This window comes from Herbaspirillum sp. LeCh32-8, from assembly GCF_017814915.1.
GTDB lineage: Bacteria > Pseudomonadota > Gammaproteobacteria > Burkholderiales > Burkholderiaceae_D > Herbaspirillum.
Map to the genome: position 1 here is coordinate 1 of NZ_JAGIPZ010000007.1, position 115,343 is coordinate 115,343.

General features: G+C 64.1%; 95 protein-coding genes and 1 pseudogene (1 of these 96 running past the window's edge). 53 read left to right on the forward strand and 43 right to left on the reverse strand.

Features of this window, described 5'->3' with window-relative positions; genetic code table 11:
• Positions 1 to 54: 54 nt before the first annotated feature.
• From J8I26_RS13650 to J8I26_RS13690, 9 genes and pseudogenes are all read right to left on the reverse strand, one after another.
• Positions 55 to 594 carry a Crp/Fnr family transcriptional regulator gene (locus tag J8I26_RS13650; protein ID WP_209607654.1) on the reverse strand — a complete coding sequence of 180 codons (540 nt, stop codon included), beginning with the start codon at positions 592 to 594 and terminating at the stop codon, positions 55 to 57.
• Between the two features lie 391 nt (positions 595 to 985).
• A complete protein-coding gene (locus J8I26_RS13655) occupies positions 986 to 1,450 on the reverse strand; it encodes a hypothetical protein (protein WP_209607655.1) in 465 nt (154 codons plus the stop codon).
• 33 nt (positions 1,451 to 1,483) lie between these two features.
• Complete coding sequence (locus J8I26_RS13660; protein ID WP_209607656.1) at positions 1,484 to 2,947, reverse strand: HipA domain-containing protein; 1,464 nt, start codon at positions 2,945 to 2,947, stop codon at positions 1,484 to 1,486.
• A gap of 308 nt (positions 2,948 to 3,255) precedes the next feature.
• A pseudogene (locus J8I26_RS13665) lies at positions 3,256 to 3,504 on the reverse strand (dUTP diphosphatase); the annotation flags it as partial.
• A 54-nt stretch (positions 3,505 to 3,558) separates the two neighbouring features.
• Positions 3,559 to 4,755: a bifunctional phosphopantothenoylcysteine decarboxylase/phosphopantothenate--cysteine ligase CoaBC gene (gene coaBC / locus J8I26_RS13670; protein WP_209607658.1), complete on the reverse strand. Its 1,197-nt coding sequence runs from the start codon at positions 4,753 to 4,755 to the stop codon at positions 3,559 to 3,561.
• Positions 4,756 to 4,821: 66 nt separating this feature from the next.
• Positions 4,822 to 5,349 carry a signal peptidase II gene (lspA, locus tag J8I26_RS13675; protein ID WP_209607659.1) on the reverse strand — a complete coding sequence of 176 codons (528 nt, stop codon included), beginning with the start codon at positions 5,347 to 5,349 and terminating at the stop codon, positions 4,822 to 4,824.
• 72 nt (positions 5,350 to 5,421) lie between these two features.
• On the reverse strand, positions 5,422 to 8,316 hold the full coding sequence (ileS, locus tag J8I26_RS13680) for an isoleucine--tRNA ligase (protein WP_209607660.1): 2,895 nt from the start codon (positions 8,314 to 8,316) through the stop codon (positions 5,422 to 5,424).
• Positions 8,317 to 8,445: 129 nt separating this feature from the next.
• Positions 8,446 to 9,423: a bifunctional riboflavin kinase/FAD synthetase gene (locus tag J8I26_RS13685; RefSeq protein ID WP_209607661.1), complete on the reverse strand. Its 978-nt coding sequence runs from the start codon at positions 9,421 to 9,423 to the stop codon at positions 8,446 to 8,448.
• 198 nt (positions 9,424 to 9,621) lie between these two features.
• Positions 9,622 to 10,347, reverse strand: a complete 726-nt coding sequence (locus J8I26_RS13690) for a 16S rRNA (uracil(1498)-N(3))-methyltransferase (RefSeq protein WP_209607662.1) — start codon at positions 10,345 to 10,347, stop codon at positions 9,622 to 9,624.
• Between the two features lie 227 nt (positions 10,348 to 10,574).
• On the opposite strand from J8I26_RS13690, the gene tkt reads away from it, so the two are divergent.
• From tkt to J8I26_RS13715, 5 genes are all read left to right on the forward strand, one after another.
• The gene (tkt, locus tag J8I26_RS13695; RefSeq protein WP_348635323.1) at positions 10,575 to 12,584 is read left to right on the forward strand and encodes a transketolase; all 2,010 of its coding nucleotides are present in this window, start codon (positions 10,575 to 10,577) and stop codon (positions 12,582 to 12,584) included.
• A 13-nt stretch (positions 12,585 to 12,597) separates the two neighbouring features.
• Complete coding sequence (locus tag J8I26_RS13700) at positions 12,598 to 13,158, forward strand: GNAT family N-acetyltransferase (protein ID WP_209607664.1); 561 nt, start codon at positions 12,598 to 12,600, stop codon at positions 13,156 to 13,158.
• Positions 13,159 to 13,334: 176 nt separating this feature from the next.
• Positions 13,335 to 14,348, forward strand: a complete 1,014-nt coding sequence (gene gap / locus J8I26_RS13705) for a type I glyceraldehyde-3-phosphate dehydrogenase (protein WP_209607665.1) — start codon at positions 13,335 to 13,337, stop codon at positions 14,346 to 14,348.
• Between the two features lie 241 nt (positions 14,349 to 14,589).
• Entirely contained in the window at positions 14,590 to 15,105 is a 516-nt protein-coding gene (locus J8I26_RS13710; protein ID WP_209607666.1) for a hypothetical protein, read from the forward strand.
• A gap of 186 nt (positions 15,106 to 15,291) precedes the next feature.
• Positions 15,292 to 16,020 (forward strand): class I SAM-dependent methyltransferase, encoded by a 729-nt coding sequence (locus J8I26_RS13715; protein WP_209607667.1) that lies wholly within the window; start codon positions 15,292 to 15,294, stop codon positions 16,018 to 16,020.
• A 92-nt stretch (positions 16,021 to 16,112) separates the two neighbouring features.
• Here the strand turns inward: J8I26_RS13715 and glnE are convergent, their stop codons facing one another.
• Positions 16,113 to 18,824 carry a bifunctional [glutamate--ammonia ligase]-adenylyl-L-tyrosine phosphorylase/[glutamate--ammonia-ligase] adenylyltransferase gene (glnE, locus tag J8I26_RS13720; protein ID WP_209607668.1) on the reverse strand — a complete coding sequence of 904 codons (2,712 nt, stop codon included), beginning with the start codon at positions 18,822 to 18,824 and terminating at the stop codon, positions 16,113 to 16,115.
• Positions 18,825 to 19,194: 370 nt separating this feature from the next.
• Between glnE and J8I26_RS13725 the strand changes: the two genes are divergently transcribed.
• From J8I26_RS13725 to J8I26_RS13745, 5 genes are all read left to right on the forward strand, one after another.
• Entirely contained in the window at positions 19,195 to 23,421 is a 4,227-nt protein-coding gene (locus J8I26_RS13725; RefSeq protein WP_348635321.1) for a YhdP family protein, read from the forward strand.
• 95 nt (positions 23,422 to 23,516) lie between these two features.
• Positions 23,517 to 24,323, forward strand: coding sequence for a carbon-nitrogen hydrolase family protein (locus J8I26_RS13730; protein WP_209607670.1), 807 nt, complete (start codon positions 23,517 to 23,519; stop codon positions 24,321 to 24,323).
• A gap of 23 nt (positions 24,324 to 24,346) precedes the next feature.
• On the forward strand, positions 24,347 to 25,807 hold the full coding sequence (gene tldD / locus J8I26_RS13735; protein WP_209607671.1) for a metalloprotease TldD: 1,461 nt from the start codon (positions 24,347 to 24,349) through the stop codon (positions 25,805 to 25,807).
• A 531-nt stretch (positions 25,808 to 26,338) separates the two neighbouring features.
• Positions 26,339 to 27,409 carry a 3-deoxy-7-phosphoheptulonate synthase AroG gene (aroG, locus tag J8I26_RS13740; RefSeq protein WP_209607672.1) on the forward strand — a complete coding sequence of 357 codons (1,071 nt, stop codon included), beginning with the start codon at positions 26,339 to 26,341 and terminating at the stop codon, positions 27,407 to 27,409.
• A gap of 346 nt (positions 27,410 to 27,755) precedes the next feature.
• Entirely contained in the window at positions 27,756 to 28,235 is a 480-nt protein-coding gene (locus tag J8I26_RS13745; RefSeq protein WP_209607673.1) for a VOC family protein, read from the forward strand.
• Positions 28,236 to 28,341: 106 nt separating this feature from the next.
• Here the strand turns inward: J8I26_RS13745 and J8I26_RS13750 are convergent, their stop codons facing one another.
• Positions 28,342 to 28,827, reverse strand: a complete 486-nt coding sequence (locus J8I26_RS13750; protein WP_088750302.1) for a YajQ family cyclic di-GMP-binding protein — start codon at positions 28,825 to 28,827, stop codon at positions 28,342 to 28,344.
• Between the two features lie 154 nt (positions 28,828 to 28,981).
• Here J8I26_RS13750 and murB point away from each other — a divergent pair, with 154 nt between their 5' ends.
• Positions 28,982 to 30,016, forward strand: a complete 1,035-nt coding sequence (gene murB / locus J8I26_RS13755; protein WP_209607674.1) for a UDP-N-acetylmuramate dehydrogenase — start codon at positions 28,982 to 28,984, stop codon at positions 30,014 to 30,016.
• Between the two features lie 303 nt (positions 30,017 to 30,319).
• Here the strand turns inward: murB and J8I26_RS13760 are convergent, their stop codons facing one another.
• From J8I26_RS13760 to argF, 3 genes are read right to left on the reverse strand one after another with little or no spacing between them, the layout of a single operon-like run.
• Positions 30,320 to 30,634 carry a pyrimidine/purine nucleoside phosphorylase gene (locus J8I26_RS13760; protein WP_209607675.1) on the reverse strand — a complete coding sequence of 105 codons (315 nt, stop codon included), beginning with the start codon at positions 30,632 to 30,634 and terminating at the stop codon, positions 30,320 to 30,322.
• A gap of 40 nt (positions 30,635 to 30,674) precedes the next feature.
• Entirely contained in the window at positions 30,675 to 32,009 is a 1,335-nt protein-coding gene (argG, locus tag J8I26_RS13765; protein ID WP_209607676.1) for an argininosuccinate synthase, read from the reverse strand.
• Positions 32,010 to 32,061: 52 nt separating this feature from the next.
• A complete protein-coding gene (gene argF, locus J8I26_RS13770; protein WP_209607677.1) occupies positions 32,062 to 32,976 on the reverse strand; it encodes an ornithine carbamoyltransferase in 915 nt (304 codons plus the stop codon).
• Between the two features lie 328 nt (positions 32,977 to 33,304).
• Here argF and J8I26_RS13775 point away from each other — a divergent pair, with 328 nt between their 5' ends.
• A complete protein-coding gene (locus tag J8I26_RS13775) occupies positions 33,305 to 35,497 on the forward strand; it encodes a TonB-dependent siderophore receptor (RefSeq protein ID WP_209607678.1) in 2,193 nt (730 codons plus the stop codon).
• A gap of 69 nt (positions 35,498 to 35,566) precedes the next feature.
• Here the strand turns inward: J8I26_RS13775 and rsgA are convergent, their stop codons facing one another.
• The 3 genes from rsgA to J8I26_RS13790 all read right to left on the reverse strand — a co-directional run bounded on the left by rsgA (position 35,567) and on the right by J8I26_RS13790 (position 38,221).
• Positions 35,567 to 36,499: a ribosome small subunit-dependent GTPase A gene (rsgA, locus tag J8I26_RS13780; protein WP_209607679.1), complete on the reverse strand. Its 933-nt coding sequence runs from the start codon at positions 36,497 to 36,499 to the stop codon at positions 35,567 to 35,569.
• On the reverse strand, positions 36,499 to 36,855 hold the full coding sequence (locus tag J8I26_RS13785; protein WP_209607680.1) for a 4a-hydroxytetrahydrobiopterin dehydratase: 357 nt from the start codon (positions 36,853 to 36,855) through the stop codon (positions 36,499 to 36,501). Before J8I26_RS13785 ends, rsgA begins: the two co-directional genes overlap by 1 nt.
• Before the next feature lie 88 nt (positions 36,856 to 36,943).
• Entirely contained in the window at positions 36,944 to 38,221 is a 1,278-nt protein-coding gene (locus J8I26_RS13790) for a M48 family metallopeptidase (protein ID WP_209607681.1), read from the reverse strand.
• A 204-nt stretch (positions 38,222 to 38,425) separates the two neighbouring features.
• Here J8I26_RS13790 and orn point away from each other — a divergent pair, with 204 nt between their 5' ends.
• On the forward strand, positions 38,426 to 39,019 hold the full coding sequence (gene orn, locus J8I26_RS13795) for an oligoribonuclease (protein ID WP_209607682.1): 594 nt from the start codon (positions 38,426 to 38,428) through the stop codon (positions 39,017 to 39,019).
• Between the two features lie 403 nt (positions 39,020 to 39,422).
• On the opposite strand, the gene J8I26_RS13800 is transcribed toward orn, so the two are convergent.
• The gene (locus J8I26_RS13800; protein ID WP_209607683.1) at positions 39,423 to 40,118 is read right to left on the reverse strand and encodes a UPF0149 family protein; all 696 of its coding nucleotides are present in this window, start codon (positions 40,116 to 40,118) and stop codon (positions 39,423 to 39,425) included.
• Between the two features lie 145 nt (positions 40,119 to 40,263).
• Here J8I26_RS13800 and J8I26_RS13805 point away from each other — a divergent pair, with 145 nt between their 5' ends.
• The 3 genes from J8I26_RS13805 to J8I26_RS13815 all read left to right on the forward strand — a co-directional run bounded on the left by J8I26_RS13805 (position 40,264) and on the right by J8I26_RS13815 (position 45,153).
• Entirely contained in the window at positions 40,264 to 41,271 is a 1,008-nt protein-coding gene (locus J8I26_RS13805) for a serine/threonine protein kinase (protein WP_209607684.1), read from the forward strand.
• 27 nt (positions 41,272 to 41,298) lie between these two features.
• Positions 41,299 to 41,877 carry a DNA-3-methyladenine glycosylase I gene (locus J8I26_RS13810; RefSeq protein WP_209607685.1) on the forward strand — a complete coding sequence of 193 codons (579 nt, stop codon included), beginning with the start codon at positions 41,299 to 41,301 and terminating at the stop codon, positions 41,875 to 41,877.
• Between the two features lie 120 nt (positions 41,878 to 41,997).
• Positions 41,998 to 45,153, forward strand: coding sequence for a DNA translocase FtsK (locus J8I26_RS13815; protein WP_209607686.1), 3,156 nt, complete (start codon positions 41,998 to 42,000; stop codon positions 45,151 to 45,153).
• Between the two features lie 473 nt (positions 45,154 to 45,626).
• Here the strand turns inward: J8I26_RS13815 and J8I26_RS13820 are convergent, their stop codons facing one another.
• Positions 45,627 to 47,060 carry an NAD-dependent succinate-semialdehyde dehydrogenase gene (locus J8I26_RS13820; RefSeq protein WP_209607687.1) on the reverse strand — a complete coding sequence of 478 codons (1,434 nt, stop codon included), beginning with the start codon at positions 47,058 to 47,060 and terminating at the stop codon, positions 45,627 to 45,629.
• Between the two features lie 301 nt (positions 47,061 to 47,361).
• On the opposite strand from J8I26_RS13820, the gene J8I26_RS13825 reads away from it, so the two are divergent.
• The 6 genes from J8I26_RS13825 (at position 47,362) to J8I26_RS13850 (ending at position 53,916) form a co-directional block, all read left to right on the forward strand.
• Positions 47,362 to 48,885, forward strand: a complete 1,524-nt coding sequence (locus J8I26_RS13825) for a YihY/virulence factor BrkB family protein (protein WP_245200326.1) — start codon at positions 47,362 to 47,364, stop codon at positions 48,883 to 48,885.
• 69 nt (positions 48,886 to 48,954) lie between these two features.
• On the forward strand, positions 48,955 to 49,185 hold the full coding sequence (locus tag J8I26_RS13830) for a hypothetical protein (protein ID WP_209607688.1): 231 nt from the start codon (positions 48,955 to 48,957) through the stop codon (positions 49,183 to 49,185).
• 132 nt (positions 49,186 to 49,317) lie between these two features.
• Complete coding sequence (locus J8I26_RS13835) at positions 49,318 to 49,818, forward strand: CinA family protein (protein WP_209607689.1); 501 nt, start codon at positions 49,318 to 49,320, stop codon at positions 49,816 to 49,818.
• Positions 49,819 to 49,915: 97 nt separating this feature from the next.
• Positions 49,916 to 51,028, forward strand: coding sequence for a catalase family protein (locus J8I26_RS13840; RefSeq protein WP_209607690.1), 1,113 nt, complete (start codon positions 49,916 to 49,918; stop codon positions 51,026 to 51,028).
• Between the two features lie 139 nt (positions 51,029 to 51,167).
• Positions 51,168 to 51,407 carry a hypothetical protein gene (locus tag J8I26_RS13845; protein ID WP_209607691.1) on the forward strand — a complete coding sequence of 80 codons (240 nt, stop codon included), beginning with the start codon at positions 51,168 to 51,170 and terminating at the stop codon, positions 51,405 to 51,407.
• 187 nt (positions 51,408 to 51,594) lie between these two features.
• Positions 51,595 to 53,916, forward strand: a complete 2,322-nt coding sequence (locus J8I26_RS13850; protein WP_209607692.1) for an FdhF/YdeP family oxidoreductase — start codon at positions 51,595 to 51,597, stop codon at positions 53,914 to 53,916.
• Positions 53,917 to 55,006: 1,090 nt separating this feature from the next.
• Here the strand turns inward: J8I26_RS13850 and J8I26_RS13855 are convergent.
• The 10 genes from J8I26_RS13855 to folD all read right to left on the reverse strand — a co-directional run bounded on the left by J8I26_RS13855 (position 55,007) and on the right by folD (position 68,129).
• Entirely contained in the window at positions 55,007 to 57,745 is a 2,739-nt protein-coding gene (locus J8I26_RS13855) for a PAS domain S-box protein (protein ID WP_209607693.1), read from the reverse strand.
• Positions 57,746 to 57,825: 80 nt separating this feature from the next.
• Complete coding sequence (locus tag J8I26_RS13860) at positions 57,826 to 58,065, reverse strand: hypothetical protein (RefSeq protein ID WP_209607694.1); 240 nt, start codon at positions 58,063 to 58,065, stop codon at positions 57,826 to 57,828.
• Positions 58,066 to 58,272: 207 nt separating this feature from the next.
• The gene (locus J8I26_RS13865; RefSeq protein ID WP_209607695.1) at positions 58,273 to 59,346 is read right to left on the reverse strand and encodes an asparaginase; all 1,074 of its coding nucleotides are present in this window, start codon (positions 59,344 to 59,346) and stop codon (positions 58,273 to 58,275) included.
• 375 nt (positions 59,347 to 59,721) lie between these two features.
• Entirely contained in the window at positions 59,722 to 60,789 is a 1,068-nt protein-coding gene (locus tag J8I26_RS13870; protein ID WP_209607696.1) for a GGDEF domain-containing protein, read from the reverse strand.
• 443 nt (positions 60,790 to 61,232) lie between these two features.
• Positions 61,233 to 62,132, reverse strand: a complete 900-nt coding sequence (gene lpxO, locus J8I26_RS13875; RefSeq protein WP_209607697.1) for a lipid A hydroxylase LpxO — start codon at positions 62,130 to 62,132, stop codon at positions 61,233 to 61,235.
• 335 nt (positions 62,133 to 62,467) lie between these two features.
• Positions 62,468 to 63,778: a D-amino acid dehydrogenase gene (locus J8I26_RS13880; protein WP_209607698.1), complete on the reverse strand. Its 1,311-nt coding sequence runs from the start codon at positions 63,776 to 63,778 to the stop codon at positions 62,468 to 62,470.
• Between the two features lie 190 nt (positions 63,779 to 63,968).
• Positions 63,969 to 64,460 (reverse strand): hypothetical protein, encoded by a 492-nt coding sequence (locus tag J8I26_RS13885; RefSeq protein WP_209607699.1) that lies wholly within the window; start codon positions 64,458 to 64,460, stop codon positions 63,969 to 63,971.
• Positions 64,461 to 64,480: 20 nt separating this feature from the next.
• On the reverse strand, positions 64,481 to 64,900 hold the full coding sequence (locus J8I26_RS13890; protein WP_209607700.1) for a DNA polymerase III subunit chi: 420 nt from the start codon (positions 64,898 to 64,900) through the stop codon (positions 64,481 to 64,483).
• A gap of 249 nt (positions 64,901 to 65,149) precedes the next feature.
• Positions 65,150 to 67,222 (reverse strand): M3 family metallopeptidase, encoded by a 2,073-nt coding sequence (locus J8I26_RS13895; RefSeq protein ID WP_209607701.1) that lies wholly within the window; start codon positions 67,220 to 67,222, stop codon positions 65,150 to 65,152.
• A 61-nt stretch (positions 67,223 to 67,283) separates the two neighbouring features.
• Positions 67,284 to 68,129 carry a bifunctional methylenetetrahydrofolate dehydrogenase/methenyltetrahydrofolate cyclohydrolase FolD gene (gene folD / locus J8I26_RS13900; RefSeq protein ID WP_209607702.1) on the reverse strand — a complete coding sequence of 282 codons (846 nt, stop codon included), beginning with the start codon at positions 68,127 to 68,129 and terminating at the stop codon, positions 67,284 to 67,286.
• A 45-nt stretch (positions 68,130 to 68,174) separates the two neighbouring features.
• Between folD and J8I26_RS13905 the strand changes: the two genes are divergently transcribed.
• The 7 genes from J8I26_RS13905 (at position 68,175) to lpdA (ending at position 78,608) form a co-directional block, all read left to right on the forward strand.
• A complete protein-coding gene (locus J8I26_RS13905) occupies positions 68,175 to 68,465 on the forward strand; it encodes a hypothetical protein (protein WP_209607703.1) in 291 nt (96 codons plus the stop codon).
• Positions 68,462 to 70,075 (forward strand): glutamate--cysteine ligase, encoded by a 1,614-nt coding sequence (gshA, locus tag J8I26_RS13910; protein ID WP_209607704.1) that lies wholly within the window; start codon positions 68,462 to 68,464, stop codon positions 70,073 to 70,075. Before J8I26_RS13905 ends, gshA begins: the two co-directional genes overlap by 4 nt.
• Positions 70,076 to 70,248: 173 nt before the next feature.
• Entirely contained in the window at positions 70,249 to 71,034 is a 786-nt protein-coding gene (locus J8I26_RS13915; protein WP_209607705.1) for a transporter substrate-binding domain-containing protein, read from the forward strand.
• A gap of 12 nt (positions 71,035 to 71,046) precedes the next feature.
• Positions 71,047 to 71,718 (forward strand): amino acid ABC transporter permease, encoded by a 672-nt coding sequence (locus J8I26_RS13920; RefSeq protein WP_209607706.1) that lies wholly within the window; start codon positions 71,047 to 71,049, stop codon positions 71,716 to 71,718.
• Between the two features lie 493 nt (positions 71,719 to 72,211).
• Complete coding sequence (gene aceE, locus J8I26_RS13925; RefSeq protein WP_209607707.1) at positions 72,212 to 74,908, forward strand: pyruvate dehydrogenase (acetyl-transferring), homodimeric type; 2,697 nt, start codon at positions 72,212 to 72,214, stop codon at positions 74,906 to 74,908.
• Positions 74,909 to 75,097: 189 nt separating this feature from the next.
• On the forward strand, positions 75,098 to 76,750 hold the full coding sequence (gene aceF / locus J8I26_RS13930; protein WP_209607708.1) for a dihydrolipoyllysine-residue acetyltransferase: 1,653 nt from the start codon (positions 75,098 to 75,100) through the stop codon (positions 76,748 to 76,750).
• Positions 76,751 to 76,829: 79 nt separating this feature from the next.
• Positions 76,830 to 78,608: a dihydrolipoyl dehydrogenase gene (gene lpdA / locus J8I26_RS13935; RefSeq protein WP_209607709.1), complete on the forward strand. Its 1,779-nt coding sequence runs from the start codon at positions 76,830 to 76,832 to the stop codon at positions 78,606 to 78,608.
• 119 nt (positions 78,609 to 78,727) lie between these two features.
• On the opposite strand, the gene J8I26_RS13940 is transcribed toward lpdA, so the two are convergent.
• The 6 genes from J8I26_RS13940 to J8I26_RS13965 form a co-directional block, all read right to left on the reverse strand.
• Positions 78,728 to 80,047: an MFS transporter gene (locus J8I26_RS13940; protein ID WP_245200327.1), complete on the reverse strand. Its 1,320-nt coding sequence runs from the start codon at positions 80,045 to 80,047 to the stop codon at positions 78,728 to 78,730.
• A gap of 153 nt (positions 80,048 to 80,200) precedes the next feature.
• On the reverse strand, positions 80,201 to 80,878 hold the full coding sequence (locus J8I26_RS13945) for a DUF4286 family protein (protein WP_209607710.1): 678 nt from the start codon (positions 80,876 to 80,878) through the stop codon (positions 80,201 to 80,203).
• A gap of 136 nt (positions 80,879 to 81,014) precedes the next feature.
• Positions 81,015 to 81,938 (reverse strand): LysR family transcriptional regulator, encoded by a 924-nt coding sequence (locus J8I26_RS13950; protein WP_209607711.1) that lies wholly within the window; start codon positions 81,936 to 81,938, stop codon positions 81,015 to 81,017.
• Between the two features lie 87 nt (positions 81,939 to 82,025).
• The gene (locus J8I26_RS13955; RefSeq protein WP_245200328.1) at positions 82,026 to 83,072 is read right to left on the reverse strand and encodes a hydroxyacid dehydrogenase; all 1,047 of its coding nucleotides are present in this window, start codon (positions 83,070 to 83,072) and stop codon (positions 82,026 to 82,028) included.
• 51 nt (positions 83,073 to 83,123) lie between these two features.
• Positions 83,124 to 84,539, reverse strand: coding sequence for an FAD-binding oxidoreductase (locus tag J8I26_RS13960; protein ID WP_209607712.1), 1,416 nt, complete (start codon positions 84,537 to 84,539; stop codon positions 83,124 to 83,126).
• 82 nt (positions 84,540 to 84,621) lie between these two features.
• Positions 84,622 to 85,314 (reverse strand): aspartate/glutamate racemase family protein, encoded by a 693-nt coding sequence (locus J8I26_RS13965; protein ID WP_209607713.1) that lies wholly within the window; start codon positions 85,312 to 85,314, stop codon positions 84,622 to 84,624.
• 111 nt (positions 85,315 to 85,425) lie between these two features.
• On the opposite strand from J8I26_RS13965, the gene J8I26_RS13970 reads away from it, so the two are divergent.
• The 9 genes from J8I26_RS13970 to J8I26_RS14010 all read left to right on the forward strand — a co-directional run bounded on the left by J8I26_RS13970 (position 85,426) and on the right by J8I26_RS14010 (position 93,949).
• Positions 85,426 to 86,370, forward strand: a complete 945-nt coding sequence (locus J8I26_RS13970) for a LysR substrate-binding domain-containing protein (RefSeq protein WP_209607714.1) — start codon at positions 85,426 to 85,428, stop codon at positions 86,368 to 86,370.
• Between the two features lie 169 nt (positions 86,371 to 86,539).
• Positions 86,540 to 87,481: a dihydrodipicolinate synthase family protein gene (locus tag J8I26_RS13975; RefSeq protein ID WP_209607850.1), complete on the forward strand. Its 942-nt coding sequence runs from the start codon at positions 86,540 to 86,542 to the stop codon at positions 87,479 to 87,481.
• 13 nt (positions 87,482 to 87,494) lie between these two features.
• Positions 87,495 to 88,274, forward strand: a complete 780-nt coding sequence (locus J8I26_RS13980) for an SDR family oxidoreductase (protein ID WP_209607715.1) — start codon at positions 87,495 to 87,497, stop codon at positions 88,272 to 88,274.
• 23 nt (positions 88,275 to 88,297) lie between these two features.
• A complete protein-coding gene (gene hydA, locus J8I26_RS13985; RefSeq protein WP_209607716.1) occupies positions 88,298 to 89,776 on the forward strand; it encodes a dihydropyrimidinase in 1,479 nt (492 codons plus the stop codon).
• A complete protein-coding gene (locus J8I26_RS13990) occupies positions 89,773 to 90,744 on the forward strand; it encodes an N-carbamoyl-D-amino-acid hydrolase (RefSeq protein ID WP_209607717.1) in 972 nt (323 codons plus the stop codon). Before hydA ends, J8I26_RS13990 begins: the two co-directional genes overlap by 4 nt.
• Positions 90,745 to 90,813: 69 nt before the next feature.
• Entirely contained in the window at positions 90,814 to 91,692 is an 879-nt protein-coding gene (locus tag J8I26_RS13995) for a transporter substrate-binding domain-containing protein (RefSeq protein WP_209607718.1), read from the forward strand.
• An 85-nt stretch (positions 91,693 to 91,777) separates the two neighbouring features.
• Positions 91,778 to 92,521: an amino acid ABC transporter ATP-binding protein gene (locus tag J8I26_RS14000; RefSeq protein WP_245200330.1), complete on the forward strand. Its 744-nt coding sequence runs from the start codon at positions 91,778 to 91,780 to the stop codon at positions 92,519 to 92,521.
• Positions 92,522 to 92,571: 50 nt separating this feature from the next.
• Positions 92,572 to 93,243: an ABC transporter permease subunit gene (locus J8I26_RS14005; protein ID WP_209607719.1), complete on the forward strand. Its 672-nt coding sequence runs from the start codon at positions 92,572 to 92,574 to the stop codon at positions 93,241 to 93,243.
• A gap of 31 nt (positions 93,244 to 93,274) precedes the next feature.
• On the forward strand, positions 93,275 to 93,949 hold the full coding sequence (locus J8I26_RS14010) for an amino acid ABC transporter permease (protein ID WP_209607720.1): 675 nt from the start codon (positions 93,275 to 93,277) through the stop codon (positions 93,947 to 93,949).
• 58 nt (positions 93,950 to 94,007) lie between these two features.
• Here J8I26_RS14010 and J8I26_RS14015 read toward each other — a convergent pair whose 3' ends face one another.
• Positions 94,008 to 95,039, reverse strand: a complete 1,032-nt coding sequence (locus tag J8I26_RS14015) for an aldo/keto reductase (RefSeq protein WP_209607721.1) — start codon at positions 95,037 to 95,039, stop codon at positions 94,008 to 94,010.
• Between the two features lie 12 nt (positions 95,040 to 95,051).
• Entirely contained in the window at positions 95,052 to 95,585 is a 534-nt protein-coding gene (locus tag J8I26_RS14020) for a MerR family transcriptional regulator (protein WP_209607722.1), read from the reverse strand.
• Between the two features lie 137 nt (positions 95,586 to 95,722).
• Here J8I26_RS14020 and J8I26_RS14025 point away from each other — a divergent pair, with 137 nt between their 5' ends.
• The 3 genes from J8I26_RS14025 (at position 95,723) to J8I26_RS14035 (ending at position 97,894) form a co-directional block, all read left to right on the forward strand.
• Positions 95,723 to 96,553 (forward strand): fumarylacetoacetate hydrolase family protein, encoded by an 831-nt coding sequence (locus J8I26_RS14025; protein WP_245200331.1) that lies wholly within the window; start codon positions 95,723 to 95,725, stop codon positions 96,551 to 96,553.
• 91 nt (positions 96,554 to 96,644) lie between these two features.
• Positions 96,645 to 97,514, forward strand: coding sequence for a LysR family transcriptional regulator (locus J8I26_RS14030; RefSeq protein WP_209607723.1), 870 nt, complete (start codon positions 96,645 to 96,647; stop codon positions 97,512 to 97,514).
• Between the two features lie 230 nt (positions 97,515 to 97,744).
• Positions 97,745 to 97,894 (forward strand): hypothetical protein, encoded by a 150-nt coding sequence (locus tag J8I26_RS14035; RefSeq protein WP_209607724.1) that lies wholly within the window; start codon positions 97,745 to 97,747, stop codon positions 97,892 to 97,894.
• 330 nt (positions 97,895 to 98,224) lie between these two features.
• Here J8I26_RS14035 and J8I26_RS14040 read toward each other — a convergent pair whose 3' ends face one another.
• Positions 98,225 to 99,130: a LysR family transcriptional regulator gene (locus J8I26_RS14040; RefSeq protein WP_209607725.1), complete on the reverse strand. Its 906-nt coding sequence runs from the start codon at positions 99,128 to 99,130 to the stop codon at positions 98,225 to 98,227.
• A gap of 170 nt (positions 99,131 to 99,300) precedes the next feature.
• On the opposite strand from J8I26_RS14040, the gene J8I26_RS14045 reads away from it, so the two are divergent.
• From J8I26_RS14045 to J8I26_RS14060, 4 genes are all read left to right on the forward strand, one after another.
• Entirely contained in the window at positions 99,301 to 100,272 is a 972-nt protein-coding gene (locus tag J8I26_RS14045) for an agmatinase (RefSeq protein WP_209607726.1), read from the forward strand.
• Between the two features lie 101 nt (positions 100,273 to 100,373).
• Complete coding sequence (locus tag J8I26_RS14050) at positions 100,374 to 100,787, forward strand: RidA family protein (protein ID WP_209607727.1); 414 nt, start codon at positions 100,374 to 100,376, stop codon at positions 100,785 to 100,787.
• Between the two features lie 48 nt (positions 100,788 to 100,835).
• On the forward strand, positions 100,836 to 101,627 hold the full coding sequence (locus tag J8I26_RS14055; protein ID WP_209607728.1) for a transporter substrate-binding domain-containing protein: 792 nt from the start codon (positions 100,836 to 100,838) through the stop codon (positions 101,625 to 101,627).
• Positions 101,628 to 101,728: 101 nt separating this feature from the next.
• On the forward strand, positions 101,729 to 103,099 hold the full coding sequence (locus tag J8I26_RS14060; RefSeq protein ID WP_245200332.1) for an MmgE/PrpD family protein: 1,371 nt from the start codon (positions 101,729 to 101,731) through the stop codon (positions 103,097 to 103,099).
• A 7-nt stretch (positions 103,100 to 103,106) separates the two neighbouring features.
• Here the strand turns inward: J8I26_RS14060 and J8I26_RS14065 are convergent, their stop codons facing one another.
• Positions 103,107 to 103,430: a hypothetical protein gene (locus tag J8I26_RS14065; RefSeq protein WP_209607730.1), complete on the reverse strand. Its 324-nt coding sequence runs from the start codon at positions 103,428 to 103,430 to the stop codon at positions 103,107 to 103,109.
• On the opposite strand from J8I26_RS14065, the gene J8I26_RS14070 reads away from it, so the two are divergent.
• On the forward strand, positions 103,429 to 103,584 hold the full coding sequence (locus J8I26_RS14070) for a hypothetical protein (RefSeq protein WP_209607731.1): 156 nt from the start codon (positions 103,429 to 103,431) through the stop codon (positions 103,582 to 103,584). The two genes, J8I26_RS14065 and J8I26_RS14070, sit on opposite strands and share 2 nt — an antisense overlap.
• Here J8I26_RS14070 and J8I26_RS14075 read toward each other — a convergent pair.
• Positions 103,571 to 104,572 carry a M48 family metallopeptidase gene (locus tag J8I26_RS14075; protein ID WP_209607732.1) on the reverse strand — a complete coding sequence of 334 codons (1,002 nt, stop codon included), beginning with the start codon at positions 104,570 to 104,572 and terminating at the stop codon, positions 103,571 to 103,573. The genes J8I26_RS14070 and J8I26_RS14075 overlap by 14 nt on opposite strands.
• 4 nt (positions 104,573 to 104,576) lie before the next feature.
• Entirely contained in the window at positions 104,577 to 105,710 is a 1,134-nt protein-coding gene (locus J8I26_RS14080; RefSeq protein WP_209607733.1) for a YjgN family protein, read from the reverse strand.
• Between the two features lie 295 nt (positions 105,711 to 106,005).
• Between J8I26_RS14080 and J8I26_RS14085 the strand changes: the two genes are divergently transcribed.
• The 7 genes from J8I26_RS14085 (at position 106,006) to J8I26_RS22685 (ending at position 113,587) form a co-directional block, all read left to right on the forward strand.
• Positions 106,006 to 106,773: a dienelactone hydrolase family protein gene (locus tag J8I26_RS14085; RefSeq protein WP_209607734.1), complete on the forward strand. Its 768-nt coding sequence runs from the start codon at positions 106,006 to 106,008 to the stop codon at positions 106,771 to 106,773.
• Between the two features lie 279 nt (positions 106,774 to 107,052).
• Positions 107,053 to 107,775 carry a gluconate 2-dehydrogenase subunit 3 family protein gene (locus J8I26_RS14090; RefSeq protein ID WP_209607735.1) on the forward strand — a complete coding sequence of 241 codons (723 nt, stop codon included), beginning with the start codon at positions 107,053 to 107,055 and terminating at the stop codon, positions 107,773 to 107,775.
• A 2-nt stretch (positions 107,776 to 107,777) separates the two neighbouring features.
• Positions 107,778 to 109,559 (forward strand): GMC family oxidoreductase, encoded by a 1,782-nt coding sequence (locus J8I26_RS14095; protein WP_209607736.1) that lies wholly within the window; start codon positions 107,778 to 107,780, stop codon positions 109,557 to 109,559.
• Positions 109,560 to 109,572: 13 nt separating this feature from the next.
• Positions 109,573 to 110,892: a cytochrome c gene (locus J8I26_RS14100; protein WP_209607737.1), complete on the forward strand. Its 1,320-nt coding sequence runs from the start codon at positions 109,573 to 109,575 to the stop codon at positions 110,890 to 110,892.
• A gap of 250 nt (positions 110,893 to 111,142) precedes the next feature.
• On the forward strand, positions 111,143 to 111,688 hold the full coding sequence (locus J8I26_RS14105; protein ID WP_209607738.1) for a glutathione peroxidase: 546 nt from the start codon (positions 111,143 to 111,145) through the stop codon (positions 111,686 to 111,688).
• 218 nt (positions 111,689 to 111,906) lie between these two features.
• The gene (locus J8I26_RS14110; RefSeq protein ID WP_245200333.1) at positions 111,907 to 113,475 is read left to right on the forward strand and encodes a phosphoethanolamine transferase; all 1,569 of its coding nucleotides are present in this window, start codon (positions 111,907 to 111,909) and stop codon (positions 113,473 to 113,475) included.
• Entirely contained in the window at positions 113,426 to 113,587 is a 162-nt protein-coding gene (locus tag J8I26_RS22685; RefSeq protein ID WP_245200334.1) for a hypothetical protein, read from the forward strand. The genes J8I26_RS14110 and J8I26_RS22685 overlap by 50 nt, the downstream gene beginning before the upstream one ends.
• Positions 113,588 to 113,673: 86 nt before the next feature.
• Here the strand turns inward: J8I26_RS22685 and J8I26_RS14115 are convergent, their stop codons facing one another.
• Both J8I26_RS14115 and J8I26_RS14120 read right to left on the reverse strand, forming a co-directional pair.
• The gene (locus J8I26_RS14115) at positions 113,674 to 114,555 is read right to left on the reverse strand and encodes a carbohydrate ABC transporter permease (RefSeq protein WP_209607739.1); all 882 of its coding nucleotides are present in this window, start codon (positions 114,553 to 114,555) and stop codon (positions 113,674 to 113,676) included.
• Positions 114,555 to 115,343, reverse strand: the 3' portion of a protein-coding gene (locus tag J8I26_RS14120) for a sugar ABC transporter permease (protein ID WP_209607740.1). Its footprint extends 111 nt past the window's final position; 789 of the gene's 900 nt are visible here — the last part of the coding sequence; its start codon lies off the right edge, out of view — the gene reads right to left on this strand; its stop codon occupies positions 114,555 to 114,557. The genes J8I26_RS14115 and J8I26_RS14120 overlap by 1 nt, the downstream gene beginning before the upstream one ends.

A 115,343-nucleotide genomic window follows, 5' to 3' on the forward strand; every position in this document is an offset into this window, starting at 1 on the left:
GATTGTGGTCTAAACATGGGTCAACTTAGGGTGCAAATTTCCTGGAAAAGTGGGTCAGTTTTCAGTGCAATTCAACACGCTGTGTATTAGCCTTGCAATAGGAAGTGACTCTGCGGAAGAAATGATGAAGATGCGTATCTTATGGTGAACTGGCTTGACCAAACTGTTTCTCTCTAAAAGACGTCGAGAGAGCTCTTGAGCAATGTTCTTATACAAAAAGGGGAATTGAGTGGCCAACTTGGCGAAGGCTTCCTCACTTAGCTTTGCTACGAGAGAGTCTTCTTTGGCTGTCACTGTTGCTGATCGCGGCTGTGTCGGCTCTATGGCGCCCATTTCTCCCACATGTTCACGCGGACCGCGAATGGCAATCTCTCGACCGTTCACAACGATAGCGAACGCTCCGACAAGTATGAAGTAGACATCGTTTGTGTACTCAGTCTGTACGATGAGCGATGTGCCAACTGGTACATGCACCAATTCAGCCTCGTCCGCCAAAATCTCAGCCAATTTGGCATCGCCGGCGACCAATTTTTGATTCTTAAAAGCATCAATTCGAAGGCGGCGACCACTGTCGCCTTGGAAGCGGTTCAACATAGCAAGCTCATCGTTAGATTTTTCATCGATTATACGGGCTCGGATGTTGTTCGTCGCCGGCGCCAGGTATCGACGACATCTTCAGTAGCTGCTAGTGATAGGGACGTACTCTCGGCGAGCCGTAGAACCATTCCAGCTTGCGCTTGGTGCTATAGCTCCTGAGAGTTGGCATCCGACATTGAGGCTGCGATGTACAGCTCGGGCTTTGACTGAGGCAATTCCGCTGTGCGCAGAATGAAAGAAGAAGCATCGGTCTGAGTGATGCTGATTCGAGTACCAGCCTTCCAGCCACGGGCACGCAGAATGTCCTTCGGGATGGAAACTTGCCCGTGCTTATTGATGATTGAGACATAGGTCATATAGCTCCTCCCACGCGTTCCAACAGGCTCGGCTAAGCCTGGTCCGGCTTCAGTTCGGCAACTCTGCCTTCGGCGATTGCACGACGGATGTCTTCTGCTGTGCGCGGGGGAGTAGAGGTCAAATCTGATGCAGAGACCAACTGCCTGGGTGCCTCAGAAATCTTGGAGCCGATATCCGCCCCTGCTGATGAACCAGCCGGCGCTTGGATACGCCCCACAGCGATCTGGACTTTGGTCATCACGGGCGACCCCGGGGCTTGGCCAGCGGACCCTCCTTTCATCTGCTCCAGCACTTCCTTGTCGAAAATGTCCAGCTCGAAGCCGAGCCGCGCCAAGAGAACCATGAGCTCCCTCACCGAGTAATCGCCGGCGCCGTCCAAGATACGCGCGACGGTGCCTTCGGTCAGTCCAAGCTCGGAATCCTGAGGGGAGTAGCTGAACCCATACTGGCTCAACTCATACCGCAGGAAGTTGGAGATGTCTTCGAGGGATTTCATTTGGTATTTGCTGGGTGATTTTGATGGGGCCAGTTATTTACAAATGAGCATGGTGCTTGCTGTACTACGCATCCAGTCGATCTGTGACCGCACAAATTCTGCGATTTTCTTGACGGTCTTCTTTTCCCCAGAGGTGTACGACTTATTACGCGTCAGGGCTTCGAAGTGCTTCTCAGCGTCGTGAGCAATATGCTGCATCTCGATTGCCAGCAATCGACTCGGGAAGCCCGCATCTGTGGCGAAGCGAACCATGTTCTCTGAGTTGATTTCTTCGAGTCGGAATGCGCCTCCATAACCTATAGCCATCTCCTGTAAGCCTGCTTCGCGGTAGACGCATGTCGAGGTCAAGTCATACAAAGGCGCCGGGATCAGCCCATCGGCCGTTTGGAAAAATGAGATGTTCTTAGCGTGAGCATCACCATTGCCGATCAAGAGGTTGAAGAGGGCCCACCGGATCATCAGTAGCTGTGCTTCTTTGGGATTGACGAAGAACGGCTCGAGTTTGAAAAGTCTCTTGAACCCAACGCCGAATTTCTGGCGGGCTTGTTGTTCTTCATTGGCCAAGCAGCGTTCATGTTTTTCCCAACTTGCTGCACCTACTGCCTGACATCCATCAATCGTGTGCAGGCGCTCGACCTTGCCTAGCTGTAGTACGTCTGATTTTGCATTCCATTTTCGGTCGAACCTTTCGATCACCAGAAGTGGTGCAGGAGTCCTCCGAATATGAACGGGAGCAGTTGGCAATTGCATTGCTGCAGCAAGGGACATGCAGTAATGTTCATTGGCCACCATGAACGGAGTCGTGAGGCCTAATGCTTCGGGCTTGATGATATGTGTCGAGCATAAACTGCCGTCTACCAAATAGAGTTCTTCGCCCTTAAGGACGACCTGCATTTTGTCGTGAACGCCTGCGAGACCTTGGTAGTAGCGACCATGCCAGAATGAAAATGGAATTTGACTCCTGCTAGCGATTCGCTCAGAAAGTACATCGTCCGAAAGCTGTTCGACGATTGGAGGCATTTCGATAGGAAGCTTTGCTTCATTTTCAAATTGTCGAATGCTGAAGGCGCCTGATGGTTCGGGGCCACATGCCTGGACGAAGGTCGCGATGTTTGGGGGCGACGACTTGTCTTGGGTTGCCTCTACCCATGGGAAAAGACCTTCAGGCAAGAGATTGGCAAGATGTCTAGCAATTTTCAGTGGTGATATGCGATCACTGAAAAGCGGTAAGTGCGGCGACAACGCAAATGATTCGGGGTGTTGATGCCAATACGATGAGTAAATGAGGTCGGGGTTGCCTTCACCTGAGTCAATGTGAATATGTCCAACGGTGCTATTGGACGTAGTGACCTGATACTGGCACTGTGACATTGAGGAACTTGGGTCTGTAAAACTGCTGGTTGAAAATTTGGCAGTAAGCCGCAGGCCGTTAACTTCTTCGAAGTAATGGGGAAAGAATTTGGTTGGCGAGTGCGCTCTGGATTCGTGCGCTAGCAATGAATTCTACGAATAACGTAGAAAATGGACAAGTCTATTTTCTCGATCTAATGATGCTGAACGAGTGCCCTCAGTATTAAAGTGGAGTCGATGGAACTTCACATGGACTGAAAGTCCTGGACTTACGGTATCACTCAGTATTTATCAAAAGTACGAAAGGGAATTACTGGGAAGAGTGTCGGAATGAGGTGGAATGAGACAGTTGAGACACTGTCGGATGGTGCGAAATTAAGAATTGAAAATCCTCAATTTTTGCCGTGAAAGGCTTAATTGAGACAATTGAGACGGTTGTTTTGATTGCGGATAACGACCAGATTGCCCAGCACGATGCCGTGCTTGTGGCCCATGCCGCTGCGCGGCAGGATGACCGCGGCGTAGTTGGGATCGGCCAGGTGGATCGCCAGGCCGGTAGGGATCAGGTGGGTCGCGCCCGGCGCGATGGTCAGCGGCGCATCGATGCAGGCGCGCAGGTCGAGACCGGCGCTGCCAGGTGTTGCGTAGGCGGGCAGCTGGTCTTTCATGCGCGGGTCGAGGATCTTGATGTCGATAGTCTTCATGGATGCGGAGTTGGATCAAAAGGCACGGCCCGCAGGAGGCGGGCCGTGTCGGGTTCAGGACGCCATGCGGCGCGCGATCTCGCGCACCAGCTGGCGTGCCAGGGTTTGCTTGTCCGCGCGCGGCAGGCTGGTGTGGCCTTGCTCGTCGAACAGCGTCAGGGAGTTGTCGTCGCGGCCGAAGGTCTGGTGGCCGATATTGCCGACCAGCAGCGGGATGTTCTTCTTGGCGCGCTTGCTGGCGCCGTATTGCTCAAGGTTTTCCGACTCGGCCGCGAAGCCCACGCAATAGGGGCGCGCGGGCAGGGCGGCGACCTCGGCCAGGATGTCGGGGTTCTGCGCAAACTCCAGGTGCAAGCTGTCGTCGTCGGCGCTCTTCTTCAGTTTTTGCGCGCTGGCATTGGCCACACGCCAGTCGGCCACGGCCGCCACCGCGACGAACAGATCCTGGCCGGCAACGTTGGCCATCACCGCATCATGCATCTGCTGCGCGGTCTGCACGTCGATGCGGCGTACGCCGTAGGGCGCGTCGAGCGCAGTCGGGCCGGACACCAGCGTGACCTCGGCGCCGGCTTCGCGCGCGGCGCGCGCCACCGCATAGCCCATCTTGCCCGAGGAGAGATTGGTGATGCCGCGCACCGGATCGATCGGCTCGAAGGTCGGGCCGGCGGTCAGCAGCACGCGGCGGCCGGCCAGCACCTTGGGCTGGAAGGTGGCAATGATTTCTTCCATCAGTTGCGCCGGCTCCAGCATGCGGCCCTCGCCCATTTCGCCGCAGGCCTGCGCGCCGGCGTCCGGGCCGAGCAGCAGGATGCCGTCGGCGCGCAACTGGCGCACATTGCGCTGGGTGGCCGGGTTCTGCCACATCTCTACATTCATGGCCGGCGCCACCATCAGCGGCACGTGGGCCGGGCGGGCGATGCACAGCGTGGAGAGCAGGTCGTCGCAGGCGCCGTGCGCCAGCTTGGAGATGAAGTCGGTGGAGCAGGGGACGATCACCACCGCGTCGGCGTCGCGGGTGAGGTTGATGTGCGGCATGTTGTTGTCCATGCGCGTATCCCACTGGTCGGTGTAGACGGTGTTGCCGGTCAGCGCCTGCATGGTCACCGCCGTGATGAACTGGGTGGCGGCGGTCGTCATCACCACCTGCACCGAGGCGCCCGCGCGGCCCAGCTCGCGCGCCAGCATCGCGGCCTTGTAGCAGGCCACGCCGCCGGTCAGGCCGAGTACGATTTTCTTGCCAGCGAGTTCCATGTTTGTCCTTGCTCCCGGAATGAAGCGAAGCGCGAGCTTCGCGCGAGCGGATTGGCGCGCCGGTCTTTACTTCTTGGAAACCCGGCGCAGTTCGTCCACGACGAACAATACCGCACCTACGCAAATCGCACTATCGGCCAGGTTGAAGGCCGGCCAGTGCCAGTTGCCGACGAACACGTCGAGGAAGTCGATCACATGGCCATAGGCGACGCGGTCGATCACGTTGCCGATGGCACCGCCCAGGATCAGGGCCAGCGCCCAGCAGAACATGCGCTGGCCGGGGTGCTTGCGCAGCAGGTGAATGATGAAGACCGCCGCGGCGATGCCGATGGCGGTGAACAGGTAGCGTTGCCATCCACCGCTGGCGGCCAGGAAGCTGAAGGCGGCGCCCTTGTTATAGACCAGCACCAGGTTGAAGAAACCGGTCACCGGCAAGGACTCGCCGTAGTGGAACAGTTTCAGGATGGTGATCTTGGTGAGCTGGTCGAGCAGCAGCACGATGGTGGCGATGCCCAGCCAGGGCAGCAGGCCCTGGGTCGTGGCGGTGGCGCCGGACGATCGGGGGGAAGATGGGGAGCGCTTTTTGGTTGCCATGGGTGTTGTTGTTTGAGTTGGCCGCCCTGCGCATTGGTGATGCGCAGGGCGGCTTGCCGGCGTTCCCGGGGATCAGGCGAAGCGGCGCTGTTCGCCCTGACCGAACAGGTTCGAATAGCAGCGACCGCACAGGCCCGGGTGCTCGGCATGAGACCCGACATCGGCGCGATAGTGCCAGCAGCGTTCGCATTTCTGGTGGGTCGACGGTGTGACCACCACGGTTTCTTCTTCCGCCGTGGCGACCTTGCTCACCTTGGCGTCGGACGTGATCAGCACGAACTTCAGGTCTTCGCCCAGACTTTCCAGCAGCTCGGCCTTGTCAGCGGAAACTTTCAGCTCGACTTCAGCCTGCAGCGACGAGCCGATGTTGCCGGCGATGCGCACTTCTTCCAGTTGCTTGGTCACCACCGCGCGTACCTCGTGCAGCACGGCGAACTTGGCCAGCAGCGCTTCGGCGTCGGCCACCTCGGGCAGCGCGTAGTAGGTCTGCGAGAAGATGGTTTGTTCGCTCTCGGCAAAGGCCTTTTCGCCGGCGAAGAAGCCCCATGCTTCTTCGGCGGTGAACGACAGGATCGGCGCCATCAGGCGCAGCAGCGACTGGGTGATGTACCACACCGCAGTCTGCGCCGAGCGGCGCGCCGAGGAGTCCACGCCGCTGGTGTACAGGCGATCCTTCAGGATGTCGAGGTAGAAGCCGCCCAGGTCTTCCGAGCAGTAGCCTTGCAGCTTGGCCACCACCGGGTGGAACTCGTAGGACTCGAAGTGCGCCAGCACCTCGGCCTGCAGGCGCGCCATGTTGGCGATCGCGTAGCGGTCGATTTCCAGCAGCTCGGCCACCGGCACGGCGTCCTTGGCGAAGTCGAAGTCCGAGGTGTTGGCCAGCAGGAAGCGCAGCGTGTTGCGGATGCGGCGATACGACTCCACCACGCGCTTGAGGATTTCATCGGAGATCGAGATCTCGCCCGAGTAGTCGCTGGAGGCGATCCACAGGCGCAGGATTTCCGCGCCCAGCGAGTCGGCCACCTTCTGCGGCTCGACGCCGTTCTTGAGCGACTTGGACATCTTGCGGCCTTCGCCATCGACCACGAAGCCGTGGGTCAGCAGCGCCTTGTAGGGCGCGCGGCCGTTCAGCATCGACGAGGTCAGCAGCGACGAGTGGAACCAGCCGCGGTGCTGGTCCGAACCTTCCAGATAGAGGTCGGCCGGGAACTGCGACTGCTGCTTGTGCGAGCCGCGCAGTACAGTCTGGTGGGTGGTGCCGGAGTCGAACCATACGTCCAGCGTGTCTTTGTTCTTCAGGTACAGCTCGGCCTCGTCGCCCAGCAGCTCCTTGGGATCGAGCGCCTGCCATGCTTCGATGCCGCCCTTTTCGATGCGTTGCGCGATCTGCTCGATCAGCTCGGGCGTGCGCGGATGCAGCTCACCGGTTTCCTTGTGCACGAAGAAGGCCATCGGCACGCCCCACTGGCGCTGGCGCGACAGCGTCCAGTCCGGACGGTTGGCGATCATGCCGTGCAGGCGCGCCTTGCCCCACGAGGGGAAGAAGGCGGTGTCTTCGATGCCTTGCAGCGCGGTCTGGCGCAGGCTGGCGCCGCCATCCTTGGGGATGTTGTCCATGCTGGCAAACCATTGCGACGTGGCGCGATAGATGATCGGCGTCTTGTGGCGCCAGCAGTGCATGTAGCTGTGGTCGAACATGACCAGCTTGAACAGCGAACCGGTTTGCTCCAGCGCCGAGCAGATCGGCTTGGAGGCTTCCCAGATGGTCATGCCGGCGAACAGCGGCAGCGTCGACGCATAGCGGCCATCGCCCATCACCGGGTTGATGAAGTCGTCATCCTTCATGCCGTGCGCCTTGCACGACTGGAAGTCTTCGATACCGTAAGCGGGCGCCGAGTGCACGATGCCGGTGCCGCTGTCGGCGGTCACGTAGTCGCCGAGATAGATCGGCGACAGGCGGTCGTAGCCGGCGTCGGCCTTGGCCAGCGGATGGTGGAAGCGGATCAGCGACAGCTTCTCGCCGACGGTGGTGGCGATGATCTTGCCTTCCAGGCCGAAGCGCTGCAGGCAGGCCTCGACCAGGTCCTTGGCCAGGATCAGCAGCAGCGGTTCGCCGTTGCGCACGGTCTCCACCAGCGCGTATTCAAATTCCGGATGCACGTTCAGCGCCTGGTTGGACGGGATGGTCCAGGGCGTGGTGGTCCAGATCACGATGTAGCCGTTGCGGGTCGGCAGATCGGTCAGGCCGAAGGCGGTGGCCAGCTTGTCGTGTTCGGCAAAGGGGAAGCCGACGTCGATGGCCGGGTCGCGCTTGTCCTGGTATTCCACTTCTGCTTCGGCCAGTGCCGAGCCGCAGTCGAAGCACCAGTTCACCGGCTTGAGGCCACGGTAGACGTAGCCCTTCTCCAGGATGGTGCCGAGCGCGCGCAGCTCATCGGCCTCGTTGGAGAAGTTCATGGTCTTGTACGGATTGTCCCACTCGCCCAGTACGCCCAGGCGGATGAAGTCCTTCTTTTGCAGCGCGATCTGCTCTTCGGCGTAAGCCCGCGCCTTGGCCTGCACTTCGGCCACCGGCAGGTTCTTGCCGTACTTCTTTTCGATCTGGATCTCGATGGGCATGCCGTGGCAATCCCAGCCCGGCACGTATTGCGCGTCGAAGCCGGCCATGTTGCGGGCCTTGACGATCATGTCCTTCAGGATCTTGTTGACGGCGTGGCCCAGGTGGATCTCGCCGTTGGCGTACGGCGGGCCGTCATGCAGGATGAACTTGGGACGTCCGGCGGAGGCCTTGCGGATGCGCTCGTAGACTTTGCTCTCTTGCCACTGCTTGACCCACTGCGGCTCGCGCTTGGCCAGGTCGCCGCGCATCGGGAACGCGGTCTCGGTCATGTTGACCGGATACTTGGACGGCGCCTTGCCTGCTTTTTCCTGCTTGCCCGGCTTGGCGGACGATTCGTTGTTCGACATGAAGATCTCTTTGGATTCGGGTTGATTCTGAATTCTGGATGCGCCGTCCTGTGCAGCATGCGTAGGGCGGGGCGCGCAAGGCGTCAGGCTGGACGACGACGGGTGCCGGCACCGGTCGTCGTCCAGCCTTCAAATTCGGTCGGTCGCCGAGACGGCGAAGCCGGCGCTTTCGCGGAAGAAGGCGCGGGCCTGCCCGGCGTCGCGCGCAATGGCGGCGGTCAGCGTGGGCAGGTCGATGTACTTTTCTTCGTCGCGCAGCTTCTTCAGGAATTCCACGCGCAGGAGTTTGCCGTAACAGTCGCCCTGGAAGTCCAGCAGGTGGGTCTCCAGCAGCACGCGGCCGCTGTCGTCCACGGTCGGGCGCACGCCCAGGCTGGCCACGGCAGGCAGCGGCTCTTCGGCGATGCCGTGCACCTGCACCACGAAGATACCCGACAGCGCCGGACGCTTGTGGCCCACGCGCATGTTCAGCGTGGGGAAGCCGATGGTGCGGCCCAGTTTCTTGCCGTGCACCACGTGACCGCTGATGGCGTAGGCGTGGCCCAACAGCTGGCGCGACAGTTCGAAGTCGCCCTCGGCGAGCGCCGCGCGCACGGCCGACGACGAGATGCGCACGCCGGCATTGGTGACGGTGGGCATCGAGTGCACTTCGAAGCCGTACTTCTTGCCGGCTTCGATCAGGGTGTCCAGGTTGCCGGCGCGGCGTGCGCCGAAGCAGAAGTCGTCGCCCACCATCAGCCAGCGCACGTGCAGGCCCTGCACCAGGATCTTCTCGATGAAGTCCTGCGGCGAGAGGGCGGCGAAGTGGCTGCCGAAATGTTCCACCACCACGCGGTCGATGCCGGAGTCGGCCAGCGACTGCAGCTTGTCACGCAGGTTGGCGATGCGCGCCGGGGCGCGTTCGGGGGTGCCGGCCAGCTGGGCGAAGAATTCGCGCGGATGCGGCTCGAAAGTCATCACCGCAGCGTCCAGCCCCAGGCGATCGGCGGCCTCGCGCACGCGCGAGAGCAGGGCCTGGTGGCCGAGGTGTACGCCGTCGAAGTTGCCGATGGTCAGCGCGCAGGGCGCGCGCGATTCGGCGTTGGGAAGTCCGCGAAATACCTTCATTGAGCCGCTGGTTGAAATACTGGAAAGAAGCGATGTTGCAAAAGCCTTCCATTATAAATGTTTTCGGAGGCTTTCCCTGATTTGGTGGCGGGGAGGGGAGAATCAAGCGCTTCGCGCAGGGATGAGCTTGTCGCTTTGCTATTTTTTGCGCCGGGCTTGCGCTGCCGCAAGCCTTTGGCTCCCGCCTGAGACTTGAGACTACATTTCGCCCCAGATGGCGTTGAGCGTGGTCAGCGCGGCCATGCCGGCGGTTTCGGTGCGCAGCACACGCGGCCCCATGGTCAGCATCAGGGCGCCTTGCGCGCAGGCAAGTTCTTCCTCGTCCGGGTTGAAGCCGCCTTCGGGGCCGATCATCAGGGTCACGGCCTGCGGCGGATGGTGGCGCGCCCAGCCCGACAGCGCCTGTTCCCCGCGCGGGGAGAGCAGGATGCGTCGGTGCAGGTCGCTCTGTCCGACCCAGCGCTTGAAATCGCTAAGGTCACCCAGGTGCGGCAGGCGGTTGCGGCCGCATTGCTCGGCGGCGGCCTGGACGATGCCTTGCCAGTGCGCCTGTTTTTTCTCGGCGCGCTCGCCCGCCAGGCGCACCACGCAGCGCTGCGCGGCCAGCGGTTGAATCGCGGTGGCGCCCAGCTCCACGGCTTTTTCCACGATCCAGTCCATCTTGCTGCCCTCGGGCAGCGCCTGGGCCAGCGTCAGGGCGTAGGGCAGCTCGGCCTCGCGCGGGGAGAAGGTCTTGACCTCGGCGTGGGCACGCTTCTTTTCAACGGTGCTCAGCGTGGCGGTGTATTCCCCGCCTTCGCCGTTGAACAGGGTGAGGTTGTCGCCCGGCTGCATGCGCAGCACCTGTACGTGGTGGGCGATGTGCTCGGGCAGGGCCAGGGCCGAGCCTACGCTCAAGGCTTGCGGGCAAAAGAAACGGGGCATGGGCGGTTTCGGGGCAAATAGGGACGAATACGTTTTCACGGCCGCCACGGCGACCGCCCTGAATTTTAATCCCGCCGGCGCTCTCTGGTAAAATATGGCCCCGCACAACCCCGGCCTTCCGGGGTTTGCATTTGACCCGATCTGTATTGATCTGCAGCACCGGAGCCGGCTGCACAAGTGCTTTGGCTCCCGAACCAGGTTTATGCGCCCACCGGCGCCTCCAGCAAATTTCTGACACCGACATGATTTCCACTCTTCCCACCGACAAGATGGCCAACGCGATCCGCGCGCTGGCGATGGACGCAGTTCAAAAAGCCAATTCCGGACACCCGGGCATGCCGATGGGGATGGCTGAAATCGCAGTGGCCCTGTGGGCCAAGCACTATCGCCACAACCCGACCAATCCGCAATGGGCCAACCGCGACCGCTTCGTGCTGTCCAACGGCCACGGCTCCATGCTGCAGTACGCGCTGCTGCACCTGACCGGTTACGACCTGTCGATGGACGACATCAAGGCCTTCCGCCAGTTGCACTCCAAGACCGCCGGCCACCCGGAAGTACACATCACCCCGGGCGTGGAAACCACCACCGGCCCGCTGGGCCAGGGCATCACCAATGCCGTGGGCATGGCGCTGGCCGAGAAGCTGCTGGCCGCTGAATTCAACAAGCCCGACCTGCCCGTGGTCGACCACTACACCTACGCCTTCGTCGGCGACGGTTGCCTGATGGAAGGCATCTCGCACGAGGCCTGCTCGCTGGCCGGCGTGCTGAACCTGTCCAAGCTGATCGTGCTGTACGACGACAACGGCATCTCCATCGACGGCCACGTCGAAGGCTGGTTCAAGGACGACACCCCGAAGCGCTTCGAAGCCTACGGCTGGAACGTGATCCCGGGCGTCGACGGCCACAACGTGGAAGCGGTGTCCGCCGCCATCCACCAGGCCAAGCTGGCCGACAAGCCGACCCTGATCTGCTGCCGCACCGTGATCGGCAAGGGCTCGCCCAACCTGGCGGGCACCGACAAGGTGCACGGCGCCGCGCTGGGCGACAAGGAAATCGCCGCCGTGCGCGAAGCGCTGGGCTGGACTTCCGCCCCGTTCGAGATCCCGGCCGATGTGTATTCCGCATGGGACGCCAAGGCCACCGGCGCCGACTTTGAAGCGAAGTGGAAGCAAGTCTTCGACGCCTACGCCGCCAAGTACCCGAGCGAAGCCGCCGAGCTGCTGCGTCGCCTGAAGGGCGAGCTGCCGGCCGCCTTCGAATCCACCGTGGCCGCCTTCATCAACTCGACCATCGAGAAGAAGGAAACCATCGCCACCCGCAAGGCCAGCCAGAACGCCATCCAGGCTTACGCGCAGGCGCTGCCGGAATTCCTGGGCGGCTCGGCCGACCTGACCGGCTCGAACCTGACCAACTGGAAGGAATCGGTGGCCGTGCGCGCCGACCAGGCCGGCAACCACATCAACTACGGCGTGCGCGAGTTCGGCATGAGCGCGATCATGAACGGCATCGCCCTGCATGGCGGTTACCTGCCGTTCGGCGCGACCTTCCTGACTTTCTCCGACTACAGCCGCAATGCACTGCGCATGGCCGCGCTGATGAAGGCGCGCTCGCTGTTCGTGTTCACCCACGACTCCATCGGCCTGGGTGAAGACGGCCCGACCCACCAGTCTGTCGAGCACGTCTCCAGCCTGCGCCTGATCCCGAACCTGGACAACTGGCGTCCGTGCGACACCACCGAAACCGCGGTGGCATGGGCGCACGCCATCCAGCGCAACGACGGCCCGAGCACCCTGATCTTCTCGCGCCAGAACCTGCCGTTCCAGGAGCGCACCGACGCCCAGGTCAAGGACATCGCCCGCGGCGGCTACGTGTTGCGCGATGCGCCGAACGCCAAGGTGGTGCTGATCGCCACCGGCTCGGAAATCGAACTGGCTACCAAGGCCGCCGACGCCCTGACTGCTGACGGCGTCGCCGTGCGCGTGGTGTCGATGCCGTCGACCGACGTGTTCGACCGCCAGGACGCCGCCTACAAGGCCAGCGTGCTGCCCAAGGGCACGCCGCGCGTGGCCATCGAAGCCGGTGTGACCGATTTCTGGTACAAGTACGTGGGCCTGGAAGGCGCCGTGGTCGGTATCGACACCTTCGGCGAATCAGCGCCGGCCGGCGTGTTGTTCAAGCACTTCGGCTTCACCGTCGAGAACGTCGTGGCCAAGGCCAAGGCTGTTCTGGCCTGAGCGGGAAACGGCAATGAACGAAGCAGTTCAAGCGGGTGCAGCGGTCGCGGCGGATGATGTCGTGATCCGTCGCGCCCGCCCCGGCGACGCCGCATCGATCGCCGGCGTGCGCATCGATGCCTGGCGCGCCAGCTATCGCGGCCTGGTGCCGGACAGCTACCTGGACCACCTGAAGCCCGAACAGAGCGTCAAGATGTGGGAGCAGGTGCTGGGCGCATCCTCGGATGCCGCCTGCACCTTCGTGGCCGAGGCCGGCGGCGAGATCATCGGTTTTGCCTCCGGCATGACGCTGGCGCAAAGCCGTTTCGGCTGCGACGCCGAGCTCTCCGCCATCTGCGTGCTGCCAGACGAGCAGCGCCGCGGACTTGGCAAGCGCCTGCTGGCCAACGTCGCGGCCACGCTGATCGGCGCCGGCGCCACCGGCCTGATGGCCTGGGTGCTGGCCAAGAACGAAGGCGCGCGGGAATTTTTCAAGGCATTGGGAGCCGAACAGCTGTTCGAGCAGACCTTTACCTGGGATGACGGCAGCGAGATCGACGAGGTCGGCTTCGTGTGGCGCAAGTTGAAAGCCTGAGCGCGCAGCGCCCGGGATGCAGGGACGGCAAGAAGAAAGAAATAAAACAAGCGAAGGCCGGAAAAGACGGACAAATGGCCGGGAAATGCCCGGCGTGTCGTGTAGCCTGCTGGGCAGGCCGGCTTTCCGGCAAGACCGATTTGCATTGATTTTTTTGATACCTTAAGGAGAAGAGCATGGCAATTCGCGTTGCAATCAACGGTTATGGCCGTATCGGCCGCAACATCCTGCGCGCCCACTACGAAGGCGGCAAGAAGCACGACATCGAGATCGTGGCGATCAACGACCTGGGCGATCCGAAGACCAATGCCCACCTGACCCAATACGACACCGCCCACGGCAAGTTCCCGGGCACCGTGACCGTCGATGGCGACTCCATCGTCGTCAACGGCGACCGCATCAAGGTGCTGGCGCAACGCAACCCGGCCGAACTGCCCTGGGGCGAGTTGAAGGTTGACGTGGTGCTGGAATGCACCGGCTTCTTCACCACCAAGGAAAAGGCCAGCGCCCACATCAAGGGCGGCGCCAAGAAGGTGATCATCTCGGCTCCGGGCGGCAAGGACGTGGACGCAACCGTCGTGTTCGGCGTGAACCATCAGGTCCTGAAGGCCTCCGACACCGTCATCTCCAACGCATCGTGCACCACCAACTGCCTGGCCCCGCTGGTGCAGCCGCTGCATGAAAAGATCGGCCTGGAAACCGGCCTGATGACCACCATCCACGCCTACACCAACGACCAGGTGCTGACCGACGTCTACCACGAAGACCTGCGCCGCGCCCGTTCGGCGACCCAGTCGATGATCCCGACCAAGACCGGCGCCGCTGCCGCGGTCGGCCTGGTGCTGCCGGAACTGAACGGCAAGCTGGACGGTTTCGCCATCCGCGTGCCGACGATCAACGTGTCGCTGGTCGACCTGTCCTTCGTGGCCTCGCGCGACACCACCGTGGATGAAGTCAACGCCATCCTGAAGGCCGCTTCGGAAGCCGGTCCGCTCAAGGGTATCCTGACCTACAACACTGACCCGCTGGTGTCGGTGGACTTCAACCACAACCCGGCGTCGTCCAACTTCGACGCCACCCTGACCAAAGTCTCCGGCCGTCTGGTCAAGGTTTCGTCCTGGTACGACAACGAGTGGGGCTTCTCCAACCGCATGCTGGACACCACGGTCGCCCTGGCTACCGCCAAGTAAGACCCACCGCAGCCGGTTTCGGGGTGTTCCCGGAGCCGGTATCGGCAAAATTGGGGCTGATTCGGCTTCTTTTCCTCGGATGCAAGCTTGCTTGCGGCGGTGAAAATATGTCATCAGCCTGCAAAAGATCGAAAGGCTGTTGCGGATTTTTTCCGCAATGGCCTTTTGTCCATTTGCGGCATTGCATTTGATGCAACATCGTGCAACACATAACAGCAACCGCATCCACACGAGGGACGTAATGTCAGCATCGTCATTCCAGGCGCGCCGCCTGATCGCCAACGTGGCCCTGATGGCCGCCGTCACTTTGTCGCTGTCCGCCTGCGATTACATCAGCAGCTTCACCAAGCCCAAGCAGACGCCGGAAGAAGCCAAGGCCGAAGGCATCGCCCTGGGCGCCGGTTGCCGCCAGGCCGGCCAGACGCTGGAAGACTGCTATCAGCGCAACCCGGAAGCGCTGAAGGCGGGCATCTTCGCCGGCTGGAAGGACATGCACGAATACATGGCCGCCAAGGGCATCCAGACCGTCACGCCGCCACCGCCGCCGGCCGAGCCGGCCAAGGATGACAAGGACGCCAAGGGCAAGGACACCAAGGATGGCAAGGACAGCGACCGCAGCAGCCGTTCGCGCGACCGTGACCGTGATCGCGACAGCAGCCGTTCGCGTGATCGCGACAGTTCGTCTTCCTCCTCGTCCAAGGATAGCGGCAGCGACCGCCGCGCCAGCCGCGAAGAAAAACAGCCGCCGAAGTATTGATCCCTTGTCCGGCCGGGCGCGATGGTCGCGCTTGCCGTCAGGCTTCCCAGCCGGTAACATCTCGACGCTTACATGTGCCCCGCAGATGCGGGGCATTTTTCATCGGCCGGCAGGGGGATTCGCCGGCGACCGGGACCTGTGACGCAGCCTGCGCCAGCGCCGCGCCCGGAACAATAAATCGAAGACATGACTACACAGTTGACGCAATTGCCGCCGGCGATGCCCGAGCACGTGCCTGAAACCGCCTTCGGCATCTGGTTCCTGCGCACCCCGACCTGGACCCTGCATGTGCTTGAGCGCGCCCTGCAGGATCTGGAGCGGCTGATCCCCGAGCGCCGCGCCTCTTACCCGGTGGTGGCCGACGTCGGTTGCGGCTGGGGCCGCTCGCTGAAGAAACTGCATGACCGCTTCGCGCCGCAGCGCTTGATCGGCATGGACATCGATCCCGAGATGATCAAGGCCTCGCAGGCCGAGGTCGACGGTGAAGGCATCAAGGCGGAATTCATCCAGTGCTCCAGCTCGCAGATGACGCTGGAAGACAATAGCGTGGACCTGCTGTTCTGCCATCAGACCTTCCACCACCTGGTCGAGCAGGAAGAAGCCATCCGCGAGTTCTATCGCGTGTTGAAGCCGGGCGGCATCCTGCTGTTCGCCGAATCCACCAAGCGCTACATCCACTCCTGGATCATCCGCCTGCTGTTCCGCCATCCGATGGAAGTGCAGAAGACCGCCGAGGAATACCTGGCTCTGGTGCGCAGCGCCGGCTTCCAGGTGGCGCCGGAGTCGCTGTCCTATCCTTATCTGTGGTGGAGCCGTGAAGACCTCGGCATCATGGAGCGCGTGTTCCGCATCAAGCCGCCGGCGGTGCGGGAAGAGACGCTGATCAACCTGGTGGCGGTCAAGCCGGCGGCTTAAACCCGGCGACCATCGTCGCAAGGACAATCGGCAAACAAAAAACGGGATGCACCGAAGGGGGCATCCCGTTTTTTTGTTGATGCAGCGGCAGGTCAGCCGAACACCAGCTCCCACAGACGGATCACGCAGGCGCGCTCATGCTCCACGCGCACCGCGTCGATGTGGGCGCGTTCTGCACCCTGCAGGCGGATCTGGTGCTGCAGCTTGCGGAACAGGCGATAGGCGCCGGCCGCTTCCTCGGCCAGCGGCGCGTCGATCAGGCCCAGCTTGCCGGCCAGGCGCAGCAGGGCGATGTTGCCGATGTCGCCGGTCAGCTGCGGATGCTCGGGCGCATGGCGCAGCACCAAGTATTGCACCATGAACTCAATGTCGATCATGCCGCCTTCGTCGTGCTTGAGGTCGAACAGGGTGGTGCGGTTGGGATGGGCGTCGCGCATGCGGCGTCGCATCGACAGCACTTCTTCCTCCAGCTTGCCGTAGTCGCGCGGCTGGCGCAGCACGCGTTCACGCAGGGCCTCGAAGCGCTCGCCGATGGCGGTGTCGCCGGCGCAGAAGCGGGCGCGCGTCAAGGCCTGATGCTCCCAGATCCAGGCGGCGTTCAACTGATACTTTTCAAACGCGCTCACCGGCGAGACCAGCAGGCCGCTGGCGCCGTCCGGACGCAGCGCGATGTCGATGTCAAACAGGGTGCCGGCCGGCGTGTGGCTGGTCATCCAGGTGATGAAGCGTTGCGCCAGCTTGGCGTAATGAGCGGGGGCCTCCTGGTCGTCGTCGTCATACAGGAACACTACGTCGAGGTCGGATACATAGCCCAGCTCCTTGCCGCCCAGCTTGCCATAGGCGATCACCGCGAATTGCGGCACCTCGCGGTGACGCTGGGTGATGGTCTGCCACACTGCCTTGATGGTGAGATCGACCAGGGTGTCGGCCAGCGCCGAGAGTTCGTCGGCCAGCTTTTCGACCGACAGATCGCCTTCCAGATCCTGCGCCAGCAGGCGGAACAGCTCGGCGTGGTGCGCCTCGCGCAGGATGTCCATCTGGCGCTCGGTGTCGCCGGGCGCGGTGTCGAGCTGGCGCTGGCAGTTCTCGCCGAAGGTTTTCCAGTCGGAGGCGGCCTTGAGGTTGCGGTCGTCCAGCAGCTCGTCCAGCAGGATGGGGTGTTGCGTCAGGTAGGTGGCGGCCCAGCCGCTGGCGCCGATCATGCGGATCAAGCGCTTCATCGCGTGCGGGTATTCGGTCAGCAGCGCCAGGTAGGCGGCGCGGCGTGCGATCGCTTCGAGGAAATCCAGCAGCCGGCCCAGCGTCGGCAGCTGGTCGTAATTGAGTGCGGCGATCAGCGGCAGGGCGGCGTTGATGACCGTGTTCAGGCGGTTGCGGCTGGCTTCCGGCAGGCTTTGCATGCGCGGCGACTGCCAGGTCAGGTGCAGGCGCTTGGCGCCTTCGGCGATGTCGGCCTCGGGGAAGCCGACCAGCTGCAGCGCGTCGGTCAGGCCTTCCAGCCCGTCGCTGTCGGACACGCCGGGGGTCTCGGCCTCGCTCTCGCCTGATTGCTTGTCGTTGAAAATGGCGTCGAACTGCGCGGCTACGATCTTGCGGTGCGCGTCCAGCGCGCGCAGCAGTTCGGCGCTGTCGGCGTAGCCCATCATCTGCGCCACCAGCAGCAGATCCTCCGGGCTGACCGGCAGGGTGTGGGTCTGGGCGTCCTCCAGGTATTGCAGGCGGTGCTCCAGGTCGCGCAGGAAGGTGTAGGCGGCCAGCAGGTTCTCGACCACCTCCGGCGCCAGCAGGTTCTTGGCGGCCAGCGTGCGCAGCGTGACGCGGGTGGAGCGGTCGCGCAGTTCGGGATCGCGCCCGCCCCGGATCAGCTGGAACACCTGGCTGGCGAACTCGATCTCGCGGATGCCGCCGCGTCCCAGCTTGACGTTGTTGCTGCGGTCGGGGTGCAGCGCCTCCTGGCGTTTGACCTCGGCGCGGATCTGCGCGTGCATCGAACGCAGCGCATCGATCGAGCCGTAGTCCAGGTAGCGGCGGAAGATGAAGGGCCGGCTGATGGATTCCAGCGCGGCGATGTCTTCGGCCGTGCCGGTCAGCGCGCGCGCCTTGGTCCAGGCGTAGCGCTCCCACTCGCGGCCCTGGCGCACCAGGTATTCCTCGACCATGTTGAAGCTGGCCACCAGCGGGCCTGAGTTGCCGTTGGGGCGCAGCGCCATGTCGACGCGGAAGGTGAAGCCGTCCTCGGTGATCTCGGCCAGCGCGCCGATCAGCTTCTTGCCCAGCCGCACGAAGAATTCATGGTTGGACAGCTGCTTCTGGCCGTCTCCGGCGCGGGTGTCGCCGTCCTCGGGGTAGACGAAGATCAGGTCGATGTCGGAGGAGACGTTGAGCTCGCCGCCGCCCAGCTTGCCCATGCCCAGCACGATCATCTCCTGTTCGCGCCCGGATTCTTCGCCGATCGGCATGCCGTACAGCGCGGTCTGTTCCGTCATCAGCGCAGCCAGATGGGTTTGCACGGCGAAATCGGCGAATTCGGTCATGGTGCCCACGACTTCGGCCAGGTCGGCGCGTGCGGCCAGGTCGCGCTCGATCAGGGTGCAGACCACCAGGTTGCGCAGGCGGCGCATGGCGGCATTGAGCGCCAGGCCGGCATCCAGGTCGGCCTGCAGGCGCTGCTGCAGGAAGGCGCGGTCCATGGGCTGCGCGGCGGCGGCCTCGACCAGGGCGGGGCGGGCGGCGTCGGCCTGGATCCAGCGGGTGAAGTAGCGCGACGACCGGGCGTCGACGAGGGAGCGGAGCGGATCTGGCATGGGCGTCAAGGAGCGGCGTAAAGGAGCGGCGTAAAGGATAGAGGGCCGAAGTGATCCGGAACAGGTGTAAAAGAAGGAAAACAGTGCGTAAAACAGCTTCAGAGCAGCACGCCGGCCGCCGAAAATAGGACGAGCCTGACGTCGCGCTGACGAATTGGTCTCCGATGGGCGATTCTATCGCCTGTTTTTAAACTAATCGCGGCTTTTGCTGCCCATAGAGGCGCGGGGTAGATGGTAAAGCCCCTGCTTTCCATGCGATCATGTTGCTTCGCTTGAATTATTCCATATTGAGCCGCTATTTCACCTGATGTCCCAAGAACAACATAACGCCGCAGCTAGGCCTGGCCGTTGGGCGCTGTGCTGGCGGATCGTGCGGGGCACCTATTTTCGACTGAACCGGGCCAGCCATCACGTGCTCGGTTTCATCTTCAAGTCGCTGCTGGCGGCCTATTTCGTGTTCGGCGCGCTGTTCCTGGTGCTGCGCTACGCAGTGCTGCCGGAGATCGGCCACTACAAGCCGCAGATCGAACGCGCCGCCTCCAAGGCGGTCGGCCGCGCCGTGACCATCGACGCCATCGATGCCTCTTGGAGCGGCCTGCGCCCGCAACTGGCGCTGGCCAATATCACCATCCACGACGAAGCCGGCGCGCCGGCGCTGACCCTGCCGCGGGTGTCCACCACCCTGTCCTGGAGCAGTGTGCTGGTGGCCGGCCTGCGCCTGGAGAACCTGACCATCGAGCGCGCCGACCTGGCGATCCGGCGCGATGCCGCCGGCAAGCTGTTCGTGGCCGGCATCCCGGTGCCCACCACGGGCGACGGCAGCACCATGGACTGGCTGCTGGCGCAGCGCGAGATCGTGATCCGCTCCAGCAAGCTGCGCTGGGACGACGAGCTGCGACGCGCGCCCGAGCTGCAGCTGGACGACGTCAACCTGATCCTGCACAACAGCTGGCTGCGCCATCGCCTGTCGATGCGAGCGGTGCCGCCGGCCGACTACGCCGCGCCGCTGGACGTGCGCGCCGATTTCAGCCACCCGGCCTTCGCCAACCGCATCTCCGACGTCACCCGCTGGAAAGGCACGCTGTATGCCGACCTGCGCCGCACCGACCTGTCGGTCTGGCGCGCCTGGTTCGATTACCCGGTCGACATCGCCAGCGGCAGCGGCTCGGTGCGCGCCTGGCTGGCGCTGGATCATGCCAAGGTGGCCAACTTCACCGCCGATTTGGCCTTGTCCAATTTCAGCGCGCAGCTGTCTAAGAAGCTGGAGCCGCTCAATCTGAAGCGCGTCAACGGCCGCATTTCCGCCAGCGAGAGCCTGGGCGCGACGCCCGAGGACGGCGTGCCGACCTTCGGCGCCAACGGCCATAAGGTGACGCTGACCGATTTCTCCATCGAGATGCCGGATGGTTTCCTCCTGCCGCCGACCTCGGTGTCCGAAAGCTATGAGCCGGCCACGCCGCTGAAGGCCGAGCGCACCAGCGTCAAGGCCACGCACCTGAACCTGGAGACCCTGTCGCAACTGGCCGCGCGCCTGCCGTTGGCGCCGTCCCAGCGCAAGCTGCTGGACGACCTCGCGCCGCGCGGCGAGCTGCATGACTTCACCGTGCAATGGCAGGGCACCTATCCGGAACTGACCTCGTATCGCGTGCAGGGGCGCTTCACCGGCCTGGGCATGAAGGCGATCGCGCGTCATGTCGAGCAACGCAAGGCTACGCTGCAGCAGGCCGCGCCGGTGCAATGGGCGGGCACGCCCGGCTTCGAGAACGTCTCCGGCGAGATCGATGCCGACGAGAAGGGCGGCAGCGTCAAGCTGGATTCGCGGCAGATGGCGGTGCAACTGCCGGCGCACCTGTTCACCGAACCCAGCCTGCCGTTCGACAGCCTCAAGTTGCAGGCGCGCTGGCAATACCAGAAGGACCAGACTTTGCTGTTCGAGCTGGACGACATGCAGTTCGCGCAGCCGGGCGTGGCCGGCCGCCTGCGCGGCAAGCATCTGCTGCCGCTGCAAGGCAAGTCCTCGGGCACGGTCGACGTGAGCGGCGAGCTGTCCACCTTCGACTTCAAGGCGATTCGCCGCTACCTGCCGCAGCACCTGAGCGAGCCGCTGCGCCGCTGGCTTACCGAGGGCCTGGCCGACGGCACGGCGCATGATGTGCACCTCATCATGAAGGGCGCGCTGGCCGATTTCCCATTCCACACCGTCAACCCGGGCGACAAGCCCAAGGGCCAGTTCCTGATCAGCGGCGACTTCGACGGCCTTAAGCTTAACTACACGCCGGGCCATCTGAACAAGGAGGGCACCGAGCCGGAGTGGCCGCTGCTGGAGCAGGGCCGCGGGCATTTCAGCATCGACCGCGCCAGGCTGGAAGTGAAGGCCGACACCGCCCGCACGCTGGGCGCCAAACTGGGACCGGTGACGGCGCGCATCGCCGACCTTGAGTCGCATGAGGCCGAGCTGGAGATCGACGGCGTGGCGACCGGGCCGATGCCGGCGTTCCTGCAATACGTGAACCAGAGCCCGGTGGCGCGCTGGACCGGCGACGTCATGGCGCAGTCCAGCGCCACCGGCGAGGCCCGGTTGGACCTGAAGTTCCAGATGCCGCTGCACCATGCGATCGACACCCGCGCCCAGGGCGCCTTCCATTTCGCCAACAACGACGTCGACCTGATGCCGACCTTGCCGGTGCTCTATCGCACCAACGGCAAGGTGGAGTTCAACGAACGCGGCTTCACGCTCAACGGCGTGCGCGGCACCTTCCTGGGCGACGCGGTGGCCATCACCGGCGGCACCCAGGCCGACGGCAGCAGCCAGGTGCGCCTGAACGGCGCGATCAATATCGAGGCCCTGCGCAAGCAATACACCGAGCCCTCGCTGCAGCGCCTGCTGGCGCGGTTGTCGGGCGGCGCACGCTACAGCGCTTCGGTGCTGGTGCGTCAGCATCAGCCGGAGGTGATCGTCGAATCCAGCCTGGCCGGATTGGGCTCCGAGTTGCCCGCGCCGTTGAAGAAGGCGCCCCAGGACAGTCTGCCGATGCGTTTCGAGCTGACGCCGGCGCCGTCTTCCGACCCGCTGATCGAACGCGAGGAAATCAAGGTGACGCTGGGTTCCGGCATCGCTTCCCGCTATTTGCGTGAGAAGGTCGCCGGCAAGGCCGAGGACTGGCATGTGGTCAACGGCGGCATCGCCTTTAACCAACCAGTACCGACGCCGGCATCGGGCCTGAAGCTGGCGCTCTCGGCCGACAGCTTCGACCTCGACGCCTGGACCGCCTTCAAGAGCGAGATCGTCGGCAAGAACGCCGCCGGCGGCGCACCGCAGAGCAAGCTGGGCAGCAGCGAAATCACCCAGTACCTGGAGCCGGATGCGGTATCGGCGCGGGTGGGCGAGCTGACCCTGAACGGCAAGAAGCTCAAGATGCTGACGCTGGACGCGACCCATCGCAAGAACAGCTGGCAGATGACCCTCGATTCGCAGCAGGCTGCTGGCACCATCACCTGGGATGAACCGGGCGGCAGCCGCGGCCCGGGCAAGGTGACCGCACGCCTGTCTTCGCTGGTGGTGCCCAAGGGTAGCGCCAATGCCGACAATGCCGATGCGGCACAGGCCGCGTCTTCCGGCAGCGAGACGCAGATGCCGGCGCTGGATATCCGCGCCGAGAACTTCGAACTGGCTGGCAAGAAGCTGGGACGGCTGGAGCTCGATGCCAACAACATGGTCACCGCGGTCGGTCGCGAATGGCGCATCAATCGCCTGGTGCTGGCCAACGAGGACGCCCAGCTGCGCGCCGCCGGCAACTGGATGTCCTTCGGCAGCAGCAACACCTCCAACATCACCTACGCGCTGGACATCAATGACGCCGGCAAGCTGCTGGAGCGCTTTGGCTATGCCGGCACCATCCGCGGCGGCCGCGGCAAGCTGGACGGCGACCTGAGCTGGAAGGGGCTGCCCTATGCGATGGACATGGCCAGCCTGTCGGGCCAGGTGCATGTGGACGTGCATTCGGGCCAGTTCCTGAAGGTCGATCCGGGCGCGGCCAAGCTGCTGGGGGTGCTCAACCTGCAAGCCTTGCCGCGCCGCCTGACGCTGGATTTCCGCGACGTGTTCTCGGAGGGCTTCGCGTTCGATAACGTGGTCGGCACCGCGTCCATCAACCGCGGCGTGGCGACCACCGACAACCTGAAGATGACCGGTGTCACCGCCTCGGTGCTGATGAACGGTTCGGCCGACATCACCAAGGAGACCCAGGACCTGCACGTGGTGGTGATCCCCGAGATCAACCTGGGCACGGCGTCGGTGGTGGCGATGGCGGTCAACCCGGTGGTCGGCGTGGGCACCTTGCTGGCGCAGCTGTTCTTGCGCAATCCGGTGATGAAGTCGCTGACCTTCGAGTACAAGGTCACCGGGCCGTGGAGCGACCCGATCGTGGTCAAGCAAAGCCAGGTGTCGGCGGTCAGCACCGAGCGCGCGCGCGAAGTGCTGCAGCAGGACAAGCTGTTGCCGGGTTTGCCGACGCCGGCTGCTCCTGCCGTTCCTGCAGCGCCGGTCGCGACGCCGGCGCGCCGGGACATCGGGCCGGTGATCTACAGCAGTCCCTGAGCCGCCGGCCGGAGAACCGCACACCGCATGCGGTTCTGCGCGATACTTGGGACATGCGCGGTGGACTATCCGCAATCTCTTTCACGAGGCTCAACATGACGCAGGCATTCAAGGTCGCGGCGATCCAGATGGTATCGACGCCCGAGGTCGAACAGAACTTCGCCGGCGCCGCCCGACTGGCGGCGCAAGCCGCGCAGCAGGGCGCTCAGCTGGTGCTGCTACCCGAATACTGGCCCATCATGGGCATGCATGAGCGCGACAAGCTCGGCCATGCCGAAACCGACCAGGCCGGCCGCATCCAGGAATTCATGGCGCAGCTGGCGCGCGAGCACAAGCTGTGGCTCATCGGCGGCACCTTGCCGATGGCCGCGGCCAGCGAGAACAAGGTGCTCAACACCTCGCTGGTGTACGACCCCGAAGGGCGTCGTGTCGCCCGCTACGACAAGATCCACCTCTTCAACTTCGTCAAGGGCGAGGAGAGCTACGACGAAGCCCGCACCATCGAATACGGCACCGAGGTCAAGACCTTCGAGGCGCCATTCGGCCGGGTCGGCTTGTCGGTCTGCTACGACCTGCGCTTCCCCGAGCTCTACCGCGCCATGGGCGACTGCGCGCTGATCGTGATGCCGGCCGCCTTCACCTGGACCACCGGCAACGCCCACTGGGAAACCCTGCTACGCGCCCGCGCCATCGAGAACCAGTGCTACGTGCTGGCGTCGGCCCAGGGCGGCCATCATGTCAACGGCCGCCGCACCTGGGGACACAGCATGCTGGTCGACCCATGGGGCGAGATTGTTTCGGTGTTGCCGGAGGGCGAGGGCCTTGTGATCGGCGATATCGACCCCCATCGTCTACAATACGTTCGTGAAAGCTTGCCGGCCTTGCGCCATCGCAAGCTTTGATTTTTGCCTTCCGACAAGATCCTATGAAATTATTTGAACCGAATATGGGCGCGCTGCAAGTCGCGCGCGACGTGCTTCTGACTCCCTTCGGCCTGGACGAGTCCAAGCTGCTCAAAGCGCTGGGCAGCATGTTCACGCACAAGGTCGACTACGCCGACCTGTACTTCCAGTTCACCAAGAGCGAGGGCTGGAGCCTGGAAGAAGGCATCGTCAAGACCGGCAGCTTCTCGATCGACCAGGGCGTCGGCGTACGCGCGGTGTCGGGCGACAAGACCGCGTTTTCCTACTCCGACGAGATCTCCGAAGGCGCCCTGATGGACGCCGCCGCCGCCACGCGCACCATTGCGCGCCAGGGCGCCGGCAAGATCAAGGTGGCCGGCAGCATGATCCCGGCCGGCAGCCGCGCGCTGTACCTGCCGCACGATCCGCTGAACTCGCTGGACGCCACCGCCAAGGTGCAGCTGCTGGAGCGCGTCGAGCGCATCGCGCGCGCCAAGGATCCGCGCGTCAAGCAAGTCATGGCCAGCCTGGCCGGCGAATACGATGTGGTGCTGGTGGCCCGCGCCGATGGCGTGCTGGCGGCCGATATCCGCCCGCTGGTGCGGGTGTCGGTGACGGTGATCGCCGAGCAGAACGGTCGTCGCGAGATGGGCAGCAGCGGCGGCGGCGGTCGTTACGGCTACGCCTACTTCTCCGATGTGCTGCTGGAAAAATACGCTTCCGAAGCGGTTGCCACCGCGCTGGTCAACCTGGAGTCGCGCCCGGCCCCGGCCGGCCCGATGACCGTGGTGCTCGGCCCCGGCTGGCCTGGCATCCTGCTGCACGAGGCGATCGGCCACGGCCTGGAGGGCGACTTCAATCGCAAGGGCTCATCGACCTTCTCCGGCCGCATCGGCGAGCGCGTTGCCGCCAAGGGCGTCACCGTGGTGGACGACGGCACCATCGCCGACCGCCGCGGTTCGCTCAACATCGACGACGAGGGCAATCCGACCCAGTGCACCACGCTGATCGAGGACGGTATCCTGAAGGGCTACATGCAGGACACCATGAACGCGCGCCTGATGAAGATGAACATTACCGGCAATGCGCGCCGCGAATCCTTCGCGCACCTGCCGATGCCGCGCATGACCAACACTTACATGCTGGGCGGCGACAAGGACCCGGGCGAGATCCTGGCGTCGGTGAAGAACGGACTGTACGCGGTCAATTTCGGCGGCGGCCAGGTCGACATCACCAACGGCAAGTTCGTGTTCTCGGCCAGCGAGGCCTACATGATCGAGGACGGCAAGATCACCTACCCGGTCAAGGGCGCCACGCTGATCGGCAACGGCCCGGACGTGCTCAACCGTGTATCCATGATCGGCAACGACATGCGCCTGGATTCGGGCGTGGGCGTGTGCGGCAAGGAAGGCCAGAGCGTGCCGGTGGGCGTCGGCCAACCGACCTTGCGCCTGGATGGCGTGACGGTCGGCGGCACGGCCTGATCCGGTTTTCTCGCTGGCTTGAAAAGCCGTCGGAGAAATCCGGCGGCTTTTGTTTTTTCGGTAGTTCAACAGCAATTGTTACGGGTGAAGACGCGAATTTTCATGATTTTTTGCATTGCCGCGACACTTTCATGGTGTGGTTACGTGTCGAAATGCTTGCGTGGGGTGTGATTTTTTATTGTTTTTGACGCCGTTTTTTGATGCGGTATGCGTTTTAATATTCAAAAAATACCTTAAGTTTGGGTGTTTTGTGCGTTAATTTGTTGATTTTTCGTTTTGATGGCTTTGCTTGCCAAAGGTCGGGATTTGTAGCACTATGAGTGCTGCTTCAATTTATCCATGCAGCCAAAGATGTCTTTCTTCCGCGCTTACTTTTATTTTTACTTTAGCTATTCCAGCCCCACGGCGGTGAAAAGCGGTAAGCGTTCGTAAAAAGACAAAACCGAATTTCCTAAAAAACCGCCAGTGATGGCGGTTTTTTTTTGGTCAGATTTCAAGCTGATACAGCCCAAAGCAATTCAGGAGAAAAACATGCCGCGCACTGACGATCTTCGCATCCGAGAAATGAAAGAACTGGTCCCTCCTTCGCATTTGATCCGCGAGTTCGCCTGCACCGAAAAGGTCGAGCGCACCACGGCAGAAGCGCGCACCTCGCTGCACCGCATCCTGCACGGCCAGGATGATCGCCTGATGGTCGTCATCGGCCCGTGCTCCATCCACGACACCAAGGCCGCGATGGAATACGCCCGCCGCCTGGTGGTCGAGCGCGAGAAGCACAAGAACGAGCTGGAAATCGTGATGCGCGTCTACTTCGAAAAGCCGCGCACCACCGTCGGCTGGAAGGGCCTGATCAACGACCCGTACATGGACAACAGCTTCCGCATCAACGACGGCCTGCGCGCCGCGCGTGAACTGCTGCTCAACATCAACGATCTGGGCCTGCCTGCCGGCACCGAGTTCCTGGACGTGATCAGCCCGCAATACATCGCCGACCTGATCAGCTGGGGCGCCATCGGCGCGCGCACCACCGAATCCCAGGTGCACCGCGAGCTGGCCTCCGGCCTGTCGTGCCCGGTCGGCTTCAAGAACGGCACCGACGGCAACGTCAAGATCGCGGTCGACGCCATCAAGGCCGCTTCGCAGCCGCACCATTTCCTGTCGGTGACCAAGGGCGGCCACTCGGCCATCGTCTCCACCGCCGGCAATGAGGATTGCCACATCATCCTGCGCGGCGGCAAGGCCCCCAACTACGACGCCGTCAGCGTGGAAGCGGCTTGCCAGGACATCGCCAAGAGCGGCCTGGCGGCGCGCCTGATGATCGACGCTTCGCACGCCAACAGCTCCAAGAAGCCGGAAAACCAGATCCCGGTGTGCGCCGACATCGGCGGCCAGATCGCCGCGGGCGACACCCGCATCGTCGGCGTGATGGTGGAGTCGCATCTGGTGGCCGGTCGCCAGGACCTGGTGCCGGGCAAGGAGCTGACTTACGGCCAGTCCGTCACCGACGGCTGCATCAACTGGGAAGAGAGCGTGCAGGTGCTGCAAGGCCTGGCTGACTCGGTCAAGCAACGCCGCCTGGTCGGCGAGCGCGACGCCGCCTGATTGCTGCCGCTTCGGAAAAAACGCCGCGACTTCAATCGCGGCGTTTTTTTATGCGTATTGTTTTCCGCGAAAGTAGGGACTGACATCATTTGATGGGGATGAGGCTGACCCAAGGAAAGACGCCGGGTTCCTGCTTTCGCAGGAACGACAGGGAGCAGGTGGCTCGAGCCGGCGGTTGCCGGAGATGATCACTTGCCTGTCGTCCCGGCGAAGGCCGGGACCCAGCGTCGTCTGTCATGCCCCGCAGAACTTGGAAGGTATGCCGCAGAGGCAAAGGCAGAGCTTGGATTTACCTTCGCAGGCGCGCACAATAGCCCGGCCGTATCCACCACTACAAGGAGATGCCATGACCACCCCCGTCAATCCGATCCCTCCCGGCATGCATTCCATCACGCCGCACCTGGTCTGCGCCGGCGCGGCCGAGGCTATCGAGTTCTACAAGAAAGCATTCGGCGCCAACGAGGGCGGACGCCTGGCCGGCCCCGACGGCAGGCTGATGCATGCCCACCTCACCATCGGCGACTCCAGCCTGATGCTGGTCGACGAAATGCCGGAATGGAAGTGCCTGGGGCCGAAGGCGCTGGGCGGCTCGCCGGTGACCATCCACTTGTATGTGAAGGATGCCGACGCGGTGTTCGCCCAGGCGGTGGCAGCCGGCGCCGAACCGACCATGCCGGTGGCCGACATGTTCTGGGGCGACCGTTACGGGCAGGTGGTCGATCCCTTCGGGCACAAGTGGTCGATTGCGACGCACGTGCGCGACCTGACGCCGGAACAGATTGCCAAGGGTGCTCAGGACGCCAACTGTGGCGAGGCGGGCCAATGAGCGGGCCAATAGCGAGCCAATAAGCGGGCAACTAAGCACGCAGGCGCGTCACCATAAAAAACGCCGGCATCGCGCCGGCGTTTTGTTTTCCCGGGAAGGCCCAAGATCAATCGCGGAAGTTGTTGAACTCCAGCGGGATGTCCTTCACGTCCTTGCGCAGCAGGGCCATCGCCGCCTGCAGGTCATCGCGCTTGGCGCCGGTGATGCGCACCGCGTCGCCCTGGATGCTGGCCTGCACCTTCATCTTGCTGTCCTTGATGATGCGCACGATTTTCTTGGCGTCGTCGCTCTCGATGCCGTTCTTGACCTTGATCACCTGCTTGACCTTGTCGCCGCCGATCTTCTCGATCTTGCCTTCGTCGAGGAAGCGCACGTCGACGTTGCGCTTGGTCATCTTGTTGGTCAGCACGTCGCGAACCTGGCTGAGCTGGAAATCGGAGTCGGCAAAAGCGGTCAGTTCGCGTTCCTTTTGCTCGACGCGGGCATCGGTGCCCTTGAAGTCGAAGCGGGTCGAGATTTCCTTGTTGGCCTGCTCGACGGCATTCTTCACTTCGACCAGGTTGGCTTCGCAGACGGTATCAAAAGAGGGCATGGCTTTATCCTTTTATTCTTGCAGCCGGAGGGATCCGGCATTACGACCGTGATTTTAGCGGACTCCCCGCGTCGCGGCTATCGCAGGCCCGCTGACAGACGATTTCGGGCAGCGGCGGCAGGGCGGGGCGAGGGGGCGATATAATCCATGCCCTATGTCTTCGCTAGCCCTACAACACGACTTTTCCCTGCGCGCGCTCAATACCTTCGGCATCGAGGCGCGCGCCCGGGCCTACCTGCCGGTGGACGGCGCCGACACGCTGCGCGCCGTACGCGACGATGCCGCACTGGCCGCCTTGCCGCGCCTGGTGTTGGGTGGCGGCAGCAACCTGCTGTTGACGCAGGACTTCGCCGGGCTGGTGCTGCACATGCGCGGCGCCGGAATCGAAGTGATCGGCAACGATGAAGACTTCACCTACGTGCGCGCCGCTGCCGGCGAAAACTGGCATGCCTTCGTCCAGTGGACGCTGGCGCACGGACTGGGCGGCCTGGAAAATCTGTCGTTGATACCCGGCAGCGTGGGCGCTGCGCCGATCCAGAACATCGGCGCCTATGGCATCGAGGTCAAGGATCGCTTCCATTGCCTGCGCGCTTTCGATTTTGCGTCCGGCGAGGTGCTCACGCTGGATCGCGCGGCTTGCCGCTTCGGTTATCGCGACAGCGTGTTCAAGCATGAGCTGCGCGATCGCGCGGTGGTGCTGGACGTCACCTTCGCCCTGCCCAGGCAGTGGCAGGCCAACGCCAACTACGCCGACGTGGCGCAGGCCCTGCAGGAGAAGGGCTTTGGCGACGGCGTGCAACCCACTCCGCGCGACATCGCCGACGCCGTCATCGCCATCCGCAGCCGCAAGTTGCCCGATCCGGCAAAGATCGGCAACGCCGGCAGTTTCTTCAAGAATCCCATCGTCAGTGCGCAGCAGCGTGACGCCTTGCTGTCGCAGCATCTGGGGCTGGTCAGCTATCGCCAGGATGACGGCAGCTACAAGCTGGCCGCCGGCTGGCTGATTGACCGTTGCGGCTGGAAGGGCAAGACCATGGGCGCGGCCGGCGTCTACGACAAGCAGGCGCTGGTGTTGGTCAACCATGGCGGCGCCAGCGGGGCGGACATTGCCCAACTGGCCAAGGCGATCCAGGATGACGTAATGCTCAAGTTCGGCGTGGCGCTGGAGCCGGAGCCGGTGTTCATCTGATTTTCCTGCGGACGCTAGCTAGCGTCGTTCAACTGGCGTCGAGGCGCGGCAAACGCCACTGAATTCCTTCTTTCGCAGGAACGACAAGTAGCAGCGGAACTCGAATCGATGGAAGTCTTGTCTAGCCCCCCAAGTGTCGTTCCTGCGAAAGCAGGAACCCAGTGTCTTTCAGCTCCCGCCACCGGAAGCGGATTCGTCCTGCGCCGGGGATGATGTCTGTTCCCGGCCACGCCCGACTGTTTTTCACCCAATAAAAAACGCCGGTCGAAACCGGCGTTTTTCTTTTCCACAGGAGCAGGACGATCAGCCGTAGTGGCAGACGTAGTCCACGGTCTCGGTCACTTCGATGTCGAACGACGAGTTGCCCGGGACGCTGAACTGGGTGCCGGCGCCGTAGGTGTTCCAGGCTTCTTCGCCCTTGAGGCGGATACGGCAGCTGCCGCTGACGATTTCCATGATCTCAGGGGAGGCGGTGCCGAAGTTCAGAGAGGAGGGCAGGATCACGCCCAGGGTCTTCTTGGTGCCGTCGGCGAACAGCACGGTGTGCGAGACGCACTTGCCGTCGAAGTAGACGTTGCCCTTTTTCAGGACGGTGACGTTGTCGAATTGAATGCTCATCCAGGTGCTTTCAGATAGTCGATTGAGGGCGATTGCGCGATTACTTCGAATCCTTGTCCAGCAGCGGCAGCGACACTGCGGTGCTGTTGTCCAGCAGGCCGGTGCTCTGGTAGATCGCCAGCTTCTGACGGGTGTCGGTGATGTCCAGGTTGCGCATGGTCAGTTGGCCGATGCGGTCGGTCGGGGTGAAGGCGCCTTCGCCCTTTTCCATGGTCAGGCGTTCCGGCTGGTAGGTCAGGTTCGGCGACTCGGTGTTCAGGATCGAGTAGTCATTGCCGCGACGCAGCTCGACGGTCACTTCGCCGGTGATGGCGCGCGCCACCCAGCGCTGGGCGGTTTCGCGCAGCATGATGGCCTGCGAGTCGAACCAGCGGCCCTGGTACAGCAGGCGGCCCAGCTTGCGGCCGTTGTCGCGGTATTGCTCGATGGTGTCTTCGTTGTGGATGCCGGTGATCAGGCGCTCGTAGGCGATGAACAGCAGCGCCAGGCCAGGGGCTTCGTAGATGCCGCGGCTCTTGGCTTCGATGATGCGGTTCTCGATCTGGTCGCTCATGCCCAGGCCGTGACGGCCGCCGATCTTGTTGGCTTCCATGATCAGGTCGGTCATGTTGGCGAAGGTCTTGCCGTTGAGCGCGACCGGGCGGCCTTCTTCAAAGCGCACGGTAACGGTCTCGGCCTTGACTTCGACGTCGTCGCGCCAGAACGCCACGCCCATGATGGGCTGCACGATCTTGATGCCGCTGTTGAGGAACTCCAGGTCCTTCGCTTCGTGGGTCGCGCCCAGCATGTTGGAGTCGGTCGAGTAGGCCTTTTCCACCGACATCTTGTAGTCGAAGCCGGACTTGATCATGAACTCGGACATTTCCTTGCGGCCGCCCAGTTCGTTGATGAAGGTGTTGTCCAGCCAGGGCTTGTAGATCTTCAGGTTGGGGTTCACCAAGAGGCCGTAGCGGTAGAAGCGCTCGATGTCGTTGCCCTTGAAGGTGCTGCCGTCGCCCCAGATGTCGACGTTGTCTTCACGCATGGCGGCCACCAGCATGGTGCCGGTCACGGCGCGGCCCAGCGGGGTGGTGTTGAAGTAGGTCACGCCGGCGGTGGAGATGTGGAAGGCGCCGCTTTGCAGCGCGGCGATGCCTTCGTTGGCCAGCTGTTCGCGGCAGTCGATCAGGCGCGCCAGTTCGGCGCCGTACTGCATCGCCTTCTTCGGGATGGCGTCGTAATCCGGCTCGTCAGGCTGTCCCAGGTTGGCGGTGTAGGCGTAGGGGATGGCGCCTTTCTGGCGCATCCAGGTCAGCGCGGCGCTGGTGTCTAAGCCGCCCGAGAAGGCGATGCCGACTTTTTGTTGGACCGGAACGGATTGCAGGATGTTGGACATGATCTTGACGTTGCGATGGTGTTGATGTGACTTGGAGTGGCGAACGGCGGGTTCAGTCGAACTTGCCGTGCACCAGGTATTCGAGCAGGGCCTTCTGGACGTGCAGGCGGTTTTCCGCCTCTTCCCAGACTACCGACTGCGGGCCGTCGATTACCTCGGCGGCGACTTCCTCGCCGCGGTGCGCCGGCAGGCAGTGCATGAACAGCGCGTCCTTCTTGGCGCGCGCCATCTTGGGGCCGTCCACGATCCAGCCGTCGAAGGCTTGCAGGCGGGCGTTGTTCTCGGCCTCGAAGCCCATGCTGGTCCACACGTCGGTGGTGACCAGATCGGCATCCTGGCAGGCATCGGACGGGTTGGCGAAGAACGTGTAGTTCTTGTTGCCCGGCGTGACCTGCGCGGGATCGATGTCGTAGCCCTTGGGGGTGGAGACGTTGACGTGGAAGCCGAACACCTCCGCCGCCTGCAGCCACGAGTACAGCATGTTGTTGGCGTCGCCGACCCAGGCCACGATCTTGCCCGTGATGGAGCCGCGATGTTCGATGTAAGTGAACACGTCGGCCAGCACCTGGCAGGGATGCTGCTCGTTGGTCAGGCCGTTGATCACCGGCACGCGCGAATGCGCGGCGAAGCGTTCGATGATTTCCTGACCGTAGGTGCGGATCATGATCACGTCGCACATGCGCGACATCACCTGCGCCGCATCTTCCACCGGTTCGCCGCGGCCCAGCTGGCTGTCGCGCGTGTTCAGGTAGATTGCGGCGCCGCCCATCTGGTGCATGCCGGCCTCGAAGGACAGGCGGGTGCGGGTCGAGTTCTTCTCGAACACCATGACCAGCGTGCGGTCTGCGAGCGTGTGGTGGGGTTCGTAATTCTTGAACTTACGTTTGATCACACGAGAACGTTCGATCACGTATTCGTATTCATCAAGCGTAAAGTCGGAAAACTGAAGGTAGTGTTTGATTGCCATAAATAAAAACGGCGGCCAGTTGGCACCTGCCGCCGGTCATTTGTAACTCGTTAGATTATAAGGGTTTTGAGCCAAAAAGATACCCACGGCTTTCCCTGGGGAAACTGTCGCATGACGCGGGAGCTTGCCGCGCAATTCGGCGCAATGCATTGCCAAAAGACAAACTCTCCGAATTTGTATCGACCCGCTCTCTTGGGCGTGACGAGGTCGCGCTGAACGGATTGCGATTAACTGATGTTATCCGCATCGGCGCCGTCTATCGATGCGAATTGTTCTCATTTGCCAACCTAGAATTGCGCTCCGCTTTTCTGTCCAAGGTAGGCACGACATGTTTTCTCAGCAGCTCCCTCGCCCATTCTATCCCCAGCGTGCACCACATGCGCAAGGCGCGCGATCGGCTCGCCATGCTCGGCTGCGCGCCTTGCCGCTGGCGCTGTGCGCCGTCTTCGGCGCTCCTGCGTTGTATGCCGCCGAAGGCGGCGACAACAACAGCCTGCCCGCCGTCGAAGTGCGCAGCGAGCGCAGCCACTATGATCCGCGGCCCGGCAAGGTCGCCACGGCCACGCGTACCGCCGTCGATGTGCGTGAGGTGCCGCAGACCATCGACAGCGTCAGCGTGGAGCAGGTGGCGTCGTATGGCGGGCGCACTCTGGCCGATGCGCTAAGTGGCGTGCCGGGAATATCGAACATATCAGACACCAGATTCGACACTTTCAGAATCCGCGGTTTTTCCAGCACGAATGACTTGATGCTTGATGGCATTCGCGACGACATGCAATACATACGCGGATTGGGGAATATTGAGCGGGTGGAAGTGCTCAAGGGGCCGGCTGCCGTGTTGTATGGACGAGGCAGTGGCGGTGGTGTTATCAATCGCATCAGCAAGCAACCCGGCGTCGATGTCTCCAGCAGCGCGAGTTTGACTGCTGGTAGCTATGGCCGGATCGGTTCTGCCGTCGATATCAATCGTGTCATCAACGACGAATGGGCGGTGCGCCTCAACGCAGGTCGGGAACATGCTGATAGTTTTCGTAATGGTGTCGACAGTACGCGCCAATATCTCGCGCCATCCGTGAAGTGGGATAACAAGACCAGCAGTTGGCTGCTACAGGCGGAGTATGGAGAATTTGATCGGGTTCCTGATCGGGGGCTGCCAGCCATTAGAGGCGCCAACGGCAAGCTCAGTTTGCCGCCGGCAGCCATCGAAACGACGTATGGCCGTTTCGGACGCGACTACATCAAAGATACCAATGTCCGGTTGCGCTCGATCTTTACGCACAAACTCAATCCTGATTGGGAAATCCGTCATGTGATCAGCCTGATGAATGTCGATAGTCCGTTCGATAACACCTACGTTAACGGCGCAGGAACCGGTACTTATCCGAATTATCAGGCGCCGCGCACACGGTTCCAGCAAGATCTGTTTCAACGTAATCTGCAATCCAATCTGGAGCTGGAAGGCAAGTTCAATACGGCTGCGGTGGCGCATCAGATTCTTGCTGGCCTTGAATATGGCAAGCAAAATCGCGATTCGCGATTACGGCAATATTCCTTAGCACCTTCAACGATATCGGTGCTTGCGCCCAATAACAATATCGGTAGCGGCGGAGTTCTATCGTCGGATTCCAGAGCTGCCTATGATGCGCGTTCTTATTCTGTTTATGGACAGGATCTGATCAAGTTTAATCCTCAACTTACTCTGCTGGCAGGGTTGCGTTGGGATAGCTATGAAGTCGATTATCGTTCAGTCAGGGTTGGTGCTCTGCCTATGCAGGCCCGGCGCTCAACGCCATCGGTATTGAGTCCGCGCGCGGGCCTGGTCTGGACACCGGTTGCCGATCACAGTTTTTATCTGTCATATAGCAAGAACTTTTCACCGTTCGGTGGTGAATTGCTGGGCCAAAATGCCAACCGTACCAACGTCGGTGTTGGGCCTCAATACAGTCGCCAATACGAAGCCGGTGTAAAGAGTGATTGGATCAATAGAACAATCAGTACCACGTTATCGGTGTTTCAGCTCGATCTCTACAATCGCAGGGCGCTGGTGTCCAGCAATCCGGATGTGTATGTGGTCAATGGCCTTGAGCGCAATCGAGGTGTGGAGCTGAGTGTAAATGGTGAGCTGGCGCGCGACTGGTTTATTCGTAGCGGCTTTGCGGTACAGAACGCGAGGTTGGTCGAGACTCAGGCGAGCGAAGCAAATCTCAAGGGCAATCGATCTACGGGGGTGGCGCAGAAAAACGGCAACATTTTCATTGGTTACGCACCGGTACAAGGATTCTTTGCCGAGACAGGTCTGGTCTATGAAGGGCCACGTTATGTCGATCGTAACAATTTGCTTGCCTTGCCGGGCTATACGCGGTGGGATGGCAAAATCGGATACCGTTTCCCTCAGGTAGAGCTTACGCTGGCAGTGACCAATCTTGCCGATCGCAAGTACTATTCGACCTCAACCGATGTGAGTCAGATCGTGCCTGGTTCTCCGCGTAGTGCGTACCTGTCGGCGTCTTACAGATTCTAAGTTGTCACTGCAAACAATAAAAAAACCGCTCGTATTTGAAGCGGTTTTTTTATGAGGGGAAACAGAGAATTAATATAATTTTTGCGACGACTCATGCACCAGCTGCGCATACAGCTGGTGCCGCAGGCCGGCGATCTCGCCAGCCTGAACCGCCTCCAGCACGGCGCAGCCCGGTTCGCTCAGGTGGTGGCAGTTGTAGAAGCGGCATTTGCCGAGGTAGGGCGTGAAGTCGCGGAAGGCGCGCTCCAGCATGCCTTCGGAGAGCTGGTAGAGGCCGAACTCCTGGAAGCCGGGCGAATCGATGATGCTGGCTTCACCCTCCATCTGGTACAGGCGGGTGAAGGTGGTGGTGTGCTTGCCGGTGTCGAGCGCAGCCGAGATTTCGCGCACGGCGATGTCGGCGTCAGGGATGATCAGGTTAATCAGCGAGGACTTGCCCATGCCCGACTGCCCGATCAGGATGGTGCTCTTGCCGTGCAGCAGTGGCATGAAGGCCGCGCGCGCCTCTTCAGGTTGGGTGGTGGCCGACACCTCGTGCACCGGGTAGCCCAGGCGCGCATACACCTGCAGGCGCTCGCGCGTCTTCGGCAGCGCTTCGGTGATGTCGGTCTTGTTCAGGATCAGGTGCGGCGAGACGCCGGCCGATTCCGCCGCCACCAGCGAGCGCGACACCAGGTCGTCCGAGAAGCTGGGCTCGGTCGCCACCACGATGAAGAGCTGGTCGACGTTGGCCGCCAGCAGTTTGGACTTGTACTGGTCGGAGCGATACAGCAGGGTCTTGCGGTCGTCGATGGACTCCACCACGCCCTGGTTGGGCGAGGTGCGGGCGAAGCGGATGCGGTCGCCCACGGCGACGTCGCTCTTCTTGCCGCGGGTGACGCATTGCAGTTTCTGCTCGCCGGCCTGGACAAGATAATGCCGCCCGTGGGCGGCAATCACCAGGCCGGATTCGAGTGCGCCGGCCGCCTGGCGCGGCGCGGCGTGGGATTTCTTGGAGGCCATCAGGATGCGTTGCGTTGGGCGAACACGGCGTCGACCTTGGCCGCGCAGATGAAGTCGTTGATCGAGAGGCCGCCTTTACCGTCGTTGACGCTGTGGGTGTCGAACTTCACGCCGCAGCGGTTGTAGCTCACAGCCAGGTCGGGATGGTGGTCTTCGGCGTGGATGATCCAGGCGATCGCGTTGACGAAGGCCAGGGTCTGGTAATAGTCCTTGAAGGCGAAGCTGCGCGCCAGCTTGCCGCCGTCGATCTTCCACTCGGGCAGGGCGGCGATGTGTTGTGCAATGGCGGCCTCGTCCAGCGCCGTGACCTGATGGGCGCAGCGGCTGGTGGCCAGTGTGTTTGCGGTGATGCTCATGGGTTCTCCTTGGTTCCGGTTGCGGCGGGTTGCGGTGCCTGTCTTCAGGTGGACCGCCGCAGCCGGAACATGTTCATGGTTGGGCCGGTCAGTGGCCCGCGGCGCCTTGCGCCAGGTTCAGCCGGCCGATGCGCAGCGCCGCCGGCGGGTGTGAGTCGTAGAAGGCCGAGTGCAGCGGATCGGGCGTCAGGGTCGAGGCATTGTCTTCGTAGAGCTTGACCAGCGCCGAGACCAGGTCCTGCGCATTGGTGTGCTGTGCCGCGAAGGCGTCGGCCTCGAACTCATGCTTGCGCGAAGTCAGCGAAGACAGCGGCGAGAGCAGGAAGGTGAAGATCGGCAGCGCCAGCATGAACAAGATCAGCGCCATGCCGTCGTTGCTGCCGAACAGCAGCGGGTTCACGCCCAGGCCGGTGTAGAACCAGACCTGGCCCTTCAGGTAACCCAGCAGCGCCAGGAAACCCAGCGAGATGGCGAACATCACCACCACGCGCTTGACGATGTGCTTGAGCTTGAAGTGGCCCAGCTCGTGCGCCAGCACCGCCTCGATCTCGTGCGGCGCAAGACGCGCCAGCAGGGTGTCGAAGAACACGATGCGCTTGCCCGAACCGAAGCCCGAAAAATATGCATTGCCGTGCGCGCTGCGCTTGGAGCCGTCCATCACGAACAGACCCTTGGAGGCGAAGCCGACGCGGGTCATCAGGTTCTCGATACGGCTGCGCAGGCTGTCGTCCTCCAGCGCGGTGAATTTGTTGAACAGCGGGGCGATGAAGCTGGGGTAGATCACCAGCATCAGCAGCTGGAAGGCGCACAGCACGGCCCAGGCGTAGAACCACCACAGTGCGCCGGCCTTGCTCATCAGCGTCAGCACCACCCACAGCAGCGGCAGGCCGATCACCGCGCCCACCAGCGACTGCTTGATCATGTCGCTGAAGAACAGCGCGCGGGTCATCTTGTTGAAGCCGAAGCGGGTTTCCAGCTTGAACTGGCGGTAATAGTCGAAGGGCAGGTCGACCAGGCCGGAGATGATGCCGAAGGCCGCCACCAGCCCGATCTGGTACCACATGTCGGGGCCGCCGGTCCAAGCCAGCAGCAGGCTGGACAGCGCCTGCAGGCCGCCCAGCAGGGTGAAGGCGATCAGCACGGCGGCGTTGACCAGCAAGGTCACCAGGCCGAACTTGGTGCGCGCGACCGTATAGTCGGCCGCCTTCTGGTGGGCCGACAGCGGGATTTTCTCGGTGAATTCGGCCGGCACCGCGGCCCGGTGCGTCAGCACGTGGCGGATGTGGCGCGAGGCGAGCCAGAAGCGGACCGCCAGGCTCAAGGCCAGGAAGGCGACGAACAAAACCGAAAACGTAAGTGAAGACATTCTTTCCCTGTGCGAAAATGGCGGAGGTTCAATGCCGGCCCGCCTCCGGGACATCCGGGACGGTGCTGCGCAGCAGGACGCCGAATCCGGCTCCGGGTCCAATCCGACCCTGCGACCCGGGATCATTCCCGACAGCAAGCGCAAGCTAGCAAACGAACAAACAGCAGATGGGGTGCGTTACCCCTACGTCAATAAGGAAGAATTATGTCACAAGCCGCCGACGCCAACGCCGGGCAAGTCCCCGCCGTGCCGGTCCGTCCGAATGAATTGAACCTGATCTGGGTCGATATGGAGATGACCGGGCTGGATCCGGACAACGATCGCATCATCGAAGTGGCGGTGGTGGTCACCGATTCCCAGCTCAACGTGCTGGGCGAAGGCCCGGTGCTGGCGATCCACCAGTCCGACGAGATCCTCAACGGCATGGATGCCTGGAACAAGGGCACCCACGGCCGTTCCGGCCTGATCGACCGCGTCAAGGCCTCGACCGTGACCGAAGCCGACGCCGAGAAGGCGATCATCGAGTTCCTGAAGAAATACGTGCCGGCCGGCAAGTCGCCCATGTGCGGCAACTCGATCTGCCAGGACCGTCGCTTCATGGTGCGCGGCATGCCCAAGCTGGAAGAGTTCTTCCACTACCGCAACCTGGACGTGTCCACGCTGAAGGAACTGTGCAAGCGCTGGAAGCCGGAAATCGCCACCGGCTTCAAGAAGCGCCAGATGCACACGGCCCTGGCCGACATCGTCGAGTCCATCGAAGAACTGAAGTACTACCGCGAGCACTTCATCAAGGAATGAGGCGCAAGCGAGGCAGGGCTGCAAGGCTTTGTCTCCGCTGAGCGAAAGCAAATGAAAACGGCGCGCTGGCATCAAGCTGGCGCGCCGTTTTTTCGTCAATCCGGCAACGCCTCCGTCATCCCGGCGCAGGCCTGGATCCAGCGTCTTTCGTTGCGATCAACAGGCATTGGAGAGACGCGCCGAACGACACTGGGTTCCTGCTTTCGCAGGAACGACAGGCAGCGGACTTGTAACGATAGTTGGCTGGCGCGTGGGGAAGCTACTTATCAAGAACCGGGACAAGGAGCGTGAGGCAGCTGATAGGGGGAGGCATTGACGACCTCTTGCGCGTCGTCCCTGCGAAAGCAGGGACCCAGCGTCGTTAGCTCTGTCTCACAACACCGGAGACGCGTTGCTTTCCGGCTTATTCCTCGCCGTCCGCCCCGCAGCACTTCTTGTACTTCTTGCCGCTGCCGCAAGGGCACGGATCGTTGCGGCCGACCTTGGGCGCGTCGCGCTGCACCTGTTCCACGGCCGACTTGCGCTTGGGCGCCCAGTAGCGGTGGAGATGCGGAATGGCCGACTCGATCTCGATGGCCAGCTTGTGGGTCTTGACCGGGTCGTCGACCAGCTTGGTTTCCTCTTCCTCCAGCTCGTCCGAGCCGAGCAGGTAGATCGGGCGCATCAGCGGCGCCAGGTCGGAATGGAAGACCTCGTCCCATTGCTGGGCGCGCAGCTGGATGCCTTCCCAGAAGCCCCAGGCCCAGGCCTCGGCGTCCAGCAGCGGCTTGCCTTCATGCTCGCGCTCGCAGAACAGCGGTTCGTATTCCTTGGGCGCCACTTCGAAGGTGATGGCGATCTCGTTCATGGTGCGAGCGATCAGGCTGCTGATGCGCTCGGCTTCCTTGCCGTTCTTGAACTTGGGCGTGTCTTCCGGGCGGCTGCCCCAGACGCGCGGCAGCCATTCGGCCATCAAGACTTCTTGCGGGCCGATCGCCAGCGCGGTCAGGTAACCGTGCAACGTGTCCATGGTCATGACATCGTCGGCGCAGCGGTCGGACAGGAGGAAATCGTCGAGTTCGTCGAACTCGGCGTCGGAAAGGGGCTGGTCGAGGTGCATGATGGTTAATTGCTGATGCCAAAAGCGGAAGTTTAATGGGATTCGGCCAGCCGTGCGAGCATTGTCAGCTTGTCCACACGCCCAGGCGCGGCCGCAGGACCGTTCTGACACACTGAGGTCACCGCCCGGACAGTACAATACGGGGATGACAGAATTCGCCAGCTCCATCCCCGACGCCGACACCTTCGCCACGCTTTCCCCCGATACCGTGCTCGATGCGCTGGACGCGGTCGGCTTGTATGGCGACGGCCGCCTGCTGGCCCTGAACAGCTATGAAAACCGCGTCTATCAGGTCGGGATGGAAGACGGCCCGCCGGTGGTGGCCAAGTTCTACCGTCCGCAACGCTGGAGCGACGCCCAGATCCTGGAAGAACACGCGTTCTCGCAACAGCTGGCCGACGCCGAAGTGCCGGTGGTGCCGGCCATGGCGCTGGAAGGCGGCGCGACATTGCACCGTCATGCGGGCTTTCGCTTTACCGTATTTCAACGTCACGGCGGCCGCGCCCCCGAGCTGGACAATCCGGACACGCTGGAATGGATGGGCCGTTTCATCGGCCGCATCCACGCCGTCGGCGCGCAGCAGCCGTTCGTGCAGCGCCCGGCGCTGGACATCGCCACCTTCGGCGAGGCGCCGCGCGACTGGCTGCTGGCCCATGACTTCATCCCGATGGATGTGCTGAGCGCCTACCGGAGCACGGTGCAGCAAGCGCTGGACGGCGTGCGCCGCTGCTTCGAGCGCGCCGGCGACATCAGGACATTGCGCCTGCATGGAGACTGCCACGTCGGCAACGTGCTGTGGACCGACGCCGGCCCGCACTTCGTCGACTTCGACGACAGCCGCAGCGGCCCGGCGGTGCAGGACCTGTGGATGCTGCTCTCGGGCGAGCGGGGCGACATGGTGCGCCAGCTGGCCGACCTGCTGGCCGGCTACGAGAGCTTCTGCGAATTCGAGCCGCGCGAGCTGTACCTGATCGAGGCCCTGCGTACGCTGCGCCTGATCCATTACTCGGCCTGGCTGGCGCGACGCTGGGACGACCCGGCGTTCCCGACGGCCTTCCCCTGGTTCAACACCCAACGTTATTGGCAGGACCGCATCCTGGAGCTGCGCGAGCAGATCGCGCTGATGGACGAGCCGCCGCTGTGGCCGGTCTGAACCTGAACGAAGAGAACAAGATCACACATGAAGAACGAGAAGACACGCTGCGGCTGGGTCAACCTGAACAACCCGATCTACGTCAGCTATCACGATGAGGAGTGGGGCGTGCCCTGCCACGACGAGACCCGGCTGTTCGAGATGCTCAACCTGGAGGGCGCGCAGGCCGGCCTGTCGTGGGAGACCGTGCTCAACAAGCGCGAGAGCTATCGCGCCGCCTTCGACAACTGGGACGCGCGCAAGATCGCCCGTTACGACGAGCGCAAGGTGGCCGAGCTGCTGGCCAACCCCGGCATCGTGCGCAACCGCCTGAAGGTGGCCGCCGCCATCACCAACGCGCGCAGCTACCTGACGCTGTGCGACGAGGTGGGCGGCCTGGATCCCTACCTGTGGGGTTTCGTCGGCGGCAAGCCGGTGCGCAATACATGGAAGTCGTTGTCCGAGTGTCCGGCCAAGACGCCGCTGTCGGACGCCTTGTCCAAGGATCTGGCCAAGCGCGGCTTCAAGTTCGTCGGCTCCACCATCATCTACGCCTACATGCAAGGCATCGGCATGGTGGATGACCATGTGCAGGACTGCCATCGCCATGGCCGCAAGCACGCCTGAGCCGGCGGCCCGGCTCGCCGGATGGTTTAAACTCGCTGCTTGCGCCGTCCCGCCACGGCGCAGCCACAGATACATGATGCGGCCTGGCGCCAGCCCGGCCGCTTGAAGTTTGGGAGTCGCATGATTTTCGTCAAATGGTTCGGCTGGTCGGTGCTATGGCTGCTGCCGCTGGTCTTGAGGACCGTCATCTCCGCGCTGGCGCGCAAGTCGCCGCTGGGCGGCCGCGGCGCCATCCGCGTCTGGGTCGGCAGCCTGTTGCTGCTGTGCTCCAGCGCCGCCATCGAGTCGCTGCTGCGCGCGCAGATCAACACCGCTGACGGCGACGACGACGGCGCGCGCGCCGACATGCTCGGTTTTGCGCTGATGCAGGCGCTGGCCGGCAAGGTCAGCAAGCCGGTCGCCGTGCTGCTGATGTTCGCGCTGGCCTTGCTGGGCTTGAAGTGGCTGGTGGGCTCGATGTTCAGCCGCGGTCCGAGGACCGAGCACGATGAGCATCATCCGGAGCTCGATCTCTCCCCGCGTCGCGGCAGTATCGAGAGCGAACGCGTGCGCATGGCCGGCAGCGGCAAGCGCTTCGGCGGCAACGAGCGCCTGTCCGCCACGCCCCGCGTGCCGACCATGCAGCGTACACCGCCGCCGCCGCGCGCAGGCTCGGCGCATGCAGGGTCGGGACATGCCTCTTCGCCGTTCGGGCCGAAGCAGCCCAATCGGTTCTCCGGTCCCACCGAGCGGGTGAGCGACGGCCAGGCGCGCGAAGATTGGCAGGTGCCCCTGTCGTCGTTGAACCGCAGCGGCGGCGCCCAAGGCGGCAAATGGCCGGCCCTGAAGTCGGGCACTGCCGGCGCTACGGGCGCGCCCGCGCGTCCCGAGTCGGAATGGGCTGCCTTCGAAACCCTGCGCCCGACCGAGGCCATGCTGGCGCGCGCCGCCGCCAGCAGCGCCATCTCGGCTGCCAGCGCCGCTGCCAACGCCAGCCTGTCGCGCGCCAGTCAGCCGGAGCCTGCCGCCCAGCATATCCCGCCCTCGATCGCACGCGTGGCGCAAGGGCAGCCCGCGCCGGCGCAGGCCACGCGCAGCATCCGCATCAGCAGCGTGGGTCGCGCCGCGCGCCAGGCGCCCGAGGTCGGCGCGCCGGGCGCACCTGCAGACACGATCCCGACGCGCCTGATGCGCTCGCTGCAGCAAGCGGCGGGGTACAAGGACGAAGCAGTCCAACCCGACATTGCGCCTGCCGCGCCTGTCGCTCCTGTGCAATCTGCTCAATCTGTTCTGCCGCCGTCTTTTGCCGAGCCTGCCAGCCCCTTCATTGAGCCAACACCGCAAGCGGCTCCGGTGGAGCCATCGGCGCCGAGCGTACCGATGGAAGCACTCCGGGCAATGCAGTCGGACATGCCGCCTCCGGTGGAGACCTCGGCCTTCTCTCCCGAGCAAGAGCTGCCGCTGGAAACACCAGCCGAGCCGCAGGCAAACGTCTTCGATGCACCGCAAATCGAGTCGGCCGCGCCCGTCGAGCCTGTCGCCCCGATCATGCCTGCCACGCCCACCGGTTACACCGCGCCTTGGTTCGATATGCTGGACGATCCGGAGCCTGCGGTTGAGGTGCAGCCTGCAGCGGCACCCGTGATCGCGCCCGCAGCTGCGCCGACCTCCCTGTTCGACGAAGAGCCGCAGCCGTCAGCGCCGCCGCAAGCGCCGGCGTTCACTGTGCGTGCGCCCGAGCAGGCCGCGCCGGCTTCCGTACAACCGGTGCCGGCGTACGAGTACGAAGAGCCTGAGCCCTACGTCGACATCCCGCTGCCCTCGCTGGAATTGCTGGATGAGGTGGCCGAGGCCGCGATCGAGGTCGATGCCGAACAGCTGCAGGAAACCGGCCGCCTGATCGAGCAGCGCCTGAAGGAATTCAAGGTGCCGGTCGCCGTGCTGGGCGCCGAGGCCGGCCCGGTGATTACCCGTTTCGAGGTCGAGCCTGCGCAAGGCGTGCGCGGGGCCCAGGTGGTGAACCTGATGAAGGACTTGTCGCGCGCGCTGGGCCTGACCTCGATTCGCGTGGTCGAGACCATCCCCGGCAAGACCTGCATGGGCCTGGAGCTGCCCAATGCGCGCCGGCAGATGATCAAGTTGGCCGAGATTGTGCGCTCCGAGCCTTACCGCAAGTCGTCGTCGCTGTTGACCATCGCCATGGGCAAGGACATCACCGGCAAGCCGGTGGTAACTGACCTCGCGCGTGCGCCGCACATGCTGGTGGCCGGCACCACCGGTTCGGGCAAGTCGGTGGCGATCAACGCCATGATCCTGTCGCTGCTCTACAAGGCCACGCCTGACGAAGTACGCCTGATCATGATCGACCCCAAGATGCTGGAGCTGTCGATCTACGAAGGCATTCCGCACCTGCTGGCGCCGGTGGTGACCGACATGCGCGAAGCCGCGCACGCGCTGAACTGGGCGGTGGACGAGATGGAGCGCCGCTACAAGAAAATGTCCAAGCTGGGCGTGCGCAACCTGGCCAGCTACAACCAGAAGATCGCCGACGCCCACGCGCGCGGCGAGAAGATCCCCAACCCCTTCAGCCTGACGCCGGACGCACCGGAGCCGCTGGACAAGCTGCCCACCATCGTGATCGTCATCGACGAGCTGGCCGACCTGATGATGGTGGTCGGCAAGAAGGTGGAAGAGCTGATCGCGCGCCTGGCGCAAAAGGCGCGGGCGGCCGGCATCCACCTGATCCTGGCCACCCAGCGTCCCTCGGTGGACGTGATCACCGGCCTGATCAAGGCCAACATCCCGACCCGCGTGGCCTTCCAGGTGTCCTCCAAGATCGACTCGCGCACCGTGCTCGACCAGATGGGCGCGGAGTCGCTGCTGGGCCATGGCGACATGCTGTTCCTGCCGCCGGGTTCGGGTTACCCGCAGCGCGTGCACGGCGCCTTCGTCTCCGACGACGAAGTGCACCGCGTGGTGGAATACCTGAAGTCCTTCGGCGAGCCGCGCTACATCGAAGAGATCCTCGCGCCGCCGATGGCGGAGGATGCAGCGCAGGGCGACATGTTCGGCGGCGACATGCCCGATCCGGAATCCGACCCGCTGTACGACGAGGCCGTGGCCTTCGTGCTCAAGTCGCGCCGCGCCTCGATCTCGTCGGTGCAGCGCCAGTTCCGCATCGGTTACAACCGCGCCGCGCGGCTGGTGGAACAGATGGAAACGGCCGGCGTGCTGTCGGCCATGTCGCGCAACGGCAGCCGGGATATCCTGGTGCCGCCGTCGGGCGGGGAAGAGTAAATCACGCACGCGCCGTCATCGTTGGAGCGGCGCAGAGTGCAGGCGCGACGGGAAATATCAACGAGCAATCACATACGCGTCGTTCCTGCGAAAGCAGGAATCCAGTGTCGTTCGCTGTGACGCACAGGCGTTTGACAAGCGCGACAAACGCCGCTGGGTCCTGACCTTTGCCAGGACGACAAGCCAAAGGATGGCAAGACGAGGAAGCGGTCAATTTTCCTCCGTCATCCCGGCGCAGGCCGGGATCTAGTGTCGTTTGTCGTGTCTCGCGAGCGTTTGACAAGCGCGACAAACATCGCTGGGCTCCTGCTTTCGCAGGAGCGACGGAGAATGCAGGAGCGACGGGATGAGAGTTATGGTCGGCGGATAGGGCAGTCAGTCAAGCGCAGACATGAAAAAAACGGCGAGCCGGAATCCCGGTTCGCCGTTTTTCATTGGGCGTCGACAGCGCGACGCGCCGGCGCTTCAGCGCATCAGATATCCAGCTGCGTTACCAGCTTGGTATTGATGTAGGCCTCGATCGCCTCGGTGCCGCCTTCGGAACCGTAGCCGCTGTCCTTGATGCCGCCGAACGGCAGTTCCGGCAGCGCCAGGCCCAGGTGGTTGATGGTCAGCATGCCGCTTTCCACGCGCGAGGCCAGCGCGTGCTTGGTGTGCGCCGACTTGGCGAAGGCATAGGCGGCCAGGCCGAAGGGCAGGCGGTTGGCTTCGGCGATCACTTCATCTAGGGTGTCGAAGGAATTGATCAGCGCCAGCGGACCGAACGGCTCTTCATTCATCACACGCGCCGACAGCGGCACATTGGTCAGCACGGTGGGCTGGAAGAAGTAACCCTTGTCGCCGACGCGCTTGCCGCCGGTGCGCAGCTGCGCGCCTTGCGAAACGGCGTCGTCGATCAGCGCTTCCAGCGCCGGGATGCGGCGCTTGTTGGCCACCGGGCCCATGGTGGTGCCGGCGTCGATGCCGTTGCCCACCTTCAGCTGCTCGGCGTAGGTGACGAACTTGTCGACGAAGGCGTTGAAGACGCTCTTCTGCACCAGGAAGCGGGTCGGCGAGACGCACACCTGGCCGGCATTGCGGAACTTGGAGGCGGCCAGGTTCTTGGCGGCGGCGTCGATGTCGGCGTCTTCAAACACCATGGCCGGGGCGTGGCCGCCCAGTTCCATGGTGGCGCGCTTCATGTGCTGGCCGGCCAGCGCGGCCAGCTGCTTGCCCACCGGGGTCGAGCCGGTGAAGGAAATCTTCTTGATCACCGGATGCGGGATCAGGTATTCCGAGATCTCGGCGGGCACGCCGTAGACCAGGTTGATCACGCCGGCCGGCACGCCGGCGTCAGCGTAGGCGCGGATCAGCTCGGCCGGGGAGGCCGGGGTTTCTTCCGGCGCCTTGACGATGATGGAACAGCCGGCCGCCAGCGCGGCCGACATCTTGCGCACCACCTGGTTGAGCGGGAAATTCCACGGTGTGAACGCCGCCACCGGGCCGACCGGCTCCTTGATCACCATCTGGTAAGCGCCCGGCACGCGGGCCGGCACCAGGCGGCCGTATGTGCGGCGAGCTTCTTCGGCGAACCAGTCGATGGTGTCGGCTGCGCCCAGGGTTTCCATCTTGGCTTCGGGCAGGGGCTTGCCTTGCTCCAGGGTCATCAGGCGGGCGATGTCGTCGGCGCGCTCGCGCAGCAGGTTGGCGGCCTTGCGCATGATCTTCGAGCGTTCGAAGGCGGAAATATTGCGCCAGATCTCGAAACCTTTCTGTGCCGCGTCCAGCGCGCGGTCAAGGTCTTCACGCCCGGCGTGGGCGATCTTGCCGATCACTTCTTCGGTGGCCGGGTTGACCACGTCGATGGTGCGGCCGGAGGCGCTGGCGGTCCATTCGCCGTTGATGAAAAGCTGTACGTCCTTATACATGTGCGATCCTCGTTCGTCTGGTTGGGGAATGCCACCGGCGGCGTTTGCGGCGCGGCGCAGGGGGATGCGGCTGTCGGTGTGGTTATTGAGGCAACGTTGCCGTTGTCTTGTGGATGCTGTCTTGTTTGTCGCGGGGACGGTATTTATACCATGCATCGCAGCATCGCGTCTTGCCCCAGGGGCGGTGTGGGCGGGCCTCCGACAGCGCCTTCCGACAAGTGGGTCAGCGCGGCTGTGGCACAGGAACAATCGAAATGGCGCTGGGTCAGACCGGCAGATCAGATGCCAAAGCGAGGCACCCATGAGCAGCCAGACCGACAACTTTCCTACCGGCTTGCCGCCGGTTTCCAGCAAGCAGCGAACACCGGGCGCGGCCACGACGGGCGACGCGTTGGCCGCCGGCGGCGTGGCCGCGGGCGCGGTGCTCAGCGCCGGGCTGGGCATCTGGCTGGGACGCAAACGCAAACAGAAGCTGCAAGCCAGGACACCGGCCGGGCCTATAACGAAGGCAGCGGAAAAGCCTGCCGCAAAGCCCGCTGCAAAGTTCGCAGTGAAAGCGCCGCCGGCCAGGTCTTCATCCCGCATGCGCAATGCTGCCGATCCGGTGCCGCAGGGGATCGAGCGCGCGGTGCGCGTGGCCACGCTGGTGCTGCCGCTGGTGGCGGCCTGGCGCAAGGGCAATGCCAAGGCCCGCGTGAAGTCCCAGGCCGCGGTGCAGGCCGACGGCGGTGCGCCGCGCATCAGCAACATCAGGGCCGACCTGGAACCGGCGCCCTCCGAATACCTGGATCCGGCCGCCGAAGTGAAGATGATCAAAGGCGGCTCGCGCCTGCAGCAGGCCTGGCAAATGACCATGGCCGCCATCAACGCCTGGCTGGACGATTTCGCACCCAGCATGGGCGCCGCCATCGCCTACTACACCATTTTCTCCATCGCACCCATGCTGGTGATCGCCATCGCGGTGGCCGGCATGCTGTTCGGCCATGACGCCGCCCAGGGCGAGATCGTCAACCAGATCCGCGACGTCGTCGGCACCGAAGGGGCGATCGCCATCCAGGGCCTGCTGAAATCGGTCAATCAGCCGCGCGAGGGCATGATCGCCGCAGGGTTGTCGGTCGTGACGCTGGCCATCGGCGCCACTGCGGTGTTCTCCGAGCTGCAGAGCGCGCTGGACCGCATCTGGCGCATCCCGACGGTCAAGCGCAAGAGCGGCATCTGGGCGCTGGCGCGTACGCGCCTGCTGTCCTTCGGCCTGATCCTGGGGCTCGGTTTTCTGCTGATCATCTCGCTGGTGGTGAGCGCCGCGCTGGCGGCGCTGGGGCGCTGGTGGGGCGGCTGGTTCGAGGGCTGGCAGCTGGTGCTGCAGGCGCTCAACTTCGTGCTGTCCTTCGTGGTGTTCTCGACGCTGTTCTCGGTGATCTACAAGTTCATGCCGCGCGTGACGCTGTCGTGGCGCGACGTCTGGATCGGCGCGGTGGCCACCACGGTGCTGTTCATCATCGGCAAGTATCTGATCGGGCTCTACCTCGGCCGCGCCGGCATGACCTCCGGTTTCGGCGCCGCCGGCTCATTCGCGCTGCTGCTGGTGTGGATCTACTACTCGGCGCAGATCTTCCTGTTGGGCGCCGAGTTCACCTGGATCTACGCCAACAATTTCGGCTCGCGCGCGCTGCGCCAGAAACTGGCCGGCGCGCCGGACGACAAGCAGGGCAGCGTGGAGCAGGCGCAGCAAGCCATCGACGCAATCCGTGCCGGCAAGAAAAGCAAGGACGGCTCCGGCCGGCAGGAGCGTTCGCAAAAGGGCTCCGGCGCAGCCTCGACCTGAACACAATCGGCAGGCGCAGCCATCCGCCATCCATCATTTCGTCATTCAAACCAGGAAGGAGCAAACGACATGAAACTCAAAGCCATCCAGATGCTGGCCCTGACTGTAGGCGTATTGGCCGCGTGGTCGCTGCGCAAGGCCATGCGCGAAGGCAATGCCGATATGCCGTCCGCGCTGGGCGACGCCGGCCGCAAGTTGTCCTCCACCCTGCAAGGCGCGGCCGGCGCCATCGTGGATGGTCTTGACGAAGCCGATCCGCCGCGCAACCGCATGCCCTCGGTCGGCGACCTGCCGCCCTGAGCGCGAAGGACACAGGCTCATCAAGAACCGCGAAGGGCAACGGCGGCGGATTCCCACAAACCTGCGCGGCAGGCGCTGATCGTTGTCGTGCGCGCCCTTGCGTAGCATGAGGTCATCATCCCGGAGATCCCCATGCCCACCGACTGGAACGCCATCGCCGTCTACCTGCAACAGCAGCGCCTGCTGCTGGCCTCGGTCGAGTCCTGCACCTCAGGCGAGGTGGCGGCGCGATTGGGGGCGATGGATGCCTCGGCGCGCTGGCTGCAGTGCAGCTTCGTCATCGACGGGCCGGGCGCCGAGCGGCAAGTGCTGGGCGTGGCGCAGACCACACTGCAACGTTTCGGCCGAACCAGCGAAGAGGTTGCGATGGAGGCGGCGATCGCCGCGCTGGATCAGAGCAGCGCCAATTTCGCGCTGGCCAATGTCGGTCATGCTGATTCCGGCCGTGTCTGTTTCGCCTGGGCCATGCTGGCCGCAGGCTGGGTGCGCACTTGTACTGAGACATTGTTGTTTCGCGGCGGCGCCGATGAGGTGCGCCGCATGGTTGCCGACCACGCGGTGGCGCAACTGCCCGCGCGCCATCAGGAGCTGGCGCGTCGCGAACAGGAAGAGCTGCGGCGGCGTTTCGCCTGAAGCCTGAATGCAGCCATTGATCCGGCCGTCCTTCGCCGCATCACGCCAATGCGTTGTTTGTCTTTCTCCCTTCTTCCCCTTTCCGAATGAGGCAGCCATGAAAATGAACGACCGCCACCTTGATGCACCCGTTACCTACGACCCGTCCTACGAGATCCTGGAGCCGGATGAAAAGCAAACCGAGGCCGGCCTGGTCGACGCGCTGACCAGCATTTCGGAGACCGTCTTCAAGCATTCCGATCATGCCCAGCGTGCGGTGCACGCCAAAAGCCACGGCTTGCTGCGCGGCGTGATCGAGGTGTTGCCGAACCTGCCGTCCACGCACGCTCAGGGCATCTTTGCGCAGCCCGGCACGCGGCCCTTGCTGATGCGCTTGTCGACCACGCCGGGCGATATGCTCAACGACAAGGTCTCGACCCCGCGCGGCATGGCGCTGAAGATCGTGGGCGTGGAAGGCGAACGCCTGCCCGGCAGCGAGGGCGATGTCACGCAGGATTTCGTGCTGGTGGACAGCCCGGCCTTTTCCGCCCCGAGCGCAAAGAAATTTCTGGCCAACCTGAAGCTGCTGGCGGCCACCACCGACAAGGCGCCGGAGCTCAAACAAGTGCTCTCGGCGCTGCTGCGCGGCGCCGAACACATGCTGGAATCGGCCGGCAAGCAAAGCGCCACGCTGGTGGCGCTGGGCGGCCACCCGGAGACGCACATCCTGGGCGAAACCTACTTCAGCCAGGCGCCCATTTTGTGGGGGCCGTACATGGCCAAGGTGGCGGTGACGCCGTGCTCGCCCGAGCTGCAGGCCTTGGCCGGCAGTCCGGTCGACCTGAAGGAAAAGCCCGACGGCCTGCGCGACGCGGTCTGTAATTTCTTCGCCGCCAGCGGCGCCGAATGGGAGCTGTGCGTGCAGTTGTGTACGGATCTCGAACGCATGCCGGTAGAAGACGCCGCCGTGCCATGGCCGGAAGAACTGAGCCCCTATGTGCCGGTGGCGCGCATCCGGATCCCGGCGCAGGTGGCGTGGAGCGGGCCGCGCTCCTACGCGGTGGATGACGGCATGTCGTTCTCGCCTTGGCACGGGGTGGCGGCGCACCGTCCGATCGGTTCCATCATGCGTGTGCGCAAGGCGGCGTACGAGATGTCGGCGCGCTTTCGCGCCGAGCGCAACGGCCGTAGCCTGAAGGAGCCGTCCAGCTTCGAGGAATTGCCGGATTGAAATCTGTTGCCGTCCGCCAAATGAGCGCGGGCGTCGAGCAACGGCAAGAGTGCGTTGATGAGCTTTTTGATTACGCAAAAAACTTCATATTTGGTTACACTCCACATTCACCAATTCAATGGGGGATGCGGAGATGGCGATGGAAAGGCGGCTTGCCCTGCTTGACAGCCTGGTGGCGCTCAAAGGGGCGCACGACCAGGCTACGTCCATGCTCTCCGACATCATGATCGACGCCGTGCGCGCCTCCAAGGGCGCGGGCGCGGTGCCCGAAGTCAATTCCATGCGCGCCTACCGCAAGGCCGTCAAGAGTCTCAAGATCCAGTGCCTGCAGGTCGAGCTGGTGCTGGCCGAGCTCGACAATCCCGGTCGCCCCGAATAGACGTCACGCCCGCACGCTCCCTGTAGGAAAACGGCCGCAAGCGAAACCGCTGCGCGCCTACAGTCAAATCCCCGCGATGATTCCAAGATGAGCGTATCGGACGCGAAGGCTGCGCGCGCCTGATCCGCCCATAGGATCAGCCGTGCAGAACACGACGCGCCGCGCCAAAACAGCACGGAGATGCGATATGAAAACCAAGGACAATCCGGAGCAGGCTCGCTTCGGTGAATACACCAACTCGGCCGGCGGCTGGGGCTCGGTCAAGGCATTGGCATCGATCCTGGTGCAGGAGCACGTGGTCGCTACAGGAACGCGTGTGCTGCTGAAGCAGAACAAGCCCGAGGGCTTTGCCTGCGTCAGCTGCTCCTGGGCCAAGCCGGCCGATCCGCACATGTTCGAGTTCTGCGAGAACGGCGCCAAGGCCACAGCATGGGAGATCACCGACAAGCGCGCCACGCCCGAATTCTTCGCCGCGCATACGGTGGGGGAAATGGAAACGTGGAACGATCTTGAGCTGGAGTCGTCCGGCCGGGTCACCGAGCCGATGAAGTACGACGCCGCCAGCGATCGTTATCTGCCGGTCAGCTGGCGCGCCGCCTTCGATGACATCGGCGCGCAGCTCAAGGCGATGGATCCGAAGAAGGTGGTCTTCTACGCCTCCGGCCGGGCCTCGCTGGAGACTTCCTACATGTACCAGCTGATGGCGCGCATGTACGGCACCAACAACCTGCCTGACAGTTCCAACATGTGCCACGAATCGACCTCGGTGGCCTTGCCCAAGACCATCGGCGTGCCGGTCGGCACGGTGACGCTGGACGACTTCGAGAAGACCGACTGCATCCTTTTCTTCGGCCACAACACCGGCACCAACGCGCCGCGCATGCTGCACCCGCTGGAGGCGGCGCGCAAGCGCGGGGTGCCGGTGATCACCTTCAACCCTCTGCGCGAGCGCGGCCTGGTGAGTTTCGTCAATCCGCAGTCGCCGCTGGAGATGCTCACGCCGGCGCGCACCGCGATCAGCTCGCAATACCTGCAGATCAAGATCGGCGGCGACACCGCCGCGGTGATGGGCATGGCCAAGCACCTGCTGGCGATGGACGACGCCGCGCTCGCGACGGGCGGCGAGCGCATTATTGACGTCGCCTTCATCGAGCAACATACCGAGGGCTTCGGCGAGTTTGCGCAAGCCGCGCGCAATGCCCGGTGGGAGGAGATCGAACGTCATGCCGGCGTCACCCGCGCCGAGCTGGAGCAGGCGGCAGAGACCTATGCCAAGGCCGGCGCCACCATGCTCATGTACGGCATGGGCATCACCCAGCACCGCGAAGCCGTGCGCACCATTCACATGTTGACCAACCTGCTGCTCATGCGCGGCAATATCGGCAAGCCGGGCGCCGGCATCTGCCCGATCCGCGGCCATTCCAATGTGCAGGGGCAGCGCACCGTCGGCATTACCGAGAAGCCGGCGCTGGTGCCCAACGACCGGCTGCGCGAGCTTTATCATTTCGAGCCGCCGATGGAGAAGGGGCTCAACACGGTGGAGGCTTGCGAAGAGATCCAGCGCGGCGGCATTTCGGCCTTCTTCATGCTGGGCGGGAATTTCGTGCGCGCCATTCCCGATCATGATCAGATCGAACCGGCCTGGCGTGAGATCCCGCTGACGGTTCAGGTGGTGACCCACTTCAACCGCAGCTGCGTGATCCACGGCAAGACCTCCTATCTGCTGCCTTGCCTGGGGCGCATCGAGGTCGATCGCCAGTCCGGCGGCGAGCAGGCGGTGGCGGTGGAAGACAGCACCGGCTGCATGCACGGCTCGCGCGGCATGGCCAAGCCGGCGTCCGAGCATCTGCTGTCGGAGCCGGCCATCGTGGCCGAGTTGGCCAAGCGCCTGTTGCCGTTCAACCCGCAGGTGGACTGGGACGCCTGGGTGGCTGACTATGCGCGCATCCGCGACGCCATCGAGGCGACCTATCCGGACATCTTCCGCGACTTCAACGCGCGCATGTGGAAACCGGGCGGTTTCCCGCGGCCGCTGGCCGCGCGCGAGCGCAAGTGGAAGACGCCCAACGGCCGCGCCAACTTCATCACACCGCCAGGCTACGAACCCGACACGGACATGCCGGCCGATGCGCCCGGCGTGCTTCGCCTGATGACCGTGCGGGGCGACAGCCAGTTCAACACGACCGTATATTCGCTGGACGACCGTTTTCGCGGCGTTTGGGGTACGCGGCGCGTGTTGCTGATGAACCGGCGCGATATGCTTGAGCATGCGCTGGAGGCTGGCAGTTTCGTCACCGCGCAGACGGTGTCGACCGATGGCGTGGCGCGCCAGGTCAGCCGCCTGAGGGTGGAACCCTTCGATATTCCGCAGGGGTGCGTGATGGGGTACTTCCCCGAGCTGAACCCGCTGATCCCGCTGTCGCACCACGCGTTGGAGAGCAAGGTGCCGGCCGGGAAATCGGTGCCGGTGCGCCTGATTGCCGAGGTGCCCGAGATCGCTGCGGCGTGAGCGCAGCACCGCCGCGCCAGCGGCTGTAGGCGCAAGCCGTCGGCGATGCAGGATCACGCCGACGACTTGCCGCTGGCTTTCCCACGGCAGGTGCCGCCGTGCGCCGACTTATGCGCAGCCGCCCGCTTGCCTAGACTGGAATCATCATCCCCACCACAAGCAGAGGAGCGGACATGACCCATCACAGACTGAAGACCTCGGCCGCGGCACTGGCTGCCGCCTTGCTGAGCCTGCCGGCATTCGCACAGACCGGCGCCGTCGGCGGCGGCAGTTCGAACGGCGCCACGACGACCACGCCCGGTTATTCCACAGGCGCGACCACAGGCACCGGAGGGACCGCTGCCACCACGGGAACCCCCGGCACGGCCGGGACCAACGGCGTAACGGGCACCACCGGGACTACCGGAACTACCGGGTCCACGGGTGTCACTGGCACGACTGGCACGACTGGCACGACTGGCACGACTGGTACTACAGCAACCACCGGCGCCACTACCGGAACGACAGGAACTACGGGAGGTGCTACGGGCAGTTACGGCGCCGGCTCCGTAGTGACGCCGGGTACGGCGGGTACGACAGGAGCTACAGGTACAACCGGCACAACCGGCACAACCGGTACAGCGGGTACAGCGGGTACAACGGGTACAACGGGTACAACGGGTACAACGGGTACAACGGGTACAACGGGTACAACGGGTACAACGGGCACAACGGGCACAACGGGCACAACGGGCGCGGGGACCAGCGGCGGAGTAGGCGGTTCGGGCAGCACCGGCGGTGCGGGCGCGAGCGGTAGCGGAACCGGCGGCGCAGGTTCCGGCTTCGGTGCCGGTGCAGGCGGCGCGTCGGGCGGAGCGGCCGGCTCCGGCGGTGGTGCGGCCGGCGGTGGTGCCGGTGGCGCCGGAGGCGGTGGTGCAGGTGGCGGCGGCGGCAGCTGACCGGGGCGAATAGACGGCTCGCCGTTGTTCCCCGGCGCAAACGCCGCGAGCAATATCGTGACGCGAACATATTCAAACTGACGACAGCCATGAAAAAAGGCCGGGACATCCCGGCCTTTTTTGCATCTTGCCTTAAGTCTGCATGCGGCTCTTCACGTGCAGTCCGCAGCTTGCTGCACGCCTGCCAGCAGCTCCAGCAAGGTCTCGGTATCGACCGGCTTCTTCAGGTGCAGATTGAAGCCGGCCAGCGCCGAGCGTTCGCGGTCCTCTGCAGCGGCCCAGCCCGTCAGCGCCACCAGCATCAATTGATCCAGCCCCTTGGTCTGGCGCAGCGCGCCGGCGGTAGCGTAGCCGTCCATGCCGGGCATGCCGATGTCGAGGAAGGCGACGTCGGGGCGGAAGGTCTTGGCGCATTCCAGCGCCTTGTGCCCGTCGTGCGCTACCGTCGTGACGTAGCCGTGCAGTTCCAGCAGCTCGGCCAGCGTCAGCGCGGCGTCGCGATTGTCGTCGGCCACCAGGACGCGCAGGCGGCGCGCGGCGGCATCGGCGGGGACATGCGTCGGTGGCGGCCGCGGCGCTTCCACCGGGGCGGTGGAGGGCAGCACCACGGTGAACGTGCTGCCGAGATCGGGGCCTTCGCTGTCGGCGCGCACCGTGCCTCCGTGCATCTCCACCAGACTGCGCACCAGCGACAGGCCGATGCCCAGGCCGCCTTGCGCCTGGCCCATGTTGCGGCCGATCTGGGTGAACATGTCGAACACATGCTGCAGCGACTCGCGCGGAATGCCCACACCGGTATCGGCCACTGCGACTTCCATGTGGCCGTCGAGGCGGCGCGCCGAGATCAGGATGCGGCCGCCCTTGGGCGTGTACTTGATGGCGTTGTTGAGCAGGTTGCCGAAGATCTGCATGATGCGCGTGGCATCGGCTTGCACCGGCATCGGTTCGCGCGGGAGCTTCAAGGTGATCATGTGACCGGCGGCGTCGACCTGCGGCTGCATGGTCTCGACCAGGCTGGACAGCGTCTCGCGCAGGTCCATGGCCTGGCGCTGCAGCACCACCTTGCCGCTGTTGATGCGGGAAATGTCGAGCAAGTCGTCGATCAGGTGCGCCATCTGCGTGATCTGGCGCTGCATGATGCCTTGCACGCGCTCCATTGTTGCAGGGTTGCCGCCGTTGATGCGCATGATGTCCAGCCCGGTCCGGATCGGCGCCAGCGGGTTGCGCAGCTCGTGCGCCAGCGTGGCCAGGAACTCGGTCTTGCGGCGGTCGGATTCGGCCAGCTCGTCGGCGGCGCGCTTGAGCGCTTGTTCGGCGCGATGGCGCGCGGTGATGTCGTTGAACAGCACCGCCACGTGGCGATTGGCGGGGTCGCCGAAGCGGCTGGCGTAGACGTCGTACCAACGCTGCAGCGGGGTGGATTCGTTGACGAAGCGCAGCGGCTGCCCCGTCATGGCGACGTGGCCGTATTGGTCGAACCAGTGCTGGTCCTGGCCAGGCGCCAGTTCCAGTACGGTCTTGCCGATGGTGTCGGACAGGCCGGTGTGCTTTTCGAAGGCGGGGTTGGTTTCCAGGAAGCGGTAGTCGCAGGGCTTGCCGTTCTGGTCGAACAGCATCTCGATCAGGCAGAAACCTTCGTCTATCGATTCGAACAGCGCGCGGTAGCGCTCCTGGGAGGCGCGCAGCGCGGCTTCCGCATGCTTTTGGCGGGTAATGTCGATCAGTGCGCCTGTCAGGCGCATGGGAGTGCCGTCTTCGGCATACTCAACGCGTCCGCGCGCGATCACGTGGCGCAAGCCGCCGCGCGTGGAGCGCACGCGGTAAGCGGCCTGATAGCGCGTCCCTTGATGGATGGCGTTTTCCATTTGCATGGCCACTGCCGCGCGTTCGGACTCGTGGATGGCGTTGAAGTGTTCGTGCAGGGTGCCGCACAGGTGCGACTCGGCGACTACCGGCATGTCGCCCGGTCGCTGTTCGGTACGGATGCGTTGCTGCTGGATGTCAATGGTCCACGTGGCGATCTCGCCGGCCATCAGGATGGCGTCGATGCGAGCCTGCGCCTCCAGCAGCGCGGTATGGGCGAACTTGCGGTCGGTGATGTCGGCCGCGGTGCCGATCACGCGCCGTTTGCCCGGCGTATCGCCGCCGCGCAGCTCGCCGATGAATTCCACCCAGCGCAGTTCGCGCTCGGGGCCGCGGAAGAAGCGTCCCTCGTAGTGCAGCCGGGCTTTGCCTTCGACGCAGGCCGACAGCGCCTCGCGCAATGCCGGCAAGTCGTCCGGGTGGGCCAGCTCTGACTGAAAGCGTTTGTAGTTGAGCGGATCGGCCGTGACCGGTACGCCGAAGAGCTCGAACATGCGTTCGTTCTCCCAGGTGCCTTTGTCGTTGTCCACATCCCATACCCAGATGCCCAGACCGGCCGCCTCGGTGGCCAGCTCGGCGCGTTGCTGGCTCTCACGGATGCGATGATCCAGCGGCTCGCGCGCATCGGCGGCGATGGCCAATATCGGCGCAGCCATGTCGACGATCAAGCCGTAGCCGCGGCATTGGCCGCCGGCGGCCGGCAGGCGATACAGCGTGGCGCAGCCGTGCAGCGGCTGGCCGTCCTTGCGTTGCAGCGCTTGTTCCAGGCGCAGCTTGCCGTGCTGCATGGCCTGCGCCAATGGCGCAGCCGGTTCGGTGCGCGCCTGCGTGCGGCTGGTGTCGAACAGGAAGGCATAGTGCCTGCCCAGCGCCTCTTGCTCATCCCAACCGGTGGCCTGGCGGGCGCCGGCGCTCCAGGCGGCGATGTCGCCATGGGTGTTGAGGATGATGATGGCGTGGTCGGTGGCGGCTTCGGCCAGCAGCCCGAAATAATCTTCTGCCGATGTTGTCGCTGTTGTCATTGGCATGGTGGTCGTGTTGCCGGTAGGGGCCTGGCGGGGCGTCGTGGCGACGGCGCCGGGCGTCTCGGTACAGCGGTGCTGCGGTTTCAGTGGACGTGCTGCGGGATCTCCATTTCCGCCAGGATCATCTCCACCTGCAGGCATTGGATTTTCAGTTCCTTGATGGCCTTGCGGTACTGGCGCACCGACTTCAGGGGCGGCGTTTCGTCCTCGTCGCGCGCGGCGCGGATGGCGCCCAGCATGATGCGCGACAACATGAGTGCAGCCTCGTCGTGGGAGCTCTTGAGTTCAGCGATGCTTGTCAGCAAGGCAAGCCGTTTGTCCATGGCGTTCTCCTCTTGTGTCAGCCAAGTGAGACTGCGCGCGCTGAGGGAATGTTCCGTCCGCACCGGCTTGCCAGAATGGCATGGTGCGCACGGAAGTGGGAAGCGAACCATGAAAAAAGCCCCGCGTGAGCGGGGCCAAAGAGGGGACCGGGGTGACCCGGTCTTTGCAACAACGCAAATCGTTGCGGACTGCAGGGATAAGGCCGATCAGTACTTCCACATGATCTTCTGCAGTTCCTTGGTGTCGTTGGTTTTGGTCAGCGCCAGCTCGGCCAGGATGCGAGCCTTCTGGGCGTTCTGGTCGTCGGTGACGACCCAGTCGTATTTGTCGTCGGGCTGCTCGCCGTTGCGGATCACCACACCGCTGCCGGTACGGGTGGCGCGGATCACCTGCACGCCCTTGCTGCGCACCTCCTGCAGCACCGGTACGATCTGCTCGGCCACGCTGCCGTTGCCGGTGCCGTCATGGATGATGGCCTTGGCGCCGGCGTTCACGAACGCGTCATAGGCGGCACGGCTGACATTGCCGTAGTTGTAGGCGATGTCCACCCGCGGCAGGCTGCTGATCTTGTCGATGTCGAACTCGGTCTGGGTTGTGTGCGGACGTGCCGGCAGGCGGTAGAACATCAGCTTGTTCTCGACCACGTAGCCCAGCGGGCCGTAGGGCGAGCGGAAGGTCTCGACCTTGAAGGAGTTGCTCTTGGTGACGTCGCGGCCGGAGTGGATCTCGTCGTTCATCACCACCAGCGTGCCTTTGCCGGCGGCGTCCTTGCTGCCGGCCACCAGCACCGCGTCATACAGGTTCAGCGCGCCGTCCGCGCCCAGCGCGGTGCCCGGGCGCATGGAGCCGACCACCACCACCGGCTTCTCGCTCTTGAGCACCAGGTTCAGGAAGTAGGCGGTCTCTTCGATGGTGTCCGTGCCGTGGGTGATGACGATGCCGTCGACGTCGCTCTGCTTGAGCAGTTCGGACACGCGCTTGCCCAGTTTCAGCAGGCGCTCGTCGTTGAAGCTTTCGCTGCCGATCTGGAAGATCTGCTCGCCGCGCACGTTGGCGATCTTCGAGATCTCCGGCACGGCGGCGATGATCTTGTCCACCGGCACCACGGCCGACTGGTAGGCGGCGGTGTTGACGCTGGAGGCGCCCGCGCCGGCGATGGTGCCGCCGGTGCCGATGACGACCACGTTGGGTTTCTTGTCCTGCGCTTGTACGCCGAAGGCGGCGAACGCCGCCGATAGCATCATGACAGCGCCGATTTTTTTGAATTGTGCCTGCTGCATTTTTATAAGTCTCCTGGTGACGGTAGGTGAACCCGCTTCGCGGCTTGCACTCGTCGTTCTGTTGCGCGGCGAAGCGGTGAATTCGAGCGCGGATGGCTTCGAATGAAGGCGATCATACGAAAGCGCTACAGCGCTGTCTCATGCTTTTAAAACATGGAAAGATGCGTCCGGCGCATGAGCTTCGGGATGCGAGCCCCACACGCTAGCACGGTGCGCTCAGGTGGTCGGGGCGGGCTCATGCCGCCGGCGCAAGGGATGCGCGAAATGCGTGCAATGCCGGCGCCGGAATGCGCCGAAAACGAAAGCAGGGGAGCAGAAAAACAAGAAGCCGCGCGAGGCGGCTTTTGCAGAGGCGGCGGTGCGGCGCCGGGCCAGCTAAAAGAATTCGACGGTGTCGTTGGTGGTGATGCCGGAGTGCAGCACGCCGGAGTCGACCAGTTCTTCGTAGAAGCAGATGCGGTTGCGGCCGCTCTTCTTGGCGTGGTACAGCGCCTGGTCGGCGTGGCCCAGGATCACCACCGGGGTTTCGCGCGAGATGCCCACGAAGCCTAAGCTGACGGTGACCTTGCCCACCTGCGGGAAATCGTATTCCTGCACGTTCTGGCGGAAGCGGTCAAAGATCTTGCGGGCGTCCGTGAGCGTGGTGGCGCGCAGCAGGATCACGAACTCTTCGCCGCCGAAGCGGAAGATGCGGTCGTGGCTGCGGAAGGAGGCGCGCAGGATGTTGGCCACCAGGATCAGCACTTCGTCGCCGTAGAGGTGGCCGTAGCGGTCGTTGACTTGTTTGAAGTGGTCGATGTCGACCACCGCCAGCCAGTGGCCCTTGGCCTCGTCTACGCTTTCGTGGCGACGGTCGTTCTGCTCCAGCGAATGCGCTTCGTGCGGAGCGATGGCGAAGGCGTACTTGGTGAACTGTTCGTCGAAGGTCTTGCGGTTGAACAGGCCGGTCAGCGCGTCGCGCTCGCTGTAGTCGAGCAGGCTCTGGTAATTGCAGTAGACGTGGAAGATGCCATGGATCATGTCCATCATCTGCGGCTCGAACGCCTTGTCGCTGCGAATCTCGACGCAGGAATTCATCTTGCCGTGCAGCCACACCGGCAACCACAGGATGTGCTCACCGTCGTCGGTGGTTTCCAAGTACTCGTTCAGGTGGTTGCGGATGCAGGCCATCATGGCCGGGTAGGACGACAGCGATTCCTTGGGGTCGTCGCTGGTGTGCTCGTCGATGGTGTGGATGTCGCCATCGCGGATCACCATTTTTTCCTGGACGTAATGCTCGTCGCGCATGGTGAAGATTTCCAGCATGCGGATCGACTGCACATTGGTCAGCTGGTACAGGGCGGAGATGACGGAGAGCGCCAGACGGGAGTGTTCCCGGTGAGCGGTGATCTCTACCAGATGCTTGAGCAGCGGTTTTTTCATCTCGTCGTCGATGTCCTGCATGAGCCCATTGTTGTATGTATGGTCGGTACTCGGTTGGTGCTTCGCCATTCAAGCAAGTCAGCACTAATGCAAGAATCACGCCACGAATCAAGCCAGGAAGCGAGATGATTTTACACGCTCGCATGCGCTGGGATGAAGCAGTTTCTTTAAATTAAAACCGAAAAAGTTCAATTCATTTCCACTCGGAAATTTTGCTCCGCTTTGAATTTCACTTACGTACTTGCGTGACTGTTTTTTGACTTCGCTCATGCTCGCCGCGCATAAGGGGCGGCAGGGAAGTCGCTTCCAGACTGGGTTTGCGGAGTGATGTTTTGTGAGTTTGTGTTCTTTGCCGGACGTCGCGCGTGAACAAAAAAAAGAACGTCGCGGTTTTGCGGCGCAAAAAAATCGCCGGACAGGCCGGCGATTTTTTTGTTTATATCGTTTTGTATTTCGAGCGTCGCTCAAGCGTAGATGATGAGCAGCGCGACGGCCACGATCAGGCCGATCTTGGTGGCCTTGTAGACGGTCTTGTTCCAGTTCTTGAAGCGGCGGCGATACTGGCCGGCCAGCCAGACGAAACGGAACAGCTTGTTGACGCGGCCGGTCTGGTCGCCGGTCTCGTTGGGCGACGCGGCGGCGGTCATCATGGTGCGGCCCAGGAAGCCGTTGATGGCTTCGGCCCAGCGATAACGCAGCGGACGCTCGACGTCGCAGAACAGGATGATACGGTTCGTCTCGGTGCCGTTCTGTGCCCAGTGGATGAAGGTCTCGTCGAACACCACGCTCTTGCCGTCGCGCCAGCTGTAACGCTGGCCGTCGACTTCGATGAAGCAGCGGTCGTCGTTGGGGGTGACCAGGCCCAGGTGGTAGCGCAGCGAACCGGCGAACGGATCGCGGTGCGGGTTGAGGGTGCCGTTGGGGGCCAGCTCGGCGAACATGGCGGCTTTCACGGAAGGGACGCGCTTGAGGATTTCCACGGTCTTGGGGCAGAACTTCTCGGCCGACGGATGGCTGGCGTCGTACCACTTCAGGTAGAAGCGCTTCCAGCCGGCCTTGAAGAAGGAGTTGAAGCCGGCATCGTCGTTCTTTTCGGCGGCCTTGATCTTGGCCATCTCACGCAGCGCGATGGCTTCGTCGCGGATGGTTTCCCAGTTCTCGTCGATCAGGGCCAGATCCTTGAATTCCTTCACGGCCGGGTAGGGCACCGCCGGCACGCGCGAAAAGGCGTACATGAACAGGTTGATCGGCGACATGATCGACGAATGGTCGAAGAACTGGCGGAAGAACGGCAGGCGCACGCGTCCGCGGAAATGGATGAAGAAGATGGAAAACAGGTAGATGAAGACGATAGCCCACTTCATTGCATGGTCCTTTTGATGGTGCGGGCCGGCGCCCGGGAACGGGCGGCGGCGTGGCGGATATCCGCCATATTGGGTCAGATCGGGGAAGATCAATGGCAATCGCGACAAAAAGGCGAAAGATGCGTAATGATGAGCTGAGCCTGCTTCCCCGAAGCTGCGTCGCGGGAGCGGCGCAGGGCAAGCCACGGATTCTACACCAAGGCATTGTCAGCAAACGTAAGCGGCGCGGCGGGTCAGCCGGGTTCTGCGCCAGATCAAGCGCCGATAAAAAAGCGGGCCGGAAAACCGGCCCGCCAAGACAACAACAAACGTAAAGGATGAAAGCTTTTCCGGCCTCAGGCCGCCTGCTGCACCACGGTGCGGGCGCGGTTCCAGCGTGGCAGGCCGGTGAAGGCGAAGTCGATTTCCGGCACGCGGCCGGCGACGATCTCGGCGATGGCGCGGCCCGAGCCGCAGCCCATGGTCCAGCCCAGAGTGCCGTGGCCGGTGTTCAGGTACAGGTTGCTGAGCTTGGTCTTGCCGACGTAAGGCACGTTGGACGGGGTCAACGGGCGCAGGCCGGTCCAGTAGGTCGGGTTTTCGTAGTCGCAGCCGTCCGGGAACAGTTCACGGGTGCGGCGGGTGATGGCCTCGCAGCGGGTGGTGTTCAACTCGCGGCCATAGCCGTTCAACTCGCAGGTGCCGGCCACGCGCAGACGGTCGCCCAAGCGCGAGACCACCAGTTTGTAACCGTCGTCGGTCAGCGAGACGCTGGGGGCGGCATCCGGGTTGATGACCTTGTAGGTGGCCGAGTAGCCCTTGCCTGGGTAGAGCAGCAGGTCGATGCCCAGCGGCTTGACCAGCGGCTGCGAGAAGCTGCCCATGGCGACCACGAAGGCGTCGGCCTTGAGCACTTCGTGGCGGCCGTCCGGGTTGATGATTTCCACGCCGGTCACGCGCGCCGAGCTGCCAGCGCCTTCGGTGATCAGGCGGGTGATGGTGGTGGAGTAGCGGAACTGCACGCCGGCTTCTTCGCTCTTCCTGGCCAGGCCGGTGGTGAGCTTGTAGACGTCGCCGGATTCGTCGGTGGCGGTGAAGTCGCCACCCACGATCTTGTTGCGGATGGAGGCCAGGGCCGGCTCGATGCGCACCACTTCATCGGCGCTGATCGATTCGCGCGGGCAACCCAAGTCGCGCATCAGCTTGGCCGCCGGCAGCGATTCCTGGAATTCTTTTTCCTCGGTGTAGAAGTGCAGGATACCCCGGGTCAGGTGGTCGTACTGGACGCCGGTCTCGGCGCGCACGGCCTGCAGCGTCTGGCGGCTGTATTCGCACAGGGCGACGATGTTGCGGATGTTTTCATCGGTGCGGGCGGCGGTGCATTCGCGCAGGAAGCTTACGGCCCATTTCCATTGCAGCCATTCCGGGCGGAAACGGTACAGCAGCGGGGCGTCCTCCTTGCCCAGCCACTTCAGCACCTTCATCGGTGCCGACGGGTTGGCCCAGGGTTCGGCGTGCGACACCGAGATCTGGCAGCCGTTGGCGAAGCTGGTTTCCTGCGCGGCGCCGGGCTGGCGCTCGATGACCGTGACGTCGTAGCCTTCCTTCTTCAGGAACCAGGCCGAAGCGGTTCCGATAATGCCTGCGCCCAATACGATCACTTTCATCTCACTCTCCCGGTGTGTGCACGCGCCTGCATGGCAGGCGAATTTTTGATGAATCCGCTGGCAGCGGATCGATGCATGCATTGTAAGAAAAGCGCGATTGCCGATGTGGGCAATACAGGCTGGAATTTTTTTACAAAATAAAGCGTTGAGCCAATTTTTATTCAAAAAACAAAGAAAAATGGTCTTTCGTTTATTTTTTCAAAGATGAGAATCGCGCCATCTCTTCGGCGACCGCGCGCGTGACCGTTTCCGCCAGCGCGGCGTGCAGGCTGTCCTTGACGCGCTGCGTCAGGATGTCGGAGAGATTGTCCAGCACCACTGCCATCTGGTCCTGCAGGTGCTGTTGCAGCACGGTATCGGCCTGCGTGAGCAGGCTTTGCAGGACGTTCTCGCGGATCTCCTGCTCCCATTGCCGGTATTGCTCGGCCGCCGGCGTGGCGTTGGCCGGGATCTGGCCGGGGTTGAACTGGGCGGGCGTCGCCGCCGGCGCCTGGTAGCTGGCGGCCGACGGCGCGGTATGGAAGGCGCCGGGCTGGGCCGCGGCGCCGTAGTCGGGGCCGTTGGCGCCCGGCTGGCCGAGGTGGGCCGGCGGCGTGGGCACGGCTTGCGGCGGCAATACCTGCGGCGGCCCCACCGGGATGACTTCGGTCAGGAGGGGAATGCTGTTGTCGTCCTGGATCATGGCGGTCTGCGCGAGCGGGCTCAGGCCGCCACGTGGTGGCTCAGGGGGTAGCCGCGTTCCTTGTAGAAACGGTAGCGGTCGCGGCCGGCAGTCTTGTCGGCGTCGTCGGCGGAAATGATTTCCAGCATGCGCTCGAAGCGGGCGAAGTTGGCCGGCGTCTCGCCGGACAGGTTGATGAGCACCTGGTGATGGGGCAGCTCGACGTCGTCGCTGGCCGTCAGGATGATGGGCGTCTGCGCCGCCAGCGGGTCGCCGGCGGTGACGTGCGGCAGGAAGTCCTGCTCGGAAAAGCTCCAGAGCGCCTGGTCCAGCTGCTGCAGCTCGGCGCGGTCGCGGGTGCGCAGCACGATGTTGGTACCGGCCGCGCGCGCCTTGCGCACCAGGCGGCAGACGTAGGCGATCTTTTGCGGGACGTTGCTGTGGAAGTCGATTCGGGTCATGGCGGAAGTATAGTGGCAAGCGCTGGGCACTGCCATGCTCAATCGGCGCAGCAGATGTTTCTGCCGCCCGCTTGCCTTCCATCCGCGTCATCCCGGCGCAGGCCGGGATCCAGTGTCGTCTGCCGGCCTTGACCGGCGTGGGCGGCGTGCCGGACAGACGACACTGGGTCCTGACTTTCGTCAGGACGGCGCAGACCATATTGCGCTACCGGTCGTATGGCCGGCGCCGCCAAGCCGTCAAGCGAGGGCTCAAGCCGCCATGCCGCTGTGGCGCAGCAGCGCGTCGATGCTCGGTTCGCGGCCGCGGAAGGCCTTGAACGACTCAATGGCCGGGCGCGAGCCGCCCACCGCCAGGATTTCCTGCTGGAAGCGACGACCAGTTTCCAGCGAGATGACGTTGCCGCTGCCGGCGGCGGCTTCTTCGAAGGCGCTGTAGGCGTCAGCGGACAGCACTTCGGCCCACTTGTAGCTGTAATAGCCCGCCGCGTAGCCGCCGGCGAAGATGTGGCTGAAGGAATGCTGGAAGCGGTTGAACTCGGGCGGGCGGATCACGGCGATACGATCGCGCAGGCCGTTGAGCAGTTGCTGCACGCTCTGGCCGCCGCCGACCTGGTATTGGTCGTGGATCAGCATGTCGAACAGCGAGAATTCCACCTGGCGCAGCATCTGCAGGCCGGACTGGAAGTTCTTGGCGGCGATCATCTTGTCGTACAGCGCGCGCGGCAGCGGCTGGCCCGACTCGGCATGCGAGGTCAGGTGCTGCAGCACGTCCCATTCCCAGCAGAAGTTTTCCATGAACTGCGAGGGCAGCTCGACCGCGTCCCACTCCACGCCGGAGATGCCGGACACGCCCACTTCATCGACCTGCGTGAGCATGTGGTGCAGGCCGTGGCCGAATTCGTGGAACAGGGTGATCACTTCGTCGTGCGTGAACAGCGCCGGCTTGGCCACGCCGTCCACCACCGCCGGTTCGGTGAAGTTGCACACCAGGTAGGCGATCGGCGTTTGCACGCCCTGCGCGGTCAGGCGGCGGGCGCGGGCGTCGTCCATCCAGGCGCCGCCGCGCTTGCCGCTGCGGGCGTACAGGTCGAGGTAGAACTGGCCGACCAACTGGCCGTCGCGTTCGATGCGGAAGAACTTCACGTCCTTGTGCCACACCGGCGCGGTGTCGGGCTTGATGCTGACGCCGAACAGTTGCTGCGCCACCTGGAACAGGCCGCCCACCACCTTGGGCTCGGGGAAGTATTGCTTCACTTCCTGTTCCGAGAACGCATAGCGCTGCTCGCGCAGCTTTTCGGAGGCGTAGGTGCTGTCCCAGGCTTCCAGCTTGTCGATACCCAGCTTGTCCTTGGCGAAGGCCTTCAGTTCTTCATAGTCCTTCTGGCCGAAGGGGCGGGCGCGCTTGCCAAGGTCTTCCAGGAAGGCGATGACTTCGGCGGGCGACTGCGCCATCTTGGGCACCAGCGAAACCTCGGCGAAGTTGGCGTAACCCAGCAGCTGGGCTTCTTCCTTGCGCAGCTTCAGGATGTCGTCGATGTTGGCGCTGTTATCCCATTCAGGCTTGGCGCCCAGCTCGGAGGCCTTGGTGGCGTTGGCGCGGTAGATCTTTTCGCGCAGCGCGCGGCTGTCGGCGTATTGCAGCACCGGGAAGTACGAAGGGAAGTGCAGCGTGAATTTCCAGCCCGGCTTGCCGTCCTTCTCGGCGGCGGCGCGCGCGGCCTGCTTGACGTCCTCGGGCAGGCCGGCCAGTTCGGCTTCGTCGTCGACGAACAGGCCGAAGTCATTGGTGGCGTCCAGCACGTTCTCGGAGAAGCGGGTGGTCAGCGCGGCCTGCTGTTCCTGGATCTCGGCGAAACGCTCCTTCTTGTCGTCCGGCAGCTCGGCGCCCGACAGGCGGAAATCGCGCACGGCGTTATCCACCACCTTGCGGCGCGCGGCCGACAGTTGCGCGAAGGCCGGGCTGGCCTGCAGCGCCTTGTACTTTTCGAACAGGGCCAGGTTCTGGCCCAGGCCGGTCCAGAATTCCACCAGGCGCGGCTGGTTCTCGTTGTAGGTGGCGCGCAGCTCGGGCGTGTCCATCACCGAATTGAGGTGGCCGACCACGCTCCAGGCGCGGCCCAGCTTCTCGGTGGCCGACTCCAGGGGTTCCACGAAATTGTCCCAGCTGACCTCGGCCATCGGCGCTTCCAGCTCGGTCACCAGGCGGCCGGCGTCGGCCAGCAGCTTGTCCAGCGCCGGGGTGACGTGTTCCGGCTTGATGGCGTCGAACTGGGCGTAGCCCGAGAAGTCGAGCAGGGGATTGGCGGCGATGTCGGTGGTCATGGGCTCTCGATTCATTCTGTGCGTCCCGGCGGGCCGAGACGCGGTTGCTTATTGGAATACCTTAGGTGCGTTCGGCGGCTTCGATTGTGTTGACCAGCAGCATGGTGATGGTCATCGGACCGACGCCGCCCGGCACCGGGGTGATGTAGCCGGCGACTTCCTTCACGTTGGCGAAGTCGACGTCGCCGCACAGCTTGCCGTTGTCGTCGCGGTTCATGCCGACGTCCAGCACCACGGCGCCGGGTTTGACCATGTCGGCAGTCACGATGTTGCGCTTACCGGTGGCCACGACCAGGATGTCGGCGTTGCGGGTGTGCGCGCCGAGATCCCGGGTCTTGGAGTTACAGATGGTGACGGTAGCGCCGGCTTGCAAGAGCAGCATGGCTTGCGGCTTGCCGACGATGTTGGAGGCGCCCACCACCACGGCGTTGGCGCCGCGCACCGGGTAGTCGATCGATTCCAGCATCTTCATCACGCCGTAGGGCGTGCAGGGGCGGAACAGCGGCTGGCCGGTCATCAGCAGGCCGGCGTTGCTGATGTGGAAACCGTCCACGTCCTTTTCGGCGGCGATGGCTTCGATCACCTTGTGGGCGTCGATATGGGCCGGCAGCGGCAGCTGCACCAGGATGCCGTTGATTTTGGGATCTTTGTTCAACGCGTCGATGCGCGCCAGCAGCTCGGCTTCGCTCATCGAGGCGTCGTACTTTTCCAGCACCGAGTGCAGGCCGTTGTCTTCACAAGCCTTGACCTTGTTGCGCACATAGACCTGGGACGCCGGGTTGTCGCCGACCAGCACCACGGCCAGGCCGGGCTGTTTGCCCTTGGCAGTCAGGGCGGCGGCGCGCTTGGCGACATCGGCGCGCAGTTGTTGGGAGAGCAGGTTTCCGTCGATCAGTTGAGCTGGCATGGCAGATATATAAAAGCAGAAAGGGGCGGTGAGGCCGGGGCGGTGATGAAAGCGCCCGGCGGGCCGGGCACGAATGAGATACTGGGCCGGCGCGGTAGCGCCGAAACCCATGATTATAAAACGAGCGCGGCGGCGGGACGAGGCGTGGCGCGGGTAGCGAAAATTGACGAATTGCAACGAAATCTCCCGCAAGTTCCGCCATGTGGGCATTTTGCCTGCCTCAAGACGGGAAATTTCAATTTCGGTTATGCTCCGGCATCCACGCTGCGGCGTGTGAAGCGACACGAGCAATTCCCCAGCAATAACGACACCGAATCGACAAGGACCACCGCATGACCGATCTGCTGACCCGACGCCTGCAACTGCTTGCCAGCCCGCAACATCTTGCGCTGCTGGGCCAGGGTTTGCGCGGCGTCGAACGCGAGACGCTGCGCGTGGACCGGCAGGGCCGGCTGGCGCACACGCCGCATCCGCCGGCGCTGGGCTCGGCGCTGACCAACGATTTGATCACCACCGACTATTCGGAGTCGCTGCTCGAATTCATCACTCCGGCCACGCACGACATCGCCGATGCCTTGCAGCGCCTGGAAGACATCCACCGCTTCGCCTACGCCAAGCTGGGCAGCGAGATCCTGTGGAACGCGTCGATGCCGGGCGTGCTGCCGGCGGAAGACGAGATTCCCATCGCCTGGTACGGCAGCTCGCACATCGGCATGTTGAAGCACGTCTACCGGCGCGGCCTGGCGCTGCGCTACGGGCGCACCATGCAATGCATCGCCGGCATCCACTACAACTTCTCGTTGAGCGAAGACCTGTGGGAAGTGCTGCGCCAGATCGACTTCAGCGACGCCTGCGAAGAAGCAGTCGACAGCTCGGTCTCGCGCCGCGACTACCAGTCCGAGCGCTATATCGCGCTGATCCGCAACTTCCGCCGCTACAGCTGGCTGCTGATGTACCTGTTCGGCGCCTCGCCGGCGGTGGCGACCAACTTCCTGCGCGGCCGCCCGCACCAGCTGGAGACGCTGTCCGAGGACACGCTCTTCCTGCCCTACGGCACCAGCCTGCGCATGAGCGACCTGGGCTACCAGAGCAACGCCCAGGCCAACATCACGCCGCACTACAACAACCTGCCGGCCTATATCCGCAGCCTGTCGCACGCCGTCAGCGAGCCGTATCCGCCGTATGAGGCGATTGGCACCAAGCGTGACGGCGAGTGGGTGCAGATCAATACCAACATCCTGCAGATCGAAAACGAGTTCTACTCCTCGATCCGTCCCAAGCGCGTGATCTACAGCGGCGAGCGTCCGGTGCAGGCGCTGTCGGCGCGCGGCGTGCAGTACGTCGAAGTGCGCTGCATGGACATCGACCCGTTCAACCCGCTGGGCATCGGCCTGCAGGCGGCGCGCTTCCTCGACGTGTTCCTGCATTTCCTGGCCTTCGAATCCAGCTGCCTGACCTCGGACGAGGAAGGTCGCGAGAACCGCGCCAACTTCCTGGCTACCGTCAAGGAAGGCCGCCGTCCCGGCCTGCAGCTGCAGTTCAAAGGCCAGGCCATCGGCCTGAAAGCCTGGGGCGAGCAGCTGCTGGAGCGCATGGCCCCGGTGGCTGAGATGCTCGACCAGCAAGCCGGCGGCAGCCAGCACCGCGACAGCCTGGCGGCCCAGCGCGCCAAGTTGGCCGATCCCGACGCCACGCCGTCGGCGCGCGTGCTGCGCGAGATCCGTGCAGCCGGCAATTCCTTCCCGGCCTTCGTGCTGGCCAACAGCGCGCGCCAGGCCGACGAGCTGATCGCCCATCCGCTGCCGGCGGCCAAGGCTGCCGACTTCGTCGCCATCGCCCAGGCCTCGCTGGATGCGCAGCGCGAGATCGAGCGCACCCAGACCGGCGACTTCGATACCTTCGTGGCCGCCTATCGCGCCAGCACGCTGGGCAATATCAGCATCTGAACCCGGCGGCCTTCTTATTCCAGAGCGGGTGGTCGGCAATGCCCCGCTGGTTTGTTGAATAGATTCTCTTTGAAAATCGAGTTTGTTCGATATGTCGCGGGTTTTGCGAAGGTCTGAGGGGCTTCACTGGCGGGCGTCGTATATTGCGCGGTTTCTCCCAGCTGAGCCCGCCAATGTCCCTGAAGAAAATCCTGTTCGCCGTCTGCCTGCTGTGCACCGCCCTGAGCGCGCTCGGGCAGGACCTGCTTGATGTCGTGCGCACGCGCGGGGTGCTGCGCGTGGCGGTCGAGGGGACTTATCCCCCGTTCAATTTCAAGGATCGCAAGAGCGGCCAGCTCGACGGTTTCGATATCGAGTTCGCGCGTGCGCTCGCCGTGCGCCTGGGCGTCAAGGCCGAATTCGTGGCGACCGAGTGGGCGGCCATCCTGGCCGGCCTGCAGGTGGGCAAGTACGACGTGATCATTTCCGAGGTCACGATGACGCCGCGGCGCGAGGCGGAATTCGATTTTTCCCGTCCCTACACCTATTCACTGGCGCAAGTCATCCAGCGCCAGGATGACCGCAGCGTCTATTCCACGCTGGACAGTCTCAAAGGCAAGCGCGTGGGCGTGGGCCAGGGCAGTAGCTACGCCGACCTGCTCAACGGCATCGGCGGCATCGAGGTCAAGACCTATGTGTCGACGCCGCTGAACCTGCAGGATCTCGCCAACGGCCGCATCGACGCGGCCCTCAATGACCGCCTGCTGGTTCCCTATATGATTCGCGAGGCGCGCCTGCCCTTGCGCGCCGCCACAGCGCTGGGGCCGCTGCAGAAGCAGGGCATTGCGTTACGCAAGAACAATCCCGCCTTGAAACGCGCGATCGACCGCGCGATCGACGACATGATTGCCGACGGCAGTTACGCCAAATTGTCGATGAAATGGTTCGGCTTGGACGCTTCCCGCATCCCTGCGCCCTGAGTCGCTTCTCTCATGGATGAACTCCGCTCGCTGCTCACCGATGCTTCCGGGATGATCCTGGTCGGCACCTGTTACACCGTCCTGTATGCGCTGCTGGGAATGCTGTTCGGTTTGCCCGTTGGCATGTTGGTCACCTTGATCAGGGTGGAGCGGGTGCCGCTACTGGCGCCCGCGATGGATATTTACGTCAGCTTCATGCGCAGCACGCCGCAGTTGATCCAGGCCTTCCTGATCTATTTCGGTTTGGGGGCGGCGGGCATCGAGTTGCCGCTGGTGGTGATCGGTACGCTGGTCCTGACCGCGAATGCCGGCGCCTACCTGTCCGAAACCTTGCGCGGCGCGATGTCGGGCGTGCCGCGCGGGCAATGGGCGGCAGGCTTCAGCCTGGGGCTGACGCGCATGCAGACGATCACGTGCATTATCGCGCCGCAGGCCCTGCGGCTGGCGATCCCCGGCATCAGCAATACATTGATCAGCCTGTTCAAGGACACGTCGGTGTTGTCCGTCATCACGGTCGCCGAGCTGATGAAGTACACCGGCGACATCATCTCGGTCACGTTCCGTCCCTTCACCTTTTACCTGGTCGCAGCCTGCATCTACTGGCTGCTGTGTCTGGCCTACCAGCATGGCATCCATAACAGGGTGGAGGCGCACTTCGGCCGCGCCTATCGCATGGCCGAGTGAAGCCGGATGCGGGCGCGACAAGTCGTGCCCTCTCTATAAGTTGCGTCCTCTCTCTATATAGACGGCCCGCGCCATGTGCGTCTGGCAAGGATGACGCCCTGAAAAGATTGCTTTTTTGCTCTTTTTTTGACATGGGCGACCGCCGGGTCGGGCTACTTGACGGGGCAAGCAGGCGCATTTTTGCGGCATTGCAAACAAGGCAAAATCTGGCTAAAACGCCAGTTGACCGTAAAAATACGGTCGCCGGAGAGCGCCTGTTCATGCCGCTTTGCAGCAAATTTTCATAATGCGAAATCGTTTATCGTAATTTGAAAATCAAAAATTCCCTGATAAAATGCGTCGTCCACACGGCTGGAAGACCGTACATTAGCTGCCTCAAACGGTTTTTCGCGCATCACGCCGGCGGCTGTTCGTACCGAATGTAATGAATGACCCCGATCGACCCGGCGGCCCATCCGGCCGCCCGGATCTCTCAACAACCAGGAGACATGACATGTCAGCCCAAATCGATCAAGTTCTGGCGCAGGCCGCCAACGATCCCGATGTGATGGAAACCCAAGAGTGGCTCGACGCCCTCGAAGCAGTCATCGAAAAAGAAGGTCCGGATCGCGCCCACTACCTGATGGAGCGCATGGTCGACCTGGCGCGCCGCCGCGGCGCCCACATCCCGTTCTCCAGCAACACCGCTTACGTCAACACCATCCCCGCCGACCAGGGCGAGCACTGCCCGGGCAACCTGGAATATGAAGAGCGCCTGCGCTCGTGGATGCGCTGGAACGCCATGGCCATGGTGGTCAAGGCCAACCGCGTCGACGGCGACCTGGGCGGCCACCTGTCCTCGTTCGCCTCGCTGGCCAACATGCTGGGCATCGGCTTCAACCACTTCTGGCACGCCCCGACCGAAGAGCACGGCGGCGACCTGCTGTACATCCAGGGCCACTCCTCGCCCGGCATCTACGCGCGCGCCTTCCTGGAAGGCCGCCTGACCGAAGACCAGCTGATCCATTTCCGTCGCGAAGCCGACGGCAAGGGTCTGTCTTCGTACCCGCACCCCAAGCTGATGCCGGAATTCTGGCAGTTCCCGACCGTCTCGATGGGCCTGGGCCCCTTGATGGCGATCTATCAGGCGCGCTTCCTGAAGTACCTGCACGCACGCGGCATCGCCAAGACCGACAACCGCAAGGTCTGGGCCTTCTGCGGCGACGGCGAAATGGACGAACCGGAATCGATGGGCGCCATCGGCATGGCCGGCCGTGAAAAGCTGAACAACCTGGTCATCGTGGTGAACTGCAACCTGCAGCGCCTGGACGGCCCGGTGCGCGGCAACGGCAAGATCATCCAGGAACTGGAATCCGACTTCCGCGGCGCCGGCTGGAACGTGGTCAAGGTCATCTGGGGCAGCGGCTGGGACGAGCTGCTGGCCAAGGACAAGGACGGCATCCTGCAGAAGGTCATGATGGAAACCGTCGACGGCGAGTACCAGAACTACAAGGCCAAGGACGGCGCCTACGTGCGCAAGCACTTCTTCGGCAAGCACCCGGCGCTGCTGGAGATGGTCAGCAAGATGTCCGACGACGACATCTGGCGCCTGACCCGCGGCGGTCACGACCCGCACAAGATCTACGCCGCCTTCAAGATGGCGCAGGACTCCAAGGACCAGCCGACCGTGATCCTGGCCAAGTCCATCAAGGGCTATGGCTTCGGCAAGGCCGGCGAAGCGCGCAACACCGCGCACAACACCAAGAAGCTGGACGACGAGGCCATCAAGGCCATGCGCGACCGCTTCCAGCTGCCGATCTCGGACGCCGACCTGCCCAACATCCCGTTCTTCAAGCCGTCCGAAGACAGCCCTGAAATGCAGTACCTGCACGAGCGCCGCAAGGCCCTGGGCGGTTACCTGCCGCAGCGCCGTCCGCAAGCCGACGAGAAGCTGGCCGTGCCCGAGCTGTCCGCCTTCCAGGCGATGCTTGAGCCGACCGCCGAGGGCCGTGAGATTTCCACTACCGCCGCTTACTCCCGCGTGCTGACCGCGCTGCTGCGCGACCAGAGCCTGGGCCCGCGCGTGGTGCCCATCATGGTCGACGAGTCCCGTACCTTCGGTATGGAAGGCCTGTTCCGCCAGATCGGCATCTTCAGCCAGGTCGGCCAGCTGTACGAACCGGTCGACAAGGACCAGGTGATGTACTACCGCGAAGACAAGGCCGGCCAGATCCTGCAGGAGGGCATCAACGAAGCGGGCGGCATGAGCTCGTGGATCGCTGCGGCGACCTCGTACTCGACCAACAACCGCGTGATGATCCCGTTCTACACCTACTACTCGATGTTCGGTCTGCAGCGTATCGGCGACCTGGCATGGGCGGCGGGCGACATGCGCGCGCGCGGCTTCCTGATCGGCGGCACCGCCGGCCGCACCACGCTGAACGGTGAAGGCCTGCAGCACGAAGACGGCCACAGCCACGTGTTCGCCTCGGCGATCCCGAACTGCATCCCCTACGACCCGACCTTCGCCCATGAAGTCGCCGTGATCATCCATGACGGCCTGCGCCGCATGGTGGCCAACCAGGAAGACGTGTTCTACTACATCACCGTGATGAACGAGAACTACGCGCACCCGGGCATCAAGGCCGGCCAGGAAGAGGGCATCCTGAAGGGCCTGTACCTGTTGAACGAAGGCGGCAAAGGCAACAAGCTGCGCGTGCAGCTGCTGGGTTCGGGCACCATCCTGCGCGAAGTCATCGCCGCCGCCGACCTGCTGCGTGACGACTGGAAGGTCGACGCCGACGTCTGGTCCGCACCGTCGTTCACCCTGCTGGCCCGCGATGGCCAGGACGTGGAACGCTGGAACATGCTGCACCCGGCCGAGACCGCCAAGAAGAGCTACTTCGAGCAATCGCTGGAAGGCACCGACGGTCCGATCGTGGTCTCCACCGACTACATGCGCACCTACGCCGAGCAGGTTCGCGCCTTCGTACCGAAGGGCCGCTCGTACAAGGTGCTGGGCACCGACGGCTACGGCCGCTCGGACACCCGCGCCAAGCTGCGTGAGTTCTTCGAAGTGAACCGCTACTTCGTGACCGTGGCCGCGCTGAAGTCGCTGGCCGACGAAGGCAAGATCAAGCCTTCCGTGGTGGCCGAGGCGATCGCCAAGTACGGCATCGACCCCAACAAGCCGAACCCGGTGACCCAGTAAGTCAGTCCGAACCGACCATCCCCGCCTCAGTGAACTGATCGCGGGGATGTGTCGTGCAAAGGCCAGGAGAAAGCAGGGAAGGGCCGGCCACATGGCTTAAGATGCGTAGTGCAGTCGGCATCACCTTCCCCTGAGCGAATACCCCACCCCAGCCCCAAGGCGAGGGAACAGAACAACGGAGCGCAACAGATGAGTCAAGTCGAAGTAAAAGTCCCGGACATCGGCGATTTCAAGGAAGTCGAAGTCATTGAGGTGATGGTCAAGGTCGGCGACACGATCAAGGTCGACCAGTCGCTGATCACCGTCGAATCCGACAAGGCCAGCATGGAGATCCCGTCCAGCCAGGCTGGCGTAGTCAAGGAAATCAAGGTCAAGGTGGGCGACAAGGTCGCCGAGGGTTCGCTGCTGGTGATCGTCGAGGCTGACGGCGCCGCTGCCGCGCCTGCAGCCGCCGCTCCGGCCCAGGCCGCAGCTGCTGCGCCGGCCGCCGCGCAAACCTCCGCACCCGCTCCGGTGCCTGCTGCTGCTCCGGCAGCCGGCGGCACCGTCGAGATCGAAGTGCCGGACATCGGCGACTTCAAGGAAGTCGAAGTCATCGAGCTGATGGTCAAGGTCGGCGATACCGTCAAGGCCGAGCAGTCGCTGCTGACCGTGGAGTCCGACAAGGCCTCGATGGAAATCCCGTCGTCGCACGCCGGCGTGATCAAGGAACTGAAGGTCAAGCTGGGCGACAAGGTCGCCAAGGGCAGCATCATCGCGACCCTGGAAACCACCGGCGGCGCACCTGCTGCAGCAGCGCCCGCAGCCTCGGCGCCGGCGCCCGCGGCAGCTCCTGCTGCCGCGCCTGCACCGGCCCCTGCACCCGCAGCCGCTCCTGCCATCGCCACTGCCTCGGCCACCAGCACCGGTGGCAAGGCCCACGCTTCGCCGTCCGTGCGCAAGTTCGCGCGTGAACTGGGCGTGGATCTGTCGCGCGTGCCGGCCACCGGTCCCAAGGGCCGCATCCTGCAGATCGACGTGCAGAACTTCGTCAAGGGCGTGATGGCCGGCTCCACCTCGGTCGCCGCCGCCCCGGGCAAGAACGGTTCGGGCGCGGGCATGGATCTGCTGCCGTGGCCGTCGCTGGACTTCTCCAAGTTCGGCGCGACCGAGCTGCAGCCGCTGTCGCGCATCAAGAAGATCAGCGGCCCCAACCTGCACCGCAACTGGGTGATGATCCCGCACGTGACGCAGTTCGACGAAGCCGACGTCACCGAGCTGGAAGAATTCCGCGTCACCTCCAACGCCGCCTACGCCAAGGCCAAGTCGCCGGTCAAGCTGACCATGCTGGCGTTCGTGATCAAGGCCAGCGTCTCGGCGCTGAAGAAATTCCCGGCCTTCAACTCCTCGCTGGACGCCAAGGGCGAGAACCTGATCCTCAAGCAGTTCTATAACATCGGCTTCGCCGCCGATACCCCGAACGGCCTGGTGGTGCCTGTCATCAAGAACGCCGACCAGAAGACCATCAGCCAGATCGCCACCGAAATGGGCGAGCTGTCGGCCCAGGCGCGCGACGGCAAGTTGAAGCCGGCCGACATGCAAGGCGCGACCTTCACCATCTCGTCCCTGGGCGGCATCGGCGGCACCGCCTTCACGCCCATCATCAACGCGCCGGAAGTGGCGATCCTTGGCCTGTCCAAGTCGATCACCAAGCCGGTGTGGGACGGCAAACAGTTCGTGCCGCGCCTGATGCTGCCGACTTCGCTGTCCTATGACCACCGCGTGGTCGACGGCGCAATGGGCGCCCGCTTCTCGGCCTACCTGGCCGAGGTACTGGGCGACCTGCGCAAGTCGCTGCTGTAAGCAGTCACGCAATGGCGAGCGCCGCTTCGGCTGAGGCCGGGCGGCGCGGCGAACAACAGAATATTACGGAGTCAAGACTATGAGTCTTAGCGAAGTCAAAGTCCCCGATATCGGCGACTTCAAGGAAGTGGAAGTCATCGAGGTGATGGTCAAGGTGGGCGACACGATCAAGGTCGACCAGTCGCTGATCACCGTCGAGTCCGACAAGGCCAGCATGGAAATCCCTTCGTCCACCGCAGGCGTGGTCAAGGAAATCAAGATCAAGGTCGGCGACAAGGTCGCCGAAGGCAGCGTGCTGCTGATGGTGGAAGCCGCCGGCGCCGCCGCGGCTCCTGCTGCCGCAGCGCCCGCGCCGGCCGCCGCTGCGCCGGCTCCGGCAGCAGCGCCTGCAGCCCCGGCTGCAGCACCGGCCGCGGCCAGCTTCGGCGGCAGCGCTGACGTGCAGTGCGACGTGATGGTGCTGGGCGGTGGCCCCGGCGGCTACTCGGCCGCCTTCCGCGCCGCCGACCTCGGCCTGAACACCGTCATCGTCGAGCAGGAAGCCACGCTGGGCGGCGTCTGCCTGAACGTCGGCTGCATCCCGTCCAAGGCGCTGCTGCACGTGGCCGCCGTGATTGACGAGACCGCCGCCATGGCCTCGCACGGCGTCACCTTCGGCAAGCCGGAGATCGACATCGACAAGCTGCGCGGCTACAAGGACAAGGTCATCGGCACCATGACCGGCGGTCTGGCCGGCATGGCCAAGGCGCGCAAGGTGCAGGTGGTGAACGGCAACGGCCAGTTCGCCGGCCCCAACCATATCGAAGTGAAGGCCGCCGACGGCAGCAAGAAGGTGGTGCAGTTCAAGCACGCCATCATCGCCGCCGGTTCGTCTGTGGTGAACCTGCCGTTCGTGCCGCAGGATCCGCGCATCGTCGACTCCACCGGCGCGCTGGAGCTGCGCCAGGTGCCCAAGCGCATGCTGGTCATCGGCGGCGGCATCATCGGCCTGGAAATGGCCACCGTCTATTCCACCCTGGGCGCACGCATCGACGTGGTCGAGATGATGGACGGCCTGATGCAAGGCGCCGACCGCGACATGGTCAAGGTCTGGCAGAAGTTCAACGAGAAGCGCTTCGACAACGTTATGGTCAAGACCAAGACGGTGGCCGTGGAAGCGCTGGCCGAAGGCATCAAGGTCACCTTCGAGGCGGCCGAAGCCGGCGCCAAGGCGCCGGAACCGCAACTGTACGACCTGGTGTTGGTGGCCGTGGGCCGCAGCCCGAACGGCAAGAAGGTGTCGGCCGACAAGGCCGGCGTGATCGTCGGCGAGCGCGGCTTCATCCCGGTCGACAAGCAGATGCGCACCAACGTGCCGCACATCTTCGCCATCGGCGACCTGGTGGGCCAGCCGATGCTGGCGCACAAGGCCGTGCATGAAGGCCACGTCGCCGCCGAAGCGATCGCCGGCGAGAAGAGCTTCTTCGACGCCAGCGTGATCCCGTCGGTGGCCTACACCGATCCGGAAGTGGCGTGGGTCGGCATCACCGAAGACGAAGCCAAGGCCAAGGGCATCAAGATCGAGAAGGGCCACTTCCCGTGGGCCGCCTCCGGTCGCGCCGTGGCAAACGGCCGCTCGGAAGGCTTCACCAAGCTGCTGTTCGACGCAGAGACGCATCGCGTGATCGGCGGCGGCATCGTCGGCACGCACGCCGGCGACATGATCGGCGAAGTGGCGCTGGCCATCGAGATGGGCGCAGATGCGGTGGATATCGGCAAGACCATCCACCCGCACCCGACGCTGGGCGAGTCGCTCGGCATGGCAGCTGAAGTGGCCGAAGGCCATTGCACCGACCTGCCGCCGCAACGCAAGAAGTAAGCGTAGCGGTAGCTGCAAAAAGAACGACCCGGCCGCTGCGGCGCCGGGTCGTTTTTTTATGTCTGCAGCAGCTGCCGCTGGGAAGCAACAAGAAATCTTCAGGAGCAATACCAGATTGCTTATTCTTCCAGCGGCGACTTGCCTGTCTCCCGCGCGGCCAGCAAGGCCATGCCGGTCAGTGACAGTGCGGCGACCAGATACAGAGAAATGGCCAGGGTCGACTGATACGAGCGGAACAGGCTGGCAATGATCAGCGGCGCAAAACCGCCGCCCACGATGCCGGCCAGCGTATAGGCCAGAGAGGAGCCGGCATAGCGCACACGCGTCGGGAATTGCTCGGTCACGAACGCCGCCTGCGGGCCGTACATGATTGCGTGAATGATCAGGCCGCCGACCACTGCCGCCATAATCAGCGCCGGTTGGCTGCTGTCAAGCAGCAGGAAGAACATGAAGGCCCAGATCATCGCCAGCACCACGCCAATGCCATACACCGGACGGCGGCCGATGCGATCGGACAGGGCGCCGAAAAGCGGCACGCTCAGCGCATTGCAGGCAGTGCCGATCATGATGGCCGTCAGCGCCAGCGGACGCGGCAGGTTCAGCACCGTAGTGACATAGGTCAGTGTGAATACCACCACCAGCGCGTACAACACATCCGAGCCGATGCGTACGCCGCCGGCGATCAGGAGCCGCTTCCAGTAGCCGCGCAAGACGTCGGCCACAGGCGTTTCGGCCTTGCTGTGGCTGGCTTCCAGCTCCTTGAACTGAGGTGTTTCATCGACCCCGCTGCGGATCCAGAAACCGAAGCCCACCAGCAGCAGGCTGGCCAGGAAAGGAATTCTCCAGCCCCAGTCGAGGAACTGCTCGGTTGGCATCAGGTAGGTGATCGCAGCAATGAAACCGGTTGCCAGCAGGGTGCCGAACGAGGGGCCGACTTGCGTCCACGACGCATTTCTGCCGCGCTTGTCCTGCGCGCCGTGCTCCACGGAAATCAACACCGCCCCGGCCCATTCACCGCCCAGTGCCACGCCTTGTACGAAGCGCAGCGCCACCAGCATGATCGGACTCCAGATGCCGATTGATGCATAGGTCGGCAACAAGCCCATCAGGCCGGTCGTCAGGCCCATCAGCAGCAGCGTCGCGACCAGCACGAACCGGCGCCCCAGTTTGTCGCCCAGATGGCCGAAGATGACGCCGCCCACCGGGCGCGACACATAGCCGACCGCATACGTGGAGAACGCCAGAATCGTGCCGGACAGCGGATCGAAGGATGGAAAGAAGATATGGTTGAAGATCAGCGCCGCCATGGTGTTGTAGACGGTGAAGTCGTACCACTCCAGCGTGGTGCCGACCATGCTGGCGGTCGAAAGCCGCTTGGTGCTCTGGCTGTTGCTTGAGGAGCTTCGGTCCTGCGTAGCGATTGCGGCGGTTTGGCTCATGGTGTTCCCCTCTTGAACTTTGAAAGTGCGTGACGACGGCGCGCAAGCCGCCGTTACGCACGGATTGGATGTCGTTGTCGTGTCAGGCGTGCCGCTTGAGATTTCCCCGCCCGGATCGGACGGAGCGATTGCCGGCGGCGCCGGATGCTGTCTTCAGGCCGCTTGCTCAAGCAGATCCTGTTCCAACAGCTGCCATGAGAAGCGCAATATGGCCATGTCTGCGGGCTGCAGCGTGAAGGCACGCGCTGCCGCCTCGGCGGCGGCTTCAGCCGCCTGCTGCGAAGACGCATCGATGAGGAACAGGGGATCGAGCAGACGGCCTTCCGTGCTTTCCGCCGGCAAGGGTGACGACAGCTCCTGGTCCGGCGTCAGCAGGCGCGAAGACAGGACGCCGTCGACCTCCAGCAGGCGCTTGCCCAGCGTCGTACTCAATGCGTCGAGCTGGTGCGCTTGCTGCCGGTTCCCCAGGCGCAGCACCGCCAGCCAGGCGCCGCGTCCGGCGCCGGTCTCAGCGCTGATGGTGCAGACGCGGCGCATGGGGTTGTGCATGCGCGCCAGGTTGGCGACCGACCACGGCGTCTGATGGCGAAACGCCTGAAAGTAGGCCGGCGTCTTGAAGGCGTCCAGCGAGGTGGTGCGATACAGGCCCAGATAGCGGCGCGGTCCGTGTTCGCTCCGGTAACGCACGCCGGACACGAAACCCGGCAACGCCACGCGCTCTTGCACGTGCTCACGGTCATACCACTGGTTGAAATCCTGCTCGTGAGCAGGATCGACGTCGGTCCAGACAAACAGGATGCCGGGCAGGTCGCGGCGGGTGTGTGCTTGCATGATGTCCATTCTTGAATGAGGGGTTGAGATCCAAGAATAGAGATCGCGATTTGCAGTGACAAACGGATAATTCTTATCGCGACTGATAACTTTTACTGAGCCCGGCAGGAGGTCGCCAGGCCGGCAGCACGTCAGCTCAGCCGGCTTCAAAGCCGAACGGCGCCTCCAGCCCCACCGTAAAGCGCGCCGCTTCCTGGCAGGCCAGGGCCGCTACCAGCTGGATGGCTTCGGTGGTGGCGTCGGCATGGTAGCTGACCACCAGCCGTTGCGGCATCAGGTGGCCGGCGCAAGGGATGATGGAGAGTTCGCCCGAATCGATTTCCTCGCGCGCAGGCGCCAGCGGCAACACCGCGATGCCGAAGCCGCAGCGCACCAGCCGCACGATCGCCGAAATCGAACTGACGCAATGCACCCGCGGCGTGTTGACGCCTTCGGCCTTGCATAATTCCTTGAGCGCAATATGCGGTTGCGATCCCTTGTTCATCGTGACGATGGGATGCTGCGCCAGTTCGGCCACCGTCAGCGGGCCCCGCCTGGACGACCAGTCGGCGCTGCGCCCGACCCAGCCCATGGCGATGGAGCCGCTGGCGGTATTGCGGATGCCTTCGCCGATCACCAGGTCGGTCTGCAAGGCGATATCCAGTTCGCCGTTGCGCATCTGCGAGTGCAGGCGCAAGGTCGACTCCGAGGTCAGCTGGATTTCGATGGCCGGATAGAGCTCCTGCATCCGCTGCAGAAAGTCGCTGAGCCAGGTATGGACGATGGTTTCGATGACCCCGATGCGCACCACGCCGAACACATTGTTGGAGGCGCGGCTGGCGGACATCATTTCCAGGTTGAGATCCAGCATGCGTTCGGCGTAGCTCAGCATGCGACGGCCGGCGAAGGTCAGGCGGATCTCGCGTGTGTCGCGATCGAACAGGCGCGAGCCGAAATCTTCTTCAAGCGAAGCAATGCGATTCGAAACCGCCGCCTGCGTGATATTCAGGCGTTCGGCCGCGGTGCGGAAACTACCGAGGCGGGCAGCCCAGACGAAGGCTTCCAGGAACCGGATATTCATGATGGCGTCTGCTGTGTCGGGTGAATAGGCCGTGACCGGGATGAAGCGTGAAATTGTATCAAGCTTCATTTTCCCGGCATGGGCCCATTATCCGTTTGCGAACCTGCGCCGTCCCCACACCGAAGCGTCCAGCAGGTTTTCCGGCTGCTTGCCCGACAAGACCGCGATCACTTGCGCGGCGCACTGGCTGGCCGTCGCGTGCAGGGCCTCCTGCGAGGAGCCGGCAATATGCGGCGACAGCACCACGTTGGGCAAGGCCGCCAGCGGCGAGGACGCGGCCAGCGGCTCTTGCGCGAACACGTCCAGCCCTGCGCCGCCGATGCGACCGGCGCGCAAGGCCTCGACCAGCGCAGCCTCGTCGATCAGCCCGCCGCGCGAGGTGTTGACGATGATGGCGTCGGTCTTCATCTGAGCCAGTGTCGCGACGTTGATGGTGTGGGCGGTATCAGGACGTAGCGGCCGGTGCAGGCTGAGCACGTCGGCTTGTTGCAGCAACTGCCCGAACGAGTCCGCCACCTGCGCGCCAAAGCTGCGGATGTGCGCGGCATCGGCGCGCGGCGACCACACCAGCACGCGCATGCCCAGCCCTTGGCCGGCCATGCCGCACAGCAGCTCGCCGATACGGCCGAAGCCGACGATACCCAGCGTCTTGCCATACAACGAGACCGTGCGGCCCTCGTACTTGAAGCGCCAGTTGCCGGCGCGGGCTGCCGCGTCGGCCGCCACCGCCTGGTGCGCGGCGGCCAGCATCAGGTGCAGGGTATGCTCGGCCACGGCGCGCACATTGGCCAGTGGGGTATTGCTGACTGCAATACCGAGGCGATGGGCGTGGGCGACGTCGATCTTGTCGGTGCCGGTGCCGTGGTTGGCCTCCAGCAGCAGGCGTCGTGCACCGTCGAGCTGACCGGCATTGAGGCCGTCGCGAACGATGGCGGCGTCGGCGTCGGCTACTTCATGGTCCAGCGCAGCCGGGCCGGCCGATTGCAGCACGTCGATGCCGGCCGCGCGCAGCAGTTGCGCGCCGATCGGGTGAATGGGTTGGGCGATCACGCACAGCGCCATGGTGAAGTGTCCTTTCCAATAAAAAACGCGCCGTCCCGGTGTCCGGAGGACGGCGCGCAAGATGGAAAGCATGATGCGTTCCAGCCGGATCGGCCGGTGAAGCCGGCAAGCCGCAGTGCGGACTCAGACCAGCTTGCCCGGATTCATGATCAGGTTGGGGTCGAATGCCTGCTTGATGCGCAGCATCAGTTCCATCTCCACGGGCGCCTTGTAGTGCCGCAATTCATCGCGGCGCAGCTGGCCCACGCCATGCTCGGCGCTGATGCTGCCGCTCATCTCGGTGACCAGGTCGTGCACCAGCCGGTTCAGCAGCAGCGTGGCCTGCTTCACTTCATCGTAGGAGGCGCTGAGCGGGATCATCACGTTGAAGTGCAGGTTGCCGTCGCCCAGATGGCCGAAGTTGATGACCTCGGTCGCCAGCCCGCAGCCGGCGATGGCCGCCTCGGCGCGCGCGACGAAGGGCGCGATGGCCGAGATGGGCAGCGCGATGTCGTGCTTGATCACCTTGCCGGCGCGCACCTGCGCCTGTGAAATGCCCTCGCGGATTTTCCACAGTGCGGTCGATTGCGTGCCGCTGGTGCAAAACATGGCGTCGCACACCAGTTCCTCTTCCAGCGCCTGGCCCAGCACTTCTTCCAGCATGCCTTGCAGGCCGGTGTCTTCGGTGTCGGCCAGTTCGATCAATGCATTGAAGGCGGCCGGCTGCGCCAGCGGCGCGCGCGTGTCGGCCACGTGCTGCAGCACCAGTGCCAGCGAGGCGGCCGACATCATCTCGAACGCCACCAGGCGGTCGCCGCAACGCGCGCGCGTGCGCGCCAGCAGTTCGGCCAGTTGCGCCAGCGAGTCGGCGCCGACCCAGGCCGTGGCGCGCGCATGCGGTTGCGAGAAGAGCTTGAGCACGGCGCCGGTGATCACGCCCAGCGTGCCTTCCGAACCGATGAACAGGTCGCGCAGGTCGTAGCCGGTGTTGTCCTTGCGCAGGCCGCGCAAGCCGTTCCAGATGCGACCGTCGGGCAGCACCACTTCCAGCCCCAGCGCCAGCTCGCGCATATTGCCAAAGCGCAGCACGGCGATGCCGCCGGCGTTGGTGGCGAGATTGCCGCCCACCGTGCAGCTGCCTTCGGCACCCAGGCTCAGCGGGAAGTAGCGGCCGACGTCGCGGGCGGCGTCCTGCGCGTGCGCCAGGATCACGCCGGCGTCCACCGTCATGGTGTTGTTGATGGGATCCACATCGCGGATGCGGTTCATGCGCGTGGTGGAGAGGATCACCTGCGCGCCGCTGTCGTCCGGCGTGGCGCCGCCGCTCATGCCGGTGTTGCCGCCCTGGGTGACGATGGGCGTGTGGGTCAGGTGGCACAGCCGCACCACCTCGGCGGTCTGCGCCGTATCGGCCGGGCGCACCACCACGCTGACCCGGCCTTCCCATTTGCCCAGCCAATCCTTTAGGTAGGGCGCCTGTTGTTCTGCATCGGTGACCAGGCCGGCGTCGCCGACGATGGCGCGCAGCTGCGCGATCAGTTCCTTGGTGTTCTCGCTCATTTCCGTATTGCTCCGTGTTGCCGTATTTGCCGCATCGCTTGTCGGGATTGCAGCGGGGTGACTTATCTCCAGGGCCCGACTATCAGGCACCGTGCCAGTTCATCCGCACGCGGCCGATGGCCATCGCGGCGGCGGCCTGGCTCGGCTCCACCACGGGGATGCCCAGCGCCTCTTGCAGCGGTTCGCGGTAGAGCGCCATGCCGGCGCAGCCCATGACGATCACGTCGGCGCCTTTCTCGTCGCGCAGGCGGCGACCCACTTCGGTCATGCGCGCCAGCGTGCGCTCGTACTGCGCCAGCTCGGTCACGTTCAGGCCGATCGCCAGTTCGCCGGCCAGGCGCGACTCCACGCCCATGGCGCCATAGGCGCGCAGGTGGCGAGGAATCGAGCCCTTGAGAATGGCGATCACGCCGAAACGCTGGCCCAGCGTGAGCGCGGTCAGCACGCCGCTTTCCATGATGCCCAGCACCGGCACGTCGACCGCCTCGCGCACCGCGTGGAGCCCAGGGTCCGAGAAGCAGGCCACCACGAAGGCGGCTGCGCGCGCGCGTAACGATGTCGCCAGCGACACCAGTTGCGGCGCCACCGCGTCGACGTCCTGCTGGGTCTGGATGCCGGGCGGACCGGACTGCAGCGACAAGCACTCGATGGCAGGGCCGCCGGCCATGCGCAGCGGCGCCATCGCGGCATCGATGCCGCGCGTGACGGCGGCCGTGCTGTTGGGGTTGATCACGAAGATGGTCTGGCCGTCGGGCAGGGAAGAGGCAGGGGGCATGGTCGGCTTTCGTGGTAGAACGGATGCAAGGACTGTAACCCAGCGCGATGGGCATGCTCCTTGCTCATTTGTCGGTTCCCCTTAACATCCTGTTATGCATGGCGAGGACTTATGGCACTGAACCTGCGTCAGATCGAAGTGTTCCGCGCGGTGATGACCACCGGCTCCATCAGCGGCGCATCACAATTGCTGTTCGTGTCGCAGCCGGCGGTGAGCCGCCTGCTGTCGCACACCGAGCAGCGCGTCGGCTTTGCGCTGTTCGAGCGCATCAAGGGGCGGTTATACGCCACGCCGGAGGCCAAGAAACTGTTCCACGAAGTGGAACATGTCTACCAGGCGGTGCAGCGGGTCAACGAGCTGGCCACCGATCTGTCTGAAAACCGCAGCGGCATTCTCAACATCGTCTCCAGTCCCAGCATCGGGCAGATGCTGATCCCGCAGGCTATTGCGCTGTTTCGCAATCGCCATCCGGACGTCAAGCTGACCTTCCATTGCCTCAACTACGGCTACCTGAAGGACCGCCTGCTGTCGCGCCAGGCCGACCTCGGCATCATCATCCTGCCGATGGAGCATCCCAGCCTGGAAGTGGCGCCGCTATGCAGCAACCGCGTGGTCTGCGTGCTGCCCTACAACCATGAGCTCACGCGGCGCAGCACACTCACGCTGGCCGATCTGCGGCCGTTTCCGTTGATCTCCTACAACCGCGATTCGCCCTTCGGCGGCATCGTCGGCAACTTTTATCAGTCGGAAGAGGAACCGCTGCGCCCCATCATGGAAGTGGGTTCGCCGCAGAACGCCTGTTCGCTGGTGCAGATGGGCGCAGGGGTGGCGCTGGTGGACGAATTCTCGGTGCGCAGCTGGGCCGGCAGCAGCCAGATGGTCGTGCGGCCGGTGGCGCGCGCACCCATCCTGCGGGCCAACATGGTGCACGTGCGTACCGAGCCGCTGTCGCAGCTGACGCTGGCGTTCATCGAGGAATTGCGCCAACTCGTGCATGCGCAAGGCTACGTGCCGTCGGCCGGACTTGCTGCGCCGCCGCAGGCGCGCGCGGCCTGAAACGGTGCATGCAGGCAGACGGGTGATGCGTGCTGGTGCGCTTAACAAGACGTTATGGCGTGCGTACAAAAAGGCAAGCGACAGGACCAAACGCGTCCACGACAATGAATTTCATCTTGTCCGGCAGACCACATCGGTGTGCCGCCGCTTCCACCCATTTGTCCACGGAATCACTATGTCGACCTCGACCGCAGCTTCGCTGGCCACCGCCCGCGGCATCTACACCATCTGCCCCACGCCGTTCAACGCCGACGGCTCGATTGACCTCGGCAGCATCGCCACGCTGGTCGATTTCCAGATCGAAGCCGGCGTCTCCGGCCTGGCCATCCTCGGCTTCCTCGGCGAGGCGCACAAGCTGTCCAACGCCGAGCGCCGCGCGGTGACCTCGACCTTCGTCAAGTGTGCCGCCGGGCGCGTGCCGGTGTGGGTGGGCGTGCGCGCCCTGGGCCTGGCCGGCGCCATCGAGCAGGCCACCGAGGCCGCTGAAGCCGGCGCCGCCGCAGTCTTCGCCGCGCCGCTGGACAATGCCTCCGACGCCGTGCAGTTCGACTACTACCAGTCGCTGGCCGCAGCACTGTCGATTCCCGTGGTGATCCACGATTTCCCCGACTCCTTCGGCACCGAAATCAAGGCCGAGGTAATCGCCCGCCTGGGGCGCGAAGGCGGCGTCAACTTTATCAAGATGGAAGAGCCGCCGGTGGGCCAGAAGATCAGCCGCATCCGTGACCTTGCCGGCGAGTCCATGCGCATCTTCGGCGGCCTGGGCGGCGTGTACTTCCTGGAGGAACTGCAGCGCGGCGCGGTCGGCACCATGACCGGGTTTGCCTTCCCCGAAATCCTGGTGCGCATCTACGACAAGTTCGCCGCCGGCGACCTGGCGGGCGCGGCCGCCACCTTCGACAAGTATTGCCCGCTGATCCGCTATGAGTTCCAGCCCAAGATCGGCCTGTCGCTGCGCAAGTACGTCTACCGCAAGCGCGGCGTGATCGGCAGCGATGCGATCCGTTCGCCCGGCATGCGCATCGACCCCGAGACCGAGCGCGAGCTGGAAGCCGTGATCGCCCGCGTCGGCCTGTCGCTGGACCAGCGCGGCGCGCTGGTCATCGAATAAGCGGGGGCAAAGCATGGATCTGGGTATTGCCGGACGCAGCGCACTGGTGTGTGCATCAAGCAAGGGACTGGGGCTGGCCTGTGCGGCGTCACTGGCGCGCGAAGGCGTGGCCGTGACTATGACCGCGCGCGGCAAGGAGGCGCTGGAAGCCGCCGCGCAGCATATTCGCGACACCACCGGCGCCACCATCACCACCGTCGCCGGCGACATCACTACGCCGGAGGGGCGCGCGCTGGCGCTGGCGGTATGTCCGTCGCCGGACATCCTGGTGACCAATGCCGGCGGCCCCAAGCCGGGCGACTTCCGCGAGTGGTCGCGCGAAGACTGGATCGCCGCGGTGGACGCCAACATGCTCACCCCCATCGAGCTGATCAAGGCCACCGTGGACGGCATGATGAAGCGCGGCTTCGGCCGCATTGTCAACATCACCTCGGGCGCGGTGAAGGCGCCGATCGATGTGCTGGGATTGTCCAACGGCGCGCGTTCGGGCCTGACCGGTTTTGTCGCCGGACTGGCGCGCAAGACCGTGCGCCACAACGTCACCATCAACAACCTGCTGCCGGGGCCGTTTGAAACCGACCGCCTGCTGGCCACGGCGGCCGCCGCCGCGCGCGACACCGGCAAGACCGTGGAAGAAGCGCTCGCCGCGCGCCGCGCCGGCAACCCGGCCGGCCGCTTCGGCACCCCGGCCGAGTTCGGCGATGCCTGCGCCTGGCTGTGCAGCGCGCAGGCCGGCTTCGTCACCGGGCAAAACCTGCTGATGGACGGCGGCGCCTATCCGGGCACCTTCTAGCAGCCAACATTCCAGGACTTCGCATGGACTTCGATTTCGACCTCACCATCCGCAACGGCCGCATCTCCACCGACAAGGAAACCTTCATGGCCGACATCGGCGTGAAGGACGGCGTGATCGTGAAGATCGCGCCCGGACTTCCCGCCGGCCGCGAGGACATCGACGCCGCCGGGCGCTGGGTGCTGCCGGGCGGCATCGACAGCCATTGCCACATCGAGCAGTTGTCCGGCATGGGCATGATGTGCGCCGACGATTTTTATTCCGGCACGGTGTCGGCCGCCTTCGGCGGCACCACCACCATCATCCCCTTTGCCGCCCAGCATCGCGGCAACCGCATCCCCGACGTGGTGGCCGACTACGCGCAGCGCGCCCGTGAAAAGGCGGTGATCGACTACGGCTTTCACCTGATCCTGGCGGACCCCGATGAGCAGGCGCTGCAGCACGACCTGCCGCAGGCGATCCGCGACGGGATCACCTCGCTCAAGGTCTACATGACCTACAACGCCCTGAAGCTGGACGACTACCAGCTGCTGGACGTGATGGCCCTGGCCGGCCGCGAAGGGGCGCTGGTGATGATCCACGCCGAGAACCACGACATGATCCGCTGGCTGGCCTCGCGCCTGCTGGATCAGGGCCACACCGCGCCCAAGTTCCACGCAGTGGCGCACGACCCGCTGGCCGAAGCCGAGGCCAGCAACCGTGCCATCGCGCTGTCGCGCCTGATCGGGGTGCCGGTGCTGATCGTGCACGTGGCCGGCGCGGAGACGGTGCAGACCATTCGCAACGCCAAGCTGCTGGGCGCGCAGATCTATGCCGAGAGCTGCCCGCAGTACCTGTTCCTGACCGCCGAAGACATCGACCTGCCGGGCGTGGAAGGCGCCAAGTACTGCTGCAGCCCGCCGCCGCGCGACGCCAATGCGCAGGAGGCGGTGTGGGCGGGTCTCAAGGACGGCACGCTGGGCATGTATTCCTCCGACCACGCGCCGTATCGCTTCGACGAAAGCGGCAAACTGCCGCGCGGTGAAAGCACCACCTTCAAGGAGATGGCCAACGGCGTGCCCGGCATTGAGCTGCGCCTGCCGCTGCTGTTCTCAGAGGGCGTGCTGGGCGGACGCATCGACATCCATGAATTCGTGCAGCTGAGCGCCACCAATCACGCCCACATGTACGGCCTGTCGCATCGCAAGGGCAACATCGCCGAAGGACTGGACGCCGACCTGGTGATCTGGAACCCGCAACGCGAGACCACCATCAGCAGCGACCTGCTGCACGACAACGTCGGCTACACGCCGTATGAAGGCAAACAGATCAAGGGCTGGCCGGAAGTGGTGACCAGCCGAGGCCGCATCGTGGTGCAGGACGGCGTGCTGAAAGTGGAGCGCGGGTCCGGGCGCTACATCAAGCGCCAGTGCCCGGAGCCGGCCAGCATCGCACGCCGTCCGGCGCGCAGTCATTTGCCGGGCTTGCTCGGCCTGAAAGGAAAAGCATGGGAGCAGCAATGAACGCAGTGAAGAATCAGCAGCCCAATCGCTTCGGCCTGGCCGTGGCGCAGATGGGCCCGGTGCACCTGGCCGACGAGCGCGCCGCGGTGGTGGCGCGCCTGGTGGAAATGATGCGCGAGGCGGCCGCGCGCGGCGCGAAGATGGTGGTGTTCCCCGAGCTGGCGCTGACCACCTTCTTCCCGCGTTACTGGATGGAGGATGAGGCCGAGGTCAATGCGCGCTTCTTCGAGGCCGAGATGCCGGGGCCGCAGACGCGCGTGCTGTTCGATCTCGCCGCACAGCTGAAGATCGGCTTTTACCTCGGCTATGCCGAGCTGACCGCGGACGGCCATCGCTATAACACCTCGATCCTGGTCGACGAGAACGCCAAGATCGTGGCTCGCTATCGCAAGGTGCACCTGCCCGGCCACAGCGACCACAAGCCGGACGCACCGTTCCAGCATCTGGAGAAAAAGTACTTCGAGGTCGGCAACGACGGCTTCGGCGTCTCCGACATGCTGGGCACACGCATCGGCCAGTGCCTGTGCAACGACCGTCGCTGGCCCGAGACCTATCGCGTCATGAGCCTGCAGAGCGCGCGCATCGTCGCGCTGGGCTACAACACGCCGTCCTGGAACATCCACTGGAACGAGCCGCCGCACCTGCGCATGTTCCACCACCTGCTGTCGCTGCAGGCCAATGCCTACCAGAACGGCCTGTGGGTGGCGGCCGCCGCCAAGTGCGGCTTCGAGGATGGCTTCCACATGATCGGCGGCTCGGCCATCGTCGCGCCGTCCGGCGAGATCGTGGCGCAGGCGCAGGGCGAGGAGGATGAAGTGATTTTCGCCAACTGCGATCTCGGCCTGGGCGAAACCTTCCTGCAGCACGTCTTCAACTTCGCCAAGCACCGTCGTCCCGAGCACTACCGCCTGATCGTCGAACGCACCGGCGCCGGCCTGCCGCTGGCGCCGTCCGAGCTGTCGACCTGAACACCAGTGAGTCACAAGCAAGCCCATACCGTTAGCCACGTCAGTCAAACAACACCAAGGAGTGATGCGATGTTCCCGTTCCAGCCCAAGCTGTCCAAGTTGTCCATGAGCTGTTCCATGCTGGCGGCCGCGGCCGTCATGTCGCTCGCCGCCGGCGCCGCCACGGCCCAGGGTGGTTCCGGCCCGTTGCGTACCGGTGTGGATGCCACCTTCGCGCCGCATGCCATGGTCAAGCTGGGCGGCGGCCTGCAGGGCTTCAACATCGACCTGGGTGAAGAGCTGGCGCGTCGGATGGGTCGCAAGATCGAGATCGAGGGCACCGAGTTCTCCGGACTGGTGCCGGGCCTGAACGCCAAGAAGTATGACTTCGTGCTGGCGCCGGTGACGGCCACGCCGGAGCGCGCCAAGGCCATGCTGTTTACCGAGGGCTACCTCGATACCGACTACACCTTCGTGATCAAGAAGGGCGGCACGCCGATCAAGGCGCTGGAAGAACTGAAGGGCAAGACCGTCTCGGTCAACAAGGGTTCGGCCTATGAGATGTGGGCGCATGACAATGCCGCCAAGTACGGCTTCAAGTACGACGTCTACGGCAACAATGCCGACGCCGTGCAGGCAGTGCAATCGGGCCGCGCCGATGCCAACCTGGCCGGCAGCACCGTGGCCGCCTGGGCCGCCAAGCAGAACCCGGCGGTGCAGACCACCTACACCGTGAAGACCGGCCTGGTGTGGGCGCTGGCATTCCGCCTGGACGACAAGGCCGGGCGCGACGCCGCCGGCAATGCCCTCAAGTGTATGAAGCAGGACGGCACGCTGGGCAAGATTGCCCAGAAGTGGTTCGGCTACACGCCGGCGCCGGACGCCGCCGTGGTCAAGGTCGGCGTGGGCCAGGGCGTGCCGGGTCTGGAGGGTTACGACCCGACCCCGGTGACGCCCAAGTGCAGCTGAGGCAGCGCATTTGTCCTTTTTGCGCGGCCGGGGCAGCAAGCCGGCCGCGGTTCGTTTCGTCACCTGAATTTCGCTATCCGATCCTATGAACGCCCCCATCCTGGAAATCGTCGGCCTGCACAAATCCTATGAAGGCAACGCGGTGCTGCGCGGCATCGACCTGCGCGTGCGCCAGGGCCAGCTGATCTGCGTGATCGGCCCCTCGGGCTCGGGCAAGAGCACCATGCTGCGCTGCTGCAACCGGCTGGAAGAACCCAGCGCCGGCCAGATCGTGGTGGACGGCACCGACATCATGCATGCGCGCGTGAACCTGAACGAGGTGCGCCAGAAGATCGGCATGGTGTTCCAGCAGTTCAATCTCTATCCCCACATGACGGTGCTGGGCAATGTGATGCTGGCGCTGAAAAAGGTGCAAGGGCATTCGCACGCAGAGGCGGAAAAGCGCGCGCGCCGCGCGCTGCAGCAAGTGGGCATGTCTGAGAAGGCGGCCAGCTATCCGGGCCAGCTCTCGGGCGGACAGCAGCAGCGCGTGGGCATCGCCCGCGGCATTGCGCTGGAACCGAAGGTGATGCTGTTCGACGAACCCACCAGCGCGCTCGACCCGGAACTGGTGGGCAGCGTGCTGCAGGTCATGCGCGAGCTGCGCGAGGCCGGCATGACCATGCTGGTGGTGACGCACGAGATGGCCTTCGCCCGCGCCGCGGCCGATCATGTGGTGTTCATGGACGGCGGCGTGATCGTGGAGGAGGGCGCGCCCGAGCAGATATTCGGTAACCCGCAGCAGGCGCGCACCAAGGCCTTCGTCGCGCGTTACGCAGGCCACGCCTGAATATCGAAGAAAACTTCGGGGAAAACATCGCGGCAAATTTCGGGGATCGCATGCAGGAATTCATCTTCACCTTCTTCAACGCCGAGATCGCCGGCCGCTACTGGCAGGACATCCTGCGCGGCATGGGCGTGACGGTCATGCTAAGCCTGGCGGTGATCGCCGCCGGCCTGCTGCTGGGCCTGGCGCTGGCGGTATTGCGCGCCACCGGGCAGCGCGCAGTCACATTGGCGGTAGTGGCCTTCGCCGACGTCATGCGCGCCTTGCCGCCGCTGATCGTCATCATCGTGCTGTTCTTTGCCTTTCCGTATATCGACCTGGCGATGTCGTCCTTCACCGCTACCTGGCTGGCCTTGACGCTGGTGCTGGCTGCCTATGCCGAGGAGAGCATCTGGGCCGGCATCGTCGCGTTGCCGCGCGGCCAGACCGAGGCGGCGCGCTCGACCGGCTTGTCATGGCGACAAGCGATGGCCTCGGTGGTATTGCCGCAGGCGCTGCGCATGGCCGTGCCGGCGCTGACCAACCGCGTCATCTCGATCACCAAGAACACCGCGCTGGGCTCGGTGGTGGCCTTGTCGGAAATCCTCAACACCGCGCAGGCCGCCAGCAGCAACGCCGGCAACCCGACGCCGCTGATGCTGGGCGCGGCCGCCTATCTGGTGATCTTCATCCCGGTGGTGCTGTTTGCGCGCTGGCTGGAAACACGCTGGCGCTGGAAACGATAACCAAGAGACAGGCAAAGGAAACAAAGCAACCATGGAAGCCTTGCTGCAAAACTTCTTCAACCTGCAGGTCTACCGCGATGTGCTGCCGTTCCTGCTGGGCGGCCTGTGGACCACGGTGTGGCTGTCCTTGCTGGTGATCCCCATCGGCATCGTCTCCGGTCTCGCGCTGGCGCTGCTGGCCACGCAGAGCGGCTCGCGCGCGGTGCGCATCGCGGTGGCGGTGTATGTGGATTTCTTCCGCTCCTTCCCGCCGCTGGTGCTGTTGATCCTGATTTACTTCGGCGCGCCGTTCCTTGGACTGGAGTTGCCCAAGCTGCTGGCGGTGGCGATCGGCTTCATGTTCAACAACTCCAGCTATTTCGCCGAGGTGCTGCGCGCCGGCATCGAGAGCGTGCCGCACGGGCAGATGGAGGCGGCGCGCTCGACCGGCCTGTCGCGCGCGCAGGCGCTGGCTTACGTGGTGGTGCCGCAGGCCGCGCGCAATGCCTTGCCCGACCTGGTGGGCAATTGCATCGAGGTGATCAAGCTGACCACCATCGCCAGCGTGGTCGCGCTGCCCGAGCTGTTACGCGTGGCGCGCGATGCGCAGTCGCTGGTGTACAACCCGTCGCCCATCGTGCTGGCTGCGCTGTTGTACCTGATCCTGCTGCTGCCGCTGGTGCGCTGGCTTTCCCGGCTGGAGAACCGCAACCGCGCATTGCATTGATGAGCGCGAAAAAAGCCCGGATCGCTCCGGGCTTTTTTTGTCGGGCGGGGCGGAAGGCTCAGCCGTTGAGCATCTGCATGCTGGCCTCGGTATAACGATCCCCCACGGCCGCTCCTGCCGGGAACAGTGCGTTCAATTCCTGCAGATGTTGCGGGCTCAGCTTGACGCTGAAGGCGCCGGCGTTTTCCTCCAGGTACTTGCGGCGCTTGGTGCCGGGAATGGGCACCACGTGCGGATCCTGCGCCATCACCCAGGCCAGCGCCAGTTGGCTGGGCGTGCAACCGTAGCCTTGCGCCAGCTGCTTCACCTTGTCCACCAGCTGCAGGTTCCTGGCAAAGTTCTCGCCCTGGAAGCGCGGGTTGGTGCGACGGAAGTCATCCTCGGCCAGATCCTCGAAGCGGGTAATGGCGCCGGTCAGGAAGCCGCGACCCAGCGGACTATAGGCAACGAAGCCGATGCCCAGCTTGCGGCAGACGGCCAGCGCCTCGTGTTCCGGATCGCGCGTCCACAGCGAGTATTCGCTTTGCAGCGCGGTGATCGGATGCACCCGGTGGGCGCGTTCGATGGTGGCGGCCGAGGCTTCCGACAGGCCGATGTAGCGGATCTTGCCGTCCTTGACCAGGTCGGCCAGCACGCCCACGGTGGCTTCGATGGGCGTGTTGGGATCGACGCGGTGCTGGTAGTAGAGGTCGATGGTGTCCACGCCCAGGCGCTTCAGGCTGCCGTCGATGGCCTGACGGATATAGGCCGGGCTGCCGTCGACGCCGCGCACCGCAGGGTCGTTGGGATCGCGCTTGAAGCCGAACTTGGTGGCGACGAAGAACTTGTCGCGGCGTCCCTTGAGCGCCTTGCCGACCAGCTCTTCATTGGTGAAGGGGCCGTACATGTCGGCCGTGTCGAGCAGGTTGACGCCCAGCTCCAGCGCTCGGTCGATGGTGGCCAGCGATTCGGCGTCGTCGCGATGGGCATAGAAGTCGCTCATGCCCATGCAGCCCAGGCCGATGGCGGAAACCAGCGGACCGTTGGCGCCCAGGCGGCGGGTGCCGACGGCAGAGTCGGGTTGCAGGTGGGCGGTGGTCTTGTCAGTCATTTGGCGTCCTTTTCAGTTGGCGCCGGCCTGGGCTGCGGTGGCGGCATCGGCATGCGTATCGGAAGCGGACGGAGAAGCGGAGCGGGAAGCGCCGGAGCGCGCCGGTTTGCGGTCGCTCTTGCGCGGCGCGGGCGCGGATGGCGCCGTGGCGTGCTTGTTCGCTTCTTGCTGCGCTTCTTCTTCCATGTCGCCGTACAGGGCGATTTTCTGATGCAGTACCGCCAGATTGCTTTGCAGTTCAGCCAGCGTGTGTTGTACGCAAAGGGTGTGATCCAGCAAGATCGCTTTGCGTTCCTTGACGCTCTCCAGGCTGTTGCCCAGGCGACGCAGTTCGGCGTAGCGCAGCATCGCGCGCACCGGCAGGCCGGTCGCCTTGAGCTTCAACAGAAAGCCGATCCAGTTCAGGTCTTCCTGGGTGAAGCGGCGATGGCTGTTGTCGCGCCGTTCGACCGGGTCGAGCAGGCCGATGCGTTCGTAGTAACGCAGGGTATGCACCGACAGGCCGGTGGCGGCGGCGGCCTGGGCAATGGTCATGGAGGTCGTCATGGCAGGCAGTCTAGAAGTTGGAGCGCGCTCTAAGTCAAGCGCAATTCGCCCATTATCTGCAAGTCCGCCCGGGCGTGCAGACGAGGGTGGTTTGTTGTCGGTCTGTCATGCTGTCGCGCGCGCCGTCAACGCGTACAATGCGCTGCCTGTCGGTGCTGCGCCGCATGGCCACCGCCGTCCTTGTTACCGTCATCCTCATGTCGTCGCCGGAGAAGATTGAAATGAATATCCATGCCGCCACCCAACTTTTGCTGGACGCCCGCAACAGCGGCGTCGTGCTCGACTGGCGCCGCCTGGCGGTGGGCGACGCCGCCACCGCCTACGCGGTCCAGGATGCGCAGCTGCTGCAACTGGGGCCGGTCGGCGCCTGGAAGGTGGGCAGCAAGGGGCGGGGCTTCGAGCCGGCCTGTTCGCCGTTGCCGCTGTCTTGTGTGATGGCGTCGGGTGCCCGACTCTCCGGCCCGCAATGGCGTCAGCGCGGCCTGGAGGTGGAGCTGGCCCTGCGCGTGGGACGCGACTGCGACCCCGGCAATGAGCTGCTCTCCCGCGAGCAATTGCTGGACGTGTTCGATGCCGTGATGCCCGCCATCGAGGTGGTGGAAACCCGGCTGGGCCGGCTACCCTGCGAAAATCCGTGGGCGTCCATGGCCGACCTGCAAAGTCATGGCGCGCTGGTGGTGGGCGAGGCCATCCCCATGCCGGCCAATGCGCCCGAACTGGACGCCATCGTCGCCACCCTGGCGATCGACGGCCGTGAAGCCGCGCGCACCACCGGCGGCAACCCCGCCGAGCTGTGGCCGACGCTGGCCTGGCTGGCGCGCCACTGCGCGCTGCGCGGCATGCCACTGAAGAAGGGGCAGTTCGTCACCACCGGCTCTTGCACCGGGCTTGTCAACGCGCGCGCCGGTACGCTGGTGGAAGCGACGTTGGAAGGCATCGGCGGCGTGGCATTGCGCTTTGCCGATTGACGGCCGGCGCTATATCTATTGAGTGCCCACTGAACCGGGGGGCCGGCGTCCCTTTGCGCCGTGCCCGTTCTGACTACGCCATAGAGCTCCCATGTCCACGTATTTGCCGCTGAACGCCCTGCGCGCCTTCGAGGCTTCGGCCCGGCATTTGTCCTTCACGCGCGCCGCCGCCGAACTCAACGTCACCCAGACCGCCGTCAGCATGCAGGTCAAGAACCTCGAGGAGCGCCTGGGCGTAGGCTTGTTCCGCCGCCTGCCGCGCGGCCTGGCGCTGACCGATGAGGGGCTGGCGCTGTTGCCGGTGCTGGCCGAATCCTTCAGTCGCATCGGCACCGTGCTGGCGCAGTTCGAGAACGGCCGCAAGCGCGAGGTGCTGACGCTGGGCGTGGTGGGCACCTTCGCCGTGGGCTGGCTGATGCCGCGCCTGCGCGAGTTCCAGCAGACCTGGCCGTTCGTCGACCTGCGCCTGCTGACCAACAACAACCGCGTCGACCTGGCCGGGGAGGGGCTGGATTACGCGATCCGTTTTGGCGACGGTGCATGGCATGGCACGGATGCTGAACGTCTGTTCAGCGCGCCGCTGGCGCCGATGTGCGCGCCGGAGATCGCCGCCCGCCTGCGTCGTCCGGCCGACCTTGCCGGTGAGACATTGTTGCGCTCCTACCGCAGCGAGGAGTGGAACGAGTGGTTCGCCGCCGCCGGTGCGCCATGCCCGCCCATTCGCGGCTTCGTTTTCGACTCTTCGCTCACCATGGCCGAAGCCGCGGCGCAGCAGGCCGGCGTTGCGCTGCTGCCGGTGCTGATGTTCGAGCGGGAACTGAGGCAGGGCCGGCTGGTCTGTCCTTTTGAAACCCATATCGTCGCAGGCGCCTACTGGCTGACGCGGCTCAAATCAAAGCAGGAGACCGCGGCCATGACTGCCTTCAGGGAGTGGCTGCTGGCGCACGCCGGCGCACGGTAAATCTGCCGGTAGGCCTCACAGCCAAGCCCGGCCTGTCTTTGCGGACTACGGTGAGGGTGAGGGGGAAAGGCAACAACCATGCTTTTCTAAGACTTTTCCTGATAGACGGGCATCCAAGTCGGACATAGAATAAATGTTATAAACAATTTCAAGGAGGCTGCGCCGCTTTGCCGCCTCGGCGAAAGTCCGGTAGTACCTGGTTCAACCCAAAGCAAACAGTGGGGGGTGTCATGAAATACATCACAAAGCTCTATCGCAAATTGGTCGACTACCTGAACGATTCGGGCGACCTGACCACGGGTTCGCACCGCGGCGAGCCGCAGTGCTGCAGCCTGTACTCCGGCCTGTCGCCGATGGACGGCAGCAACCGCCGACAGTGATGTTCCGGACGGCGGCCAGCCCAAAGGCGGCCGCCGCAATGCGTTTGATGCTTCGCCTGATGTTTCATTTCAAGCCGGCGTTTTCCGTGTCGTCACTGGTGCCGGTCGTCGTATTCCCGCAGTCTTCCTCCCCGCTGTTCCGCCTGTTCCGGCAATATCCCCCGTTTTGGCGGCCTTCGCCGTCCGGCTCGGCTCCTCCCACGTTTTTCAGGTATTTTCCCCTGCCATAAGTGCGCACCAATTCAGCCCATTCGGGCTGGGCAGTCGTGTTCCCATGCGCGCCGCGCCGGCGCGATGCCCTGTTTTGGCGTGCGCCGCGCCCCTCTGGTGCTATGCGCTCGCGCCGCTCTTCGACGGGCGGGCGTGGAACTCGCGCAGGATGGAGAGAAACAGGTCCGAGCGATGCGTGGATGGCCGTCCGGGATCGGTCACCGCGCAGATCGTGTGCTGAAAGCTGGGGCTGCCGCGCCGGGCGCGCAGTGCGTAGCGCTTGCCGATCAGTTGGGCGTAGTGGGTGGGCAGCAGGCCGACATAGTCACCGGTGGCCACCAGCAGCGCGATGGCTTCCAGCCCGCCGGCATCGGGGCCGCGCACGTAGCCGCCAGCCGCCAGCACGGCATCCACATAGGGATGGGGACGGTAGACCAACGACGGTTCGCGCGCCGGGCGGCCTTCCTTGCCCTCCCGCCGCACCGATCCATAGATGCGGTGGCTCTCTGAAAACAGCGGCAGGAAATCGAATTCGTCCTCGCCCGGATAGCGGCCCCGGATGGCGACATCGACCCGCTGCTCGCGCAGCGCCTGGTTGAGTTCGGGAAACGTCATGACTTCGATGCGCGGCTGCACCATCGGCGCGCGCCGCTTCAACATGGCGATCGCCTGCGGCAGCTTGCAGTCAGGATGGCTCAGGGCATGCTCCACCACGCCCAGCGCCAGCGGCCCGGAGAGCACGCCGTGCACTGCGTCAATTTCCGGTCGGATACGTTCCAGCGAACGCAGCGCGCCGGTCGCCAACTTGAGCGCCACCTCGCCCTCGGGCGTGAGCCGGAAGCCCGCCGGGCCGCGCTCGCACAGACGTACGCCGAGGCGCTCCTCAACCTCGCGCACGTGGCGGCTGATGGAGGCCTTGGACATGTGCAGCAATTTTTCCGCCGCGGCAAAGCCGCCCGCTTCGGCAACGTTGCAGAACACCCGCAGCGAGCGCAGGTCGCGCTCATCGAAATCGAGACGGATCATTTTGGGGCGTTTCCTTGCCGGCCATAAAGTCTTGGAAAGCAAGACTATACCCCCAAAAGAATCATTTTTTATTGCCTCATCGGCTGGCTACAGTAGGTTCACCACGGCGGCGGAACCCAAGCCCGCCGCCGCCCGGATCCGTCCCGATCTTTTACCCAGGATGCCCAGCCATGGAACAACTCACCACACCTCCGCGCACCGGCCACAAGACCTTGCTTTACTCCGAGCTGGTGACCGACTTCACCGAACAGACGCAACTGAAATCCGACATCGCCGTACTGGGGATGCCGTTCGGCGCCGCTTACGGCCCGCGCCAATACAGCAACGACCAGACCAATGCGCCCCAGGCGTTGCGCGAGCTGACCGACCGCATGGTGCGTCATCCTTCGCACTACGACTTCGATATCGACGGCCCGTTGCTACAGGAACGCGACGACATCCGCTTTGTCGATTGCGGCGATGTGTTGCCCGACCTCGCCAAGCCCGATGATCACAAGCGCCGCGCAGAGATCGCGGTGCGCCAGATCCTGCGCGGCGGCGGCATGCCCATCGTGCTGGGCGGCGACCACGGCATCACCAATCCGGTATTGCGCGGCTTCGATGAAGTCGGCCCGGTGACGCTGGTGCATATCGACGCCCACCTGGATTGGCGCGACGAGGTCAACGGCGTGCGCGACGGCTTGTCCAGCGTGATTCGCCGCGCCTCCGAGTTGCCGTTCATCAAGCACATCGTGCAGATCGGCCTGCGCGCCCAGGGCAGCGGCCGTCCCGCCGACTACCGTGCGGCCAAGGAGTGGGGCGCCGACCTGGTCACCGCTTACGAGCTGCATGACATCGGCATGGACGCCGTGCTGGCGCGCATTCCCGACGGCGGCAACTATTACCTGACCATCGACGCCGACGGCCTCGACTGCGCCATGATGCCGGCCGTCGACGGCCCCGCGCCGGGCGGCGTGACCTTCCTGCAGGCACGGAAATTGATTCACGGCCTGGTGAAGAAGGGACGCGTGATCGGCATGGACATCGTCGAGATCCAGCCGGCCAAGGACAACGCCAGCAAGATCAGCTGCGTGACCGCCGGCCGCCTGATCGTGAACCTGATCGGCGCCACCATCCGTGCCGGCTATTTCGACAAGAAGTAATACGCGAAACACGCGCAACGCATGGAACACGCCGCACACCGCGGGGCGCAATCAAGACATACCGCAGTCCCTTCAAGCAAACCTCATCATCGGGAACAGACATGGCACATACACGCATTCGCAAGTTCAACACCAAGGAAACCTATCCGGAGCAGAAGATCGACAACGACCTGTGCCAGGCCGTCGTGGCGCGCGGCACCATGGTCTTTCTGCGCGGCCAGATCGGCCAGGATCTCGACACCTCCAAGAGCGTCTGCATCGGCGACGTGCGCGGCCAGGCCGAGCAGGCGATGAAGAACATCGACATGCTGCTCAAGGAAGCCGGCAGCAAGCTGGAGCACATCTGCAAGGTCACCGTCTACATCTCCGACCCGCGCTTTCGCGAAGACGTCTACCTGGTGATGGGCAAGTGGATGAAGGGCGTGTTTCCGGTCTCGACCGGCATCGTCGTGACCGCCTTCGCCCGTCCCGAATACCTGGTCGAGATCGACGCCACCGCTGTCATCCCCGACTGATTCGCCACGCTTCGACCACCCGGCCCCACTCTCCAGAAAGGACCTGCAATGAAACGCCGCTCGCTACTCGGACTGATCAGCCTCACTGCGGCAGTCGCCTGCCTCTCTTCGGCCAATGCCTTTGCCGACGATCTCTACCAGACGATCATGTCGCGCAAGTCGATTCGCGTGGCGGTGCCGACCGACTACGCGCCCTATGGTTCGGTCGGCACCGACATGACGCCGCGCGGTTACGACATCGACATGGCCAACCTGATCGGCAAGAAGCTGGGGGTGAAGGTCGATCTCATTCCCGTGACCGCACCCAACCGCATCGCTTATCTGCAAACCAACAAGGCCGACATCACCATCTCGTCGCTGGGCAAGACTGCCGAGCGCGCCAAGGTGGTCGACTTCAGTATCGCCTATGCGCCGTTCTTCGACGCCGTGTTCGGCACCAAGAAGGTCAAGGCCACCACCTTTGATGAACTCAACGGCAAGACCATCTCGGTGACGCGCGGCTCGATGCAGGACCAGGAGCTGGAGAAGGCGGCGCCGGGCGCGGTGGTCAAGCGCTTCGAAGACAACAACTCGACCCTGTCGGCCTACCTCGCCGGCCAGGTGCAGATGTTCGCCACCGGCACCACGGTAGCTGCCGCGCTGCAGAAGATGAACCCGTCGCTGGACATGGAGCTGAAGGTGATCCTGGCCAACGCGCCGTGCTACGTCGCCATGCCAAAGGGCGAGCCGACGCTGCTGGCCAAGATCAACATGATCATCCGCGAGGCGCGCACAGACGGCACCATCGACAAGTTTTCGCAGACCTGGCTGGGCGCGCCGGCCGGACAATTGCCGGACTGATCGCGGCGGCGTGAAGCGCCCCTTGCATCGCACGGCCGGTTCCCGAGGGACCGGCCGTTTTTCGTTGGCGTCTCTTCCGAGACATGCGCACAGGAGTTCACTTGACACAGTTATCCCATGAAGACGGCGGCGCCATCGCAAAGATGGCGCGCTGGGTGGCGGGCCTTGAGGCCGCCGATATTCCCGCCGAGGTGCGCGGCATTGCGCTGACCTGCCTGATCGACACGCTCGGCGTGATCGCCGCCGGTTCCGCGACGCAGGTGGCAGCGCATGCCCGCGCCGTGGCCGGCATGTCGGCCGGCATCGGTCCCTGCGCCATCGTCGGCACCGACCAGCGCTGTGACCTGCGCCGTGCCGCCTTCGCCAATGGCGTGGCCGCGCATGCGCTGGATTTTGACGACAACTGCTACGCCGGCTTCGTGCATGGCTCGGCCGTGATTGCGCCGGCGGCGCTGGCCGCGGCACAGCATGTCGACGCCGGTGGGGCCCAGCTGATCACCGCCGTCGTGGCCGGCGCCGAGTGCGAATACGCGCTCGGCCTGGCCAGCGCCAATGTGCTGTACGACCAGGGCTGGTGGACCACCGGCGTGCTGGGACCGGTAGGGGCGTGCGCGGCAGCGGCCAAGTTGCTGCGACTGGATGCAGCGCAGACCGCCCAGGCACTGGGCCTGGCGGTGGCCGGCGCGGCTGGCGTCAAGGCTTGTTTCGGCACCGATGGCAAGGCCTTCCTGGCCGGACGCGCGGCCGAGGCCGGGGTGACGGCGGCGCTGATGGCGCAAGCCGGCGCCAGCGGGCCGGTGGATGCCTTCGAGCACCGCAACGGTTTCGTCCGGCTGTTCAACGGCGGACAGTTTCATCCCCAGGCATTCGATGCCTTGGGGCGCAACTGGGCCTTGCTCGATCCGGGCGTGGACGTCAAGCGCATCCCGGTGTGCCTGTCGTCGCATGCGGCAGTCGATGTGGCGCTGGAGCTGGTGCGCGAGCACGACATTGCCCTCGACGAGATCGCAGCGATCTCCTGCAACGTGCCGCCCATCGTCATCGCCAACCTGATCCATGACGATCCGGCCACACCGCAGCAGGCGCAGTTCAGCATGCCGTTCGCGGTCGCCGCGGCGCTGCTGTACGGCAAGCTGGAATTGGAGCATCTGTCGCCGGAGGTGCTGGCCGATGCGCAGCTGCGCGCGCTGATGGCGAAGGTGTCGATGTGCAGCGGCCCGGTGTGGGAGGATGAGGCTTATCGCGCTGCTGCGCCCGAGGGCGCGGAGCTCAGCATCGCCTTGCACGATGGCCACGTGTTGCAGGGCTTTCGCGATTTTGCGCGTGGCGCTGCACGCTATCCGTTGACGCTCTCGGAGATCGACGACAAGTTCAATGCCTGCCTGCGCTATGCGCAGTTGCGCCTGCCGTCGCTGTCGGCGGCGCTGCGCGCGCTGGAGACGCGCGGCAGCGTGCGCGGCTTGTTCGGCTGAGTGGCGTTCAATAGACCAGCGTGGTGACGCTTTCCCGGCGGGGCGGGCCATTGCCTGTGTCGGCAGCATTGCGCGTTCGCGCCGGCGCGTCGCCTGTGGTCGGCGGCGAGACCAGGTCGCCCGTCGTGCGCAGGGTTTGCGGTCGCGCGACATTGTCAGAGCAATCGACGACATAGATACCGGACGGCTCGATCATGCGGATGCGGCAATTGCCGGTCACGACGGCGGAGATGGAAAGTTCTGCGGTGCGTGCGGCCAGCACCTGCTGCATCCAGGCCCAGGGACTGCTCAACAAGGTCAGGACGATGGCTGCTTTGGTCAGCTTGTTCATGCGTGAAAACTCCTCGATGACGACACTGTATCCGCAGGCCGACGCCGGCAAAATCGGGGAAATTCTGATCGTGGAAATACTGAGCAGCGCCGGCGTTCCTGAGGGCAAGGTTGCAGCTCATCCTTGCGCCCGCGCAGACATCACGGCGCGCTGAGAATGTGACGGATGCGATCCGGCGTGGCCGGGTGGCTGGAGAGGTAGGGCGGAATGCTGCTGCCGCTGTCGTCGCCATGACTGCGCTCGTCGAGCCGTTCGAACACGTAGGCCAATTTCTGGCGCGGCATGCCGTTGGCGCGGAACATGGCGATGGCGTAGTCGTCGGCCTCGCGCTCGAAGTCGCGTGAGTACTTCATGTCGACCAGCAGCGTGGGGATGTTGGCCAGCACCGCCGACACGTCGCCGAACAGCACGGTGGCCGCCGCGCCGACGGCCGAGCTCTGGATCAGGCGCCGCATCAGATGGCGCTGGTGCACATGACCCAGCTCGTGCGCCAGCACGCCCATCAGCGCTTCGTCGTCATTGAGGAGCTGCACGATCTCGTCGGTCACCACGATCTGGCCGGAGGGCAGGGCGAAGGCGTTGGGGCCGATCCTGCTCTTGCGGAACACGATCTCAAACGCAGGCGCATCGGGCAGCGGCGCGGCCATCGAGCGAAAACGCGCGACGATGGCATTGCGCCGCGCGGCCGGCAAGGCGGTCGGGGCTAGCACATGCCGGTCGAGAAAATCCAGCGTGCCGGCGCCGACCTTGCGGTCGACCTCCACCGGGAGCGCCTTGGCTGCCCCTTCGGCCGCCAGCGGCAGCAGCCACATATAACTCAGCACCACCACCAGGATCAGCGCCGCGGCTGCGGCCAGGGTAGCGCGCCAGTTCTGCTGGATGCGCACCACCAGTCCATCCTGATGACGCGTGCTGTGCAGCAGGGCGGAGAATGCCTCGCGGTCGAGGATCTCCAGATAGGCGCCATCGGGGAAGGTGACCTTGCGCGGGGCGCGGTTGAAGCGCTCCGACACGCGCAGCTGCGCAATGGGCAGGCTGCGCTCGATGTCGCCGCGCAGTTGCGCCACGCCGTCCACGACTTCCAGCGTTACCGCGTAACGCCGGGAAGTCTTGCCATCGTAGTAATGCGCCGCGACCTGCATGCCGTCACAGCGAGAGGTCGAAGTCGAGCAGGTCGGTCATGCCTTCGCCGGCGGCCGAGCCGGCGGCTTCGGTGGAGGCGATGAACTCGTCCAGTCCGCCGGCCGGTTGCAGGCTCATGGACTCGATGCGGTAGCGCATCAGGCGGATCTGCGCAAAGGGCGTGTACAGGCCTAGCGTGCAGACGATGCCGATGACGTTGGTCAGCATGATCAGCATGGTGCGGCCCCAGCGCATGTCGCTGGCGAAGCGATGTTCGCCCAGGCGCGTGTGGTTCCAGATCAGGTTTTGCAGCAGCGTGAAGAACAGCGGCAGCGCCAGGAAGGACCAGACATACACCGACAGGAACATCAGCAGGAACGACAGGCCACCGCCATGATGGGCGCCGGCGCCCTCGGCTGAGGCGAGCGCGACGATGCTGCTGCCGAAGGCCAGCAGGATGGCGATGAAGCCGACCAGCCAGATGCCCATGCCCAGCAGGTAGGTCTTGTAGAAGCCGCCGACCGAGGCGTGGAACGAAAAGTGGCTGGTGCCGAAGCGCGATTCGTTGTGCTGGAAGCGCTTGATGCGCTGGTGGGCGAAGGGCGCCAGCAGGTAGAGCGTGAACACCGACAGCACCGGCCACAGCAGGTAGGCCTTGTAGGCGCCGCCGGCGCTGCCGCGAAAACCGAAGCGGATGCCGCGATAGCTGGAGTTGTACAGCTTGAACTGCAGGCTGCGCCAGATCAGCCACGGCACCGCCAGGCCCATCGCGGCCAGCGCGAGCAGGCCGAGGACCGGGCTCAGGTTGAAGGCGGTGTGGTAGACGAACAGCAGCACCACGGCGACCGCGCGGCCCTTGAGGATGGCGATGGCGTTGCCGTGATAGTCGAAGCTGGTTCCGGCTACGGTGGTGTTGCCATAAAAATAACGCAGCCGCCTTACCTTGGCCCAGGCCGAATAGACGCCTAAAGTGATGAGGGACAGCAGCAGGTTGACGATCCAGATGCGGAAGTACTCGGAGCCGCGGCCGCTGAAGCTGAAACGCTCGGGTGACGACGCCGGGACGGGCGCGGCAGGGAAGGAATCCGCCGGGTTGAAACCGGAGGCGCTGGATGGCGTGGCGTCGGGCTGGCCGTTCTGATCGGAGATATCGCTCATGGAACCCCTTTTTATCTTGTTGGAAGGTAAGGCTGCCGTGCGGGTGAGCCGAAGAATCTATTGCTCGCAGTAAAATGTCAAGCGGGCTCCAATAGCCATGCGGTTTGTAGGGGTGATGCATGGATGGATCCTGAATGCAGCTTGCATTAGCTGGTATGACCTCCTGCAGAGCTGCATGCTTTGTGCGAACATATCGGGTTATGCGCAGTCCGATTGCATTGATCCTGCGCAACCGCGCCACTACAAAATTCCTCGACGCCGGCTGCGCCGGCGTACGCCAACCCAAGGAGCCCCGATGTCCCAGTCCTGGAATGCCGCCGCAATTGCCGAGAAACTCGGTATTGCAGCCGCCGATCTCGCCATTGAAACGATCATCCACACGATCGACGGCGTCGACTACGAAAACGTGCTGCTGTTCAACAAGGCCAGGCCGCCGGTCTCCGGCGTACTGGCCGTGCCGAACTACTTCGGCATCCGCCAGCAGGCGCTGGAAATCGCCGCCACCACCGTCGGTGCCGAGCACGCCATCTTCGTGGCCGACGTGTACGGCAAGACCGTGCGCCCGACCAACGGCGACGAGGCGATGGCCGTGATCGTCGCCCTGAAAAAGGATCGTCCGGAACTGCAAAAGCGCATGAACGCCGCGCTGGAAGCCTTCCGCGGCCAGCAAAAGGTCAAGATCGCCGCCGGCAAGTTCGGCGCCTGCGGTTTCTGCTTCGGCGGCACCGCTGCGCTGGAACTGGCGCGTTCGGGCGCCGACGTGCGCGGCACGGTGTCGCTGCACGGCGCGCTCGACACCCCGACCCCGGACGGCAGCAAGATCAAGGGCGCGGTGCTGGTGCTGCACGGCGTGCAGGATCCGTCGGTGCCGCGCGACCAGGTCAACGCCTTCATCGACGAGATGAGCGCGGCCAAGCTCGACTGGCAGCTGGTCAACTACGGCCAGGCCGGCCATTCCTTCACCGATCCGGATGCCAACAATCCGGGCTTCTTCTATCACCGCCAGACCGCCCGGCGCGCGTCGGCGGCGCTGAAGAATTTCTTCGGCGAACTGTTTGCTTAAAGCTTGACCAGGCGGCGTATGCGCCGCCTGATCGTATTCAGAGTACAGCCAGTTGTTTTCAACCATGAAACCAGCGAGCCAAGGTGCACAGCTTTTTGCAAGTCGCCCTTACCAGCGATAAAGCAATTTTCTTCGTCCGGCGCCAGGAACCGGGCAGGGAAAACCACGACAAGAGGCAACCGTCATCGACGGTGGCCGGGATGAGCTCATCCCGGCAATCGGCGATGTCCCAGTGTCCGGCAGTCATCTCCTCAATCCACCACAGTCCAAAGGATAGTCATGTCACAAGATAAAGAGCCGAGGCGGCGCTTCCTGCGTCAGGTGTTGGCCATCGTCCCAGCAGCAAGCACGCTAGGCGGCGCCACCGCAGTCGCAGTCAGCCAGCCGGCGATCGCCGACAATTCCGAGCCGGGCAAGCCGCGCGCTTATACCCCGACTTACTTCAACGCGGCCGAATGGGCGTTCATCAACGCCGCCGTCGACCACCTCATCCCTTCCGACCAGTACGGCGCCGGCGCCCTGGAAACCGGCGTGCCCGAGTTCATCGACCGCCAGATGGAAACACCCTACGGCGCGGGCAAACTGTGGTACATGCAAGGTCCCTTCCATACCGATCAGGCTCCCGAGATGGGCTATCAGCTGTCGCTGGTGCCGCGCGACATTTATCGCCAGGGCATCGCCGCCTGCAACGACTGGTGTACCAAGAACCTGGGCAAGGTGTTCGCCGAGCTGGACAAGGCCAAGCAGGTCGACGTCCTGAAGCAGATGGAAGGCGGCAAGATCCAGTTCGAAGCCGTTCCGGCCAAGACCTTCTTCAGCTTCATGCTGGGCAATACCAAGGAAGGCTACTTCGCCGATCCGATGTACGGCGGCAACCAGAAGATGGGCGGCTGGAAGATGGTCGGCTTCCCCGGCGCGCGCGCCGACTATCTGGACTGGGTGGACCAGTACAACGTTAAATATCCGTACGGCCCTGTGTCGATTCTGGGAGAAAAGGGCTGATCATGGCTATCAAAAAAGACAAAGTAGATGTGGTGATGGTGGGCCTGGGCTGGACCGGCTCCATCATGGGGATGGAACTGACCGAAGCCGGTCTGTCCGTGCTGGCGCTGGAACGCGGCGACATGCGCGACACCAACACCGACACGCCGTATCCGAAGGCGGTCGACGAGCTGAAGTACTCGGTGCGCGGCGCGCTGTTCCAGGATCTCTCGCGTGAAACCGTGACCATCCGTCACACCATGAGCGACATCGCGGTGCCATACCGCCAGCACGGCTCCTTCCTGCTGGGCGACGGCGTCGGCGGCGCCGGTTTCCACTGGAACGGCATGATGTATCGCAACCTGCCCGAAGAGCTGGAAATGCGCAGCCACCACGAGCAGAAATACGGCAAGAAGTTCATCCCTGAAGGCATGACCATCCAGGACCACGGCGTCACCTACAAGGAACTGGAACCGTTCTACGACTTCTCGGAAAAAGTGATGGCGGTGTCCGGCAAGGCCGGCAACCTCAAGGGCAAGATCGTCGAAGGCGGCAACCCGCTGGAAGGCGAACGCAGCGACGAATTCCCGACCAAGCCGCTGACCTATCAGTACAGCGCCTCGCTGGTGGAAAAGGCCATGCGCGACGTCGGCTACCATCCGTACCCGGCGCCGGCGGCGAATGCTTCCGAGCCGTTCACCAACCCGTACGGCGTGCGCATCGGCCCCTGCAACTACTGCGGCTTCTGCGAAAACTACGGCTGCTACATGTATTCCAAGGCTTCGCCGCAGACCACCATCCTGCCGGTGCTGTTGAAGCGCAAGAACTTCGAAGTGCGCACCAAGGCGCAGGTGATCAAGGTCAACCTGGACGCATCGGGCAAGCGCGCCACCGGCGTCACCTACATCGACGCGCAAGGCCGCGAGGTCGAGCAACCGGCCGACCTGGTGCTGCTGACCGCATTCCAGACGCACAACGTGCGCCTGCTGCTGCTGTCGGGCATCGGCAAGCCGTATGACCCGGTCACCGGCGAAGGCGTGGTGGGCAAGAACTTCGCTTACCAGTACAACGGCGGCATCAACGTGGTCATGCCCAAGGGCACCCAGTTCAACCCGTTCATCGGCACCGGCGCCGGCGGCGTGGGCATGGACGACCTGAACGCCGACCAGTTCGACCACGGTCCGCTGGGCTTCATCGGCGGCGCGTCGGTTCGTCACGTGCGCTACGGCGGCCGTCCCATCAAGCAGGCCGGCACCATGCCGGGCGAGAAGGTCTCCAACTGGGGCTCGGAATGGAAGGCCAGCGTGCAGGACGCTTACCAGCGCACCCTGACCATCGGCATGTCCGGCTCGGTGATGTCCTACCGCGATTGCTACCTGTCGCTCGATCCGACCTACAAGGACGCCAACGGCCAGCCGCTGCTGCGCATGACGCTGAACTGGAAGGAAAACGAAGAGAAGATGCTGAGCTACGTCGGCAGCCAGATGGAAAAGGTCGGCCAGGCGATGAACCCGGAGAAGGTGGTCAAGGCGGTGCGCAAGGCCGGTTCCTCGTGGGACACCCGCGTGTACCAGTCGACCCACCTGACCGGCGGCGCGATCATGGGCACCACGCCCAAGAACAGCGTGGTCAACAAGTACCTGCAAAGCTGGGATGTGCCCAACGTGTTCGTGTACGGCGCTTCGGCGTTCCCGCAGAACATGGGCTACAACCCGACCGGCCTGGTCACGGCGCTGGCGTATCACTCCGCCAAGGCGATCCGCGAGCAGTATCTGAAAAACCCCGGCCCGCTGGTTCAGGCATAAGAGGATAACGACCATGATCAAGAAACATTTCATCGCCGCTGTCGCGGCAGTCATGTCGCTGTCCGCTTTCGTGGCTACCGCGGCTTCGGCGCAAAACGCTCCGGCCGACCAGCAGCTGGTCAAACGCGGCGAATACCTGGCCAAGGCCGGCGACTGCGTGGCGTGCCACACAGCCAAGGGCGGCAAGGACTTCGCAGGCGGCCTGCCCATCGCCACCCCGATCGGCACCGTGTACTCGTCCAACATCACCCCGGACAAGGACAACGGCATCGGCAACTACAGCGAAGACGATTTCGACAAGGCCCTGCGTCACGGCATCCGCAAGGATGGCGCGTCGCTGTATCCGGCCATGCCGTACCCGTCTTACGCCAAGGTCAAGCCGGCCGACGTGAAGGCGCTCTACGCCTACTTCATGAACGGCGTGAAGGCCGAGCCGACCCCGAACCGCGGCGTCGACATCGTCTGGCCGCTGTCCATGCGCTGGCCGCTGTCGATCTGGCGCAAGGTGTTCGCGCCCAACGTCGCCGTCGACGGTGCTGACGACAACAGCCCGCTGATCCGCGGCCAGTACCTGGTCGAAGGCCTGGGTCACTGCGGCGCCTGCCACACCCCGCGCGGCGTAGGCATGCAGGAGAAGGCGCTGACCGACGACAGCACGCAGTTCCTGTCGGGCGGCGTGATTGACGGCTTCCTCGCCAACAACCTGCGCAGCGATGCGCGTGACGGTCTGGGCAGCTGGAGCGAGGGTGACATCGTGGCCTTCCTGAAGACCGGCCGCAACAGCCACTCCGCAGCATTCGGCGGCATGGCTGACGTGGTGGCCAACAGCACCCAGCACATGACCGACGAGGACCTGACGGCGATTGCCAAGTACCTCAAGTCGCTGAAGCCGGTGAAGGAAGGTGTTGCACCGCTGGCCTATGACGACAAGACGCACCAGGCGCTGCGCAAGGGTTCCGACCAGAGCCCGGGCGCGATGGGCTTCCTGAACAACTGCGCCGCCTGCCACCGCAGCAGCGGCAAGGGTTGGAAGGAAACCTTCCCGCAGCTGTCGCAGAGCGCGACGGTGAACGCCGACAACCCGGCCTCGCTGATCAAGATCGTGCTGGAAGGCGCCGAAATGCCGTGGACCCAGAAAGGCCCGACGCAGTTCGCCATGCCGGCCTTCGGCGATCGCCTGTCGGACCAGGAAGTGGCTGAAATCGTCACCTTCATCCGCAGCAGCTGGGGCAACAACGCCGGCGCCGTCTCGGCCAGCGATGTAGCCAAGGTCCGCAAGGAACTGCCGAAGAAGACCGTGGGCGCCGACAGCGGTACCGTCGCCAAGAAGTAAGCAGTCAGCAGCATCTTCCCGGTGGACGCGAGAGCGTCTGCCGGGAACGGAAAGCGGCCGTTCCGAAGAGGGACGGCCGCTTTTTTATTGCCTGTCCGGCAAGAGTGCGCCGCCTGCAGGGGCGGCCGATCTTTGGTAGGGTGGAGCGCTGCGGCGCAGAGCCCGCAACCGGACAAGGCAAGCGCATGCAATAAGAGCGCACGCAACAAGCGAACGTAACGATCATCAACCGAACCCGAAAGGAAGAACCATGAGCCAGATCCAGGATATCCCCGTCAACCGCATCGACGGCAGCGCCGCTGCCTTGTCCGACTATGCCGGCAGCGTGCTGCTGGTGGTCAACGTCGCCTCCAAGTGCGGCCTGACCAAGCAGTACGAGGGCCTGGAAAAGCTGTACCAGGAAAAGCATGCCGAAGGATTGGAAGTGCTGGGTTTCCCGGCCAACAATTTCAAGGGCCAGGAGCCGGGCAGCGACGCCGAGATCAGCGAGTTCTGCTCGCTGACCTATGACGTGCATTTCCCGATGTTCTCCAAGATCTCGGTCAAGGGCGAGGATCGCCATCCCTTGTACGCCGCGCTGACCGCGGCACAGCCGCAGGCCACCGGCGACGGCCCGTTCCGCGAACGCCTGGCGGGCATGGGACTGGTGTCGGGCGAGCCGGCCGACGTGCTGTGGAACTTCGAGAAATTCCTGGTCGACCGCAAGGGCCAGGTGGTTGGCCGCTTTGCGCCCGATGTGACGGCCGACGACGCCCGTTTGCGCGAGGCCGTCGAGACCGAGCTGGCCAAGGCCTGAGGCAGGCCGGGTCGGCGCGGATAAATTTCGGCGCCGATGAAACAAATTCGATTCCTGTCAGTCTCAATGCGCGGCCTTGTCGCATCTGCCGGCGCCCTTCGGGGCGCCGTTTGTCGTCAAGGGAGGGAACCAACGAATGCCCGGCAAGGGGGCCGGGGGCGCCGCAACGGGCGCCAACACAGCAGACATAGCCGACGCGCGCGGCGGAAAGAACCACATTGAGACAGCTGATCAATCGGCTCGGCCTGGGCCTGGCCGGCATGGCCGCCTTCTGGGCGCTGGGCATGGTGAGTGCGAACGAGTTCGCCAAGAGCGGGTTGCTGATGGCGACCGCACTGCCCGGGATTGCCGGGTTGTTCATGGTCATCCCTTACTTCAGGAACCGGCCGGTGTGGTTGTCGGGCGCCACGATATTGATCCTGCTGCTGTTTTTCCTCGATGCCGCGATCAAGGGTTTCCTGCGCGACTATTTCGGCTTGCGGCCCAACCCGGTGCTGGTGTTGCAGGCGATCTTCAATACCAATCCCGCCGAGAGCGGCGAGTTCTTCCAGCACAACTGGCGGCAGGTGGCGCAGGCTGTGATCGCTTTCGTGGTGGTGTCAGTGCTTGCGCTGGTGGCTGAACGCCGCCTGGCGCGCGCCGAGGCTGGGCGATCCGGGACGGCATTGCCGCGTCGCGGCGCGCTGGCCGTCGGCATGTTGCTGACCTTGTTCCTGGCGCTGCATTTCAATCCCACCATGGCCAAGGAAAACCCGCTGCTGTTCTGGCCCATTCGTTACCTCGACTACCGCGCCCAGATGGCTTATGCGCAAGACATGCAAAGCAACATCGCGCGCCGCATGGCGCCCCCGGCCGAGTGGCGCGTGCGCTATGCCGGGCCCGAGCGCAACACCGTGGTCTGGGTGATCGGCGAAAGCATCAACCGCAACAACATGTCGCTGTACGGCTATGCGCGCAACACCACGCCGACACTGGATGCCATGCGCAAGGAATTGCTGGTGTTCCGCGACGTGGTGTCGTCCGAGCCGGCCACCATGTCCTCGCTGATGAAGATGTTCACGCCCGCCAGCCTGGACGACCCCAACGGCTGGAACAGCAAGCCCGACGTGGTGATGCTGGCCAAGGAGGCCGGCTTCAAGACCTTCTGGATTTCCAACCAAGTGCCCAACGACGGCTGGCTGGGCCTGGTCTCCAATCGCGCCGATGAAAAGCGGTTCATCAACAAGGGCGCGGGGCGCGGCGAGAACAACTACGACGGTAACCTCTTGCCCGGGCTGGCCGCGTCGCTGGACGACCCGGCCCCAAAGAAGCTGATCATCGTCCACCTGCTGGGCGCGCATCCGACCTACGACATGCGTTACCCGAGGGAATTTTCCCTTTTCGACGGCGCGGCCGACGCGGTCTCCAGCCAGCTGGAAGGCGCCCAGCGCTCCCTGTGGATCCGCCGCATGCGCAATGAGTACGACAACGCCATCGCCTACAACGACTTCGTGCTGGGCAGCATGATCCGTCGCCTGATGCAAAGCGCGCCGGCCGACAACGCCAGCCTGCTGTTCAGTTCCGACCATGCGCAGGAAGTGGGGCACACGCGCGACCACGCCGGCCAGTCGGTGGCCGACGCCTCCGGCTACGAGATCCCGATGCTGCTGTGGACGCGCTCCTTCACCGGCAAGAGTCCGGATGAAAAAGCCATGCTCGAATATCGCCCCTACCAGACCAGACCATCTGGAGCACACCGTGCTGGGCCTGCTGGCGATTCGCTCCGCCTACTATCAGCCCGAGCGTGATGTGCTCAGCGACGCCTTCGAAGGCGAGGATTTCATCAACGGCATGCGCCGCATCAACGGCGCACCCTACGAGCCGCGCGCGGTGATCTACAATCGCGCGCCGCAGGGCTGAGCGGCCGGTTCTCAAACGCAGCGGCATAAAAAAAGACACCCCTGGGGGTGTCTTTTTTCTTGCAGCCTGCTTCTTGCCGGGACAGGCTATTCCTTCACCGCCCCCGTCATGCCCGAGACGTAGTACTCCACGAAAAAGGAGTACACCACCGCCACCGGCAGCGAGCCCAGGAGGGCGCCGGCCATCAGTGCGCCCCAGTGGTAGACGTCGCCGTCGACCAGTTCGGTGACGATGCCCACCGGCACCGTCTTCACTTCCGAGGAGGAGATGAAGGTCAGCGCGTAGATGAACTCGTTCCACGACAGTGTGAAGGCGAAGATGCCCGCCGAGATCAGGCCTGGCACTGCCAGCGGCAGGATGATCTTGACCAGGATTTCCCAGCGCGTGGCGCCGTCGATCAGCGCGCACTCCTCCAGCTCGTACGGGATCGAGCGGAAGTAACCCATCAGCAGCCAGGTGCAGAACGGAATCAGGAAGGTCGGGTAGGTCAGGATCAGCGCCCAGCGGGTGTCGAACAGGCCCAGCTTGAACACGATCGCCGCCAGCGGGATGAACAGGATCGAAGGCGGGATCAGGTAGGCCAGGAAGATGCCCAGGCCGACCTGCTTGGAGCCCTGGAACCGCAGGCGTTCGATCGCATAGGCGGCAAACACGCTGGCCGCCAGCGAGGCGAAGGTCGAGACCACCGACACGATCACGGTGTTCAACAGCCAGGCCGGGTACTGGGTTTCAAAGAGCAATTTCTTGAAGTGCGCCAGCGTCGGCGCGATCACCCAGAACGGGTTGCCGCTTTGCGAGAGCAGCTCGGCATCCGGTTTGAACGCGGTGATCACCATCCAGTAGAACGGGAACAGCAGCACGAACAGGAAGATGAGCAGCGGCAGGTAAATGGTGACCCAGCGACGCGGGGTGGACTGCAGAAAATCCATGCCCTGGGTTTCCATCTGGTCGTCTTTTTTCTTGGCCATTATTTGTCACCTCCTTGTTGCCAGCCGCGACGTTGCAGGCCGAAGTACGAGAACATGATCGCTGCCAGCAGGAAGGGAATCATGTAGGTTGCCAGCGCCGCGCCTTCGCCCAGTGCGCCGCCGGGAATGGCGCGCTGGAACGACAGCGTGGCCATCAGGTGGGTGGCGTTCAATGGACCGCCGCGGGTCAGCACGTAGATCAGCTGGAAGTCGGTGAAGGTGAACAGCACCGAGAAGGTCATCACCACCGCGATGATCGGGGTCAGGAGCGGCAGCGTAACGTGGCGGAACTGCTGCCACGGCGTGGCGCCGTCGATGGCCGCCGCTTCATACAGCGAAGGCGAGATGGTCTGCAGGCCGGCCAGCAGCGAGATCGCCACGAACGGAATGCCGCGCCAGACGTTGGCGAACACGGTCGACCAGCGCGCGTTCCACGGGTCGCCGAGGAAGTCGATGTAGTGGTCGATCAGTCCCATCTTGGTCAATGCCCAGCTGATGACGGAGAACTGCGCGTCATACAGCCACCAGAAGGCCAGCGCGGACAGCGCGGTGGGAACGATCCAGGGCAGCAGGACGATGGCGCGGAAGAAGGTCTTCAGCGGCACGTTCTTGTTCAACAGGATCGCCAGCCACAGGCCCAGCGCGAACTTCAGGATGCTGGCGCTGACGGTGTAGAAGATGGTGTTGAACAGCGACAGCTGCGCCAGCGAGTCGCCAAACAGATAGGTGTAGTTGTCCAGGCCGATGAAGCTGCCTTCGCCGCCGATCTTGGTGTCGGTGAAGCCCAG

Excerpts from the sequence above, each read along its gene's own strand:
- J8I26_RS13785 (WP_209607680.1), bottom strand. The coding sequence starts at position 36,855 with ATGAGCATCACCGCAAACACACTGGCCACCAGCCGCTGCGCCCATCAG.
- rsgA (WP_209607679.1), bottom strand. The coding sequence starts at position 36,499 with ATGGCCTCCAAGAAATCCCACGCCGCGCCGCGCCAGGCGGCCGGCGCA.
- ileS (WP_209607660.1), bottom strand. The coding sequence starts at position 8,316 with ATGTCGAACAACGAATCGTCCGCCAAGCCGGGCAAGCAGGAAAAAGCA.
- J8I26_RS13950 (WP_209607711.1), bottom strand. The coding sequence starts at position 81,938 with ATGAATATCCGGTTCCTGGAAGCCTTCGTCTGGGCTGCCCGCCTCGGT.
- J8I26_RS13850 (WP_209607692.1), top strand. The coding sequence starts at position 51,595 with ATGAAAACCAAGGACAATCCGGAGCAGGCTCGCTTCGGTGAATACACC.
- J8I26_RS14020 (WP_209607722.1), bottom strand. The coding sequence starts at position 95,585 with ATGACGACCTCCATGACCATTGCCCAGGCCGCCGCCGCCACCGGCCTG.
- aroG (WP_209607672.1), top strand. The coding sequence starts at position 26,339 with ATGCCGCGCACTGACGATCTTCGCATCCGAGAAATGAAAGAACTGGTC.
- J8I26_RS13905 (WP_209607703.1), top strand. The coding sequence starts at position 68,175 with ATGAAAGCGCCCGGCGGGCCGGGCACGAATGAGATACTGGGCCGGCGC.
- J8I26_RS13775 (WP_209607678.1), top strand. The coding sequence starts at position 33,305 with ATGTTTTCTCAGCAGCTCCCTCGCCCATTCTATCCCCAGCGTGCACCA.
- J8I26_RS13815 (WP_209607686.1), top strand. The coding sequence starts at position 41,998 with ATGATTTTCGTCAAATGGTTCGGCTGGTCGGTGCTATGGCTGCTGCCG.
- J8I26_RS13830 (WP_209607688.1), top strand. The coding sequence starts at position 48,955 with ATGAAACTCAAAGCCATCCAGATGCTGGCCCTGACTGTAGGCGTATTG.
- J8I26_RS13915 (WP_209607705.1), top strand. The coding sequence starts at position 70,249 with ATGTCCCTGAAGAAAATCCTGTTCGCCGTCTGCCTGCTGTGCACCGCC.
- J8I26_RS14070 (WP_209607731.1), top strand. The coding sequence starts at position 103,429 with ATGCGTGAAAACTCCTCGATGACGACACTGTATCCGCAGGCCGACGCC.
- J8I26_RS13880 (WP_209607698.1), bottom strand. The coding sequence starts at position 63,778 with ATGAAAGTGATCGTATTGGGCGCAGGCATTATCGGAACCGCTTCGGCC.
- J8I26_RS13845 (WP_209607691.1), top strand. The coding sequence starts at position 51,168 with ATGGAAAGGCGGCTTGCCCTGCTTGACAGCCTGGTGGCGCTCAAAGGG.
- J8I26_RS13885 (WP_209607699.1), bottom strand. The coding sequence starts at position 64,460 with ATGATCCAGGACGACAACAGCATTCCCCTCCTGACCGAAGTCATCCCG.
- J8I26_RS14055 (WP_209607728.1), top strand. The coding sequence starts at position 100,836 with ATGAAACGCCGCTCGCTACTCGGACTGATCAGCCTCACTGCGGCAGTC.
- J8I26_RS13965 (WP_209607713.1), bottom strand. The coding sequence starts at position 85,314 with ATGCCCCCTGCCTCTTCCCTGCCCGACGGCCAGACCATCTTCGTGATC.
- J8I26_RS13895 (WP_209607701.1), bottom strand. The coding sequence starts at position 67,222 with ATGACCACCGACATCGCCGCCAATCCCCTGCTCGACTTCTCGGGCTAC.
- J8I26_RS14005 (WP_209607719.1), top strand. The coding sequence starts at position 92,572 with ATGCAGGAATTCATCTTCACCTTCTTCAACGCCGAGATCGCCGGCCGC.
- J8I26_RS13825 (WP_245200326.1), top strand. The coding sequence starts at position 47,362 with ATGAGCAGCCAGACCGACAACTTTCCTACCGGCTTGCCGCCGGTTTCC.
- J8I26_RS13980 (WP_209607715.1), top strand. The coding sequence starts at position 87,495 with ATGGATCTGGGTATTGCCGGACGCAGCGCACTGGTGTGTGCATCAAGC.
- lpdA (WP_209607709.1), top strand. The coding sequence starts at position 76,830 with ATGAGTCTTAGCGAAGTCAAAGTCCCCGATATCGGCGACTTCAAGGAA.
- tldD (WP_209607671.1), top strand. The coding sequence starts at position 24,347 with ATGAAATTATTTGAACCGAATATGGGCGCGCTGCAAGTCGCGCGCGAC.
- aceE (WP_209607707.1), top strand. The coding sequence starts at position 72,212 with ATGTCAGCCCAAATCGATCAAGTTCTGGCGCAGGCCGCCAACGATCCC.
- J8I26_RS13855 (WP_209607693.1), bottom strand. The coding sequence starts at position 57,745 with ATGCCAATGACAACAGCGACAACATCGGCAGAAGATTATTTCGGGCTG.
- J8I26_RS13730 (WP_209607670.1), top strand. The coding sequence starts at position 23,517 with ATGACGCAGGCATTCAAGGTCGCGGCGATCCAGATGGTATCGACGCCC.
- J8I26_RS14065 (WP_209607730.1), bottom strand. The coding sequence starts at position 103,430 with ATGAACAAGCTGACCAAAGCAGCCATCGTCCTGACCTTGTTGAGCAGT.
- J8I26_RS13970 (WP_209607714.1), top strand. The coding sequence starts at position 85,426 with ATGGCACTGAACCTGCGTCAGATCGAAGTGTTCCGCGCGGTGATGACC.
- J8I26_RS14040 (WP_209607725.1), bottom strand. The coding sequence starts at position 99,130 with ATGATCCGTCTCGATTTCGATGAGCGCGACCTGCGCTCGCTGCGGGTG.
- J8I26_RS13760 (WP_209607675.1), bottom strand. The coding sequence starts at position 30,634 with ATGAGCATTCAATTCGACAACGTCACCGTCCTGAAAAAGGGCAACGTC.
- J8I26_RS13835 (WP_209607689.1), top strand. The coding sequence starts at position 49,318 with ATGCCCACCGACTGGAACGCCATCGCCGTCTACCTGCAACAGCAGCGC.
- J8I26_RS14075 (WP_209607732.1), bottom strand. The coding sequence starts at position 104,572 with ATGCAGGTCGCGGCGCATTACTACGATGGCAAGACTTCCCGGCGTTAC.
- J8I26_RS13870 (WP_209607696.1), bottom strand. The coding sequence starts at position 60,789 with ATGCAGGACATCGACGACGAGATGAAAAAACCGCTGCTCAAGCATCTG.
- gap (WP_209607665.1), top strand. The coding sequence starts at position 13,335 with ATGGCAATTCGCGTTGCAATCAACGGTTATGGCCGTATCGGCCGCAAC.
- lspA (WP_209607659.1), bottom strand. The coding sequence starts at position 5,349 with ATGGCAACCAAAAAGCGCTCCCCATCTTCCCCCCGATCGTCCGGCGCC.
- J8I26_RS13690 (WP_209607662.1), bottom strand. The coding sequence starts at position 10,347 with ATGCCCCGTTTCTTTTGCCCGCAAGCCTTGAGCGTAGGCTCGGCCCTG.
- J8I26_RS13790 (WP_209607681.1), bottom strand. The coding sequence starts at position 38,221 with ATGTCTTCACTTACGTTTTCGGTTTTGTTCGTCGCCTTCCTGGCCTTG.
- hydA (WP_209607716.1), top strand. The coding sequence starts at position 88,298 with ATGGACTTCGATTTCGACCTCACCATCCGCAACGGCCGCATCTCCACC.
- J8I26_RS13820 (WP_209607687.1), bottom strand. The coding sequence starts at position 47,060 with ATGTATAAGGACGTACAGCTTTTCATCAACGGCGAATGGACCGCCAGC.
- J8I26_RS13805 (WP_209607684.1), top strand. The coding sequence starts at position 40,264 with ATGACAGAATTCGCCAGCTCCATCCCCGACGCCGACACCTTCGCCACG.
- J8I26_RS14095 (WP_209607736.1), top strand. The coding sequence starts at position 107,778 with ATGGCTATCAAAAAAGACAAAGTAGATGTGGTGATGGTGGGCCTGGGC.
- J8I26_RS14050 (WP_209607727.1), top strand. The coding sequence starts at position 100,374 with ATGGCACATACACGCATTCGCAAGTTCAACACCAAGGAAACCTATCCG.
- J8I26_RS13750 (WP_088750302.1), bottom strand. The coding sequence starts at position 28,827 with ATGCCCTCTTTTGATACCGTCTGCGAAGCCAACCTGGTCGAAGTGAAG.
- J8I26_RS13960 (WP_209607712.1), bottom strand. The coding sequence starts at position 84,539 with ATGAGCGAGAACACCAAGGAACTGATCGCGCAGCTGCGCGCCATCGTC.
- J8I26_RS14030 (WP_209607723.1), top strand. The coding sequence starts at position 96,645 with ATGTCCACGTATTTGCCGCTGAACGCCCTGCGCGCCTTCGAGGCTTCG.
- J8I26_RS14085 (WP_209607734.1), top strand. The coding sequence starts at position 106,006 with ATGTCCCAGTCCTGGAATGCCGCCGCAATTGCCGAGAAACTCGGTATT.
- J8I26_RS13990 (WP_209607717.1), top strand. The coding sequence starts at position 89,773 with ATGAACGCAGTGAAGAATCAGCAGCCCAATCGCTTCGGCCTGGCCGTG.
- J8I26_RS14115 (WP_209607739.1), bottom strand. The coding sequence starts at position 114,555 with ATGGCCAAGAAAAAAGACGACCAGATGGAAACCCAGGGCATGGATTTT.
- lpxO (WP_209607697.1), bottom strand. The coding sequence starts at position 62,132 with ATGAAGTGGGCTATCGTCTTCATCTACCTGTTTTCCATCTTCTTCATC.
- J8I26_RS14015 (WP_209607721.1), bottom strand. The coding sequence starts at position 95,039 with ATGACTGACAAGACCACCGCCCACCTGCAACCCGACTCTGCCGTCGGC.
- J8I26_RS13940 (WP_245200327.1), bottom strand. The coding sequence starts at position 80,047 with ATGAGCCAAACCGCCGCAATCGCTACGCAGGACCGAAGCTCCTCAAGC.
- J8I26_RS14010 (WP_209607720.1), top strand. The coding sequence starts at position 93,275 with ATGGAAGCCTTGCTGCAAAACTTCTTCAACCTGCAGGTCTACCGCGAT.
- J8I26_RS13890 (WP_209607700.1), bottom strand. The coding sequence starts at position 64,900 with ATGACCCGAATCGACTTCCACAGCAACGTCCCGCAAAAGATCGCCTAC.
- gshA (WP_209607704.1), top strand. The coding sequence starts at position 68,462 with ATGACCGATCTGCTGACCCGACGCCTGCAACTGCTTGCCAGCCCGCAA.
- argG (WP_209607676.1), bottom strand. The coding sequence starts at position 32,009 with ATGTCCAACATCCTGCAATCCGTTCCGGTCCAACAAAAAGTCGGCATC.
- murB (WP_209607674.1), top strand. The coding sequence starts at position 28,982 with ATGTCTTCGCTAGCCCTACAACACGACTTTTCCCTGCGCGCGCTCAAT.
- J8I26_RS13810 (WP_209607685.1), top strand. The coding sequence starts at position 41,299 with ATGAAGAACGAGAAGACACGCTGCGGCTGGGTCAACCTGAACAACCCG.
- aceF (WP_209607708.1), top strand. The coding sequence starts at position 75,098 with ATGAGTCAAGTCGAAGTAAAAGTCCCGGACATCGGCGATTTCAAGGAA.
- J8I26_RS13865 (WP_209607695.1), bottom strand. The coding sequence starts at position 59,346 with ATGCAGCAGGCACAATTCAAAAAAATCGGCGCTGTCATGATGCTATCG.
- J8I26_RS13650 (WP_209607654.1), bottom strand. The coding sequence starts at position 594 with ATGTTGAACCGCTTCCAAGGCGACAGTGGTCGCCGCCTTCGAATTGAT.
- J8I26_RS14080 (WP_209607733.1), bottom strand. The coding sequence starts at position 105,710 with ATGAGCGATATCTCCGATCAGAACGGCCAGCCCGACGCCACGCCATCC.
- J8I26_RS13710 (WP_209607666.1), top strand. The coding sequence starts at position 14,590 with ATGTCAGCATCGTCATTCCAGGCGCGCCGCCTGATCGCCAACGTGGCC.
- J8I26_RS13995 (WP_209607718.1), top strand. The coding sequence starts at position 90,814 with ATGTTCCCGTTCCAGCCCAAGCTGTCCAAGTTGTCCATGAGCTGTTCC.
- argF (WP_209607677.1), bottom strand. The coding sequence starts at position 32,976 with ATGGCAATCAAACACTACCTTCAGTTTTCCGACTTTACGCTTGATGAA.
- J8I26_RS14100 (WP_209607737.1), top strand. The coding sequence starts at position 109,573 with ATGATCAAGAAACATTTCATCGCCGCTGTCGCGGCAGTCATGTCGCTG.
- J8I26_RS14035 (WP_209607724.1), top strand. The coding sequence starts at position 97,745 with ATGAAATACATCACAAAGCTCTATCGCAAATTGGTCGACTACCTGAAC.
- coaBC (WP_209607658.1), bottom strand. The coding sequence starts at position 4,755 with ATGGAACTCGCTGGCAAGAAAATCGTACTCGGCCTGACCGGCGGCGTG.
- J8I26_RS13800 (WP_209607683.1), bottom strand. The coding sequence starts at position 40,118 with ATGCACCTCGACCAGCCCCTTTCCGACGCCGAGTTCGACGAACTCGAC.
- J8I26_RS14090 (WP_209607735.1), top strand. The coding sequence starts at position 107,053 with ATGTCACAAGATAAAGAGCCGAGGCGGCGCTTCCTGCGTCAGGTGTTG.
- J8I26_RS13715 (WP_209607667.1), top strand. The coding sequence starts at position 15,292 with ATGACTACACAGTTGACGCAATTGCCGCCGGCGATGCCCGAGCACGTG.
- orn (WP_209607682.1), top strand. The coding sequence starts at position 38,426 with ATGTCACAAGCCGCCGACGCCAACGCCGGGCAAGTCCCCGCCGTGCCG.
- J8I26_RS13920 (WP_209607706.1), top strand. The coding sequence starts at position 71,047 with ATGGATGAACTCCGCTCGCTGCTCACCGATGCTTCCGGGATGATCCTG.
- J8I26_RS13955 (WP_245200328.1), bottom strand. The coding sequence starts at position 83,072 with ATGCTTTCCATCTTGCGCGCCGTCCTCCGGACACCGGGACGGCGCGTT.
- folD (WP_209607702.1), bottom strand. The coding sequence starts at position 68,129 with ATGCCAGCTCAACTGATCGACGGAAACCTGCTCTCCCAACAACTGCGC.
- J8I26_RS13700 (WP_209607664.1), top strand. The coding sequence starts at position 12,598 with ATGAACGAAGCAGTTCAAGCGGGTGCAGCGGTCGCGGCGGATGATGTC.
- glnE (WP_209607668.1), bottom strand. The coding sequence starts at position 18,824 with ATGCCAGATCCGCTCCGCTCCCTCGTCGACGCCCGGTCGTCGCGCTAC.
- J8I26_RS13685 (WP_209607661.1), bottom strand. The coding sequence starts at position 9,423 with ATGAAGGTATTTCGCGGACTTCCCAACGCCGAATCGCGCGCGCCCTGC.
- J8I26_RS14045 (WP_209607726.1), top strand. The coding sequence starts at position 99,301 with ATGGAACAACTCACCACACCTCCGCGCACCGGCCACAAGACCTTGCTT.
- J8I26_RS14025 (WP_245200331.1), top strand. The coding sequence starts at position 95,723 with ATGCGCTGCCTGTCGGTGCTGCGCCGCATGGCCACCGCCGTCCTTGTT.
- J8I26_RS14105 (WP_209607738.1), top strand. The coding sequence starts at position 111,143 with ATGAGCCAGATCCAGGATATCCCCGTCAACCGCATCGACGGCAGCGCC.
- J8I26_RS13945 (WP_209607710.1), bottom strand. The coding sequence starts at position 80,878 with ATGCAAGCACACACCCGCCGCGACCTGCCCGGCATCCTGTTTGTCTGG.
- J8I26_RS13745 (WP_209607673.1), top strand. The coding sequence starts at position 27,756 with ATGACCACCCCCGTCAATCCGATCCCTCCCGGCATGCATTCCATCACG.
- J8I26_RS13860 (WP_209607694.1), bottom strand. The coding sequence starts at position 58,065 with ATGGACAAACGGCTTGCCTTGCTGACAAGCATCGCTGAACTCAAGAGC.
- J8I26_RS13840 (WP_209607690.1), top strand. The coding sequence starts at position 49,916 with ATGAAAATGAACGACCGCCACCTTGATGCACCCGTTACCTACGACCCG.
- J8I26_RS14000 (WP_245200330.1), top strand. The coding sequence starts at position 91,778 with ATGAACGCCCCCATCCTGGAAATCGTCGGCCTGCACAAATCCTATGAA.
- J8I26_RS13655 (WP_209607655.1), bottom strand. The coding sequence starts at position 1,450 with ATGAAATCCCTCGAAGACATCTCCAACTTCCTGCGGTATGAGTTGAGC.